The 109,295-nt window shown below is 67.2% G+C and carries 110 protein-coding genes and 2 tRNA genes (1 of these 112 cut by a window edge); 56 read left to right on the plus strand and 56 right to left on the minus strand.

The features are described 5' to 3' along the window. Positions 1 to 81: 81 nt before the first annotated feature. The gene (locus tag ACWKSV_RS12595) at positions 82 to 1,119 is read right to left on the minus strand and encodes a sigma-54-dependent Fis family transcriptional regulator (RefSeq protein WP_076714147.1); all 1,038 of its coding nucleotides are present in this window, start codon (positions 1,117 to 1,119) and stop codon (positions 82 to 84) included. Between the two features lie 186 nt (positions 1,120 to 1,305). On the opposite strand from ACWKSV_RS12595, the gene adh reads away from it, so the two are divergent. The 4 genes from adh (at position 1,306) to ACWKSV_RS12615 (ending at position 6,076) form a co-directional block, all read left to right on the plus strand. Then, the gene (adh, locus tag ACWKSV_RS12600) at positions 1,306 to 2,817 is read left to right on the plus strand and encodes an aldehyde dehydrogenase (RefSeq protein WP_076714149.1); all 1,512 of its coding nucleotides are present in this window, start codon (positions 1,306 to 1,308) and stop codon (positions 2,815 to 2,817) included. 86 nt (positions 2,818 to 2,903) lie between these two features. Continuing rightward, positions 2,904 to 3,938 carry an alcohol dehydrogenase AdhP gene (gene adhP / locus ACWKSV_RS12605; RefSeq protein WP_076714151.1) on the plus strand — a complete coding sequence of 345 codons (1,035 nt, stop codon included), beginning with the start codon at positions 2,904 to 2,906 and terminating at the stop codon, positions 3,936 to 3,938. A 50-nt stretch (positions 3,939 to 3,988) separates the two neighbouring features. Continuing rightward, positions 3,989 to 5,503: a succinyl-CoA:acetate CoA-transferase ScpC gene (scpC, locus tag ACWKSV_RS12610; RefSeq protein ID WP_076714153.1), complete on the plus strand. Its 1,515-nt coding sequence runs from the start codon at positions 3,989 to 3,991 to the stop codon at positions 5,501 to 5,503. A gap of 33 nt (positions 5,504 to 5,536) precedes the next feature. Continuing rightward, positions 5,537 to 6,076: a GNAT family N-acetyltransferase gene (locus ACWKSV_RS12615; protein WP_237243473.1), complete on the plus strand. Its 540-nt coding sequence runs from the start codon at positions 5,537 to 5,539 to the stop codon at positions 6,074 to 6,076. A gap of 108 nt (positions 6,077 to 6,184) precedes the next feature. On the opposite strand, the gene ACWKSV_RS12620 is transcribed toward ACWKSV_RS12615, so the two are convergent. The 4 genes from ACWKSV_RS12620 to ACWKSV_RS12635 form a co-directional block, all read right to left on the minus strand. Then, positions 6,185 to 7,015, minus strand: coding sequence for a 23S rRNA (adenine(2030)-N(6))-methyltransferase RlmJ (locus tag ACWKSV_RS12620; RefSeq protein WP_076714155.1), 831 nt, complete (start codon positions 7,013 to 7,015; stop codon positions 6,185 to 6,187). 123 nt (positions 7,016 to 7,138) lie between these two features. Beyond that, positions 7,139 to 7,720 carry a pseudouridine synthase gene (locus ACWKSV_RS12625; protein WP_076714157.1) on the minus strand — a complete coding sequence of 194 codons (582 nt, stop codon included), beginning with the start codon at positions 7,718 to 7,720 and terminating at the stop codon, positions 7,139 to 7,141. Positions 7,721 to 7,796: 76 nt separating this feature from the next. Continuing rightward, a complete protein-coding gene (locus ACWKSV_RS12630) occupies positions 7,797 to 7,967 on the minus strand; it encodes a hypothetical protein (protein ID WP_483666927.1) in 171 nt (56 codons plus the stop codon). 115 nt (positions 7,968 to 8,082) lie between these two features. Continuing rightward, positions 8,083 to 8,156, minus strand: a tRNA-Gln gene (locus tag ACWKSV_RS12635). Positions 8,157 to 8,325: 169 nt separating this feature from the next. Between ACWKSV_RS12635 and ACWKSV_RS12640 the strand changes: the two genes are divergently transcribed. From ACWKSV_RS12640 to ACWKSV_RS12650, 3 genes are all read left to right on the plus strand, one after another. Continuing rightward, on the plus strand, positions 8,326 to 9,369 hold the full coding sequence (locus ACWKSV_RS12640; RefSeq protein ID WP_056436125.1) for a Ppx/GppA phosphatase family protein: 1,044 nt from the start codon (positions 8,326 to 8,328) through the stop codon (positions 9,367 to 9,369). Next, on the plus strand, positions 9,366 to 10,067 hold the full coding sequence (locus ACWKSV_RS12645) for an RlmE family RNA methyltransferase (RefSeq protein ID WP_076714159.1): 702 nt from the start codon (positions 9,366 to 9,368) through the stop codon (positions 10,065 to 10,067). The genes ACWKSV_RS12640 and ACWKSV_RS12645 overlap by 4 nt, the downstream gene beginning before the upstream one ends. A gap of 783 nt (positions 10,068 to 10,850) precedes the next feature. Beyond that, positions 10,851 to 11,063 carry a hypothetical protein gene (locus ACWKSV_RS12650; RefSeq protein ID WP_076714163.1) on the plus strand — a complete coding sequence of 71 codons (213 nt, stop codon included), beginning with the start codon at positions 10,851 to 10,853 and terminating at the stop codon, positions 11,061 to 11,063. A 193-nt stretch (positions 11,064 to 11,256) separates the two neighbouring features. Here ACWKSV_RS12650 and ACWKSV_RS12655 read toward each other — a convergent pair whose 3' ends face one another. Next, the gene (locus tag ACWKSV_RS12655; RefSeq protein ID WP_056436133.1) at positions 11,257 to 11,619 is read right to left on the minus strand and encodes a response regulator; all 363 of its coding nucleotides are present in this window, start codon (positions 11,617 to 11,619) and stop codon (positions 11,257 to 11,259) included. A 64-nt stretch (positions 11,620 to 11,683) separates the two neighbouring features. Between ACWKSV_RS12655 and ACWKSV_RS12660 the strand changes: the two genes are divergently transcribed. From ACWKSV_RS12660 to ACWKSV_RS12675, 4 genes are all read left to right on the plus strand, one after another. Further along, the gene (locus ACWKSV_RS12660) at positions 11,684 to 11,926 is read left to right on the plus strand and encodes a DUF3572 family protein (RefSeq protein ID WP_156884148.1); all 243 of its coding nucleotides are present in this window, start codon (positions 11,684 to 11,686) and stop codon (positions 11,924 to 11,926) included. Continuing rightward, positions 11,923 to 12,561, plus strand: coding sequence for a hypothetical protein (locus ACWKSV_RS12665; RefSeq protein WP_076714167.1), 639 nt, complete (start codon positions 11,923 to 11,925; stop codon positions 12,559 to 12,561). The genes ACWKSV_RS12660 and ACWKSV_RS12665 overlap by 4 nt, the downstream gene beginning before the upstream one ends. Positions 12,562 to 12,594: 33 nt before the next feature. Further along, a complete protein-coding gene (locus ACWKSV_RS12670) occupies positions 12,595 to 13,059 on the plus strand; it encodes a RidA family protein (protein WP_056436142.1) in 465 nt (154 codons plus the stop codon). Positions 13,060 to 13,294: 235 nt separating this feature from the next. Beyond that, on the plus strand, positions 13,295 to 14,425 hold the full coding sequence (locus ACWKSV_RS12675) for a GNAT family N-acetyltransferase (protein WP_076714169.1): 1,131 nt from the start codon (positions 13,295 to 13,297) through the stop codon (positions 14,423 to 14,425). A 6-nt stretch (positions 14,426 to 14,431) separates the two neighbouring features. On the opposite strand, the gene ACWKSV_RS12680 is transcribed toward ACWKSV_RS12675, so the two are convergent. The 3 genes from ACWKSV_RS12680 to ACWKSV_RS12690 are packed head-to-tail and all read right to left on the minus strand — an operon-like array spanning position 14,432 to position 18,930. Further along, positions 14,432 to 16,093, minus strand: a complete 1,662-nt coding sequence (locus ACWKSV_RS12680) for a hypothetical protein (RefSeq protein WP_076714171.1) — start codon at positions 16,091 to 16,093, stop codon at positions 14,432 to 14,434. A gap of 10 nt (positions 16,094 to 16,103) precedes the next feature. Continuing rightward, a complete protein-coding gene (locus tag ACWKSV_RS12685) occupies positions 16,104 to 17,675 on the minus strand; it encodes a hypothetical protein (RefSeq protein WP_076714173.1) in 1,572 nt (523 codons plus the stop codon). A gap of 34 nt (positions 17,676 to 17,709) precedes the next feature. Then, the gene (locus tag ACWKSV_RS12690) at positions 17,710 to 18,930 is read right to left on the minus strand and encodes an argininosuccinate synthase (protein WP_076714175.1); all 1,221 of its coding nucleotides are present in this window, start codon (positions 18,928 to 18,930) and stop codon (positions 17,710 to 17,712) included. 148 nt (positions 18,931 to 19,078) lie between these two features. On the opposite strand from ACWKSV_RS12690, the gene ACWKSV_RS12695 reads away from it, so the two are divergent. Then, positions 19,079 to 19,444, plus strand: coding sequence for an EF-hand domain-containing protein (locus ACWKSV_RS12695; RefSeq protein ID WP_076714177.1), 366 nt, complete (start codon positions 19,079 to 19,081; stop codon positions 19,442 to 19,444). A gap of 272 nt (positions 19,445 to 19,716) precedes the next feature. On the opposite strand, the gene ACWKSV_RS12700 is transcribed toward ACWKSV_RS12695, so the two are convergent. The 3 genes from ACWKSV_RS12700 to ACWKSV_RS12710 are packed head-to-tail and all read right to left on the minus strand — an operon-like array spanning position 19,717 to position 21,663. Further along, positions 19,717 to 21,081 (minus strand): ammonium transporter, encoded by a 1,365-nt coding sequence (locus ACWKSV_RS12700; protein ID WP_056436160.1) that lies wholly within the window; start codon positions 21,079 to 21,081, stop codon positions 19,717 to 19,719. Between the two features lie 17 nt (positions 21,082 to 21,098). Then, positions 21,099 to 21,437 (minus strand): P-II family nitrogen regulator, encoded by a 339-nt coding sequence (locus tag ACWKSV_RS12705; protein WP_042488306.1) that lies wholly within the window; start codon positions 21,435 to 21,437, stop codon positions 21,099 to 21,101. A 52-nt stretch (positions 21,438 to 21,489) separates the two neighbouring features. Continuing rightward, entirely contained in the window at positions 21,490 to 21,663 is a 174-nt protein-coding gene (locus tag ACWKSV_RS12710) for a hypothetical protein (protein ID WP_156361200.1), read from the minus strand. Between ACWKSV_RS12710 and ACWKSV_RS12715 the strand changes: the two genes are divergently transcribed. After that, positions 21,662 to 22,438, plus strand: a complete 777-nt coding sequence (locus ACWKSV_RS12715; protein WP_076714179.1) for a formate/nitrite transporter family protein — start codon at positions 21,662 to 21,664, stop codon at positions 22,436 to 22,438. The genes ACWKSV_RS12710 and ACWKSV_RS12715 overlap by 2 nt on opposite strands. Before the next feature lie 24 nt (positions 22,439 to 22,462). Here ACWKSV_RS12715 and tldD read toward each other — a convergent pair whose 3' ends face one another. Both tldD and ACWKSV_RS12725 read right to left on the minus strand, forming a co-directional pair. Further along, a complete protein-coding gene (gene tldD / locus ACWKSV_RS12720) occupies positions 22,463 to 23,893 on the minus strand; it encodes a metalloprotease TldD (RefSeq protein ID WP_443026372.1) in 1,431 nt (476 codons plus the stop codon). A gap of 182 nt (positions 23,894 to 24,075) precedes the next feature. Beyond that, complete coding sequence (locus tag ACWKSV_RS12725) at positions 24,076 to 24,309, minus strand: zinc-finger domain-containing protein (protein ID WP_056436167.1); 234 nt, start codon at positions 24,307 to 24,309, stop codon at positions 24,076 to 24,078. A 98-nt stretch (positions 24,310 to 24,407) separates the two neighbouring features. Here ACWKSV_RS12725 and ACWKSV_RS12730 point away from each other — a divergent pair, with 98 nt between their 5' ends. Continuing rightward, positions 24,408 to 25,340 carry an ABC transporter ATP-binding protein gene (locus ACWKSV_RS12730; RefSeq protein WP_076714183.1) on the plus strand — a complete coding sequence of 311 codons (933 nt, stop codon included), beginning with the start codon at positions 24,408 to 24,410 and terminating at the stop codon, positions 25,338 to 25,340. A gap of 143 nt (positions 25,341 to 25,483) precedes the next feature. Here the strand turns inward: ACWKSV_RS12730 and msrA are convergent, their stop codons facing one another. From msrA to pabB, 3 genes are all read right to left on the minus strand, one after another. Then, positions 25,484 to 26,125, minus strand: a complete 642-nt coding sequence (msrA, locus tag ACWKSV_RS12735; protein WP_237243583.1) for a peptide-methionine (S)-S-oxide reductase MsrA — start codon at positions 26,123 to 26,125, stop codon at positions 25,484 to 25,486. Between the two features lie 579 nt (positions 26,126 to 26,704). Next, positions 26,705 to 27,904, minus strand: coding sequence for a pyridoxal phosphate-dependent aminotransferase (locus ACWKSV_RS12740; RefSeq protein ID WP_076714187.1), 1,200 nt, complete (start codon positions 27,902 to 27,904; stop codon positions 26,705 to 26,707). Between the two features lie 54 nt (positions 27,905 to 27,958). Next, positions 27,959 to 29,722, minus strand: a complete 1,764-nt coding sequence (gene pabB / locus ACWKSV_RS12745) for an aminodeoxychorismate synthase component I (RefSeq protein WP_237243474.1) — start codon at positions 29,720 to 29,722, stop codon at positions 27,959 to 27,961. Between the two features lie 67 nt (positions 29,723 to 29,789). Here pabB and ACWKSV_RS12750 point away from each other — a divergent pair, with 67 nt between their 5' ends. Further along, a complete protein-coding gene (locus ACWKSV_RS12750; RefSeq protein WP_076714190.1) occupies positions 29,790 to 30,464 on the plus strand; it encodes an MBL fold metallo-hydrolase in 675 nt (224 codons plus the stop codon). 102 nt (positions 30,465 to 30,566) lie between these two features. Here ACWKSV_RS12750 and ACWKSV_RS12755 read toward each other — a convergent pair whose 3' ends face one another. Further along, positions 30,567 to 32,207 (minus strand): M28 family metallopeptidase, encoded by a 1,641-nt coding sequence (locus tag ACWKSV_RS12755; protein WP_076714192.1) that lies wholly within the window; start codon positions 32,205 to 32,207, stop codon positions 30,567 to 30,569. After that, the gene (locus tag ACWKSV_RS12760) at positions 32,207 to 32,641 is read right to left on the minus strand and encodes an MAPEG family protein (protein ID WP_076714194.1); all 435 of its coding nucleotides are present in this window, start codon (positions 32,639 to 32,641) and stop codon (positions 32,207 to 32,209) included. Before ACWKSV_RS12760 ends, ACWKSV_RS12755 begins: the two co-directional genes overlap by 1 nt. 204 nt (positions 32,642 to 32,845) lie before the next feature. Between ACWKSV_RS12760 and rpmF the strand changes: the two genes are divergently transcribed. The 5 genes from rpmF to ACWKSV_RS12785 all read left to right on the plus strand — a co-directional run bounded on the left by rpmF (position 32,846) and on the right by ACWKSV_RS12785 (position 35,798). Beyond that, the gene (rpmF, locus tag ACWKSV_RS12765) at positions 32,846 to 33,025 is read left to right on the plus strand and encodes a 50S ribosomal protein L32 (RefSeq protein ID WP_042488281.1); all 180 of its coding nucleotides are present in this window, start codon (positions 32,846 to 32,848) and stop codon (positions 33,023 to 33,025) included. Positions 33,026 to 33,064: 39 nt separating this feature from the next. Beyond that, complete coding sequence (plsX, locus tag ACWKSV_RS12770) at positions 33,065 to 34,093, plus strand: phosphate acyltransferase PlsX (protein WP_058745455.1); 1,029 nt, start codon at positions 33,065 to 33,067, stop codon at positions 34,091 to 34,093. Next, positions 34,090 to 35,058 carry a beta-ketoacyl-ACP synthase III gene (locus ACWKSV_RS12775; protein WP_076714196.1) on the plus strand — a complete coding sequence of 323 codons (969 nt, stop codon included), beginning with the start codon at positions 34,090 to 34,092 and terminating at the stop codon, positions 35,056 to 35,058. Before plsX ends, ACWKSV_RS12775 begins: the two co-directional genes overlap by 4 nt. Positions 35,059 to 35,149: 91 nt before the next feature. Then, a complete protein-coding gene (locus tag ACWKSV_RS12780) occupies positions 35,150 to 35,449 on the plus strand; it encodes an integration host factor subunit alpha (protein WP_042488275.1) in 300 nt (99 codons plus the stop codon). Beyond that, a complete protein-coding gene (locus ACWKSV_RS12785) occupies positions 35,433 to 35,798 on the plus strand; it encodes a MerR family transcriptional regulator (protein ID WP_056436182.1) in 366 nt (121 codons plus the stop codon). The genes ACWKSV_RS12780 and ACWKSV_RS12785 overlap by 17 nt, the downstream gene beginning before the upstream one ends. A gap of 158 nt (positions 35,799 to 35,956) precedes the next feature. Here ACWKSV_RS12785 and ACWKSV_RS12790 read toward each other — a convergent pair whose 3' ends face one another. The 5 genes from ACWKSV_RS12790 to pheS form a co-directional block, all read right to left on the minus strand. Beyond that, the gene (locus ACWKSV_RS12790) at positions 35,957 to 36,478 is read right to left on the minus strand and encodes a hypothetical protein (protein ID WP_156884149.1); all 522 of its coding nucleotides are present in this window, start codon (positions 36,476 to 36,478) and stop codon (positions 35,957 to 35,959) included. Positions 36,479 to 36,536: 58 nt separating this feature from the next. Continuing rightward, a complete protein-coding gene (locus tag ACWKSV_RS12795) occupies positions 36,537 to 38,063 on the minus strand; it encodes a peptide chain release factor 3 (RefSeq protein WP_076714198.1) in 1,527 nt (508 codons plus the stop codon). A gap of 131 nt (positions 38,064 to 38,194) precedes the next feature. Then, the gene (locus ACWKSV_RS12800) at positions 38,195 to 39,076 is read right to left on the minus strand and encodes an aldose 1-epimerase family protein (RefSeq protein ID WP_076714200.1); all 882 of its coding nucleotides are present in this window, start codon (positions 39,074 to 39,076) and stop codon (positions 38,195 to 38,197) included. Next, positions 39,069 to 41,432, minus strand: a complete 2,364-nt coding sequence (pheT, locus tag ACWKSV_RS12805) for a phenylalanine--tRNA ligase subunit beta (RefSeq protein ID WP_076714202.1) — start codon at positions 41,430 to 41,432, stop codon at positions 39,069 to 39,071. Before pheT ends, ACWKSV_RS12800 begins: the two co-directional genes overlap by 8 nt. Next, complete coding sequence (pheS, locus tag ACWKSV_RS12810) at positions 41,429 to 42,505, minus strand: phenylalanine--tRNA ligase subunit alpha (protein WP_172839703.1); 1,077 nt, start codon at positions 42,503 to 42,505, stop codon at positions 41,429 to 41,431. The genes pheT and pheS overlap by 4 nt, the downstream gene beginning before the upstream one ends. A 257-nt stretch (positions 42,506 to 42,762) precedes the next feature. Here pheS and ACWKSV_RS12815 point away from each other — a divergent pair, with 257 nt between their 5' ends. Both ACWKSV_RS12815 and ACWKSV_RS12820 read left to right on the plus strand, forming a co-directional pair. After that, positions 42,763 to 43,905: a GGDEF domain-containing protein gene (locus tag ACWKSV_RS12815; protein WP_076714206.1), complete on the plus strand. Its 1,143-nt coding sequence runs from the start codon at positions 42,763 to 42,765 to the stop codon at positions 43,903 to 43,905. 106 nt (positions 43,906 to 44,011) lie between these two features. Then, the gene (locus ACWKSV_RS12820) at positions 44,012 to 44,416 is read left to right on the plus strand and encodes a hypothetical protein (protein WP_156884150.1); all 405 of its coding nucleotides are present in this window, start codon (positions 44,012 to 44,014) and stop codon (positions 44,414 to 44,416) included. A gap of 97 nt (positions 44,417 to 44,513) precedes the next feature. Here the strand turns inward: ACWKSV_RS12820 and ACWKSV_RS12825 are convergent, their stop codons facing one another. Then, positions 44,514 to 45,725, minus strand: a complete 1,212-nt coding sequence (locus ACWKSV_RS12825; protein WP_056436207.1) for an LL-diaminopimelate aminotransferase — start codon at positions 45,723 to 45,725, stop codon at positions 44,514 to 44,516. A gap of 150 nt (positions 45,726 to 45,875) precedes the next feature. Between ACWKSV_RS12825 and ACWKSV_RS12830 the strand changes: the two genes are divergently transcribed. The 9 genes from ACWKSV_RS12830 (at position 45,876) to ACWKSV_RS12870 (ending at position 53,258) form a co-directional block, all read left to right on the plus strand. Then, positions 45,876 to 47,561, plus strand: a complete 1,686-nt coding sequence (locus tag ACWKSV_RS12830) for a PHA/PHB synthase family protein (RefSeq protein WP_443026373.1) — start codon at positions 45,876 to 45,878, stop codon at positions 47,559 to 47,561. Positions 47,562 to 47,646: 85 nt separating this feature from the next. Further along, positions 47,647 to 48,537 carry a phasin family protein gene (locus tag ACWKSV_RS12835; protein WP_156884151.1) on the plus strand — a complete coding sequence of 297 codons (891 nt, stop codon included), beginning with the start codon at positions 47,647 to 47,649 and terminating at the stop codon, positions 48,535 to 48,537. Positions 48,538 to 48,826: 289 nt separating this feature from the next. Continuing rightward, positions 48,827 to 49,174, plus strand: a complete 348-nt coding sequence (locus ACWKSV_RS12840; RefSeq protein WP_056436216.1) for a hypothetical protein — start codon at positions 48,827 to 48,829, stop codon at positions 49,172 to 49,174. Positions 49,175 to 49,188: 14 nt separating this feature from the next. Further along, complete coding sequence (gene ribD, locus ACWKSV_RS12845) at positions 49,189 to 50,130, plus strand: bifunctional diaminohydroxyphosphoribosylaminopyrimidine deaminase/5-amino-6-(5-phosphoribosylamino)uracil reductase RibD (RefSeq protein ID WP_076717745.1); 942 nt, start codon at positions 49,189 to 49,191, stop codon at positions 50,128 to 50,130. Position 50,131: 1 nt separating this feature from the next. Then, complete coding sequence (locus ACWKSV_RS12850; protein ID WP_076714211.1) at positions 50,132 to 50,734, plus strand: riboflavin synthase; 603 nt, start codon at positions 50,132 to 50,134, stop codon at positions 50,732 to 50,734. Beyond that, positions 50,724 to 51,875 (plus strand): 3,4-dihydroxy-2-butanone-4-phosphate synthase, encoded by a 1,152-nt coding sequence (gene ribB, locus ACWKSV_RS12855; protein ID WP_076714213.1) that lies wholly within the window; start codon positions 50,724 to 50,726, stop codon positions 51,873 to 51,875. The genes ACWKSV_RS12850 and ribB overlap by 11 nt, the downstream gene beginning before the upstream one ends. Continuing rightward, positions 51,875 to 52,294, plus strand: a complete 420-nt coding sequence (gene ribH / locus ACWKSV_RS12860; protein WP_076714215.1) for a 6,7-dimethyl-8-ribityllumazine synthase — start codon at positions 51,875 to 51,877, stop codon at positions 52,292 to 52,294. Before ribB ends, ribH begins: the two co-directional genes overlap by 1 nt. Beyond that, positions 52,291 to 52,839, plus strand: a complete 549-nt coding sequence (locus ACWKSV_RS12865) for a GNAT family N-acetyltransferase (RefSeq protein WP_076714216.1) — start codon at positions 52,291 to 52,293, stop codon at positions 52,837 to 52,839. The genes ribH and ACWKSV_RS12865 overlap by 4 nt, the downstream gene beginning before the upstream one ends. After that, positions 52,836 to 53,258: a hypothetical protein gene (locus tag ACWKSV_RS12870; protein WP_172839602.1), complete on the plus strand. Its 423-nt coding sequence runs from the start codon at positions 52,836 to 52,838 to the stop codon at positions 53,256 to 53,258. The genes ACWKSV_RS12865 and ACWKSV_RS12870 overlap by 4 nt, the downstream gene beginning before the upstream one ends. 158 nt (positions 53,259 to 53,416) lie before the next feature. Here the strand turns inward: ACWKSV_RS12870 and ACWKSV_RS12875 are convergent, their stop codons facing one another. Further along, positions 53,417 to 54,511, minus strand: coding sequence for an alkene reductase (locus ACWKSV_RS12875; protein ID WP_076714219.1), 1,095 nt, complete (start codon positions 54,509 to 54,511; stop codon positions 53,417 to 53,419). 64 nt (positions 54,512 to 54,575) lie between these two features. Between ACWKSV_RS12875 and ACWKSV_RS12880 the strand changes: the two genes are divergently transcribed. The 6 genes from ACWKSV_RS12880 to ACWKSV_RS12905 all read left to right on the plus strand — a co-directional run bounded on the left by ACWKSV_RS12880 (position 54,576) and on the right by ACWKSV_RS12905 (position 60,820). Further along, entirely contained in the window at positions 54,576 to 55,541 is a 966-nt protein-coding gene (locus tag ACWKSV_RS12880) for a DMT family transporter (RefSeq protein WP_076714221.1), read from the plus strand. 4 nt (positions 55,542 to 55,545) lie between these two features. Then, positions 55,546 to 56,220, plus strand: a complete 675-nt coding sequence (locus tag ACWKSV_RS12885) for a COQ9 family protein (RefSeq protein ID WP_076717746.1) — start codon at positions 55,546 to 55,548, stop codon at positions 56,218 to 56,220. A 204-nt stretch (positions 56,221 to 56,424) separates the two neighbouring features. Then, on the plus strand, positions 56,425 to 56,676 hold the full coding sequence (locus ACWKSV_RS12890; RefSeq protein ID WP_042488197.1) for a FeoA family protein: 252 nt from the start codon (positions 56,425 to 56,427) through the stop codon (positions 56,674 to 56,676). 16 nt (positions 56,677 to 56,692) lie between these two features. Next, a complete protein-coding gene (gene feoB / locus ACWKSV_RS12895; RefSeq protein WP_076714223.1) occupies positions 56,693 to 58,552 on the plus strand; it encodes a ferrous iron transporter B in 1,860 nt (619 codons plus the stop codon). A gap of 20 nt (positions 58,553 to 58,572) precedes the next feature. Further along, positions 58,573 to 59,184 (plus strand): single-stranded DNA-binding protein, encoded by a 612-nt coding sequence (gene ssb, locus ACWKSV_RS12900; protein WP_076714225.1) that lies wholly within the window; start codon positions 58,573 to 58,575, stop codon positions 59,182 to 59,184. A 103-nt stretch (positions 59,185 to 59,287) separates the two neighbouring features. Beyond that, positions 59,288 to 60,820 carry a sensor histidine kinase gene (locus ACWKSV_RS12905; protein WP_076717748.1) on the plus strand — a complete coding sequence of 511 codons (1,533 nt, stop codon included), beginning with the start codon at positions 59,288 to 59,290 and terminating at the stop codon, positions 60,818 to 60,820. A gap of 36 nt (positions 60,821 to 60,856) precedes the next feature. Here the strand turns inward: ACWKSV_RS12905 and ACWKSV_RS12910 are convergent, their stop codons facing one another. The 3 genes from ACWKSV_RS12910 to metX all read right to left on the minus strand — a co-directional run bounded on the left by ACWKSV_RS12910 (position 60,857) and on the right by metX (position 63,067). Continuing rightward, entirely contained in the window at positions 60,857 to 61,249 is a 393-nt protein-coding gene (locus ACWKSV_RS12910; RefSeq protein WP_076714227.1) for a response regulator, read from the minus strand. A gap of 67 nt (positions 61,250 to 61,316) precedes the next feature. After that, the gene (gene metW, locus ACWKSV_RS12915; protein WP_076714229.1) at positions 61,317 to 61,910 is read right to left on the minus strand and encodes a methionine biosynthesis protein MetW; all 594 of its coding nucleotides are present in this window, start codon (positions 61,908 to 61,910) and stop codon (positions 61,317 to 61,319) included. After that, positions 61,907 to 63,067 carry a homoserine O-acetyltransferase MetX gene (gene metX / locus ACWKSV_RS12920; protein ID WP_191864745.1) on the minus strand — a complete coding sequence of 387 codons (1,161 nt, stop codon included), beginning with the start codon at positions 63,065 to 63,067 and terminating at the stop codon, positions 61,907 to 61,909. Before metX ends, metW begins: the two co-directional genes overlap by 4 nt. Positions 63,068 to 63,131: 64 nt before the next feature. Between metX and hisC the strand changes: the two genes are divergently transcribed. Both hisC and ACWKSV_RS12930 read left to right on the plus strand, forming a co-directional pair. Beyond that, positions 63,132 to 64,250, plus strand: a complete 1,119-nt coding sequence (hisC, locus tag ACWKSV_RS12925; RefSeq protein WP_076717750.1) for a histidinol-phosphate transaminase — start codon at positions 63,132 to 63,134, stop codon at positions 64,248 to 64,250. Beyond that, positions 64,250 to 65,161, plus strand: a complete 912-nt coding sequence (locus ACWKSV_RS12930) for a prephenate/arogenate dehydrogenase family protein (RefSeq protein WP_076714231.1) — start codon at positions 64,250 to 64,252, stop codon at positions 65,159 to 65,161. Before hisC ends, ACWKSV_RS12930 begins: the two co-directional genes overlap by 1 nt. Positions 65,162 to 65,277: 116 nt before the next feature. Here ACWKSV_RS12930 and ACWKSV_RS12935 read toward each other — a convergent pair whose 3' ends face one another. From ACWKSV_RS12935 to ftsE, 4 genes are read right to left on the minus strand one after another with little or no spacing between them, the layout of a single operon-like run. After that, positions 65,278 to 65,973, minus strand: coding sequence for a lysophospholipid acyltransferase family protein (locus ACWKSV_RS12935; RefSeq protein WP_156884153.1), 696 nt, complete (start codon positions 65,971 to 65,973; stop codon positions 65,278 to 65,280). Then, positions 65,970 to 66,506: a YdcF family protein gene (locus ACWKSV_RS12940; protein ID WP_076717752.1), complete on the minus strand. Its 537-nt coding sequence runs from the start codon at positions 66,504 to 66,506 to the stop codon at positions 65,970 to 65,972. Before ACWKSV_RS12940 ends, ACWKSV_RS12935 begins: the two co-directional genes overlap by 4 nt. Beyond that, entirely contained in the window at positions 66,503 to 67,402 is a 900-nt protein-coding gene (locus tag ACWKSV_RS12945) for a cell division protein FtsX (RefSeq protein WP_076714233.1), read from the minus strand. The genes ACWKSV_RS12940 and ACWKSV_RS12945 overlap by 4 nt, the downstream gene beginning before the upstream one ends. After that, entirely contained in the window at positions 67,399 to 68,166 is a 768-nt protein-coding gene (ftsE, locus tag ACWKSV_RS12950; RefSeq protein WP_237243475.1) for a cell division ATP-binding protein FtsE, read from the minus strand. The genes ACWKSV_RS12945 and ftsE overlap by 4 nt, the downstream gene beginning before the upstream one ends. 164 nt (positions 68,167 to 68,330) lie before the next feature. On the opposite strand from ftsE, the gene ACWKSV_RS12955 reads away from it, so the two are divergent. After that, positions 68,331 to 69,086, plus strand: coding sequence for a zinc-ribbon domain-containing protein (locus ACWKSV_RS12955; RefSeq protein ID WP_184106280.1), 756 nt, complete (start codon positions 68,331 to 68,333; stop codon positions 69,084 to 69,086). A 16-nt stretch (positions 69,087 to 69,102) separates the two neighbouring features. Here the strand turns inward: ACWKSV_RS12955 and ACWKSV_RS12960 are convergent, their stop codons facing one another. Then, complete coding sequence (locus ACWKSV_RS12960; protein WP_076714235.1) at positions 69,103 to 70,458, minus strand: MATE family efflux transporter; 1,356 nt, start codon at positions 70,456 to 70,458, stop codon at positions 69,103 to 69,105. Positions 70,459 to 70,621: 163 nt separating this feature from the next. On the opposite strand from ACWKSV_RS12960, the gene ACWKSV_RS12965 reads away from it, so the two are divergent. Continuing rightward, positions 70,622 to 70,708 (plus strand) — tRNA-Leu (locus tag ACWKSV_RS12965). A gap of 73 nt (positions 70,709 to 70,781) precedes the next feature. Here ACWKSV_RS12965 and ACWKSV_RS12970 read toward each other — a convergent pair. Beyond that, the gene (locus ACWKSV_RS12970; protein WP_076714236.1) at positions 70,782 to 71,372 is read right to left on the minus strand and encodes a PilZ domain-containing protein; all 591 of its coding nucleotides are present in this window, start codon (positions 71,370 to 71,372) and stop codon (positions 70,782 to 70,784) included. A gap of 202 nt (positions 71,373 to 71,574) precedes the next feature. Here ACWKSV_RS12970 and ACWKSV_RS12975 point away from each other — a divergent pair, with 202 nt between their 5' ends. Then, complete coding sequence (locus ACWKSV_RS12975; RefSeq protein ID WP_076714238.1) at positions 71,575 to 73,785, plus strand: transglycosylase domain-containing protein; 2,211 nt, start codon at positions 71,575 to 71,577, stop codon at positions 73,783 to 73,785. Here the strand turns inward: ACWKSV_RS12975 and ACWKSV_RS12980 are convergent. Genes ACWKSV_RS12980 through ACWKSV_RS12990 form a run of 3 tightly spaced genes read right to left on the minus strand, consistent with a single transcriptional unit; the run spans position 73,761 to position 75,458 of the window. Further along, positions 73,761 to 74,429 (minus strand): M48 family metallopeptidase, encoded by a 669-nt coding sequence (locus ACWKSV_RS12980; protein ID WP_058745953.1) that lies wholly within the window; start codon positions 74,427 to 74,429, stop codon positions 73,761 to 73,763. The genes ACWKSV_RS12975 and ACWKSV_RS12980 overlap by 25 nt on opposite strands. After that, positions 74,426 to 74,854: a YcgN family cysteine cluster protein gene (locus ACWKSV_RS12985; protein ID WP_056436278.1), complete on the minus strand. Its 429-nt coding sequence runs from the start codon at positions 74,852 to 74,854 to the stop codon at positions 74,426 to 74,428. Before ACWKSV_RS12985 ends, ACWKSV_RS12980 begins: the two co-directional genes overlap by 4 nt. 13 nt (positions 74,855 to 74,867) lie before the next feature. Further along, entirely contained in the window at positions 74,868 to 75,458 is a 591-nt protein-coding gene (locus ACWKSV_RS12990; RefSeq protein ID WP_076717756.1) for an SCO family protein, read from the minus strand. Between the two features lie 69 nt (positions 75,459 to 75,527). Between ACWKSV_RS12990 and ACWKSV_RS12995 the strand changes: the two genes are divergently transcribed. Continuing rightward, positions 75,528 to 76,127 (plus strand): ankyrin repeat domain-containing protein, encoded by a 600-nt coding sequence (locus ACWKSV_RS12995; RefSeq protein ID WP_056436281.1) that lies wholly within the window; start codon positions 75,528 to 75,530, stop codon positions 76,125 to 76,127. 252 nt (positions 76,128 to 76,379) lie between these two features. Here the strand turns inward: ACWKSV_RS12995 and ACWKSV_RS13000 are convergent, their stop codons facing one another. Further along, positions 76,380 to 76,784: a DUF1489 family protein gene (locus tag ACWKSV_RS13000; RefSeq protein WP_076717758.1), complete on the minus strand. Its 405-nt coding sequence runs from the start codon at positions 76,782 to 76,784 to the stop codon at positions 76,380 to 76,382. A gap of 174 nt (positions 76,785 to 76,958) precedes the next feature. On the opposite strand from ACWKSV_RS13000, the gene ACWKSV_RS13005 reads away from it, so the two are divergent. Then, positions 76,959 to 79,100, plus strand: coding sequence for a TonB-dependent siderophore receptor (locus tag ACWKSV_RS13005; RefSeq protein WP_083706518.1), 2,142 nt, complete (start codon positions 76,959 to 76,961; stop codon positions 79,098 to 79,100). A 218-nt stretch (positions 79,101 to 79,318) separates the two neighbouring features. Here ACWKSV_RS13005 and rplT read toward each other — a convergent pair whose 3' ends face one another. Further along, on the minus strand, positions 79,319 to 79,684 hold the full coding sequence (gene rplT / locus ACWKSV_RS13010) for a 50S ribosomal protein L20 (protein ID WP_042488147.1): 366 nt from the start codon (positions 79,682 to 79,684) through the stop codon (positions 79,319 to 79,321). Positions 79,685 to 79,705: 21 nt separating this feature from the next. After that, positions 79,706 to 79,909, minus strand: coding sequence for a 50S ribosomal protein L35 (rpmI, locus tag ACWKSV_RS13015; protein WP_007406658.1), 204 nt, complete (start codon positions 79,907 to 79,909; stop codon positions 79,706 to 79,708). Between the two features lie 178 nt (positions 79,910 to 80,087). Here rpmI and ACWKSV_RS13020 point away from each other — a divergent pair, with 178 nt between their 5' ends. The 4 genes from ACWKSV_RS13020 to ACWKSV_RS13035 all read left to right on the plus strand — a co-directional run bounded on the left by ACWKSV_RS13020 (position 80,088) and on the right by ACWKSV_RS13035 (position 85,579). Next, positions 80,088 to 82,205 (plus strand): AsmA family protein, encoded by a 2,118-nt coding sequence (locus tag ACWKSV_RS13020; protein ID WP_076714242.1) that lies wholly within the window; start codon positions 80,088 to 80,090, stop codon positions 82,203 to 82,205. A gap of 252 nt (positions 82,206 to 82,457) precedes the next feature. Beyond that, positions 82,458 to 83,717, plus strand: a complete 1,260-nt coding sequence (locus tag ACWKSV_RS13025; protein WP_076714244.1) for a NupC/NupG family nucleoside CNT transporter — start codon at positions 82,458 to 82,460, stop codon at positions 83,715 to 83,717. A 386-nt stretch (positions 83,718 to 84,103) separates the two neighbouring features. Then, the gene (locus tag ACWKSV_RS13030; RefSeq protein ID WP_156884154.1) at positions 84,104 to 84,250 is read left to right on the plus strand and encodes a hypothetical protein; all 147 of its coding nucleotides are present in this window, start codon (positions 84,104 to 84,106) and stop codon (positions 84,248 to 84,250) included. A 15-nt stretch (positions 84,251 to 84,265) separates the two neighbouring features. After that, complete coding sequence (locus ACWKSV_RS13035; RefSeq protein ID WP_076714246.1) at positions 84,266 to 85,579, plus strand: carbohydrate porin; 1,314 nt, start codon at positions 84,266 to 84,268, stop codon at positions 85,577 to 85,579. Positions 85,580 to 85,710: 131 nt separating this feature from the next. On the opposite strand, the gene ACWKSV_RS13040 is transcribed toward ACWKSV_RS13035, so the two are convergent. Next, complete coding sequence (locus ACWKSV_RS13040) at positions 85,711 to 86,580, minus strand: 3-hydroxybutyryl-CoA dehydrogenase (RefSeq protein ID WP_191864744.1); 870 nt, start codon at positions 86,578 to 86,580, stop codon at positions 85,711 to 85,713. Positions 86,581 to 86,717: 137 nt separating this feature from the next. On the opposite strand from ACWKSV_RS13040, the gene ACWKSV_RS13045 reads away from it, so the two are divergent. Beyond that, the gene (locus ACWKSV_RS13045; RefSeq protein ID WP_172839603.1) at positions 86,718 to 87,740 is read left to right on the plus strand and encodes a DUF1176 domain-containing protein; all 1,023 of its coding nucleotides are present in this window, start codon (positions 86,718 to 86,720) and stop codon (positions 87,738 to 87,740) included. 11 nt (positions 87,741 to 87,751) lie between these two features. Continuing rightward, a complete protein-coding gene (locus ACWKSV_RS13050) occupies positions 87,752 to 88,372 on the plus strand; it encodes a YbhB/YbcL family Raf kinase inhibitor-like protein (RefSeq protein ID WP_076714251.1) in 621 nt (206 codons plus the stop codon). Between the two features lie 359 nt (positions 88,373 to 88,731). Here ACWKSV_RS13050 and ACWKSV_RS13055 read toward each other — a convergent pair whose 3' ends face one another. Both ACWKSV_RS13055 and ACWKSV_RS13060 read right to left on the minus strand, forming a co-directional pair. Beyond that, positions 88,732 to 89,775, minus strand: a complete 1,044-nt coding sequence (locus ACWKSV_RS13055; protein WP_076714253.1) for a GGDEF domain-containing protein — start codon at positions 89,773 to 89,775, stop codon at positions 88,732 to 88,734. Positions 89,776 to 89,841: 66 nt separating this feature from the next. Further along, positions 89,842 to 90,375: a peroxiredoxin gene (locus ACWKSV_RS13060; RefSeq protein ID WP_056436306.1), complete on the minus strand. Its 534-nt coding sequence runs from the start codon at positions 90,373 to 90,375 to the stop codon at positions 89,842 to 89,844. A gap of 94 nt (positions 90,376 to 90,469) precedes the next feature. Between ACWKSV_RS13060 and ACWKSV_RS13065 the strand changes: the two genes are divergently transcribed. Continuing rightward, positions 90,470 to 91,294 carry an inositol monophosphatase family protein gene (locus tag ACWKSV_RS13065; protein ID WP_076717759.1) on the plus strand — a complete coding sequence of 275 codons (825 nt, stop codon included), beginning with the start codon at positions 90,470 to 90,472 and terminating at the stop codon, positions 91,292 to 91,294. Between the two features lie 27 nt (positions 91,295 to 91,321). On the opposite strand, the gene mgtE is transcribed toward ACWKSV_RS13065, so the two are convergent. Beyond that, the gene (gene mgtE, locus ACWKSV_RS13070; RefSeq protein WP_056436308.1) at positions 91,322 to 92,749 is read right to left on the minus strand and encodes a magnesium transporter; all 1,428 of its coding nucleotides are present in this window, start codon (positions 92,747 to 92,749) and stop codon (positions 91,322 to 91,324) included. A gap of 117 nt (positions 92,750 to 92,866) precedes the next feature. Here mgtE and ACWKSV_RS13075 point away from each other — a divergent pair, with 117 nt between their 5' ends. Further along, entirely contained in the window at positions 92,867 to 93,322 is a 456-nt protein-coding gene (locus tag ACWKSV_RS13075) for a peptidylprolyl isomerase (RefSeq protein ID WP_056436311.1), read from the plus strand. Positions 93,323 to 93,532: 210 nt separating this feature from the next. Here ACWKSV_RS13075 and ACWKSV_RS13080 read toward each other — a convergent pair whose 3' ends face one another. Beyond that, on the minus strand, positions 93,533 to 94,315 hold the full coding sequence (locus ACWKSV_RS13080) for a crotonase/enoyl-CoA hydratase family protein (protein ID WP_076717761.1): 783 nt from the start codon (positions 94,313 to 94,315) through the stop codon (positions 93,533 to 93,535). 48 nt (positions 94,316 to 94,363) lie between these two features. Between ACWKSV_RS13080 and ACWKSV_RS13085 the strand changes: the two genes are divergently transcribed. Both ACWKSV_RS13085 and ACWKSV_RS13090 read left to right on the plus strand, forming a co-directional pair. Continuing rightward, positions 94,364 to 94,786 carry a PaaI family thioesterase gene (locus ACWKSV_RS13085; protein ID WP_056436314.1) on the plus strand — a complete coding sequence of 141 codons (423 nt, stop codon included), beginning with the start codon at positions 94,364 to 94,366 and terminating at the stop codon, positions 94,784 to 94,786. Beyond that, positions 94,783 to 95,196, plus strand: a complete 414-nt coding sequence (locus ACWKSV_RS13090) for a PaaI family thioesterase (RefSeq protein WP_236697083.1) — start codon at positions 94,783 to 94,785, stop codon at positions 95,194 to 95,196. The genes ACWKSV_RS13085 and ACWKSV_RS13090 overlap by 4 nt, the downstream gene beginning before the upstream one ends. Here the strand turns inward: ACWKSV_RS13090 and ACWKSV_RS13095 are convergent. The 7 genes from ACWKSV_RS13095 to ACWKSV_RS13125 form a co-directional block, all read right to left on the minus strand. Then, positions 95,175 to 95,933 (minus strand): SGNH/GDSL hydrolase family protein, encoded by a 759-nt coding sequence (locus ACWKSV_RS13095; RefSeq protein ID WP_076714254.1) that lies wholly within the window; start codon positions 95,931 to 95,933, stop codon positions 95,175 to 95,177. The two genes, ACWKSV_RS13090 and ACWKSV_RS13095, sit on opposite strands and share 22 nt — an antisense overlap. After that, positions 95,930 to 99,394, minus strand: a complete 3,465-nt coding sequence (locus tag ACWKSV_RS13100) for a glycosyl hydrolase 2 galactose-binding domain-containing protein (protein ID WP_237243481.1) — start codon at positions 99,392 to 99,394, stop codon at positions 95,930 to 95,932. Before ACWKSV_RS13100 ends, ACWKSV_RS13095 begins: the two co-directional genes overlap by 4 nt. A 195-nt stretch (positions 99,395 to 99,589) precedes the next feature. Next, positions 99,590 to 100,837 (minus strand): adenosylmethionine--8-amino-7-oxononanoate transaminase, encoded by a 1,248-nt coding sequence (locus tag ACWKSV_RS13105; RefSeq protein WP_076714256.1) that lies wholly within the window; start codon positions 100,835 to 100,837, stop codon positions 99,590 to 99,592. Then, positions 100,834 to 101,454: a dethiobiotin synthase gene (gene bioD / locus ACWKSV_RS13110; RefSeq protein WP_076714258.1), complete on the minus strand. Its 621-nt coding sequence runs from the start codon at positions 101,452 to 101,454 to the stop codon at positions 100,834 to 100,836. The genes ACWKSV_RS13105 and bioD overlap by 4 nt, the downstream gene beginning before the upstream one ends. Then, positions 101,451 to 102,560: an 8-amino-7-oxononanoate synthase gene (locus ACWKSV_RS13115; protein WP_076714260.1), complete on the minus strand. Its 1,110-nt coding sequence runs from the start codon at positions 102,558 to 102,560 to the stop codon at positions 101,451 to 101,453. Before ACWKSV_RS13115 ends, bioD begins: the two co-directional genes overlap by 4 nt. 164 nt (positions 102,561 to 102,724) lie before the next feature. Continuing rightward, entirely contained in the window at positions 102,725 to 103,453 is a 729-nt protein-coding gene (locus ACWKSV_RS13120) for a class I SAM-dependent methyltransferase (RefSeq protein WP_076714262.1), read from the minus strand. A 4-nt stretch (positions 103,454 to 103,457) separates the two neighbouring features. Beyond that, positions 103,458 to 103,886 (minus strand): GtrA family protein, encoded by a 429-nt coding sequence (locus ACWKSV_RS13125; protein ID WP_172839604.1) that lies wholly within the window; start codon positions 103,884 to 103,886, stop codon positions 103,458 to 103,460. 87 nt (positions 103,887 to 103,973) lie between these two features. On the opposite strand from ACWKSV_RS13125, the gene ACWKSV_RS13130 reads away from it, so the two are divergent. Then, a complete protein-coding gene (locus ACWKSV_RS13130; RefSeq protein WP_076714264.1) occupies positions 103,974 to 105,743 on the plus strand; it encodes a hypothetical protein in 1,770 nt (589 codons plus the stop codon). 93 nt (positions 105,744 to 105,836) lie between these two features. Here ACWKSV_RS13130 and ACWKSV_RS13135 read toward each other — a convergent pair whose 3' ends face one another. The 3 genes from ACWKSV_RS13135 to sucC all read right to left on the minus strand — a co-directional run bounded on the left by ACWKSV_RS13135 (position 105,837) and on the right by sucC (position 108,866). Next, positions 105,837 to 106,766, minus strand: a complete 930-nt coding sequence (locus ACWKSV_RS13135) for an electron transfer flavoprotein subunit alpha/FixB family protein (RefSeq protein WP_076714266.1) — start codon at positions 106,764 to 106,766, stop codon at positions 105,837 to 105,839. Next, positions 106,763 to 107,512, minus strand: a complete 750-nt coding sequence (locus ACWKSV_RS13140) for an electron transfer flavoprotein subunit beta/FixA family protein (RefSeq protein WP_076714268.1) — start codon at positions 107,510 to 107,512, stop codon at positions 106,763 to 106,765. Before ACWKSV_RS13140 ends, ACWKSV_RS13135 begins: the two co-directional genes overlap by 4 nt. A 154-nt stretch (positions 107,513 to 107,666) precedes the next feature. Next, positions 107,667 to 108,866: an ADP-forming succinate--CoA ligase subunit beta gene (gene sucC / locus ACWKSV_RS13145; protein ID WP_056438953.1), complete on the minus strand. Its 1,200-nt coding sequence runs from the start codon at positions 108,864 to 108,866 to the stop codon at positions 107,667 to 107,669. Between the two features lie 177 nt (positions 108,867 to 109,043). On the opposite strand from sucC, the gene ACWKSV_RS13150 reads away from it, so the two are divergent. Beyond that, a protein-coding gene (locus ACWKSV_RS13150; RefSeq protein ID WP_237243483.1) for a sterol desaturase family protein crosses the window boundary here: on the plus strand, positions 109,044 to 109,295 show its 5' end (the start). 315 nt of this gene lie beyond the right edge of the window; 252 of the gene's 567 nt are visible here — the first part of the coding sequence; its start codon is at positions 109,044 to 109,046; its stop codon lies off the right edge, out of view.

Genomic DNA, 109,295 nt, shown 5'->3' on the forward strand with positions numbered 1-109,295 from the left:
CGGGTCTTCTCCTTCGCCCCCCTGGTGACGAAGCGACGCGGACCCCGCATTGACGATGGTCAAAGCGCCGTGCCGCAGCCCTCAGCGCTGGCGGGCGAGGTGCCGGTGGATGGTGCTGCGGTGGATGCCCAGTTGCCGCGCCGCCGCCGAGACATTGCCGTCATGCGCCGCCAGTGCCGCGTCGATCGCCTCGGCCCGCTCGTCGGCCAGCGGGCGTGCGACGGACAGTTCGATGCCGCCACCCCGAACATCGGCATCCCAGCCGCCGATCAGGGTCGCGCCGTTGGCCAGGCGCAATCGGCCTCGCGCCGCCTGCCCCTGCATATCGACCAGTTCGCCGAGCGCCGCATCGTCCAGCGCCTCCCAGCTGCGCCCGACCAGCGAAAGCCCGCGCCGGTTGGCGGCGACCAGCCGGTCGTCGCGGAACACCAATATCCCCTCGCGCGCGGTGCCCAGCATCGCGGCATCGTCATGCATCCGCAGCACGCGACAATCGGCAAAGCCACTGCGGAACAGCCGATGCTCGATCTGGTCGACCGCCAGCCGGATCAGCCCCAGCGCATGGCCATGGCCGCTGGCCGATGGCCCCGAAATGTCGAGCGCCCCGACGATCGCGCCACGTGGGTCGAGGATCGGCGTCGCCGCACAGCTCAACACCGCATGTTCGGCAAAGAAATGCTCGGGGCCATGGACGGCGATCGGGCGACGCTCGGCAATGGCGGTGCCGATCGCGTTGGTACCCGTGCTCGCCTCGGTCCAGGAGACGCCGGGCCTGAGCGCCACCTGCGCCGCGCGGGACAGAAAGCCGGTATCGCCGATCGTGTCGAGGATCATGCCGTCCGCGTCGGCCAGGATCACGACGCTGCCCGTATCGCGCGCCTCGCCCGCCAGCATCTCGAGTTCGGGGCGACACAGACGGCGCAGCGACTCGCGACGCTGGCGCAGCGCATGGAGTTCGCTTTCGGCCAGCGGTCCGCCGCCCTGAAGCCGTCCCTGCGCCAGTCCCATGTCGGTGCATCGCAACCAGGATCGCAGCACCGGCTGGCGCACGGTTTCGAGAGGCAATTGCCCCTCGTCGAAATAGGCGCGTCGCCCTTGTTCTATACCGGCGCCGTCCATCGCCGCATCCTTCTCCCATTGTCGCAATTTGCGACACCGGCGCTGTTGTCGCGTCGCGCCATGCGACACATGCTACGCCTCGGTGGCGGAAAGTCCACCACGTCGCCTACACTTCGTCGCGCATCGTCTTGCCCCTCGGACGCCACGGGCAGAGCCTTGGATCATAACAGACCAAGGAGAGAGCCCGTGACGATTAAGGATGCCATCAAGGCCCGCACCGCGCCGTTCAAACAGCGTTATGCCAATTTCATCGGTGGCCGCTGGGTCGATCCGGTCGAGGGACGCTGGTTCGACAACCGATCCCCCATCGACGGACAGGTGATCTGCCAGGTCGCGCGCAGCCAGGCCGCCGATGTCGAACTGGCGCTGGATGCCGCGCACAAGGCCAAGGACGGCTGGGGCCGCACCAGCGTCGCCGAACGCGCGCTGATCCTGCACCGCATCGCCGACCGGATGGAGGAGAATCTATCCCTGCTCGCCACGGCCGAGACCTGGGACAATGGCAAGCCGATCCGCGAGACGACCGCCGCCGACCTGCCGCTGGCGATCGACCATTTCCGCTATTTCGCCGGGTGCATCCGCGCACAGGAAGGCGGCATCTCCGAGATCGATCACGACACCGTCGCCTATCATTTCCACGAGCCGCTGGGCGTCGTCGGGCAGATCATCCCGTGGAACTTCCCGCTGCTGATGGCCTGTTGGAAACTCGCGCCCGCGCTGGCGGCGGGTAATTGCGTGGTACTGAAACCCGCCGAGCAGACCCCCGCCTCGATCATGGTGCTGGCCGAACTGATCGCCGACCTGCTGCCCGAGGGCGTGCTCAACATCGTCAACGGCTATGGCCTGGAGGCGGGCAAGCCGCTGGCGCAGAATCCGCGCATCGCCAAGATCGCCTTTACCGGCGAGACGACGACCGGACAGCTCATCATGTCCTATGCGTCGGAGAACCTGATCCCGGTCACGCTGGAGCTGGGCGGCAAGAGCCCGAACATCTTCTTTTCCGACGTGGCGGCCGAGGATGACGATTATCTCGACAAGGCGATCGAGGGGTTCGCCATGTTCGCGCTCAACCAGGGTGAGGTCTGCACCTGCCCCAGCCGCGCACTGGTCCACGAGTCCATCTATGACCGCTTCATGGAAAAGGCGGTCGCGCGCGTGGAGGCGATGATCCAGGGCGATCCGCTCGACCCCGCCACCATGGTCGGCGCGCAAGCCTCGCAGGAGCAGATGGACAAGATCCTCGGCTATCTCGACATCGGTCGCGACGAGGGTGCGAAGGTGCTGACCGGCGGCACCCGCAACCGGCCCGAGGGGCTGGAGGGCTATTATGTCAAGCCCACGGTGCTCAGCGGCCACAACAGGATGCGCGTCTTCCAGGAGGAGATTTTCGGCCCCGTCGTCTCGGTCGCGACCTTCAAGGACGATGAGGAAGCGCTGCGCATCGCCAACGACACGCTCTACGGCCTGGGTGCTGGCGTGTGGACCCGCGACGGCACGCGGGCCTACCGCATGGGCCGTGCGATCCAGGCAGGCCGCGTCTGGACCAACTGCTACCACGCCTATCCCGCGCACGCGGCGTTTGGCGGCTATAAACGCTCGGGCATCGGGCGCGAGACGCACCGGATGATGCTCGACCATTATCAGCAGACCAAGAATCTGCTGGTCAGCTACTCGGCCAAGAAGCTCGGCTTCTTTTGACCCCAGGCTTCTTTTGACCGTGATCAAGGCGGGGATCGGCGGCCGCGCCCATCCCCGTTGCATCCTCATCATACAGGAGAAACACCATGGCGAAGACGATGAAAGCCGCCGTCGTGCGGGCATTCGGCCAACCCCTGACCATCGATGAAGTCCCGGTGCCGGAGGTCGGCGACGGCCTGATCCAGGTCGCGATCCAGGCATCCGGCGTTTGTCACACCGACCTGCACGCCGCCGAAGGCGACTGGCCGGTCAAACCCAACCCGCCCTTCATTCCGGGGCATGAAGGTGTCGGCTATGTCTCGGCGGTCGGCAAGGGCGTGAAGCACATCAAGGAGGGCGACCGGGTCGGCGTGCCCTGGCTCTACACCGCCTGCGGCCACTGCGTGCATTGCCTGGGCGGGTGGGAGACCCTGTGCGAGAGCCAGCTCAACACCGGCTATTCGGTCAATGGCGGCTTTGCCGATTATGTCATCGCCGACCCCAATTTCGTCGGCCATCTGCCCGGCAATATCGGCTCCACCGAGATCGCGCCGGTGCTCTGCGCCGGGGTGACGGTCTATAAGGGGCTGAAGATGACCGATACCAAGCCGGGCGATACCGTCGTCATCTCCGGCATTGGCGGGCTTGGCCATATGGCGGTGCAATATGCGGTCGCCATGGGGCTGAACGTCGCGGCGGTCGATGTCGACGACGCCAAGCTGGACCTCGCCCGGCGGCTGGGCGCGAAGGTCACCGTCAATGCGCGGACCGAGGCGGACCCGGCGGCGGCGATCAAGCGCGAGACCGGCGGCGGGGCGCAGGGTGCGCTCGTCACTGCAGTTAGCGAAAAGGCGTTCGCGCAGGCCGTGGGCATGATGGCGCGGGGCGGCACCGTCGCGCTCAACGGCCTGCCGCCGGGCGACTTTCCGCTCAACATCTTCGGACTGGTGCTGAACGGCATCACCGTGCGCGGCTCGATCGTCGGCACCCGGCTCGACCTTCAGGAGTCGCTCGACTTCGCCGCCGACGGCAAGGTGAAGGCCACGGTCGCCACCGCGCCGCTCGCCGAGGTCAACCAGGTGTTCGACCGAATGCGTCGTGGCCAGATCGAGGGTCGCATCGTCCTCGACCTGGCGGCCTGAAATCGCGGCGGGCGGTGGCTCCGGCCCCGCCCGCCAGCGTTGGAGAAACAATGACCGACCGTATCGCCTGTGCCGCCCTTCGTTCGCGTATCACCGATGCCGACACCGCCGCCGCCCTGATCCGCCCCGGCGAAACGGTGGCGACCAGCGGCTTCACCGGCTCCGGCTATCCCAAGATGGTGCCCCAGGCGCTGGCCAGGCGCATCGCCGAGTCCCACGGCGCGGGGCATCCGTTCCGCGTCAACCTGTGGACCGGCGCCTCGACCGGCCCCGAGCTGGACGGCGCGCTGGCGGCGGTCGACGGCATCGCCCAGCGTCTGCCCTATAGCGGCGATCCTGTCGCGCGCGAGAAGATCAACCGGGGCGAGATCGACTATCTCGACATGCATCTCAGCCAGGTCGCGCCAATGGCCTGGGAAGGCGTGCTAGGCCCCCTCGACACCGCGATCATCGAGGTATCGGGCATCCGCGCCGACGGATCGCTCATCCCCTCGTCGTCGGTCGGCAACAACAAGACCTGGGCAGACCGGGCGAAGCGCGTCATCCTGGAGGTCAATCGCTGGCAGGACGCGGCGCTGGAGGGGATGCACGACATCTATTACGGCACCCGCCTGCCGCCCGAACGCGTGCCGATCCCGCTGGTGCGGCCGGACGACCGGATCGGCGCGCCCTATCTGGCCTGCGATCCCGACAAGATCGTCGCCATCGTGGAAACCGAGGCCCCTGACCGCAACCTGCCCTTCGCCGCGCCCGACGACACCGCGCGCGCCATTGCCGGGCACGTCATCGAATTCCTGGCCCATGAGGTCTCGCGCGGACGCTTTCCCCCCGCCCTGCTGCCGATCCAGTCGGGGGTCGGCAATATCGCCAATGCGGTGCTGTCCGGCCTGGTCGACGCGCCGTTCGAACCGATGACCGCCTATACCGAGGTGATCCAGGACGGGATGCTCGACCTGCTCGATGCCGGGCGCCTGCGCATGGCGTCGGCCACCGCCTTTTCGCTCAGCCCGCAGGCGGCGGCGCGGCTCAATGCCAACATGGCCGCGTATCGAGACCGCATGATCCTGCGCCCGCAGGAGATCAGCAACCATCCCGAACTCGTCCGCCGCCTGGGGTGCATCGCGATGAACGGCCTGATCGAGGCGGATATCTATGGCAACGTCAATTCGACGCTGGTCATGGGATCGCGCATCCAGAACGGCATCGGCGGATCGGGCGATTTCGCGCGCAACGCCTATGTCTCGATCTTCATGACGCCCTCGACCGCAAAGAGCGGCAAGATTTCCGCCATCGTGCCGCAGGCCTCGCATGTCGACCACATCATGCAGGACGTGCAGGTGATCGTCACCGAACAGGGGCTGGCCGACCTGCGCGGCCTGTCGCCGCGCCAGCGTGCCAAGGCCGTGATCGAACGCTGCGCGCATCCCGATTACCGACCAATGCTCGCCGATTATGCCATGCGCGCCGAGGGCGGGTCCTATGGCCTTCATGCCCCCTCGCTCCCCGCCGAAGCGCTGTCCTGGCATCGTCGTTACATGGAAACGGGAACGATGTTGCCGTCTTGACGATAGTCAATGTCATGAGCGGGCAAACGCACCATGGTCGCAGCCATCGAGGAGAACATCATGACGATCGCCGACACCGAGTTGCTTGTCACCCGCCAAGGCGTGCGGCTGCACGTTCGCCGCGCGCGCGGCGAGGACGAAACGGCGCTGGCCGCCTTCTTCGCCCATGTCTCGCCCGAGGACCTGCGCTTCCGCTTTCTGACCGGCGTGCGCGAGGTCAGCCATGAGCGGCTCAGGAGCATGATCGATACGAATGACAGGCACACCGAAAGCCTGATCGCCTTTGCCGACGACGGATCGATCCTGGCGGCGGCGATGCTGGCGGGCGACGACCACTCGGCCACCGCCGAAGCCGCCATCGCCATCCGACACGATATGAAACGGCAGGGTATTGGCTGGACGCTGCTCGACCATCTGGTCGAACATGCGCGGCGCAAGGGATATCGCACGATCGAAGCGATCGAGGACCGCGAAAACCGCTCCGCCATCATGATCGAAAAAGAGATGGGCTTCGAACCTCATGCGGTCGAGGGCGACCCCATGCTGGTGCTGCTGAAGCGAAACATCGCCTGACGCGGGCGTCGGGCTGCGCCAGAGGCACGGTACATCGTCGACGGAACCAGGGCCTTGTCGGTCGGCGTTCCGGACAGAAACTCACGCTCCAGCCCGGAACCAGCCCCCTCAGTCGCGCAGCCAATCCGCCCTGATCTCGCCGCTATGCCCTTCCGGGGCCAATGCGGCACGAAGGGATTCCAGCAGCGGCGGCAGCGCCTGTGTGAAGGCATAGGGCGGATTGACGATGAAAAGGCCCGCACCGTTATAGATGCCCGGCTGATCGGCATCATATAGCCAATGCTCGACCGACAGGAATTTCGGAATGCCGAGCTTGTGCAGGTCGTACTTCCACCGCCCGTGCGTCGCCCGGTCCTTCAGCGGATACCAGATGACCGTCACGCCATGCGCCCATTTGCGATGCGCCGCCGCGAGCGTGGCGGTGATGCGGGCGCGTTCGTCTGTCTGTTCGTACGGTGGATCGACCACCACCACGCCGCGCGGGGTGCGGGTGGGAAGCATCGCCAGCCAGAGCTCATAGGCATCGCGCTCATGCACGGCCGCAGGCGTCCCGCGCATCGCGCTGCGTAAGGTACGGGCGTCCTCGGGATGCTTTTCGTTGAGGATCAGCACGTCCTGCGGGCGCAGGAGCTGCGCCAGGAACCGTGGCGAGCCGGGATAGAGACGCGGCTCCGCCCCGTCATTCACCGCCTGCACGGCGGCGCGATAATCGTCCAGCAGCGGGTCGGTATCGGCAAAGGCCCGCGCCACGCCCTGGGCGGCTTCGCCGGTCCGTTGGGCCTGCTCGCCGCCAAGGTCGTAGAGTCCGCAACCGGCATGGGTATCGATCAGGGTCAACGCGCCCGGTTTCTGCTGCAAGGCCCGGACCAGCGCGATCAGCAGGCTGTGCTTCACGACATCGGCGCTGTTGCCCGCATGGAAGGAGTGGCGATAATTCATGGAATCCAAAACCTGCCAGGCGCTTGGGGAAGCGGAAGGCGTCAAAGCCTCAAATCAGTTTTCGCGGTCGATCGCAACAGGCGGCAGGGACCAGTGTGGCCCGCATAGCGGCCTATGCCGCTCTTACCGGTCGTGCGCGCCGCCGTCCGTCCTGCCCAGAGCAGGAGCCTCCACGAACTGACCCGGCACGATCCCGGCGACCGACCAGTCGCCGATCGACCAGCGAACCAGCCTCAGCGTGGGCAACCCGACCGCCGCCGTCATGCGGCGCACCTGCCGGTTGCGCCCTTCGCGGATCGTGATCTTCAGCCAGTTGTCGGGGATCAGCTTGCGCTGGCGGATCGGCGGATCGCGCAGCCACAGGTCCGGCGCGTCGATACGCGCCACATCGGCGGGCAGGGTCATGCCGTCCTTGAGGCGGACGCCCTGCCGCAAGCGCGCCAGGTCAGATTCCTGCGGATCGCCTTCGACCTGGACGAGATAGGTCTTGGGCATCTTGAAGCGCGGATCGGCAATGCGCGCCTGCAACCGCCCGTCATCGCACAACAGCAACAGGCCCTCGCTATCCCGATCGAGCCTCCCGGCGGGATAGACCCCCTTCACCGCGATGAAGTCCGACAAGGTCGACCGAACCGTGGGCGATCCCTTGTCCGTGAATTGCGATAGGACCCCATAGGGTTTGTTGAACAGGAGCAGCCGGGGCATGCTGCGCTCATAGCGTTCGGCTACGGCCCTGTCTTCCGCCGCATTCCGTCAACAGTGCCGGGCGTTGAGCTGGACCTCAGCGCGAAGGGCGCGCCTTCACCAGGGTAAGGACCGACAACGAACAGACGGCGAAGGCCACGGCAAAGCCGCCCAGTGCCGTCCACAGGCCGACCGCAAGCCCACCCAGATAACCGCCGATCACCAGACCGATGAGCGGCAGGATGACGAGCAGCAAGCATCCGATCACGACCATGATGATGGCAACCCCGTCCCACACGGCACGGTTCCGGACGGAAGCCGCACAAACGCCCTCATCACGCGATCCCCGCGAGCGTGAAGAAACCAGCAATTTTAGAGAGATCTGGATGCCCCGTGAGGATTCGAACCTCAATTAACGGAGTCAGAGTCCGTGGTCTTACCTTTAGACGACGGGGCATCGAACAGGGGCGTGCCTCTAGGCGGCCGAATCACCCCTGTCAACCGAATTCCGCCATGGCGGCGGCCGTGCGTCTTGTCGCGCGGGCGCCGACTCGCTACCTTGGGCTTCAAGCACCGGCGAACACTCATGTTCGTGACGGATAGAACAGAATAAGCGAGATACGGCGATGGGGGATGTTCCCACCCGAAGGCCGTACCGGCAGGCCAAGCCGCCTGCCCGTTCGGCACCCCCCCGGCCCCAGCGTGGCCGGTGGTCGGATGCGCAGGCCTATGCCGCGCTCGACCTGGGTACCAATAATTGCCGCCTGCTGATCGCGCGGCCGCAGGGCGGCGGCTTTGCGGTCGTCGACGCCTTTTCGCGGATCGTCCGCCTGGGCGAGGGGCTGGCGACGACCGGCCGCCTGTCCGACGCCGCGATCGACCGCACCATCGCAGCCCTGCGGGTGTGTGCCGACAAGCTGAAGCGCCGCAACGTCACCCTGTCGCGCGCGGTCGCCACCGAAGCCTGCCGCCGCGCCGCCAACGGCCCCGCCTTCATCGCGCGCGCGCTGGCCGAGACGGGCATCCATCTCGACATCATCTCGGCGGAGGAAGAGGCGCGGCTGGCCGTGCTCGGCTGTCACGTGCTGATCGAGCCGGGTGACGACCCCGCCCTGGTGTTCGACATCGGCGGCGGCTCGACCGAACTGGTGCTGGTCGACACGCGCAGCCCCAGCCCCCGCATCCTCGACTGGCATTCGGCCCCTTGGGGCGTCGTCTCGCTGACCGAGAGTGCGGGCGGCGGCGAGGGCGAGGCCGGGCGGCTGGCCGCCTATGCCCGGATGCGCGCCATGGTGGCGGACAGCTTCGCCGATTTCGCCGCGCGACTGCCCCGGAACCTGAAAAGCCCTCGACTGCTGGGCACCAGCGGCACGGTGACGACGCTGGGCAGCGTCCACTTAGGGCTCAGCCATTATGACCGCGCCGCCGTCGACGGGCTGATTGTGCCCACGTCCGCGATGCGCGCGATCAGCGCCGACCTGTCGCGCAAGAGCCTGGCCGCGCGCGGCAAGGTGGCGTGTATCGGCCCCGAACGCGCCGATCTAGTGGTGGCGGGATGCGCCATCCTGGAGACGATATTGGACCTCTGGCCCGCCGAGCGGCTAGGGATCGCAGACCGTGGGATTCGCGAGGGAATCCTGCGCCGCTTGATGGGAATCGCCAGAACGTGAGCAGAGGCAATGCAGGGCTGCACCAGCGGGTGCGCACCGCGCGGAAGCGCACCGCCCAGTCGACCCGTTGGCTGGAGCGCCAGCTGAACGACCCCTATGTCCGCCGTGCCAAGGCGGAGGGGTATCGCAGCCGCGCGGCCTATAAGCTGATCGAGCTGGACGAGCGCTTCGGCTTCCTGCGCGGCAAGAAGCGGATCATCGACCTGGGTCTGGCACCCGGCGGCTGGGCCCAAGTGGTACGGCGTCAGGTTCCGAACGCCAGCGTGGTCGGCATCGACCTGTTGCCGGTCGATCCGATCGATGGCGTCACCATCTTCGAGATGGACTTCATGGACGACGCCGCGCCGGGCAAGCTGATGGAGGCGCTGGGCGGCGCGCCCGATCTGGTCATGTCGGACATGGCGGCCAACACCGTCGGCCACCCGCAGACCGACGCGCTGCGCACCATGGGACTGGTCGAGACGGCCTTCGCCTTTGCCTGCGACGTGCTGTCGCCCGGCGGCGTGTTCGTGTCGAAGGTCTTCGCGGGCGGCGCCGATTCGCAGCTGGTCGCCGAAATGAAACGCCACTTCGCCACCGTGAAGCACGCCAAGCCGCCGTCGAGCCGCAAGGGTTCGGTGGAATGGTTCGTGGTGGCGCAGGGGTTCAAGGGGCGGAAGGCTGCGGTGGTTGAGGATGATTCGGAGGACCACCTCTAAAAGCGACAGGGTCCGCTTTCGCCCATCTGCCGTCGTTCGTGAGCGCGGAAGGCGGGCTTGGAAGCCGAAGTCAAAAATGCTCTCCTTCCCGTATGAACACGGCATCCAAAATCATCCTCGCCACGCTCGCGATCGTAGGCGCATTTGTGATTGGCTTTGAGACTGGCGAGTGGCGCACTCTTGAGCGTGAGAGGCGCTTACCTGATTGGAACGGGTCAAAAGCGCAGGCACAAGACGCAGCTAGGCGGTGGGGGGCGAAGGTGCACGAGGTACCGTCCGCAGCAATGTCGAACCGATACGCTCGTTACATCTCCTTCCCGAACAAAACCTGCATTCAGTTGCGGCTCAAGGATGGTGTGGGAGGGATGCCAATTTACTGTTACCGAGTAGGCACTTTGTATCTTGTGGAGGAATACAGCAACGTAGAGTGAGGTTTCACGCCGGTTCGATATGTTAAGACCCGTTGCTTCGCTGTCCATCGATCCCGCTAAATTGCTGAGGCTAGCGATAGATAATACGGTTGTTTTCGGCAGTAGGAGGCTTCGAAATGGGAGCGGTTTCATTGCTTCTTCATCCGGCGGTGCGAGCGGCCCGCATCGTACTTAGCGTCGGGCTTGCGGCTTATTTCATCTGGTTAATCTGGTCTGATGGACATGCTGGCTACGGGACGTGGGCTGCCACGCTATGCCTGATGATCTGGAACATTGCAGCCGGACGAGCGAAGACCGCGAACCTGCGTTAACGCCCAGTTGCGGACATCGTAGAACGCGATACGATCCGGTAATGAACGAAGCGAACGTGGCTGGCATACTCCTGGCATTGATCTCAGCCGTTGTGCTCGGGATCGGGTTCGCAACAGGAGCGATGCCGATCAACTACAAGGCCCTTGATACGAGCCGAGACAAGTCTCCCGCCATATTCTGGGGGTTCTCAGCCTTTTGGGCGATCCTTAGCTTGTTGGGGATCGCAATTGCCCTTCAGCATTTTGGCGAATGACCGCTTTCCACCCAAAGTAGGCATTTTGCTCGCCCCGACGCCGTTCAGCCTGAGCGAAGTCGAAGGCCACGGGATAGCGTTCGTGACAAAGGTTCGGGGCGTGCACTTCGACTTCGCTCAGTGCGAACGGAGGTCGGGAGGCGCGGCGAACGGACGGTGGGGAGCGTGGCGGGCGGCGTGGTATACGCCCCCCTCACAACAACGCGTTCACCGCCTCCATGAAGCGCATCAGGCTGATCGGCTTGGACACGTATGAATCCGCCCCCGCCGCGCGGATGCGGTCCTCGTCGTCGCGGCCCGCATAGGCGGTGACCGCCATCACCGGGATGCGGCGCAGCTCTTCGTCGGCCTTCAGCTCCAGAATCAGCTCGTATCCGGTCACATGCGGCATCTGGATGTCCATGATGATGAGGTCGGGCTCCACCTCCCGCGCGCGCGCCACCGCCTCGCGCCCGTCGCGCACCGGCTCGGCGATGAAGCCGTGGACGCGCAGCAGGTCGCAGAAGAGTTTCAGATTGAGTTCGTTGTCCTCGACAACGAGCACCTTTCTTGTCACGCGGTCTCCACCATTACGACGGACACGATAGGCAATGCCCGGACCGGATACAATCGAAGCCAATATGGCCCTGGCGCTGCAGGCGCTCATATGGACGCTGCAAAGCCCGTCGCGCGCCGAACGGCTGCTGGCGCTGACCGGCCTGTCCGTCGAGGAACTGCGCGGCGGGGCGGGCGAGCCCGGCGTGCTGGCCGCCATCCTGTCCTTCCTGGAGGGGCATGAGGCCGATCTGATCGAATGCGCCGACGCGCTGGATGTGCGCCCCGAATCGCTGGTCGCCGCCCGCCGGGTGCTGGAGGCCGCATGAAGCCGCTGCTGATCTGCGACTGCGACGAGGTGCTCGTCCACATGGTCCGCCACTTCCGCGACTGGCTGGACGAAGCGCATGACATGGACTTCGCACTCGACCGGCATGATTTCTTCGGGTCGCTGACCCGGCGCAGCGGCGGCCCCGCCCCGACGCAGGCAGAGGCCTGGGACCTGCTGCACGGCTTCTTCCCCGGCCAGATGGACCGCCAGACGCTGGTGCCGCACGCCGCCGAGGCGCTGGCGGCGCTGGCGACCCGCGCCGATATCGTCATCCTGACCAACCTGATCGAGGAATGCCGCAGCCCCCGCATCGAACAGCTGGCACGCTTCGGCATCCATCACCGGGTTCAATGCAATACGGGACCCAAGGGCGCGCCGGTCGCAAAGCTGGTCGCCGAGCACGGCAACCCCGTCACCGTCTTCGTCGACGACCTCGCCCAGCATCATGCCTCGGTCGCCGAGCATGCGCCGCAGGTCCACCGGCTGCACATGGTGTCCGAGCCCGAAATGGCCCCGCACATCGCCCCCGCACCCGACGCCCATGCCCGGATCGACGACTGGCGCGAGGCGGAAGCGTGGATCGCCGCGCGTTTCGATGAAGCCCGGCCTGCCCCGAATCGACCGGGCGCTTGACCTGAACGGGGCGAGCGCGCCATGTCTCGCCCCATGACCACGCATATCGATCGCGCGCTCGAGCAGCTCGGCCTCACCTTGCCGGAGGCTGCCGCCCCCGTCGCCGCCTATGTCCCCGTCGTCGAGGCGGGCGGGCTTCTCCACATTTCCGGCCAGCTGCCCTTCATCGACGGCCAGCTCGTCACCGGACGGCTGGGCGACGGCGTCTCGCTGGAAGACGGGCAGAAGGCGGCGCAGGCGTGCGGCCTGATGCTGGTCGCGCAGATCAAAAAGTATCTGGGCGGCGACCTGTCGCGCGTGAAGCGGATCGTGAAGCTGGGCGTGTTCGTGAACTCGGCCGGTGACTTCACCGACCAGCCCAAGGTCGCCAATGGCGCATCGGAGCTGATGGTGTCGCTGTTCGGTGATGCGGGCCGCCATGCGCGATCCGCGGTCGGCGTGCCGGTGCTGCCGCTGGGCGCGGCGGTCGAGGTGGATGCGATCGTCGAATTGGGGTGATTTTCTGGGGTGGGTCGAGAGTGCGTAGCGCGCGGCCCTGCCCTCCCCCATCCCCTCCCGCTTGCGGGAGGGGCGTGCTTCGCTGCAATGACATGCTTCTATCGCAAAGGCGGGAAGACGCCCGCCCGGTAACGCTCCCCTCCCGCAAGCGGGAGGGGATGGGGGAGGGAAGGTTTCCACAAGCGAACCGCCCGCCCCTTGTCCCACCCCGCCCCACACCGCATATCCCACCGCGATGACCACTGCCGTCGCGCGTATCCTGTCCGGCGTCGCCGCCCTGTCCCCCGACCAGTGGGACGCCTGCGCAGGCACGGCCAATCCGTTCGTCTCCCACGCCTTCCTGACCGCGCTGGAAACGTCGCACAGCGTCGGCGGCCGCTCCGGCTGGACGCCTGCCCCCATCGTCATCGACGGCCCGGACGGACAGCCCGCCGCGATCGCCCCCGCCTATCTCAAGGCGCATAGCCAGGGCGAATATGTCTTCGACCATGGCTGGGCCGATGCCTGGGAGCATGCCGGGGGGCGTTACTACCCCAAGCTTCAGATTGCCGCGCCCTTCTCGCCGGTTCCCGGCCCCCGGCTGCTGCTGCGCGACCCCACGCTCGCGCCCGCGCTGATCGCCGCGATCGAGGCGGTGACCGACCAGAACGAGCTGTCCTCCGCGCACGTCACCTTCGTCGCGCCCGATCAGCTGCCATATTTCGAGGCGGCGGGCTGGCTGATCCGCGAGGGCGTGCAATTCCACTGGCGCAATGACGGCTATCGCAGCTTCGACGATTTCCTGGACGCGCTCACCAGCCGCAAGCGCAAGGCGATCCGCAAGGAACGCGCCGCCGCCGTCGAGGGGCTGACCATCCGCCACCTGACGGGCGACCAGATCCGCCCCGAGCATTGGGATGCCTTCTGGGTCTTCTATCAAGACACGGGCAGCCGCAAATGGGGCCAACCCTATCTGACCCGCGCCGCTTTCGACCGGATCGGCGAGCAATTGGGCGACAAGGTGTTGCTGATCCTTGCCGAGCGCGACGGGGTGCCGATTGCGGGGGCGCTCAACCTGATCGGCGAGGACACGCTCTATGGCCGCTATTGGGGCGCGGTCGAGGAGGTGCCCTTCCTCCATTTCGAGCTGTGCTATTACCAGGCGATCGACGCCGCCATCGCGCGCGGGCTGGCGACGGTGGAGGCGGGAGCGCAGGGCGAGCACAAGCTGGCGCGGGGTTATGTCCCGGTGCCGACCTGGTCGGCGCACTATATCCCGCACCCCGCCTTCCGCCGTGCCGTCGCCGAGTTTGTGGAACGCGAGCGTCAGGCGATCGAGGCGGAAAGCGAGTATCTGGGTGAATTGACCCCGTTCCGACGGGGATAGTCCGGTTTAATCGTCCTTGTCGGGAGTCGCCTTGCGCCGCGCGGGCACCCGCTTGTCCTCATCGGGCGAGGGACGGCTGAGCAGTTCATAGGCCGCCGGGTCGATGATCGGGCGGCGATCGTCGATCCGGTAGAGGACGCTGTCGCCCTCGCGCCAGATCGGCGTCAGCCCGCGCGTCAGCGCCTCGTCGTAACGCGGCGCATGGACCAGCCAGACATAGTCGAACGCGTCGCGCGGCATCAGCTTCAGCGCGGTTTCGACCGGGCGCCACCATTGCCCGCGACAGCGCCGCTGGGTCACGATCTCCGACGGGTCATGTGCGAACCGCTTGGCGGGGGCGTAGCGTACCGTCAGCAGCTGACCACCGGCCATCGACCATTGGTCGTTGGCATAGGCCAGCTTGCGCTCCAGCGCGAGGCCCGCGACATGCTCCAACCGGCTGGAGGGCCAGACATCGGCACAATATTGACGGCCGACAAAGGTCAGCAACCGCGCACGCGGCGGCACATGGTCCAGCGCGCTCAGCACCCGGTCGTAATCGTTGCTGTACATGACATAGCTGACCGTGGTCGCACCGATCCGCACGACGAAGAACAACAGCCCCACGATCGCCAGCGTCGAGGCGCCGCGCAGCGACAGCCCGCGCCGGGGGCGCAGCGCGATCAGTGCGATGGCCAGCACATAGGGGGCGAGACGCATATCGGCATAGGCCGAGCCGAAGACGACGCGTGGCAGCAGCAGATAGACGACGAACAGGAAGGCCGCCGACAGCACCAGGTTGCGCGAATATTCGACCCGCTCGTCGCGCACGCCCTTGAGCAGGACGAGGAACAGCACCGTGACCGAGGCGAGGTCGAACGCCATCCAGCGATCGCGCAGCACCATCGTGACCCAGTTGATCTTCCAGCGCCAGTTGAACCAGTCGCCGGTCTTGCCGGTCACATCCGCGCCCGAACGCCACAGCACCATCAGCACCATGGGCAGCGCCAGCGGGATACAGCCCAGCCCGGCATGGAAGGCCGACTCGGCCCAGCCCCGCACCCCGCGCGCACCCTTCGCCCGGCGAATGTCGTGCTGGCGGATCAGCTCGGCGGAAAAGGCCAGCACGCCCAGCACGCCCCAGCCGAAGGTATGCGCCACCCAGAGCAGGCAGGAGAGCGGCACGAAGATGAGCGCGCGCAACCGTACCGCGCCCAGCCGCCCCATGCGCAGCCACAGGCCGAACAGGTTCAGCGCCAGCGCCATCGCCAGCGCGAAGTTCACGAAGCCGAACTGGAAGGGATAGCTATAGGCCAGCGGCAGCGCGAACAGCGCGGTGGCGGGAATGCGCCCCTGCACCTCGCGCGCGATCCAGAGGAGGCCGGTGACGGTCAGGACCGGAATGGCGATGACGATCAGCTTGACCGCCAGCTCCAGCCCGAAGATCGGTGCGAGCGGCTCGATCAGCAGGTCGATGCCCAGATTGCCGATCATCTGCCATTCGAAGCGGTACCAATGCGCCAGCCAGGGCTGGTTGGCATATTCCAGCTGGACGCGATACCGCCCCATATGCCCCGGCAGGTCGACCAGCGGCGGCACGGTGGGCCAGAGCAGCGGCACGGCGGCGAGCAGCGCCATCGCCGCCACGAACCACCGCGTCTGCCACCAGTTGAGCTTTCCCCCATTCATCTGCTGGTGCCTAGCGGACCGAAGGGGCGTCCGACAAGCATCGGCCGCGACGAACGCGATAGACGGCGGAATTGCCCTGCGCCCAGACCGGCGTCAGATCGGGCGATCGGGTCCGCCCCTTGGGAAAACCGATCGTCCAGACCGCATCAAAGGCGCATCGGTCGAAATCGCGGATCGCATCCTCGAAGTCGGTCGGTCCCCCTTCGCCGCCCGGCGGGAAGATCAGCGAGGACGGGTCACGGTCGAACCGCCCGGCACCGGCCAAGCGGGGCTGGATCAGATGCTGGCCCGGCACCGTCCACTGGCCGTTGGTGAACACGCCCGCGCGAACGACGGCAAGCCCGCCGATATGGGTCAGCCGGGGTGCTCCCCAACGTGACTCCGCGTCGACATTGGCCAGGACCAGCACCGTGCCGCCCGGCGGCAGCGCGGCAATGGCTCGCCACTCGCGATCATGCCCTTGCGCCAGTTGCGCGAAGGCGATGGTCGTGCCCGCCAGCCGCGCCACGAAAAAGACGATCGCGGCGACCGCCAGTCCACGCTCCGACCGCGCCGGGCGCCCATATACCGACAACAAGGCCAGCATCACCGCCGGGGGCAGCATCCGCATGTCGAGATAGGCCCCGCCCCGGAACAGATAGGGCAGGATTAGGAAGACGATGAACCCGATCGCGGCGGGCACGCCCAGCACCGGGCGGACCGACAGGCGACGCGACCGGATCACGACATAGGCGAAGAACAACAGCCCCGTCACCGCCGCCAGATCCCACGCCATCCAGCGTTCCTGGAACAGGGTCATGACCCAGCGCAGCTTGTAGGACAGGAACCAGCGCCCGGTCTCTCCCGCAACCTGATCCCCGCCCGACCGGATCATCCACAGGGCGGGCAACGCCATCGGGGTCACCGTCACGCCCGCGCGCAGCACCGCCTTTGGCCAGCGCCGCCCCTGCTCGACCAGCCGCCCGGCCTCCATGCCGAAGACATAGGCCACCAGCAGCGCCCAGCCGAGCGCATGGACCAGCCACAGCAGCGGCGCGAGCAGCGCGAACAGGATGATCCGCCACGCCGCGCCCCTGGTCCGCGCCAGCCGCAGCCAGAGCGCCATGGCCAGGAACACAAACCCTTGCGCCAGGCAGAAATTGACGAAGCCCATCTGGAAGGCGGGGCCGTAAGCCAGCGGAAAGGCCAGGATCGCATTGGCGGGCATCCGCCCATGGGCTTCTCGCGCCAGGGCGATCAGCCCTGCCACGGTCAGCGGCGGAATGGCCATGACGACAAGTCTGGCGGCGGGCTCTACCCCCATTCCGAAGACATCGTGCAGCGCGAGTACGATCCCCTCGACGCCCAGATTGCCGACCGCCGCCCAGTGCACCGCATAATAGCGCGCCAGCGGCGCCTGCCCCGCCTCGGCCAGGATGCGATAGCTGGCCATATGGTCGCCCATGTCGCCCAGCGGCGGCACCGCGGGCCAGAGCAGCGGGATCGCCGAGGCCAGCATGCACAGCAACAAGAAGGGGCGGGACTGCCACCACAGCCCCGCCCCCTTTTCGGTCATCCCGTCCTGTCGGCCGTCATCGACCATATCGGCCCTGCCCCTTCAGAACGGTGAGATCGGATCAGATCTGGTCGCGACGCCCCAGCAGGCGCAGGCGCAGCGCGTTCAGCTTGATGAAGCCCGCCGCGTCGCGCTGGTCGTAGGCGCCCTGATCGTCCTCGAAGGTAACGACCTTTTCCGAATAGAGCGAATAGGGCGACTTGCGGCCCGTGACGATCGCCTGTCCCTTGTACAGCTTCAGGCGGACGGTGCCGGTGACCTTCTCCTGGCTGTAGTTGACGGCGGCCTGAAGCATCTCGCGCTCCGGCGAGAACCAGAAGCCGTTATAGACCAGCTCGGCATAGCGCGGCGCCAGTTCGTCCTTCAGATGCGCGGCGCCCCGGTCGAGCGTGATCTGCTCGATCCCGCGATGCGCCAGCGCATAGATGGTGCCGCCCGGCGTCTCGTACATGCCGCGGCTCTTCATGCCGACGAAGCGGTTCTCGACCAGGTCGAGGCGGCCGATGCCGTGCTTGCGGCCCAGCTCGTTGAGCTTGGTCAGCAGGGTCGCGGGCGAGCACGCCTCGCCGTTCAGCGCGACGCCGTCGCCCCGCTCGAAATCGATGGTGATCGTCTCGGGCACGTCGGGCGCGTCTTCCGGATTGACCGTGCGCGAATAGACGTAATCGGGGACCTCATCCCACGGATCCTCCAGCACCTTGCCCTCGGACGAGGTGTGCAGCAGGTTCGCGTCGGTCGAGAAGGGCGCTTCGCCGCGCTTGTCCTTCGACACCGGGATCTGGTGCGCCTCGGCGAATTCGATCAGCTTGGTGCGGCTGGTCAGGTCCCATTCGCGCCATGGTGCGATGACCTTGATGTCGGGGTTCAGCGCATAATAGCCCAGTTCGAAGCGGACCTGGTCGTTGCCCTTGCCGGTCGCGCCGTGGCTGACCGCATCGGCGCCCACCATCTTGGCGATCTCGATCTGGCGCTTGGCGATCAGCGGGCGCGCGATCGAGGTGCCGAGCAGGTACAGCCCCTCGTACAGCGCATTGGCGCGCATCATCGGGAACACGTAATCCTTGACGAACTCCTCGCGCAGATCGTCGATGAAGATATGTTCGGGCTTCACGCCCGCCATCTCGGCCTTTTTGCGCGCGGGCTCCAGCTCTTCGCCCTGGCCCAGATCGGCGGTGAAGGTCACGACCTCGCAGCCATAATGCTGCTGCAGCCACTTGAGGATGACGCTGGTGTCGAGGCCGCCCGAATAGGCGAGGACGACGCGCTTGATATCTTCGCTCACGGCAAAGTCCTTCGAGGATAGGGGATGGATTTGCCTCGCGCCCTATGCGCTCGACGCCCCTCACGCAACCTTCGGCTGCTCTGTTCATTGCGCGGACAGCCAAAGGCCGTCAGGAGCGGCTGCGAAGTTCCGTATGGGAGTCCCGTGCATGACCCGTTTTCTCGTCGCCGGTCTGATCGCCGCCACGTTGGCCACCCCTGCCCTGGCGCAGGATACGCGGGCCTCGGCCGCCGCCAAATTCTCGCGCGAGTTCAAAGCGCGCGACACCAATCACGACGGCGTGCTGACCAAGGCCGAGGTGGAGGCCGCGATCATGAAGATGGGCAACGGCAAGAAGGCAATCGACGCGGTCCATGCCCAGCGCCTGACCGATCTGTGGTTCGACAAGGCCGATGCCAACAAGGACGGCAAGGTGACCGAGGCCGAAGCCCAGGCGCTGCTGTCGCGCACCTTCGACGAATATGAGGCGGCCAAGGCGGCACAGGCGCAGCAAGCGGGGCCGAAGGGGCGGTAAAGGGGGCATCCCTTCCCGATCACCAACCTTCCCCAACCTCCGTTCCGCCTATCTCTAACCTCCGTTCGCACTGAGCGAAGTCGAAATGCACGGGATTCCGGTTGCCGATAGGGCATGGCGTGGCCTTCGACTTCGCTCAGGCTGAACGGAGGTGGGGAATGGCCCTTCCCTCCCACACACAAAAAAGGCCCGGTGCGTTGCCGCACCGGGCTTAGGTCGTCCGCAGGAGGAACGTCGTGGGGTGCGGGGGTTCTCTTCGCCCCCGCTCCCGATCAGTTATAGGCGCGCTCGCCGTGCTCGCCGAGGTCGAGGCCTTCCTGCTCGACTTCCTTCGAGACGCGCAGGCCGGTGATCGCCTTGGCGACATACATGGCGATGACGGTGCCGATGGTGGCCCAGACGATGGTCGTGGCGACCGCGCCCAGCTGGACCAGCAGCTTGGAACCGATGGCGTAGTCCGCTGCACCCGGGCCGCCCAGCGACGGGGCATAGACCACCGCCGTGCCGATCGCGCCGATCATGCCGCCGATGCCGTGGACACCGAAGGCGTCGAGCGCATCGTCATAGCCGAGCTTGGGCTTCAGGACCGACACCGCATAGAAGCAGACCACGCTGGCGATGGCGCCCAGCACGATCGCGCCGAACGGACCCGAATTGCCTGCCGCCGGAGTAACGGCGACCAGCCCCGCGACGATGCCCGAGCAGAAGCCCAGCGCCGAACCCTTATGTCCCGCCAGACGCTCGGCGAGCATCCAGAACAGGCCGCCCGACGCCGTCGCGACGAAGGTGTTGATCATCGCCAGACCCGCCGAGCCATTGGCTTCCAGCGCCGAGCCGGCGTTGAACCCGAACCAGCCCACCCAGAGCAGGCCGGTACCCACGCCGGTCAGCGTCAGCGAGTGCGGCGGCATCGGCGTGGTCGGATAACCCATGCGCTTGCCCAAGATCAGCGAGGCGACCAGCGCCGAGACACCGGCGTTGATGTGCACCACGGTGCCGCCCGCGAAATCGAGCGCGCCCGCCTTGAAGAACAGGCCCGACGAGGCCCACACCATGTGCGCGACCGGGAAATAGACGATGGTCAGCCACACCGCGGTGAAGGCCATGACCGCGGAGAACTTCATCCGCTCGACCACCGATCCCAGCACCAGCGCGGCGGTGATCGCAGCGAAGGTCATCTGGAAGCAGACGAAGACATATTCGGGGATTTCGACGCCCGCGGTGAACGTCGCCGACTGGCTGGCCGGGGTCACGCCCGCCAGGAACGCCTTGCCCAGCCCGGAGATGAAGTTGGACGCGCCCCCCGACACGTCCGGCCCGAAGGCCAGGCTATAGCCGTACATCACCCAGATCAGCATCGCGAGGCACGCGGCCGCGCCGATCTGGGTCATGGTGGACAGCATGTTCTTGGCGCGGGTGAGGCCGCCATAGAACAGCGCCAGGCCCGGCAGGATCATCATCATGACCAGCACGGTCGAGGTGAGCATCCAGGCGGTGTCGCCTTTGTTCACCGTCGCGGCGGTGGCGGCGGCGGGCGGCGCCTGGAGCGCGGCGTCCTGTGCCCAGGCGGGCAGCGCGGCGAACAGCGTCAGGCCGAGGCCCGCGGTGCCGGTCGCCATCTTGGTGATGTGCTTCATCGAAATCTCCCCCTTGCTCAGAGCGCCGATTCGTCGGTTTCGCCGGTGCGGATGCGCACGGCTTGGCCGACATCGAGCATGAAGATCTTGCCGTCCCCGATCGCGCCGGTGTTCGCGGCGGCCTGGATCGATTCGACGACGCGGTCGGCGATCTCGGACGCGCAAACGACCTCGATCTTGATCTTGGGCACCATGTTGGTGCTGTATTCGGCCCCGCGATAGATTTCGGTCTGGCCCTTCTGCCGCCCGAAACCCTTCACCTCGGTCACCGTCATGCCCGCCACGCCCAAAGTGGTCAGCGCCTCGCGCACCTCGTCGAGCTTGAACGGCTTGATGATAGCGATGATCAGCTTCACCTGCGCCCCCTTTGCATTACCCGAGAGACGACATCGCAAGGGGTGTGCCAGTTTACATTTCCGTTACTTTTCCGGGCGAATGCGAATGGGACGCCTGTTTATCAGCCGCCGTCATGCACCAAAAATTCAGCATATCGCCGCCGCTGCCCAAATTTTGAGCAGGAAGTGGATCGAAGCCGTTCGCCGCCTGTTGGCTTTTGAGGCAGAGGCGAAAGGGAGCCGTCATGACCGATACGACTGGCGAGCCGCTGGCCCGGACTATCGCCGATACGATGGCGGAGCGGGGCACGGCGGGAATGGGGGCGGTGCTGTGGCTGGGTGTTGCGGCGGGCATGCAGATCGGCCTTGGCGGCATCGCCTATCTGATCGCCAGCGCCGGGATGCCGTCGGGCACGGGTGCCACGCATCTTCTGGCAGGCCTGGCCTTTTCCAGCGGGTTGATGCTGGTGATGGTTACGGGCACGCATCTGTTCACCGGCCATGCGATGCTGTCGCTGTCGATCGTTCAGCGGCGGGTAACGGGGATGGGGCTCGCCAAGGCATGGGGGTTGGTCTGGTTCGCCAATCTGGTCGGCAGCCTGATCATAGTCGGCCTGTTCCTCGCTTCAGGCGGAGTCGAGGCGGTCGACGGCACGGTCGCCGCCGTCGCCCGCGAAACGGCCATGGCGAAGATCGCCAAGTCGAGCGGCACGCTGATCGCGTCGGGCATCCTTGCCAATATGCTGGTGTGCCTCGCCGTCTGGATGGCCAGCGGCGCGGAGACGGTCGCGGGCAAGATCGTTGCGGTGATCGCGTCGGTTACGCTGTTCGTCGCTGCCGGGTTCGAGCATTCGATCGCCAACATGACGCTGCTGCCGCTCGGCTGGGCGCTTGATCCGACAGGGGTGCCGATCGGGGGTATCGTGCACAATCTGGCGCTGTCGACGCTGGGCAACCTGATCGGCGGCGGCGCGATCGCATTGTTGCTGGGCGCGGGACATGGGGTTTTGAAGCGCGATTGATCCTCCCCGCCCCGGGGAGGATTTTCAGGCCGCGAGCGCCGTCCCGCCGACCGTCAGCCCCTCGACCAGCAGCGTCGGCTGACCCACGCCAGCCGGTACGCTCTGTCCGCCCTTGCCGCAGATGCCGACACCTTCGTCCAGCGCGAAGTCGTTGCCGATGCCCTTCACCCGGGTCAGCACGCTCGGCCCGTCGCCGATCAGCGTCGCGCCCTTGATCGGTGCGCCTAAGCGGCCGTTCTCGATCCGATACGCCTCGGTGCAGGAGAAGACGAACTTGCCCGACACGATATCGACCTGACCGCCGCCGAAGGACTTGGCGAAGATGCCGTTCTTGACGCGCGACAGCAGCTCGGCGGGATCGTCCTGCCCGCCCTTCATGAAGGTGTTGGTCATGCGCGGCATCGGCGCGTGCGCGAAGCTCTCGCGGCGGCCATTGCCGGTCGGCGCGACGCCCATCAGCCGCGCGTTCAAACGGTCCTGCATATAGCCCTTGAGGATACCGTCCTCGATCAGCACGACCTCGCGCGTCGGCGTGCCCTCGTCATCGATCGACAGCGAACCGCGCCGGTCGGCCAGGCTGCCGTCATCGACCACGGTGACGCCGGGGGCCGCGACCCGCTCGCCGATGCGGCCCGAAAATGCCGAGGTGCCCTTGCGATTGAAGTCGCCCTCCAGCCCATGGCCGATCGCCTCGTGCAGCAGCACGCCCGGCCAGCCCGGCCCGAGCAGCACGGTCATCTCACCCGCCGGTGCGGCGACCGAGTCGAGATTGACCAGCGCCTGGGCGAGTGCGGCATCAATGCCGCGCTCCCAGGTCTCGCGCGCGACCAGCCGGTCGTACAAATAACGCCCGCCGATGCCGAAGCTGCCCGTCTCGCGCCGCCCATTCTGCTCGACCACGACCGAGATGTTTAGCCGTACCAGCGGCCGCACATCGGTGGCGACGAAGCCGTCGGCGCGGACGATCTCGACCACGCTCCAGCTGCCCGACAGGCCGACCGACACCTGCACCACGCGGGGATCGCGCGCCCGGGCGGCGGCGTCGATCGTCTGGCAGAGCGACACCTTCTCGGCAAAGGGGATCAGGTCGAGCGGATCGGTCGCGGTATAGAGGTGCCGGTTCGTCCCCTGCGGCGGGGGCGCGGCGGCGCCCTTGGCGGGGTCGATCAGCGCCATGGTCTGCGCGGCGCGCTGGATCGCGGCCTCGGACAGCTCGTTGGCATGGGCGAAGGCGGTCATCTCGCCCGACACCGCGCGCAGGCCGAAGCCAGAGTGCGTATCGTAGCTGGCCGTCTTCAGCCGCCCGTCGTCGAAGCCGAACGCCTCCGAGCGCTTATATTGCAGATAGAGTTCGCCATCGTCCGCGCGGGACAGGGCGTTGGCGGTGAGGCGCAGCGCCGCGTCGGGGTCCAGCGTGTCGCGGTAGAGGAACGAGCGGGGATCGGTGGCGGTCATCAAGGGGATATAGGATGCCTAGCCGAGGTTTGAAATCTCCGCTGAGGGAAATCCCACTCTTCTCTTAAGCCCCTCCCGCAAGCGGGAGGGGTTTGGGGAGGGCATGAGGTCTCACCGAGCCTATAGCCCGTGGCTTGCCCTCCCCCATCCCCTCCCGCTTGCGGGAGGGGCGTGAGTCTCAGTTAGCGCCCCGCGCCGTCGCCGTGATCGGGAAGCTGCGCCTGGTCCACGCCGTCCGCCGGGCCACCGATCAGCACGAAACGGCGATCACAATAGCCGCAATCGACATAGCCGGTCTCGTCGATCTGGAGCCACACGCGCGGATGGCCGAGCGCAGCGCCGCCCGGAATGTCGGTGGCACCGTCGCAAGCGACGCGGGTCTGGGTGACGCGGGTGGTTTCGGGCGGCGGCAACATAGCCTTGCGCGATAGCAAGGCGTTGCCTCGCGTGCAATTGCCCAAAGAGGGGCAAAACCGGCTTGGCCTGTCCCGCGCACGGGCCTATCGCTACCCCCATGACCGCCAGCACAGACGCCGCCATTTCGATCCAGGGCATCGCCAAGACCTATCAGGGCGGCAAGCGCGCGCTCGACGGGGTCAGCTTCGACGTGCCGCGCGGCCAGATTTTCGGGCTGCTGGGCCCCAATGGCGCGGGCAAGTCGACGCTGATCAACATCTTGGCCGGGCTGGTGATGAAGACCGAAGGGTCGGCGTCGATCTGGGGCTTTGACATCGACCAGCATCCGCGCAACGCCAAGGCGTCGATCGGCATCGTCAATCAGGAGATCCTGTTCGACCCCTTCTTCACGCCGCTGGAGACGCTGGAGATCCAGGGCGGGCTGTACGGCGTGCCCAAGGCGCAGCGGCGGTCGATGGAATTGCTGCGCGCGGTCCATCTGGAGGACAAGGCGAACGCCTATTCGCGCACCCTTTCGGGCGGCATGAAGCGCCGGTTGATGGTCGCCAAGGCAATGGTCCACTCGCCGCCCGTGCTCGTCCTCGACGAACCGACGGCGGGCGTCGATATTGAACTTCGCCAGCAGCTCTGGGCCTATGTCCGGCAGTTGAACGACCGGGGCGTGACGGTGGTGTTGACCACGCATTACCTCGAAGAAGCCGAGGAACTGTGCGACCGGATCGCGATCATCAACCATGGCCGCCTGGTCGCCAACGAGCCGACCCGCGAACTGGTCGGCAAGGCGCAGGAGAAGGTCGTTGCGGTGACGGTCGACCGCGACGTCGCGGCGGTGCCCGACCATGCCAGCTTCGGCAAGATCGTGCTGAAGGGCTCGCGCACGCTGGAAATCACCTATGCCAAGGACAAGGTGAATGCCGGTCAGGTGCTCGCGGCGGTGCAGGCGGACGGGTATGGGATCGTCGACGTCTCGACCAAGGAAGCCGATCTGGAAGACGTGTTCCTGTCGCTCACGCGGAGTGTGAGCGTATGACAGTCAAATCCTCCCCGATACGGGGAGGTGGCAGGCCGTAGGCCTGACGGAGGGGGGCTTCCACAAAGGACACCACTTGGGGCGATCCCCCTCCACCATGCTGCGCATGGTCCCCCTCCCCGTGCCGGGGAGGATTGGGTAACTCACCCCGCCCGCGCCAGATCCGGGAAGCCCGCACGGAAGCCCGCGACCTTGGGCTTGTCCCAGCGCACGATATAGGGGTGCATCGGGTTGCGGTCGTAGAAATCCTGATGCTCGGCCTCGGCCGGGAAGAAGCCGCCCTGCTCGATCCGGGTCGTGATCGGCCGGGGGAAGGCATGGGTACGGGCCAGCTGCGCCATATAGTCGCGCGCGACCCTGGCCTGTTCGGGCGACTGCGCGAAGATGGCCGAGCGATAGCTGGGACCGCGATCGGGGCCCTGCCCGCCGACCTGGGTCGGGTCGTGCGCGATCGCGAAATAGACGCGCAGCAGCGTGGCGTAGGAGACCTGCGCCGGGTCGTAGGTGATACGGATCGCCTCGGCATGGCCGGTCCGCTCGGTCGAGACGGCGGCGTAGTTCGCATCCTCGCGACGCCCTCCGGCATAGCCTGCCGTCACCGAACGCACGCCCTTCACCCGCTGGAACACCGCTTCCATGCCCCAGAAGCAGCCGCCCGCCAGGACGGCCACCTGCGGGCGTGGCGACGCGGGCACATCGACCGTCGCTTTCGGCAGCGGCACGGCGCGCTCGGCGCTGGCGGGAAGGGAGGACAGGACGACCGCTCCGAATGCGGTCGCGGCCATGGCGATGCAGAGGGTGTTGCGCATCGCCGGGATATGGGGTGTTTTCGGGGTTCGGCTAGTGGTTGAGCGTCGGGCGTGGGCTTCGACTTCGCTCAGCCTGAACGGCCGTTTTAAAGGAGTATTCCAAACCTCCGTTCCGCCTGAGCGAAGTCGAAGGCCAAGGGAATCACCCCGCCGAACTGCCCCTTAACGAACCGCCTCGACCGGCGCCGAACCGTAACGGCTGGGTGCTTCCGCCGGATGAAGGACCACGAGGCCGAGAGCGCCAAGCGCAAATCCGCCGGCGAACTGCCACACGAAGCTGGACTTGAGGAGGGCACGCATCGTTCACTTCACCTGTCTTAGCGGGTCGCTCCCCGGTCGGGCGAGCGATCATCCGGGCGCCATCTGGTCGATAGTCGCCGTTCCGACAATGGCGTTTATAGAAACACAGCATTAACGGCACGTGGACGTGTCGTTCATGCCACAGTTAAGCCATATTGCTGCGGCGCACCTTCATGTACAAAAAAGCCAGCCGATCCGGGATCTTGCCCGGACCGGCTGGCTTTCGCGCCGCAGCGGCGGCAAATTATTTCACGCTTATTTCAGCGCGGCGCAGGCCGTCTGGATGCGGGTGCACGCCTCGCGGAGCAGCGCGTCCGACGTCGCATAGCTGATTCGCATCGCGGGCGAGAGGCCGAACGCCGCGCCCTGCACCGCCGCCACCTTCGCATCGTCGAGCAGATAGCCGACAAACGCCTCGTCGCTGTCGATCAGCCGGCCCGAGGGCGTCGACTTGCCGATCAGCGGTGCGAAGGACGGATAGACATAGAAGGCGCCTTCTGGCGTCGGGCAGGTCATGCCGTCGATTGCGTTCAGCATCGACACCACCATGTCGCGCCGCGCCTGGAAGGCCAGGTTGCGTTCGGCGAGGAAGCTCTGGTCGCCGGTCAGGGCGGCGGTCGCCGCCGCCTGCGCCACCGAACAGGGGTTGGAGGTCGACTGCGACTGGAGCTTGGCGATCGCCTTGATCAGCCAGGGCGCACCGCCCGCATAGCCGATGCGCCAGCCGGTCATCGCATAGGCCTTGGAACAGCCGTTCACCGTCAGCGTGCGCTCGTACAGCTCGGGGCAGACCTGCGCGATGGTGGCGAAGCGGAAGCCGTCATAGACGATATGCTCGTACATATCGTCGGCGAAGACCCAGACATGCGGGTACTTCAGGATGACCTCGCCCAGCGCCTTCAGTTCGTCGGCGGTATAGCCCGCGCCCGTCGGGTTGGACGGCGAGTTGAGGATGACCCACTTGGTCTTGGGCGTGATCGCGGCATCCAGCGCTTCCGGGGTCAGCTTGTAGCCCTGTTCCGGCCCCGCCTTCACGATCACCGGTACGCCGCCTGCAAACTGCACGACGTCCGGATAGCTGACCCAATAGGGCGCCGGGATCACGACCTCGTCGCCAGCATCGATCGTCGCGACCATCGCGTTGAACAGGGTATGCTTGCCGCCGACATTCACGCTGATCTGATCGGCCTTGTAGGTCAGGCCGTTGTCGCGCGCGAACTTGGCCGCGATCGCCGCCTTCAGCTCGGGCGTGCCGTCGACATTGGTGTATTTGGTCTTGCCGTCGCGGATCGCCTGGATCGCGGCCTCTTTGACGAAGTCGGGCGTGTCGAAGTCCGGCTCGCCCGCGCCCAGGCCGATCACGTCGACACCGGCGCGCTTCAGCTCCATCACGCGGCTGGTGATGGCAAGCGTGGGGGACGGGCTGATACGGCCGAGCGCGGCGGAGGGCTGCATGAAACGGAACCTTTGCGTCAGGAGATTGCGGGCGCGCCTTAGCCCGCTATCGCCTCAATCCGCAACCATCTCCGCACGAAACAATCCGCGAAGCGCATTGCCAAGCAAGAATCCGTCTCGAAGATCGGCGCGCGTGAGCGTGCCCTCGATCGCGCGGCCCGTCTCGATCAGATGCGCGCGCAGCACGCCGGGCAGCAGCCCCAACGCCAGCGGCGGCGTCACCAGGACATCGCCACGCGGCACGAACAGCGAGGTATAGCTGCCCTCGGTCAGCAGGCCGTCGGGCGTCTCGAACACCACTTCCCCGGTCCCCGCCGCCGCCCGTGCCGCGTCATAGAAGCCGCGCGCGCTGGTCTTGTGCCGCAACCGCAGGTCGAGCGGCGAGACGGGCAGCGGCACGACCCGCACCGGCATCACGCCGTCGAAGCGAGCGGGCGCAGGTCCGACCTCGACCACCAGCGCGCCGCCACGCGCCAGCAGCAACCGGATGCGTCGTACATCGCGCAGGCGGAAGGTCGCCGCCTGCAACTCGTTGCGCGCATCATGCCGATCGAAGCGAAAGCCCAGCGCGGTGGCGCTCGCCTTCATCCGCGCGAGATGCGCTTCCAGATGCTGGATACCCTCGAGCGGATCGAAGGCCATGGTCTCGATCAGGTCGATATCCGGCCGCCCCCCGGCCAGGAACGCCGCCTTGGCCAGGCACTCGTCCCATTCGTCCGCCGCCACCGAGTCGGCGACCACGCCCGATCCGATGCCCAGCGTCGCATGGGTATCCCCCTCCCGCCAGACGAGGGTGCGGATCGCGACGTTGAACATCGCATCGCCATTGGCGTCCAGCCGCCCGATCGCGCCGGTATACAGGCCACGTGGCGAATCCTCGATCTCCGCGATCGCCTGCATCGCGCGAATCTTGGGCGCGCCGGTGATCGAGCCACAGGGGAAGAGCGCCGCCAGCACGTCCAGCGCATCACGCCCCTCGGCCAGGTCGGCGGTGACGGTCGACACCATCTGATGCACCGTCGGATAGGGTTCGACCGCGAACAGTTCGGGCACCGCGACGCTGCCCGCCCGCGCGACCCGCGACAGGTCGTTGCGCATCAGGTCGACGATCATCAGATTTTCGGCGCACTGCTTGGGATCGTCGCGCAGGGCCTTGGCGGCGCGCGCATCGGCCGCCGGGTCCTCCTCGCGCCGCGCGGTGCCCTTCATCGGCCGCGCGGTCAGCTTGCCCCCATCCAGCGCGAAGAAGAGCTCGGGCGACAGCGACAGGATCGTCGCCTCCCCGGTCGCCGCCACCGCGCCCCAGCCCGCGCGCGACCGGGCGCGCAGGCCCGCATAAAGCGCCAGCGGATCGCCGAGCACCGGGGCGGTCGCACGAAAGGTCTGGTTGACCTGATACAGGTCGCCCGCCTCGATCAGCGCCTGGACGGCGACGAACTGCTCGGCGTGGTGCGCGGCGTCCAGTTCGGGCACCATCTCGCCGATCCAGCCGCCTGCCGGATCGGGAAGCAACGACTCCGGCGCGACGGTCTCATAGCCCTCGAACAGGCCGAACCACAAAAGCGGGCCGTCGATCGCGCGGGGCGGCACGCCAGTCTCGAACGCCGCGCCTGCCTCATAGGCCAGATAGCCGGCCGCCTCGAGCCCGCGCTCCCGGGCCGTGCGCAGGGCGTCCAGCGCCGCCGGAACCTCGTCCGCCCGGTGTGCGGTGACGATGCCGACCGGCCGCGTATAGAGACGCGCCGCCGCTCCCCCGTCACGGGCGTCGTCGAGCAGGACGAAAGGAGGAAGGGGACGCACCATGGAATGACGATCCATGCACGTCGCCTGCCCCCCCATGCAAGTATCGATTGGCCCGGGCTGTCCCAGCCTTTATCGCCGGAGCATGACCAGTGCTCCCCAGAACCCACCGCTCCGGGCCGCGATCGTGCCCGTCACCCCGCTCCAGCAGAATTGTTCGATCCTGTGGTGCACCGCGACGATGAAGGCGGCGGTGGTCGATCCCGGCGGCGACCTGCCGCGTATCCATGACGCCATCGCCAAAACCGGGGTGACGGTCGAGAAGATCCTGCTGACCCACGGCCATATCGACCATGCGGGCGGGGCCAAGGCACTGGCCGATGCATTGTCGGTGCCCGTCGAGGGGCCGCAGGAAGAGGATCGCTTCTGGCTGGCGCGGCTGGACGAGGATGGCCAGGCTTACGGCATCCCCGCCCAGGTGCTGGAGCCGACCCGCTGGCTGTCCGAAGGCGACACGGTGACGATCGGCGAGCTGACCCTGGATGTGTACGAGACGCCGGGCCATACGCGCGGGCATGTCATCTTCCACCACGCCCCGTCGCATTTCGCGCTGGTCGGTGACGTGCTGTTCCAGGGCTCGGTCGGGCGCTCGGACCTGCCGGGCGGGGATCACGACACACTGATCCGCTCGATCGTCGAGAAGCTCTGGCCGCTGGGGAACGAGACCGCGTTCATTCCGGGCCATGGCCAGCCCAGCACCTTCGGCCATGAGCGGCAGAGCAATGCGTTCGTGGCGGACCGGGTGTTGGGATTGGGGTGAGCGTTTTGTGTGGGCTTCGACTTCGCTCAGCATGAACGGATGTAGGGGCTGGGTCCAAACCCCAAACCCCGTTCAGCCTGGGCGCAGTCGAAGGCCAAGGGACTACCGCCGTTCCGCAGCACTCTCCCCGCGAATCGCCTTGAACTCCGACCCCGCGCGCCACTCGGGCCAATCGCGGGACGAAGCCAGATCGCGCCCGATCCCGTACAGCAGCCCGACATCCGCCGCCGCCCCGCGCAGATCCCACTTCGCGTCCCACGCGTCGCAGGTCTGGTGGTAACAGCGCATATAGCCGTCCAGCCATGCCTGCCCCGCCGGACGTCCGCCCGCGACCAGATCGGGCGCACCGCTGATCGCCATCAGCAGCAGCGTCGGGACACCACGCCGCGCGACCGAGAAGTGATCGGCACGATAGAACAGTCCCCGCTCCGGCAGCGCCTCGGGCGTGACCGTACGCCCCTGCACGGCGGCAGCGGCCTTCAGTCGGTCCTCCAGGTCGTTCTGCCCGTCGCCGACCAGCATCACGTCCCTGGCCGGTCCCGCCGTCTGGAGGATGTCGAGCGTCAGGTTCGCGACGGTCTTGGCCAGCGGATAGACCGGCTTCACCGCATAGGTTTCCGACCCCAGCAGCCCACGCTCCTCGCCGGTCCACAGCGCGAAGACCAGGCTGCGATCGGTCGGCGGGGCCGCCTTGAACGCGCGCGCCAGTTCCAGCACGCCCGCGACGCCCAGCGCGTCGTCGTTCGCGCCGGGCCGGATCGTACGGCCCTGCGCATCCGCCTTGCCCGTGCCATAGGCATCCCAATGCGCGCCGAACATCACGACCTCATCGGGGCGCGTCTTGCCGGGCAGCCTGGCCAGCACATTGCGGCTTTCGGCGCGAACGGTGGTGACGGGCAGGTCGGCGGAGAAGGCCTGCCCCTTCAATTTCACCGGCCGGAAATCGGCACGCCGGGCGCGCGCACGTTGCTGTGCCAGGTCCAGCCCGGCGGCGGCGAACAGCCGGCTCGCCGACTCGCCCGACAGCCAGCCCTGCAACAGGATGCGCGAGGTCGGGTCGCTGCGGACGATATCGTAATTCTCGCCCGCCGGGGCCGTCACCGTCGCCCAACCATAGCCCGCCCCGGCCGTATCATGGACGATCAGCGCGCCGATCGCCCCCTGCCGCGCGGCTTCCTCATATTTATAGGTCCATCGGCCATAATAGGTCATGCGCCGGTCGCCGAACCTGCCCTTGGCGTCGTCGCCCGCCACCGCCTCGAAATCGGGGTCGTTGACCAGGAAGACGGCGATCTTGCCCTTCAGGTCGACGCCCTTGAAGTCGTCCCAGCCGCGCTCGGGCGCATGGACGCCATAACCGACGAACACCATCGGCGCATCCTTGATCGCCACCCGGTCGACGGGCCGCACGGTCGAGACATAGACGCCCTGCCCCTGCACCAGCGGCATCGCACCCGCCCGCATCGTCCCCTGCCCGATCTGGGTACGGATCAGCGGCACGCTTTGTGTCCATTGCCCGTTCGGGCCGCCGGGTTGCAGGCCCATCGCCTTGAACTGCGCAACCAGCCAGTCGACCGTCTTCGTCTCACCCGGCGTGCCCGGCGCGCGGCCTTCGAACGCATCGGAGGCGAGTGTCTTCACATCGGCCGACAGGCGCTGCGGCGAAATGGGGTCGGGCGCCGCGGCGGTCAGCGATACCGTCAGCATCAGGGCGGCAAGGCCGATCAGGGGCAGGCGAGTCATCAGCGGTCGATCCTTACGACGGTCGTTGTCGGGGCAGGAACGGCCTGCGTCGCATAGACGATCCCGATTCCCCACCCCGCCAATAGCGCCAGGATGGCCCAAGTGCCGATCGCACCCCCGGCCCGCCCGATATTGGGCGCGGGTCGCATCATGCCCCAGCCATGGCCGATCCGTGCGAGGATGAACGCGCCGCCCGCGATCCACAGCCAGAAGGACGATCCGCCGCCCAACTCGATCAGGCCCATCAGGATCAGGACGAAGGGCGCATATTCGACGAAATTGGCCTGGGCCCGCATACCCGCCACGAGTCGCGAATCGCCGCCGTCGCCGATCATGACCTTGCCGCGGAATCGCCCCATGACGATTCGCAGGGCCAGCCATAAATTGACGATGGCGGCCGCCGCCGCGATGCTGAGCGTAACGGGCAGGACCATAAATGCCGTCTTTCCTGTAAATTGCCGGATGCTGGGGAGTGCCATTTGGCGCCCACGCTTGCAACATCGGCAAAACTCGCTATAGGCGCGGGGCTTCGCGATGCGTCCGGCTGGGTGCTCACGCGGCCGGGTCGTCGATCCGGGCGCGCAATGGGTGCTGATCGTGGCGTATTCCACCCATTGTTCGATTGATAAGGTGCCGCAATGGCCGTCCCCAAGAGAAAGACTTCGCCCTCCAAGCGCGGCATGCGCCGTGGCCACGACTCGCTGACGGTCGCGGCATTCCAGGAATGCCCGAACTGCGGCGAACTGAAGCGTCCGCACAATCTGTGCACCGCCTGCGGCCATTATAACGGCCGTGAGGTCGTGTCGGTCGAGGGCTGATCCCTCTACCTTCACCTGAACGACCGTTAGAGGATACCCATGGCCGATAACGCCTGGATCGCCGTCGATGCGATGGGCGGCGACGACGGGCTGGCCGTGATGCTCGCCGGTGTCGCCAGAGCGCGACGCCGCTTCGAGGGCATGCGGTTCTTCCTGGTCGGTGACGAGGCGCAGATTGCGGAGGGGCTGAAGTCCCATCCCAATCTGTCCGCCGCGTCCGAAATCGTTCACGCGCCCGAGATCGTCGGCTCGAATGAAAAGCCGAGCCAGGCGATCCGGCGTGCGCGGACGACATCGATGGGCATCGCCATCGATCTGGTGAAGCAGCGCCGCGCCGCCGCCGCCGTCTCGTCGGGCAATACCGGCGCGCTGATGGCGATGGCCAAGCTGTCGCTTCGCACCCTGCCCGGTATCGACCGGCCCGCACTCGCGGCGCCGCTTCCCACGCTGGGCGACAATGACGTCGTCATGCTCGACCTCGGCGCCAATACCGAGTGCGATGCGCGCAACCTCGTCCAGTTTGCCGTCATGGGCGCGGCCTATGCCCGCGTCCTGCTGGAACTCGACAATCCGCGCGTGGCGCTGCTCAACATCGGGTCCGAGGACCAGAAGGGCACCGACGAGATTCGCGACGCCGCCGCCGTGCTGCGTGGCCAGAATCATCTTCCGCTGAACTTCACCGGCTTTATCGAGGGCAACCAGCTGGCCCGTGGTGAGGTCGACGTGATCGTGTGCGACGGCTTTGCCGGGAATATCGCGCTCAAGACCGCCGAGGGTACCGCGCGTTTCGTCGGCGACCTGCTGAAGCGCGCCTTCCGCTCCTCGACCCGCTCGAAGATCGGCTTCCTGATCTCGCGCCCCGCGACGCAGCTGCTGCGCGACCATCTCGACCCCAACAACCATAATGGCGCGGTATTCCTGGGCCTGAACGGCGTGGTGGTGAAGAGCCATGGCAGCGCCAACGAACTGGGCGTCGCCACCGCGATCGGCAATGCGGCCAAGATGGTGCGCGCCGACCTGACCCGGCGTATTGCCGAGGATCTCCTGAATTTCGAGGACGCCGCATGATTCGTTCGATCGTCACGGGTACGGGGTCGGCACTTCCAACCCGGCGGGTGTCGAACGAAGAACTGGCGCAAGAGGTCGACACCTCCGACGAGTGGATCGTCGAGCGGACCGGTATCCGCTTCCGCCACATCGCGGGCCCCGAGGAGACGACCGCGACGCTGGCCGCCGATGCCGCCAAGGCCGCGATCGCCGCCGCCGGCCTGTCGGCGCAGGATATCGACCTGATCGTGCTGGCGACCGCCACCCCGGACCAGACCTTCCCGGCGACCGCCACCAAGGTTCAGGCGATGCTGGGTATCAACGACTGCGTCGCGTTCGACGTCGCTGCCGTCTGCTCGGGCTTTCTCTATGCCGTGCAGGTCGCCGATGCGATGCTGCGCTCTGGCGTGCAGCGCCGCGCGCTGGTGATCGGCGCGGAGACCTTCAGCCGCATCCTCGACTGGGAGGATCGCACCACCTGCGTCCTGTTCGGCGACGGCGCGGGCGCGATGGTGCTGGAAGCGCGCGAGAGCGACGATGAAGGCGGGCGCGGCATCCTGGCGACCAGGCTCCACGCCGATGGCCGCCACAACGGCCTGCTCTATGTCGATGGCGGCCCGTCGACCACCGGCACCGTCGGCAAGCTGCGGATGAAGGGGCGCGAGGTGTTCCGCCACGCCGTCGTCAATCTGGCGCAGGTGATGGAAGAATCACTGGGTCTGGCGGGCCTGACCTCGGCCGATGTCGATTGGGTGGTCCCGCACCAGGCCAATGCCCGCATCCTCGATGCGACCGCGCGCAAGCTGAACCTGCCCGCCGAAAAGGTCGTCGTTACTGTCGACCGTCATGCCAATACCTCGGCGGCCTCGGTTCCCCTCGCGCTCGACACGGCCGTGCGCGACGGCCGCATCCGCGAAAACGACATTCTGGTGCTGGAAGCGATGGGCGGCGGGTTCACCTGGGGAGCGGCGGTGATACGTTTCTGAACAATCGATTGACATTGACCGAGATAAATCCCTTTCGGTCCCATCGGGCGGTATGATACCGGATCGCCAGATACCATTGGGGGATGGCCACATGACCAACGCTGGAACTTTGACGCGCGCCGACCTGGCAGAATCGCTGCATCAGGAAGTCGGCTTGTCGCGATCCGACTCGGCCGATGTCGTCGAGCAGATCCTCGTCGAGATGTGCGAAGCACTGTCGCGGGGCGAGAATGTCAAGATTTCGGGGTTCGGAACCTTCGTGCTGCGTGACAAGGGGGAGCGGATCGGCCGCAACCCCAAGACCGGGGTGGAGGTGCCGATCGCACCGCGCCGCGTGCTGACCTTCCGCGCCAGCCAGATGATGCGCGATCGTATTGTCGCGGCGGGATAGGCCCGAACGGCCCGCGGATGGCGGCAAGGCCGATGGTGCACTACGCACCATCGGGGAGGTTTCGCGTGAGACCGGCGTGGCGCAGCATGTCCTGCGTTACTGGGAAGGCCGCTTTCCGCAGCTGAAGCCCGTCCAGCGCGCCGGCAATCGCCGCTATTACCGGCCCGAGGACATGGCGCTGATCCGGCGCATCGACCAGCTGCTCAACCAGCAGGGCTATACCGTGCGCGGCGTGCAGCAGCTTCTGGAAAGCGAATCGCGGGTAAAAGACGATCCGGCGGCGATCCTGCGCGCGATCCGGGATTCGCTGGTCGAGGGACTGGCCTGGGACGACCGGGCCGAGCGGTAAGCGTTGGGGCGTAGCCTTCGACTTCGGCGTGTAACGCCGAGGTTTATCCTGAACGGCTGGCTTGCCGGCGAGTCGAAGGGCTCAGGCTGAACGGAGATTGGGGCCGCGGTCCGCTCCAGGGCTGAGCGACGTCGAAGCCGATTCCCCGCCGCCCGGCGTCAGGCAGGCTGAACCACCCCGCCCTGTTCGCCCAACAGCAAATCGCGGCATGCTCGGTTATAGGCGTGCGCCTTCCACCAGAACCAGCCGCCATTGCCGACGCCCCAGGCCGCCACGCCCAGCGCCGCCCAGGGCAGCCCCCGTGCCGCACGGCCGCCACGCGCCGCCACCCGGCCCGCCGCCAGTCCACCCTGGCCGATCTTGCGCGCCGTCTTGGCCAGCCGCCCGGCCGCCTTGGCCTGCGACAGCAGCCCGGCGCCGCCGCGCAGATCGCTGAACAACGCGGCGGGGCCGACAAAGCCCTTGAGCTTGCCGACGATCTCCTGCGCCTCGATCGCCATGCCGGGCTCCAGCTGGCGGCGCTGTGCCCCCGTCAGGCCATAGGCATCGCCGATGGCGTCGATCGTCTCGGCGAGGCTCTCGGTGCCGATGGTCAGCGCCTTGGCCCCGGCCTTCAGCGCGCGGCGGCGGATCAGCTTTTCATTGGCTTCGAAGGTCGCTTCGATCGCGGCGCGGTTCATGGGCATTCCCTGTTCGATCATGCGCCATGAAGCCGCGACACGGGCCTCCGGTTCCGTCTCAGCGCTCGCGCGTGGCGAGGAAGCGGACCTTGGGATAGCGATCGGCGACGTATCCCACTTCCCACGCGCTCTTGGCGAGGAAGACGGGATTGTCGTCGCGATCCTTGGCCATGGCCGAGCGGTTCAGATCCATGAACGCCTTCAGGTCGGCAGGGTCCTCGGCGGTGATCCAGCGCGCGGTGTCGAACGGCGCGGGCTCCAGCCCGGCGGCAACCTTATATTCCGCATCCAGCCGCGACAGCAGCACGTCGAGCTGGAGCTGCCCGACCACGCCGATGATCCAGTTCGACCCGATCTCGGGATAGAAGACCTGGGTCACCCCCTCCTCGGCCATGTCGTCCAGCGCCTTGCGCAGCTGTTTGGTCTTGGTCGGGTCCTTCAGCGCGACGCGGCGCAGGATTTCGGGGGCGAAGTTGGGCAGGCCGGTGAAGCGCACGTCCGCCCGCTCCGACAGGGTATCGCCGACCCGCAACGTGCCGTGGTTCGGAATGCCGATGATATCGCCCGGGAAAGCCTCGTCGGCGACTTCGCGATTCTGCGCGAAGAACAGAATGGGCGAGTGGACCGCGATCGGCTTGCCATGGCCCGTCGGCGTCAGCTTCATGCCGCGCTTGAAGGTGCCCGAGCACAGCCGCATGAACGCGATGCGATCGCGATGCTGCGGGTCCATGTTCGCCTGCACCTTGAACACGAAGCCGGTGACTTCCTTATTCTCCGGCGAGACGGGTGCGGGCTCTGCGGGCTGCGGGCGTGGCGGCGGCGCGTGGCGGCTGAGCGCGTCGATCAGTTCGGCGACACCGAAATCCTTCAGCGCGGAGCCGAAATAGACCGGCGTCAGGTCGCCGTTGCGATACGCCTCGCCATCGAATTCGGCATAACCGGCCTGGGCCAGCTCGATCTCTTCGGCGATTTCGGCGGGCAGGGTCGGCGCATCGTCCACCTTGCCGTGAAAGGCGCGGCTGTCGCCCTCGGGGCGGCTCACCTTGCCGGTGGTGAGGTCGAGGATGCCCTCGAACAACCCGCCCATGCCCACCGGCCAGCTCATCGGCGCGACGTCGAGCGCCAGTATGTCGGCGATCTCGTCGAGCAGTTCGAAGGGCGGACGCCCCTCGCGGTCGACCTTGTTGATGAAGGTGATGATCGGCACCGAGCGCAGGCGGCAGACCTCGAACAATTTCCGCGTCTGTGCCTCGATACCGCGCGCCGCGTCGATGACCATCACGGCCGAATCGACCGCGGTCAGCGTGCGATAGGTGTCTTCCGAAAAGTCTTCGTGGCCCGGCGTGTCGAGCAGGTTGAAGGTCACGCCGTCCTTCTCGAACGTCATCACAGAGGACGTGACCGAGATGCCGCGCTGCTGCTCGATCTTCATCCAGTCCGACCGCGCGCGCCGATTCTGGCCACGCGCCTTGACCTCGCCCGCCAGATGGATCGCGCCGCCGAAATAGAGCAGCTTTTCGGTCAGCGTGGTCTTACCGGCGTCAGGGTGCGAGATGATCGCGAAGGTACGGCGGGGGGAAGTCATGGGCGGCTCTGTCGAATAGGGAAATGGCGCATCCGAGCGCCCGAGATGCTGCGCCTGTTACAGCAAATTGTGGCACAAGACAGGCCCCATCCGAATCCCCCCTCCCCTGAAGGGGAGGGGCTAAAAAGGTGTCAGCCCGCCAGCGTCACCGTCATCTGCATCACCTTCTCACCGCCGACCGGCACGGTGAACACGCCGGGCTTGTCGGTGAACTCGCCGTCAAACCCTTCCGGGTCGGCGATGCCGTGCCATGGCTCGACACAGACATAGGCCGCGCCCGGCTTGGTCCAGATGCCGAGCTTGTCGGTATCCGGAAAGGCGATGCGCAGTTGCGGCGCGCCGTCCGCACCATAGGTTACGCTGCGGCTCTCGACCGGATCCCAAACCAGCGCGTCGTTGGTGAACAGATCGTCCGCCAGATGCAGCACCCGCCCGTCGAGCGGGCTGTCGCGACGCGCCTCGGCGATCAGGCCGTCGGGGGCAATCTCGCGCAGGCGGCTGGGTTCGTCCTTCTCGAAGACGATGCGGTGATCGGACCGCGCCTTTCCATAGGGCAGCGGCCAGGCAAAGGCGGGATGAAAGCCGAAGCTGGCGGGCATCGGTTCCTCGCCCCGGTTGAGGACGCGGATTTCCATCACCAGCGTCGCGTCCTCCAGCCGGAACTCCGCCTCCAGCCGGAAGGCGAAGGGATAGGAGGTGCGCGTCTCCTCGCTGTCGCCCAGCGAGAAGACGGCGCGGGTGGCCTCATGCGTCACCAGCTCGAAGGTCGAGTGGCGGGCAAAGCCATGCTTGGCCATCGGATAATGCCGACCGTTCAGGCGGATACCGTCCCGGGTCACGCCGATCACCGGGAACAGCAGCGGCGCACGCCCGGTCCAGAAAGCCGGGTCCGCATCGGTCATCAGCTCGCGGCCGTCCGCGTCCTTCAGCGAGGACAATTCCGCGCCGAACGGATTGATCGCCGCTGACAGATGGTCGTTGCCGATACGGACCCAGTTTTCCTCATTAGCCACGGAGTTGTGCTCCCTGCTTGGCGGCCGCCGCGACGATCTTGTCGGCGATGGCCTTCAGTTCCTCATCGGTGAAGCTCTTCTGCGAGGGTTGCAGAAGCACCTCGACCGCGACCGACTTGTGACCATCGGGCACGCCTTGCCCTGCGAACACGTCGAACACGCGTGCGGCAGTGATGGCGGCCTTGTCCGCACCCCGCACCGCCCGGATCAGCATGTCGGCGGCCAGCGTGTCGGGCACCAGGAAGGCGAAGTCGCGCTTGACGGACTGCAAGGCCGGGGGCGTGTAGGCCGGGCGCATGAAGCCCGTCGCCCGCTTGGGCGGGATCGCGTCGAGATACAGCTCCACCGCCGCCACCGCGCCGTCGAGATCGAACGCCTTCAGCACGGACGGATGGACCATGCCGAACGCCGCCAGCACCGTCTTCGGCCCCAGCCGCAGCGTGCCCGACTGGCCGGGATGCCAGGCGTCACCCGCCTCGCCCATCACTTGAAGATTGTCGACCGGTGCGCCCGCCTGGGCGAGCAGCGCGATTGCCTCGGCCTTGGCGTCATAGGCGTCGAACGCTTGCGCCTTGCCCGACCGCCAGTTGCGGGCCGACTTGTCACCCGCCAGCACCACGCCCAGCGTCGGCCGCTCGGCCTCCTCCAGATAGCGGCGGCCGATCTCGAACAGCCGCACGGCAGTCGCGCCGCGCTTGATGTTGCGCTCGGTTGCGGCGAGCAGGCCGGGGAGCAGCGAGGGCCGCATGACCTTCAAATCCTCGCTGATCGGGTTGGCGAGCGTGAACGCGCCGCCGCCGAAGGGCGCCGCCTGCGCCTCGCTGATGAAGCTCCACGTCACCGCCTCGTCCAGGCCGCGCGCGGCGGCGGCGCGGCGGGCGCGACGTTCCAGCTTCTGCTGCGGCGTGGCGGTGGGACGCGCGACGCCCGGGGCGCGGGGCAGCGCCACCGGGGGAACATGGTCGATGCCCTCGATGCGGATGACTTCCTCGACCAGATCGGCGGGGCCGTCCACGTCGCGGCGCCAGCTGGGGGCCGTGACCTGCCAGTCGGCGGTGACGGTGAAGCCCAGCGACTCGAGGATCGCCTTTTGCCGGTCGGCCGCGATGGCAAGGCCGCCCAGCGTCTCGGCCAGATTGGGGTCATAGGCGATGGTCTTCGCCAGGACCGGCGGCTGGCCCGCGCGGGTCACGCCGCTGGCGGTTCCGCCGCAATATTCCAGAACGAGGAAGGTCGCGATGGCGAGGCCGTCGTCGAGGAAGGCCGGGTCCACCCCGCGCTCGAACCGGGTGCGCGCGTCGCTGGTCAGCGCGAGCTTCTGGCCGGTGCGCGCGATCGCCTCGGGGGTGAAGTACGCGCATTCGATGATGACGTCGGTGGTCGTCTCCGACACGCCCGAATGCGCGCCGCCCATGATGCCGCCGATATCGTGCACGCCCGCATCGTCGGCGATGACGGTCATGCCCTCCGACAGGGTATAGGTCTTGCCGTTGAGCGCCTCGACCGTCTCGCCGTCCTTGGCATGACGCGCGACCAGACCGCCCGACAGCTTGGCCTTGTCATAGACGTGCAGCGGGCGGCCGAGATCGACCGTCATATAATTGGTGATGTCGACCAGCGCGGAGATCGGCTTCTGCCCGATCGCGGTCAGTCGCTGGCGCATCCATTCGGGGGCCTCGCCATTGGTCAGGCCCGACACGCCCTGCGCATAGAAGGCCGGGCAGCCCTCGGCATCCTCGATGCGGACATCGGGACCGGCGCCCTCACCCGCGACCGACGGCACGGTCGGGGCGATCAGCGTGCCCAGCCCTGCGGCGGCGAGATCGCGCGCGATGCCGTGCACGCCCATGCAGTCCTGGCGATTCGGCGTGATCGACACGTCGATGACCGGATCGTTGAGCCCCGCATAGTCCGGGAAGGACGTGCCGATCGCTGCATCCTCGGGCAGTTCGATGATGCCGTCATGGCCCTCGCCAATCTGCAACTCGCGCGCCGAGCACATCATGCCGTTCGACTCGACGCCGCGAATGGCGGCGACCTTCAGCGTCACGTCGAGGCCGGGGACATAGCCCCCCGGCGCGCCGAACACGCCGACCAGCCCTGCGCGGGCGTTGGGCGCACCGCACACGACCTGCATCGGGCCGTCACCGGCATCGACCGACAGGACCTGCAACTTGTCCGCCTGCGGATGCCGCTCGGCCGACAGGATGCGCGCGACGCGGAACGAGGACAGCGCCTCGCCCGGATTGTGCACGCCCTCGACCTCCAGGCCGATACGGGTCAGCCCCTCGACGATGGTGTCGAGGTCGGCATCGGTGTCCAGATGGCTCTTCAGCCAGCCCAGGGTGAACTTCATGCGCCGACTCCTCCCGACAGCGTGGGTACGTCGAGGCTCGCGAACCCGTAATGCTTCAACCAGCGGATATCGCCGTCGAAAAAGGCGCGCAGATCGTCCATTCCGTATTTCAGCATGGCAAGGCGATCGATGCCGCAGCCGAATGCAAAGCCCTGCCACTCGTTCGGATCGAGCCCGCACGCCTCGATGACTTTCGGATGGACCATGCCGCTGCCCAGCACCTCCATCCAGCCGCCACCCGAGCCGCCGATGACGCGCTTGCCCTTCTCGATAGTGTAGCCGACATCGACCTCGGCGCTCGGTTCGGTGAAGGGGAAATAGCTGGGACGCAGGCGCAGCACGATATCGTCGCGCTCGAAGAACGCCTTGAGGAAGGTCTCCAGCGTCCATTTCAGATGACCGAGCGTGATGCCCTTGTCGATCACCAGCCCCTCGACCTGATGGAACATCGGCGTGTGCGTCGCATCCGAGTCGGAGCGATAGGTGCGGCCCGGCGCGATGATGCGGATCGGCGGTTTCTGATCGAGCATGGTGCGAATCTGCACCGGCGAGGTATGGGTGCGCAGGACGCGGCGCACGGTGCGCTCGTCGCCGCCCGCCTCGACTCCCGCCAGATAGAAGGTGTCGTGCATCGCGCGCGCCGGATGAGTCTCCGGAATGTTGAGCGCGGTGAAGTTATGCCAGTCGGTCTCGACCTCCGGTCCGGTCGCGACCGCAAAGCCCAGATCGGCGAAGATCTCGGCCAGTTCGTCCATCACCTGGCTGACCGGGTGGACGGTGCCGAAACCGGCGGTGTCGACCGGCAGGGTCATGTCCAGCCGCTCGGAGGCGAGGCGCGCGTCGAGTGCCGCCTGTTCCAGACCCGCCTTGCGCGCCGCCAGCGCCTCGGTCACCGCCTCGCGCAGGCCATGGATGCGCGGCCCCTCGACCTGGCGTTCCTCGGGACTCATCTTGCCCAGCGTCTTCAGCAACTGGGTGATCCGGCCCTGCTTACCCAGCGCATCGACGCGCACCGTCTCCAACGCGTCCAGCGCGGGCGCGGCGGCGATGGCGGCGAGGAGATGCTCGCGCATATGTTCGACTTCGTTGCTCACTCTTCACTCCGTCGGCCGCTGCGCGCCTCCGGAAAGGAGGAGCCCGGCCGGTTTGCGGGTCTGCCCTCCGCCGTAGCGGCTAGGGACGCCCCGGATCAATCCTTCAGACGCAAAGCCGTGATACACGGCCATATCGGCCCATTGCCGTCGCAACAGAAACCAACTCGTAACTTATACTATATTAAGGCGACTCGCGTTGGTCCGGGGGGACCGCTATCCGTGCGGGGTCCGCGACCATGATACTCGATATCGCCAGCCTTCAGGTGGTGGCTGCGCTGGGCAGCATGCTGTCGGGCCTGCTCCACTTCTTTCCCGGCATGACCAGCCGCGAGCCCGGTCGCTGGCCCTATTGGTGGGGCACGGGCAAGATCATCATCGGCGTGACCAACGGCGTGGGGCTGTGTTTCGACGGCGCCCGACTCACTACGCCGGAGCGGATCATCGACGTCCTGCTGCTGGTCGGGCTGTGCCTATGCATTCATGCCATGTCGATCTTCGCCCGGCGACGCCCGCCCGCCGCGATCCTAGTTCCGCTGGCCATGATGGTCACGCTGACCGTGCCGTTTGTCCTGTTCGGCGACCACGATGCGCGGCTGCCGGTCATGATCCTGGGCGGCACCCGAACCTTGTTCAACTTCGCCGCCGCCTGGATGCTCTTTCACATCGCGCGAACGGAGAATATCCGCACCGCCTGGGTCATGGGCGCGATGTTCGCCGCTTCGGTGCCGCTGTTCCTGTTGCGCACCACCCTCCTGCTGGTGGCATGGGGCGATCCGGTGTGGGAAAGCGCGGCGCAGACGACCGCCGACTGGAGCGTGGGCATCGCGATCATCCTGGTCTCGCTCAGCCATCTGGCGCTGCTGCTGATCGATGCCGAGCGTGTCCAGCGCGGTTTGTCCGAACAGGCCAGCCGCGATTGCCTGACCGGGGCGCTCAACCGTTTCGGGTTGAAGGGGCTGGAGGCCGGGCTGCACGGCCCGGTCACGCTGCTGCTGATCGATATCGACCGGTTCAAGGCGCTGAACGACGGACAGGGTCACGCCGCGGGCGACACCGTGCTGCGGCTGCTGACCGACTTGGCACAGCGCGAGATCGGCGAGCGCGGCACGCTGGTGCGGATCGGCGGCGACGAGTTTCTGTGCGTGCTGCCCGATTGCGACGAGAGGGTAGCACGGGGAATCGCGGCGGGCCTGTCCGACCGTTTCGATCGCGCGGTCCCGGCCCTGGTCGACGGCCCGTGCTACCCGGCCCTCAGCATCGGCCTGGCGCAGGGGCCGGTTACGGGATCGCTCAACGTCCTGATCGCCCAGGCGGACGGCGCGATGTACGCGGTCAAGCGCCAGCGCCAGTCGCGCGAGCGGCCTGCATGGGCGGCGTAGAACTGCTTGCCGGATTGCGGTGCCGTGATAGGCTGGCCGAATGATACAGTGGCGAGCCCTGACCGGCCTGACGGGGACCTCCCTTGCCAATCTGAGTATCGCGGCGATGATTGCCACGATCTTCAGCGGCTTTCAGGGCATTGGCTGTCGTCTGTTTATGGACGACACCCCGATGGTGGCCGTAGCGAAGAGGGCCGCACCCCAAATTTTTCAACTGAACGCCGCGCCTGAGCCCGCCATCGTACCCCGCCCGGAGGGGCTATCGCAGAAATGCGGCTTCCACCCCGCCCTCGACCGGCTGCCCGAAATCACTTCGCCCATGGTGGGGGACGGTTCGGGAGGGCCAGGCAGCGCCTGCCTGTTGGTCAATGCCATGGGCCGGGTGGACCGGGTTGCCCATGCCAGCCTGTCGACGCGGCGCAGGATCGAGCCAGTCATGTCCGACCTGCGCTTCCACCCTGCCTTGCGAGACGGGCGCCCGGTTCCGGCCTGGGTCGAACTGCGCCTTTGACCGCATTCCTCCCCTGCGAGCAGAGGGGTTTGTACAGTGCCATTGGGTCAAACCGCCGGAGTCGGGAGCGGCGGCGAGCGCCACCGCTCCAATCGGATCACACCACCTTGGCGGAACCCGGCGTGTTGACGCCCATCGATTGCAGGTAGCGCTTGATGTTGCGCGCGGCCTGGCGAAGCCGCTGCTCGTTCTCGACCAGCGCGATGCGCACGAACCCTTCGCCATTCTCGCCATAACCCACGCCCGGCGCGACCGCGACCTTGGCCTCGGTCAGCAATTGCTTGGAGAATTCCAGGCTGCCCAGATGCGCCAGCGCGGGCGGTAGCGGAGCCCAGGCGAACATCGAGGCCTTGGGGCTCGGAATGTCCCAGCCCGCCCGGGCGAAGCTCTCGACCAGCACGTCGCGGCGCTTGTGATAGAGCTGGCGGTTCCGCTCGACGATGTCCTGCGGCCCGTTGAGCGCGGCACAGGCCGCCGCCTGGATCGGGGTAAAGGCGCCGTAATCCAGATAGGACTTCACCCGCGTCATCGCCGCGATCAGCTTCTTGTTGCCGACCGCAAAACCGATGCGCCAACCCGCCATCGAATAGGTCTTGGACAGGGAGGTGAACTCGACCGCGACGTCCTTGCCGCCCTTCACCTGAAGGATCGAAGGCGTCGGATTGCCGTCATAATAAAGCTCGGAATAGGCGAGGTCGCTCAGCACCCACAGCTCATGCTTCTTCGCAAACGCCACGAGGCGCTCGTAGAAAGCCAGGTCCACCGTCTCGGCGGTCGGGTTGGACGGGTAGTTGACCACCAGCACCGAGGGGCGCGGCACGGTGAAGTGCATCGCCCGCTCCAGGCTCTCGAAATAGGCCTCGTCAGGCGTCGTCGGCACCGCGCGGATGGTGGCCCCTGCGATGATGAAGCCGAAGGTGTGGATCGGATAGGAGGGATTGGGCGCCAGGATCACGTCGCCCGGCGCGGTGATCGCGGTGGCCAGCGACGCCAGCCCTTCCTTCGATCCCATGGTGACGACCACCTCGGTCTCGGGATCGAGATCGACGCCGAAGCGGCGGCCATAATAATTGGCCTGGGCGCGCCGCAGGCCGGGAATGCCTTTGGACTGGGAATAGCCGTGCGCGTCGGGCTTTTGGATCACCTCCATCAGCTTTTCTAGGACATGCGGCGGCGGCGGCAGGTCGGGATTGCCCATGCCCAGATCGATGATGTCCTCGCCGCCCGCACGCGCCGCCGCCCGCATCGCGTTGACTTCGGCGATGACATAGGGCGGCAGGCGCTTGATGCGGTAGAACTCTTCGGACATGGGTCCCTCTGTGTAACGATTTGGGACCCGGACCTTAGCGTCTTTCGTTTCCCAACGCGACCCGACATGACGGCGCAATATCCTGACGCTAAGACGGGGTTATACGAACGAGAGGATGCGATGACGGCCCGCCCCGCGACAGTCCCTGCCATGCCCACCTTGGAAGAGCTGCAACACTGGACCTGGGTGATGGGCCGGGCGCAGCAGATGATGATGGAGGCCGCGCTGTCGCCCCCGCCCGAGGGCATGCCGGTGGTGCCGGGCTTCAACGACCCCGCCACGATGGGCCGGGTCCGCGACTTCTGGTCCGATTCGATGAAGCTGTGGCAGCGATTCGTCGACCCCGCCGCCGAGCCCAGCGTCGCGCCCAAGCCCGACCGCCGCTTCAAGGCCGAGCAGTGGCAGTCGCCGCTCTTCGACTGGATCCGGCAGAGCTATCAGGTCGTCTCCGACCATATGCTGCGCGGCGTCGATGCGATCGAGGGCGTCGACCCGAAGCAGAAGGAGCAGATCCGCTTCGCCGCGCAAGGCTTTATCGACGCGATGAGCCCGACCAACTTCCCCGCGACCAACCCGGAAGTGCTCGACAAGATCGTCGAGACGCGCGGCGAGAATCTGCTCAAGGGCCTTCAGAACATGCTCGCCGACATGGGCCGTGGGCAGCTGACGCACAGCGATTCGCGCGCCTTCGAGATCGGGCGCAACCTGGCCGCGACGCCGGGCAAGGTCGTCAAGCGCACCGACCTGTACGAGCTGATCCACTATACCCCGACCACCGAACAGGTGGCGGCGGTGCCAATCCTGATCTTTCCGCCCTGGATCAACCGCTTCTACATCCTCGACCTGGCGCCCGAGAAAAGCCTGATCAAATGGCTGGTCGACCAGGGGTTCAGCGTCTTCATGGTATCGTGGAAGTCCGCCGACGCCACGATGAAGGACGTGATCTGGGACGATTACGTCACCGCGCAAGTCGAGGCGATCGATACGGTGCGCGACCTGCTGTCGGTCGAGTCGGTGCACAGCGTCGGCTATTGCGTGGCGGGCACGACGCTGGCCGCGACCTTGGCCTGGCTCTCCGCGAAGGGCGAGGCGGCGAAGGTCGCCAGCGCCACCTTCTTTACCGCGCAGGTCGATTTCTCGAAGGCGGGCGAGCTGCTCCACTTCGTCGATGACGAGCAGTTGAAGCTGATCTCGACCCTGTCGCCCGAGGGGTATCTGGACGGGCGCTATCTGGCGATGACGTTCAACCTGTTGCGCGGGCGCGACCTGATCTGGAATTACGTCACCAACAACTATCTGTTGGGGCGCGATTACGTGCCGTTCGACCTGCTCCACTGGAATGGCGACGTCACCAATCTGCCCGCCAAATGGCATCTGAGCTATCTGACCGATCTCTACCGCGACAATCTGCTGGTGAAGCCGGGCGCGATGGCGGTGGCGGGCGTGCCGCTCGACCTGACGAAGGTCGCCACCCCCGCCTATGTCCAGGCGGGGCGCGAGGATCATATCGCGCCGGCCGAAAGCGTGTGGAAGATCACCGAGGCGTTCACCGGCCCCTTGCGCTTCGTGCTGGCGGGATCGGGGCATATCGCGGGCGTGGTCAACCCGCCCGCCTCGGGCAAATATCAATATTGGACCAACGATCAGCCCGCCGCGACGCTGGCCGAATTCGTCGCGGGCGCGACCGAGACCAAGGGCAGCTGGTGGCCGGACTGGGCCGCCTGGCTGCGCCAGCGCGACTCCGCCACTGTCGCGGTCACGGGCGCGCGGGTGCCGGGCGAGGGCGCCCTTCCCGCCCTCGACGAAGCGCCCGGACGCTACGTCAGACAGCGTTAGTTTCGGTTTTGTTGCACTGCACAATAGACTTGATCTGGTAGCTTCGAATCGCTATTGTGCAGCGCAACAAATCGGGAGAGTGCTGTTGGACAAGACCAAGCCGACCGTCCCCGCCGCGAAGTCGGCGGCCAAGCCTCGTCGCAGCGCCAAACCGGCCGCCGCGAAGACGTTGCCCGGTCTTCCCTCCGATCCCCCTTCCGATCCCAAGCCTGCGGTTGCGGCACCCGTCGCCAAGACGGTCGCGCCCCCCAGCCCCGGCCTGCCGCTGACCTCTCCGGCCAAGGCCGTGGAAAAGAGCGTCGCGCCGGTCGTGGCCGCACCCGTTGCCGTTGCCCCGGCAGTGGCCAAGCCCGCTCCGGCAGCCAAGGCTCCGAGCGAGCCGGTAGCCGAGGCTCCCGCTCCGGCGGCCAAGCCGGTCGAGGCGGCCATGCCCGCCGCACCGACACCGGAACTGGCATCACCAACCCTTTCTTCCCCGACCGCCGCGGTTTCGGCGGACTCAAAGCCCAAGGACACCATCATGGAAGCCACGAGCACCATCGAAAACGCCGCCAAGGACACCGCCGCCAAGACCCAGGCAATGTTCGGCGAAGCCCAGGCCCGCACCCAGGCCGGCATGGAGAAGAGCGCCAAGCTGTTCGAAGACATGGTCGCCTTCAACAAGGAAAATCTGGAAGCGGTCGTCGAATCGTCGAAGATCGCCGCCAAGGGCGCCGAGACGCTGGGCCAGGGCGCGGCCGACTATGCCAAGCGCTCGTTCGAGCAGGTCAGCCAGGTCATGCAGACCCTGTCGCAGGTCAAGTCGCCGACCGAGTTCATGAAGCTGCAGTCGGACTTCGCCCGTTCGAGCTTCGACTCGATGGTCGCCGAGACCTCGCGCTCGACCGAGCACATGATGAAGCTGGCCGGCGAGATCGCCCAGCCGCTCAGCAACCGCTTGGCGGTCGCGGCCGAGAAGATGAAGACCGTCGCGTAATTCGCTGACGGTTTCCCTCGCGGGAATGAAGGGGGCGGTCGCGATGCGGCCGCCCTTTTTCGTGTTGCGTGATGCTCGTCAATGGCAGTCTCGGTGAGACACATGCCCTCCCCCATCCCCTCCCGCTTGCGGGAGGGGAGCGGCCAGATCCGAGGGTTCGAGAATCCGTGAGCTTTATGCTTGGCACGCCCCTCCCGCAGGCGGGAGGGGATGGGGGAGGGTTATGTGTCTCACCGAGACCAACCCGTCCCCACTGGCATCCCACGCCCGCAACGCCTACATTCCCCCCATGTCGTTCTTCGGCCGCTTCTCCCCCGTCCGCGCGATCCGCGACCTGCGGCTCTTCCTGTCGCAGCGCCAGCCCTATGAGTTGGTCTTCCTGATGATCGCGGTCGGGATCACCGGCTTCTTCATCTACGCCTTTGCGCGCGACGATTATGTGCCGGTGCCGTACAAACCCGACATCATCTATGTCGAACAATGGCCCGCCGACCGCACCGATGTGCAGATCAAGGCGCAGCAGAAGATCGACTATGTGAAGAAGAAGGAGCGGCTGGCCGAGGAAAAGGCCGCCAAGGAACAGCGACAGGCCGAATTCAAAAAGGTCGACGACGCGCTGAGCAAGTGGGGCATCTGACCGATCGGCGCTGGATGGGGGCGGCACTGGCGCTGGCGGATCGCGGCGTCGGGCGGACCGCGCCCAATCCCAATGTCGGGTGCGTGCTGGTCCGCGAAGGTCGCGTGGTCGGGCGCGGCTGGACGCAGGCAGGCGGCCGCCCCCATGCCGAGGCGATGGCGCTGGCCCAGGCGGGCGAGGCGGCGTGGGGGGCCACCGCCTATGTCACGCTGGAGCCCTGCGCGCATGTCTCGACGCGCGGACCTGCCTGCACCGACCTGCTGATTGCCGCCGGAGTCGCGCGGATCGTCGCGGCGATGGGCGATCCCGATCCGCGCACCGATGGCCAAGGCTTTGCCCGCGCCCGCGCCGCCGGGATTGCGGTGACGACCGGCGTGCGCGAAGCGGAAGCGCGCGCGATGATCGCGGGCTTCCTGACCCGCCGCGCGCAAGGGCGCCCCTTCGTCACGCTGAAGCTCGCCACCTCGCTCGACGGGAAGATCGCCCGTCCCGATGGCGAGAGCCGCTGGATCACCGGGCCGGAAGCCCGCGCCCACACCCATCTGGAGCGCAGCCGCCACGAGGCGATCCTCGTTGGGCGCGGCACGCTGGAGGCGGATTCGCCCAGGCTGGATGTCCGCCTGCCCGGCCTCGAGTCGCACGCCCCACGCCGTATCCTGCTCTCCCGCACCCCCGAAGCGGGCTGGGACACCATCCCCTCCCCCGCCGCCATCGCCGATCTGGCGGGCGTCGACCGGTTGATGGTCGAGGGGGGGGCGCAGACCGCCTCCGCCTTCCTGGCCGGTGATCTGGTCGACCGGCTGCTCCTCTATCGGGCGCCCATCCTGATCGGCGAGGGGCGCGCGGCGCTGGGCGATATCGGCCTCCCCCGTCTGGCCGAGGCGCATGGCCGCTGGCGGCTGGCCGATTCACGGATGCTTGGCAGCGACCGGTTGGAGGTCTACGAGCGCGACTGATATGTTTACCGGGATCGTCACCGACATCGGCTCCGTCACCGCCGTGGAAACGCGCGGCGACACGCGAGTCGTCATCGCCACCGCCTATGATACGGCCAGCATCGACCTGGGCGCATCGATCGCCTGTTCGGGCGTCTGCCTGACCGTGGTCGAGAAAGGCCCCGACTGGTTCGCCGTCGACGTCTCGGCCGAGACGATCGGGCGCACCGCCGACCAGTGGACGACCGGCCAGCGCCTGAACCTGGAACGCGCGATGAAGCTGGGCGACGAGCTGGGCGGTCATATCGTCACCGGCCATGTCGACGGTGTCGGCCATGTCGTGTCGGTCGGGCAGGAAGGCGGATCGCACCGCGTGTTCGTGGCCGTTCCGTCCGACCTCGCCCCCTTCATGGCGACCAAGGGTTCGGTGACGGTCGATGGCGTCTCCCTGACCGTCAACAGCGTCGAGGACGGCCCGGATGGCACCGTCTTCGGCCTGAACATCATCCCCCACACCGCCGCCGTCACCACGCTGGGCGGCATCACTGAGGGCCAGCGCGTCAATATCGAGATCGACGTGCTCGCCCGGTATCTGCAGCGCATGGAGCATTATCGTGGCCGCTAATCCCGACACGCTGGCCGGTCTGCGGCGCGGTTTCCTGTCCAGCCCCGAAGAAATCATCGACGAGGCGCGCAACGGCCGCATGTTCATCCTGGTCGATGACGAAGACCGCGAGAATGAAGGCGATCTGGTCATCCCCGCCCAGATGGCGACGCCGGAGAAGGTCAACTTCATGGCGCGGCACGGGCGCGGGCTGATCTGCCTGGCGATGACGCGCGAGCGGGTCGACACGCTCGGCCTGCCGCTGATGAGCCCGAAGAACGGGACGCGGCACGAAACCGCCTTCACCATCTCGATCGAGGCGCGCGAGGGCGTGACCACCGGCATCTCCGCGGCCGACCGCGCGCGGACCATCGCGGTGGCGATCGACGCCAGCCACGGGCCCGATGCGCTGGTGACGCCGGGCCATGTCTTCCCGCTGGTCGCGCGCGACGGCGGCGTGCTGGTGCGCGCGGGCCATACCGAGGCGGCGGTGGATGTCGCGCGGCTGGCGGGCCTCAACCCCTCGGGCGTAATCTGCGAGATCATGAACGAGGACGGGACGATGGCGCGGATGGACGACCTGGTGTCGTTCGCGCAGCTCCATAACCTGAAGATCGGCACGATCCGCGACCTGATCGCCTATCGCCGCCGCTACGACCATCTGGTCGAGTTGCAGTCCGAAGCCACGTTCGAGAGCGAATGGGGCGGCACCTGGACCGCGCGCGCCTATCGCAACAAGGCGACGGGAACCGAGCAGGTCGCGCTGGTCAAGGGCAAGCTCGACACCGACCAGCCGGTCCTGGTGCGCATGCACGCCCTGTCGCCCTTCGCCGATGTGTTCGGCGAGGCGGGCGCACGCGGCGCCTTGCTCGCCAAGTCGATGCGCATGATCGCCGAGGAAGGCTCGGGCGTGATCGTCGTCATCAACCGCCCGCGCACCGACGCCTTTACCACCGCCGTCCGCCTGAAGGCCGGTGAGGAGGTGCAGATCGATATGGAGGAATTGCGCGATTACGGCGTCGGCGCGATGATCCTGGCCGAACTGGGCGTGCAGGACATGGTGCTGCTGACCAACACCCATCACACGCTGATCGGCCTCGACGGCTATGGCCTGTCGATCGTCGGCGAACGTCGCATCGAAAATTTTGAGGGAGACGCCTGATGGCGCATGTGTTGATCGTCGAGGCGCGCTTCTACGAGCATCTGAACGACCTGCTGCTGTCGGGCGCGCGCGCCGCGATCGAGGAAGCGGGCCACAGCCATGAGACGATCACCGTTCCCGGCGCGCTGGAAATCCCCGGTGCGGTGGCGATGGCGGCGGATACGGGCCGTTACGACGCCTTCGTCGCGATCGGCGTGGTGATCCGCGGCGAGACCTATCATTTCGAGATCGTGTCGAACGAAAGCGCGCGCGGGCTGATGGCGCTGACCATGGATGGCCTCCCTATTGGCAACGGCATCATCACCACCGAGAATGAGGCGCAGGCCCTGACCCGCGCCAAGCCCGACGAGAAGAACAAGGGCGGCGAGGCGGCCAAGGCGGCGCTCGCCATGCTGGCGTTGAAGGGCCGGTTCGGGTGACATCCCCCGTCCTCCAGACCGAGCGGCTGACCTTACGTCTCCCCTCGGCGGAGGATTTCGAGGCATGGGCGGCCTTCCATGCCGAGGAAGAGACAATGCGCTTCCTCGGCGGAGTCCAGGCGCGCGGGGCGGCGTGGCGCAATATGTGCACCATGGTCGGCGCATGGAGCGTGCGCGGCTTCGCGATGTTTTCCGTGATCGAGCGCGACACCGGCCGTTGGGTCGGGCGGATCGGCCCCTGGCAACCCGAGGGCTGGCCGGGGCGCGAGGTCGGCTGGGGCGTCGCGCGCGAGTTCGCCGGGCGCGGTTATGCCTATGAGGCGGCATGCGCGGCGATGGACTATGCGGTCGATGTGCTCGGCTGGGATCATGTGATCCACACCATCGACCCGGAGAATAGGGGCTCGATCAAGCTGGCTCAGCGGCTGGGCGCGGCGAATGAGGGACCGGTGAGGCTGCCCGCCCCGCTGGAGAATTTCCGCGTCGATGCCTGGGGCCAGAGCGCCGACCAGTGGCGGGCCCGGCGAACAGCACGCGCGCAATGACCGACATGCCGCCCTCCCGTTTTCGCGTCGTCGAGCGGGGTCGGCGGCTGGAGGTGATCGACACCCAGGCGGGCAGGACGCTACCTACCCGTCAGACTCAGGCACCCCGCCCGATGGACAGGAGCATGCCTCGATTGAAGCTGCCGGAGAAGCTGCGCTTCGACGGCGGTGGGGCCTGGACGACCGCCGGTTTTTACGACTCAAAGGGGCCGCGCACCCTGACGCTGGACGCCGGTGCGATGCAGAAGCTGCGTTATGCGGGGGCTGGCCTGGTGGCGCTGGTGATCCTGTGGGCGCTGCTCGGCTTCGTGATTCCGATCATGTGGGTCGCGCCGATGCTGCTGATCAATCCGAAAATGCGCGAGACGGTGCGGGAGCAGATGACACGCTTCATCGACCGATTGGAGAGCGCGGGATAGCGCCCGCACCTCCGTTCACGCTGAGCGAAGTCGAAGCGCACGTTCCGCCCTTGTCGCAAGGGTTGCCCTTGGCCTTCGACTTCGCTCAGGCTGAACGGGTCGAGGAAGAGCCGCTCCGGCGAAGGGAAAGGGCGGGAGAAGCCCCCCGCCCCCGTCACTCACGCCGCCCGCGCGGCCTCGTCCAGCGTGGGGTAATCGATATACCCCTCCGGCCCCTGGCTGTACCAGGTCTTCATATCGCTCTCGTTGAGCGGCGCATCGGTGCGCAGCCGCTCGGGCAGGTCGGGGTTGGCCAGGAAGGTTCGGCCGAACGCGATCCCGTCCGCGACGCCCGAATCGAGCGCGGCCTGCGCCTTTTCGCGGCTGTCATAGTCGCTGTTGAGGATCAGCGGCCCCTGGAACACCTTGCGAATCTGCGGCGACAGCTTGGGCACGTCGCTCGCGCCATAGGTGCCGTCCGGTCCCAGTTCGCGCAGTTCGAGGAAGGCGATCCCCAGATCCGACAGCATCTTCGCGGCGGGCACGAAGACCGAGGCGGGATCGCTGTCGTCCACACCCTGGCTGTCGCCATTGGGCGAAAGACGGACGCCGACCCGCTCCTTGCCCGCAACCGAAATGACGCGCTCGGCAATCTCGCGGAGCAGGCGGATGCGATTCTCCGGCGAGCCGCCATAGGCGTCCTCGCGGTGGTTCGCCCCGTCGCGCAGGAATTCGTCGATCAGATAGCCGTTGGCAGCATGGATCTGCACCCCGTCGAACCCGGCGGCCAGCGCGTTGCGCGTCGCCAGTTCATAATCGTCGAGCAGACGCGGGATTTCCGACAGCTCCAGCGGGCGCGCCGTCTCGAAATCCTGCTTGCCCTCGAAGGTGTGCGCCTGCCCCTCGGTGCGGGTGGCCGAGGAAGACACGGGCTGCATCCCGGTGACCGAGCTGTGTACCTGACGACCCATATGCCAGAGCTGCGCGACGATCCGGCCGCCCGCCTTGTGCACGGCGTCGGTCACCGGCTTCCAGGCCGCCACCTGCTCGTCGGTCCACAGGCCCGGCGCATAGGGCCAGCCCAGCCCTTCGCGGCTGATGCCGGTGGCTTCGGAGATGATCAGGCCCGCGCTGGCGCGCTGGGCATAATATTGCGCCATGATCGGCGTCGGCATCGCCTCGCGCGTGGCGCGGGCGCGGGTCAGCGGCGCCATGAGGATACGGTTGGGGGCGTGGATCGCCCCGAGATCGATGGGGTCGAAGAGCGTTGGCATCAAATGCAATCCTTTTGCGGCCTTTCCGGCCTGACGCAACGCAGATAGGGCGTTAAGGGAGCCCATGCCCGTGTCCGCCCCCCCAAGAAAAAGTGAACAGACTGAAAGCGATGGTCTGTCGGACCGGAGCGGGCCCAAGGCGACGCCACCGCTGGCCTTCGCCGCGGTCATCCTTGCCAATGTCGCGCTCGCCTTTGGTCCGCTGTTCGTGCGGATGGCGGATACCGGGCCGGTCGCCTCGGCCTTTTGGCGGATCACCCTGGCCGCCCCCATGCTGGCGCTGGCCGCATGGCTGGGTCGCGCACGGCCGCGGGCGCCGGGTCGGGCACAGACCGGATTGTGGATGCTGTTGCTGGTCGGCGGGATCGCCTTTGCCGGGGATCTGGGCGCCTGGCATATCGGCATCCGCCAGACGACGATGGCCAATGCCACGCTGTTCGGCAATTCGGCGACCTTCATCTTCCCGCTCTATGGCTTTTTGGCGGCCCGCGCCTGGCCGTCGCGGGTGCAAGGGCTGGCGCTGCTCCTGGCGGCGCTGGGTGCGGGGCTGTTGATGGGGCGAAGCTATCAGGTCGATCCGCGCCATCTGGTCGGCGATCTGATGTGCGTGCTGGCGGGCGTGCTCTATGCGCTCTATTTCATCCTGATGGCGCGGGTGCGGATCGCGATGCCGCCGATCCCCGCGCTTGCCTGGTCGACCATCGCCAGCATCTTGCCGCTGTTCCTCTTTGCGCTGGCGCTGGGCGAGCGGATATGGCCCGGCCACTGGACCCCGCTGGTGCTGCTGGCGCTGGGGAGCCAGATCGTCGGCCAGGGGTTGATGATCTATGCGCTGGGGCTGCTCAGCCCGCTGGTCGTAGGGGTCGCGCTGCTGGTACAGCCGATCGTCGCGACCGCGATCGGCTGGGTGGTTTACGGCGAGACGCTGGCGCTGCCCGATCTGGTGGGCGTCGCGATGGTCGCCGCCGCGCTGGTGCTGGTCCGGCGCGGATCGGCGGTTGCCAAGCCGGGCAATAGGGACGACGGGTGAGATGATGACCGAGGCTGCCATGACCGATGTTCAGGACCTGACTCTCGACGAGGTGCGCGCGCTGCTGGCGGACGGCATCGCGTCCAACGCCGCGTTCGACGGCTGGGGCGACGATGCCCGCGACATGGCGGCGGACGCGGCGGGCGTCGACCGCGACATTGCGCGACTCGCCTTCAAGGACGGCGCGGTCGCGATGATCGACGCCTGGTTCGCATCGATCGACCAGGCCATGGTCGAGGCCGTGCCCGCCGAACAGGCCGCGCAAATGAAAATCCGCCAGCGCATCACCGCACTGGTCGAGGCGCGGCTGGCCGCCGTCGCCCCGAATCGCGAGGCGCTGCGCCGGGCGCTGACCATCCTGGCCATGCCGCAAAACGCCGCCAGCGGTGCGCGACTCGGCTGGCGCACGGTCGATGCCATTTGGGCGCAGGCGGGCGACACCGCGACCGATTACAACCATTATACCAAGCGCGCGACGCTGTTCGCGGTCTATGGATCGACCATCGCGGTGTTCCTGAACGACGAGAGCGAGGATCATGCCGACACCCGTGCCTTTCTGGCGCGGCGGATCGAGGGGATCATGCGGTTCGAGAAGTGGAAGGCCGGCTTCGCCAAGCGCGGCGAGAATATGCCCAGCCTGTCGCGGTTTATCGGGCGGTTGCGGTATCCGGCGGTTTGATGTGATTCCCTTGGCCTTCGACTTCGCTCAGGCTGAACGGAGCGGGGGAATGGCTAAACCGGGCGAGATATCGAGTTTGGGTACCAACAGCCGTTCAGGCTGAGCGAAGTCGAAGCCCACGCCCCGGACCTCGACTTCCAACCCCAACATCCATTTCATCAACGGGTAATTGATAATCAATCGCACCGGCGTTATGTACGCTGTATGGCGATGCTCAGCAGTCTCGAAACCCTTCCCCGGCGGCAACCGGCGACCGTGGCCGCGATCGACTGGACCCAGCTGGCGCTGCCCGAGGCGCGCCGCCTGCGTGAATTGGGCTTCGACGAAGGGGTCGGCGTAGAAGTGCTGCACCGTGCCACGCTGGGCGGTGGTCCCATCGCCTGCCGGATCGGCCGCATGACCGTGGCGCTGCGTCGCCGGGTCGCCGCCTCGATCCGCGTCGCGACGGGCGCTTGAGGTCCGACCGAACGTAATGAACGCCGCACCGCTGGTTGCGCTCGTCGGCAATCCCAATGCCGGCAAAAGCGCCCTGTTCAACGCGCTCACCGGCGCGCGGCAGAAGGTGGGCAACTATCCCGGCGTCACCGTCGAGCGTCATTCGGGCCGACTGGTGCTCGACGACGGTCGCCCGGTCGAGCTGGTCGACCTGCCCGGCGCCTATAGCCTCGATCCCGGCAGCCTGGACGAACAGGTTACGCGCAACGTCGTGATGGGGTCGCAGGCGGGCGAGCGTCGTCCCGACGCGCTGGTCGTGGTGGTCGATGCCGCCAATCTCGACAATCACCTGCGCTTCACGCTTCAGCTGATCGCGCTCGGCCTGCCGGTCGTGGTCGCGCTCAACATGGTCGACCTGGCCGAACGCGACGGCCTGACGCTCGACGCCGATATCCTGGCGCGCGAGCTGGGCGTGACGGTCATCCCGACCGTCGCCGTCCGTCGTCGCGGCCTCGACACGCTGAAGGCCGAGATCGACCGGCTGGTCACGGAAAGCCGCAGCCAGCCCGTCGCCGCCGCCGACCGGATAGACGATATCGTCACGCTGCAACGCCGCGCCCGCCAGATCGCCGCCAGCGCGACCGTGGCCGAGACGCCGACGCGCCGCTGGACGCACATGCTCGACTCGGTCGCGCTGCATCCCATTGCCGGGCCGATCCTGCTGGTCGGGCTGCTCTTCATCATGTTCCAGGCGGTCTTCGCCTGGTCGGAAGCGCCGGTCGGCTGGATCGAACAGGGCTTTGTCTGGTTGGAAGCCCAGGCCAGCGCGGCCATGCCCGAGGGCTGGTTCCGCAGCCTGATCACCGACGGCCTGATCGCCGGTGTCGGCGCGGTCCTCGTCTTCCTGCCGCTGATCCTGATCCTGTTCCTCTTCATCCTGGTGCTGGAGGCGACCGGATATATGGTCCGCGCCGCCTTCCTGCTGGACCGGCTGATGGCGCAGGTCGGGCTGTCGGGACGCGCGTTCATCCCGCTCCTCTCTTCCTTCGCCTGCGCGGTGCCCGGCATCATGGCGACGCGCACCATCGATGACGAGAAGGACCGGCTGACCACGATCCTGATCGCGCCGATGATGACCTGTTCGGCGCGGCTGCCCGTCTACACCATCATCATCGGCGCCTTCATTCCGGATCGGCAGGTGCTGCCCTTTGTCGGTTTGCAGGGTCTGGTGCTGCTCGGCCTCTATCTGATGGGCATCGTCGGGGCGTTCGTCGCGGCGCTGCTGCTCCGCCGCACCGTCACCAAGGGCGCGTCGTCGGGCTTCATGATGGAGATGCCCAAATATCAGTGGCCGCGCCTGCGTGACGTCCTGCTGGGCCTGTGGAGCCGCGCGCTGATCTTCCTGAAGCGCGCCGGGACCACCATCGCGCTGACCACCGTCATCCTGTGGGCGCTGCTCTCCTTCCCCAAGCCGCCGGAAGGCTCGGGCATCTCGCCGGTCGATTATTCGATCGCGGGCCGCATCGCGAGCGGGATCGAGGTCGTGGTCCGCCCGATCGGTTTCAACCGCGACATCGCACTCGCCCTCGTCCCCGCCATGGCCGCGCGTGAAGTCGCCGTGGCCGCCATCGGCACCGTCTATGCCATCGACGATACCGAGCATGAGGGCGGGCAGAAGGCGATGACCGACAAGCTGAAGCGCAACTGGTCGCTGCCCACCGCGCTCGCCTTCCTGATGTGGTTCGTCTTCGCGCCGCAGTGCATTTCCACGATCGCGGTGACGCGTCGGGAAACCAATGGCTGGAAGTGGCCCGCCTTCATGGTAGGGTATCTCTTCGTGACCGCCTATGTCATGGCGGGCATCACATACTGGCTGGCCATATTCGCCGGCCTCTAGGCAAGATACAGGACTGATACATGGCGGGCAGCGTCAACAAGGTGATTCTCGTCGGCAATCTGGGACGCGATCCCGAGAGCCGCTCCTTCCAGAATGGCGGCAAGGTGGTCGAGCTGCGCATCGCCACGTCGGAATCGTGGAAGGACCGCAACAGCGGCGAGCGCAAGGAAAAGACCGAGTGGCACACGGTCAAGATCTTCAACGAGGGTCTGGCCAATGTCGCCGAGCGCTTCCTGCGCAAGGGCTCCAAGGTGTACATCGAGGGCGCGCTGACCACCCGCAAGTGGCAGGACCAGCAGGGTAACGATCGTTACTCGACCGAGGTAACGCTGCAGGGCTTCAACTCGGTGCTGACCATGCTCGACGGCCCCGGTGGCGGTCAGGGTGGCGGCGGCGGTGGCCGCGGCGGCAGCGACTTTGGCGGCGGTGACGATTTCGGCGGCGGCGACTTCGGTGGCGGGTCGAGCGGCTTTGGCGGCGGGTCTTCGGGCGGCGGCTATGGCGGTGGATCGCGCGGCGGATCGGGCAACCAGAGCGGCGGCGGGAACCATAGCGGGAACGGGGGCAACCGTGGCGGGTTCGGACAGGGCGGCGGCTTCGCCGACGATCTGGACGACGACGTTCCGTTCTGATCGGACACGGTTTCCCTGAGAGGCGGAGATGGACAAGACGCCGGAAGACGATGCGACGACCTGTCATGGCGTGAGCGTGGCGGAGATCCCCGCCCCCACGTCCATGAATGAGGCCGACCGCGCCGCCGTCATCCGCGCCTATGATCTGGCGGGCTATCGCGACAGCGGCCAGCTCGACGATCTGGCCGCCTTCGCCTCCGAACTGTGCGGCACCCCGATCGCGCTGGTCAGCGTGGTCGAGGAGGAAACCCAGCAATTCCTGGCGACGGTCGGCATCGACGCCGATCAGACGCCGCGCGATACGTCGTTCTGCGCGCATGTGATGGTCGGGCGCGCCGAGACGATGGTCGTCCCGGACGCGCGTCGCGATGTGCGCTTTGCCGATTATTCGCTGGTGAAGGGGCCGCCGCATATCCGCTTCTATGCGGGGGCCAGGCTGCTTTCGCGCGAGGGCATCCCGCTGGGCGCGATCTGCGTCATCTCGCCGGAACCCCGGCCCGAAGGGCTGACCCCGTTCCAGCGGCGCGGGCTGGAAGTGCTCGCCACCGCCGTCATGGGGCGCTTGCAGGACCGCCGCGCCCGGCGCGAGCATGAGCAGGCGGTCGAAGCCTCCGAGGCGCGCGTCGCCGACAGCGAGCAGCGCTTTCGCACCCTGGCCGACACCATGCCGCAAATGGTCTGGTCGACACAGCCCGACGGCTTTCACGACTATTACAATGCCCGCTGGTACGAGTTTACGGGGATGCCCGACGGCTCGACCGATGGCGAGGCCTGGAACGGCATGTTCCATGCCGAGGACCAGGAGCGCGCCTGGACCCGGTGGCGGCACAGCCTGGCGACCGGCGAGCCCTATCAGATCGAATATCGGTTGCGGCACAGCGACGGCACCTATCGCTGGGTGCTGGGCCGCGCGCTGCCGATCCGCGATGCCGAGGGGAACATCACCCGCTGGTTCGGCACCTGCACCGACATTCACGAGCAGAAGCTCGCGCTGGAAGAACGCGAGATCGTCAGCCAGGAACTCAGCCACCGGATCAAGAACATCTTCGCGGTGATCTCTGGCCTGATCGCCTTTGCCGCGCGCAGCCATCCGGGCTTTGTCGGGATCGCCAGCGACCTGCGCGACCGGATCACCGCACTGGGCCGCGCGCATGACTTCGTCCGCCCGCACAGCCCCCAGTCCCGGCCCAAGGCGCGGCAGGATTCCTTGCACGGGCTGCTCGGCGACCTGTTCGAGCCCTATCGCGGCGACGAAGACGTCTCGCGCATCCAGGTCACCGGCGACGATGTGTCGGTCGACGATCGTTCGGCGACGCCGCTGGCGCTGCTGTTCCATGAACTGGCGACCAATGCCGCCAAATATGGCGCGCTGTCGATCCCGACCGGCCATGTCGAACTGGCCGTCCGCCGCGACGATGGCGAGATGGTAACGCTCTGCTGGCAGGAGATGGGCGGGCCGAAGCTGGATGCGACGCCGGATCATAGCGGCTTCGGTTCGCAACTGGTCGAACTGTCGGCGGTCCGCCAATTGGGCGGCAAGGTTCGCCGCGACTGGCAGCGGGACGGACTGGTCGTGACGATCGAGGTGCCGCTGGCGGCGTTCAGCCGTCCGCCGGGCACGGGACCCTGCCGGTAACGAGGATCACCGGCGCGAGTGGCGCCGGTCCATTGCCTACATGGCGATGCCCAGGGGGATGACATCCTCCGGAGCGGCCTGTCCGGCCCCCGTCGCCAGCGCGGCGGCAGCGAGGATGGCGCGCTCGCTGAACGGCTTGCGGATATAGCCCAGCGCCTCGATCCCATTGCCGATCTGCGACGGATTGGCGGTGACGAACACGATCTTTACGCCATAATCCTCGGCGATACGGCGCGCGATCTCGGGCCCCGTCGCGCCGTCGCGCAGGTTGACGTCGACAAAGGCGAAGGTGCAGCCCGGTGCACACTCTATCGCGGAGCGGCTATCCGCCGCGATTCCGGCCACATTATAGCCGGCGTCGGTCAGGATGCGCTCCAGATCGAGGGCCACGAAAATCTCGTCTTCCACGATCAGGGCGGTTTGGCTCATGTCAAATTCCCGTCACTTTCCGGGTCAACACTCTTGATCCAGATAAAGTTCCGCTATTGTTGTCATTTCACCGACGCAACAAAAACACCGCATGTTCGGCCCGGAAATTGGCGGCCGCCGCGCTGGTCGGGCGACCGCGCGACAGGAACCAGCTGCCCTCGACGGTGATCCGCCGCTGACGGACAAAGGCGCGGAAATCGTCGATCGTCACATGATGGATATTGGGCGTGTCATACCATTGTTCGGGCAGCAGCGGCGTGACCGGCATCCGCCCGCCCCACAGCAGCGACATCCGCACCCGCCAATGCGCGAAATTGGGGAAGGAGACGAAGGCACGCTGGCCAATCCGCAGCAGATGGTCGAGCACCTGGTCGGGAGCGCGGGCGGTCTGCAGCGTCTGGCTGAGGATCGCATAGTCGAACCCCTTGTCGGGATAGCCCGCCAGGTCGACATCGGCATCGCCCTGCACCACCGCCAGCCCGCGCGCCACCGCCGAGGCGACATTGGCCGGATCGATCTCCAGCCCACGCGCGTCCACCCCCGCTTCGTCGCGCAACGCCGCCATCAGCTGGCCGTCGCCGCAACCGATATCCAGCACGCGGGCGCCGCGCGCGACGTGGCGCGCGATGATCGCCAGATCGGGACGCAGCACCTCGCTCATGGCTCGGCCCGCAGGAAGCCGTCGATCACCCGGTTCATCTCGGGCGCCTCGAGCAGGAAGGCATCGTGGCCGTACGGGCTGGACAGCTCGACGAAGCTGGCCGCCGCACCGGCCGCGTTCAGCGCCTGCACCACGCTGCGCGACTCGGAGGTGGGATAGAGCCAGTCGGTGTCGAAGCTGACGATGCAGAAGCGCGTGGCCGTGCCCCGGAAGGCATTGGCGAGCAGCCCGCCATGCTCCTCGGCCAGATCGAAATAATCGAGCGCGCGGGTGATGTAGAGATAGGAGTTGGCGTCGAACCGGTCGACGAAGCTCAACCCCTGATGCCGCAAATAGCTCTCGACCTGGAAATCCGCGTCGAAGCCGAAGCTCTTCGCGCCGTCCGGCCGGTCGGGCCGCGCCTGGAGCCGCCGCCCGAACTTCTCGGTCAGCCCCGCTTCGGACAGATAGGTGATGTGCGCCGCCATCCGCGCGACGGCCAGGCCCGCCGCGGGGGGATCGTTCGACTCGTAATAGGCGCCGCTGCGCCATTTCGGGTCGGCCATGATCGCCTGCCGCCCGACCTCGTGGAACGCGATGTTCTGCGCCGAGTGCCGCGCGGTCGAGGCGACCATGACGCAGGCGCGCACGCGTTCGGGGAAGGTCGCGGCCCAGCTGATCGCCTGCATGCCCCCCATCGATCCGCCGACCACGGCCTTCAGCTGCCCCACGCCCAGATGGTCGAGCAGCATGGCCTGCGCGCGCACCATGTCGCGGATGGTGATGACCGGGAACCGCATCGCCCAGGGCTCGGCGGTCGAGGGATCGATGGTCGCGGGGCCGGACGATCCCATGCAGCTGCCGATGACGTTCGAGCAGATGATGAAATGCCGCGCCGGGTCGATCGGCTTGCCTTCCCCCACCAATCGCGTCCACCAGCCGGGCTTGCCGGTGCGCGGATGGGGCGAGGCGACATGCTGGTCGCCGGTCAGCGCGTGGCAGATCAGGATGGCGTTGGAGCCATCGGCGTTCAGCGTGCCATAGGTCTCATACCCGATCTCGACCGGGGACAGCAGTCCGCCACCGTCGAGCCGAAGCGGCCCGGGCAGCACGACATGCCGCGACAGACCGAAACGCTGGTCGTCGCTAAGGGATTGCGCGGAAACGGAAGCGGCCATGGAGCGATATCCGCTAGGCCGCGATGCTTGGCAACGCAAGTACATGGCCGCTATGGCGGGTCCCATGACCGATCTCAAAGCCCCCGAACCGATCTCCTGGGTCCAGGCCATCGCGCCTTATGTCCCCGGCCGCGCGACGACCGCTGACGGGCGCAAGGTCATCAAGCTTTCGGCCAATGAGAATCCGCTGGGCACCAGCGAAAAGGCGCGCGCCGCCTTCGCCGCCGCCGCCACGCAGCTGGAGCGTTACCCCGATCCGGGCGCGACTGCGCTGCGCGAAGCCATCGGCGCGGTGCATGGGCTGGACCCGGCACGGATCATCTACGGCACCGGCTCGGACGAAATCCTCCACCTTGCGGCGGGCGCGTTCGCGGGGCCGGGGGACGAGATCATCCATGTCCGCTACGGCTTTGCGGTCTATGAAATCGCGACGCGGCGCGTCGGCGCAGAGCCGGTGGTGGTCGCCGACCATGATTACGCGACCGATGTCGACGCGATTCTAGGCGCCGTGACGGACAAGACCAAGGTCGTCTTCGTCGCCAATCCCAATAACCCGACCGGTACCTATGCGGGCGCGGGCGAGATCGCGCGGCTGCACGCCGGCTTGCCGCCCCATGTCCTGCTGGTCCTCGACCAGGCCTATGCCGAATATCTGGAGCCGGGCGAGGATGATGGCGGGCTGGCGCTGGCCGAGCGGACGGGCAACGTGCTGGTGTCGCGCACCTTCTCGAAGATTCACGGCCTGGCCGCCGAGCGGATCGGCTGGGGCTATGCCGCAGCCCCCATCATCGACGCACTGCACCGCATCCGCGCGCCGTTCAACGTGACCATCGCCGGGCAGAATGCCGCGATCGAGGCGATCCGCGACCGCGTATTCGTCGAGGCGTCGCGCACGCACAATGCCCAGTGGCTGGGCTGGTTCGAGGAGCAGATCGCGAGCCTCGGCAATGCGGGCCTGCGCTGCGTGCCGTCCAAGGCGAACTTCTCGCTGGTGCTGTTCGAGGGCGCACTGACCGCCGAGCGTGCCTATCACGGGCTGATGGACGCCGGCTATATCGTCCGCTGGCTGCCCAGCCAGGGACTGGGCCATGGCCTGCGCATCACCATCGGCACCGAGGATGAGGTGAAGGGCGTCGTCGCCGCGCTTCGCCAGATGGTCGAGTCGGAGGCGAAGGGGGCCTGATGCTACCCTTCGCGCGGATCACCATCATCGGGCTCGGCCTGATCGGCTCCTCGGTCGCGCGGGCGACGCGGAAAGCGATGCCGACCGCGCGGATCACCGCCTATGACGCCGATCCGGCGGTGCGCGAGACGGTGCGCGCGCTCGATCTGGCCGATGACGTGGCGGACACGGCGGGGGCGAGCGTGATCGACGCCGATCTCGTCATCCTGTGTGTGCCGGTCGGCGCGATGGGTGCGGTCGCGGCTGAGTTCGCCGACGACCTGCCCGCCGAAGCGATCGTGTCCGACGTCGGCAGCTGCAAGGGTTCGGTCCTGGCCGCGCTGACCGAGGCGTTGCCCGGCGCGACGATCATCCCCGCGCATCCGGTCGCGGGCACCGAGCGCAGCGGGCCGGAGGCGGGCTTCGCCACGTTGTTCCGGAAGCGCTGGTGCATCGTCACCCCGCCCGAAGGCGCGGATGAACTCGCCGTCGAGCGGGTCGCCGAATTCTGGCGGAGGCTGGGTGCCGATGTCGAGACGATGGCCCCCGACCATCACGACCGGGTGCTGGCCGTCACCAGCCATTTGCCGCACCTGATCGCCTATACCATCGTCGGCACCGCCAGCGACCTGGAGGAGGTGACCCAGTCCGAGGTCATCAAATATTCGGCGGGCGGCTTCCGCGACTTCACCCGCATCGCCGCATCGGACCCGACCATGTGGCGCGACGTGTTCCTGACCAATCGCGAGGCGGTGCTGGAGATGCTCCAGCGCTTTTCCGAGGATTTGAGCCAGCTGCAACGCGCGATCCGCTGGGGCAAGGGCGACGAACTGTTCGACCTGTTCAGCCGCACCCGCACCATCCGCCGCTCGATCATCGACCAGGGCCAGGACGATGCGCGCGAGGATTTCGGACGAAACCACGAGGGGTAACCCATTCCTCCCCAAGCTGTGCTTGGGGAGGGGGGACCGCCCGGCGCAGCCGGGTGGTGGAGGGGCATGGCCACAAGCCGTGACACCCCTCCGTCAGTCCTGCGGACTGCCCCCCCTTACAGGGTAGGAAATTTCTCCAGCGCATTCATCGCCGCATGAACCCTTGCCTCGGCTTCCTCACGCGGCAGGCCGGGCGGGATCACCTCGCCGAAGCGTAGCGTCACCACCCCAGGACGCTTCAGGCCCTTTCGCGGCCACACGATCCCCGAATCGGTCGCCACCGGCACCACCGGCAAGCCCAGCATCCGGTAGAGCCCGGCAAAACCGGGCTTCAGCGGCGGCGTCTCGCCGGGCTTTACCCGTGTGCCTTCGGGGAAGATCATGATCGCCCGCCCCTGGTCGACCGCCACCTTCGCATCGCGCATCATGCCGCGCATCGCCTTGGCCGAGGCCGAGCGGTCGACCACGATCGCGCCATATTTGCGCACCGTCCATCCCCAGACCGGGATATTGGCCAGCTCACGCTTCAACACCATGGCCGGGCCGTTCAGCAGGCGTTGCAACTCCATCGTCTCGAACATCGCCTGATGCTTGGCGGGGTAGAGCGCCGGGGTGGTCGGCCGCGTGCCCTCCACCTTCACGCGGATACCCAGGATCCAGCGGGTGCAGAGCCGGTGAAATGTCGTCCAGCCCGTCGCCCAATGGACCACCGCATGACGCCCCCCCACCGCCACCAGCGGCGACAGCAGCGCCATCATCGCCGATATCGGATAGAAGATCGCGACGAATACGATGTTGCGAAGAAGAATCACGCGCCAATCCCCGTCCAAAGCGCGACCCTGCGCAGGATCAGCTTGTTATATTCATTGACCAGGGTGCCGATGCGCGGTTCGGACGGCACGCCGTCGCCCAGCACCAGCACCTGTTTGCCGAGCGCGGCGGTCAGCTCCATCCTCGCGCGCGGCAGATGCCAGTCGGAGGTGACGAGCCGCACCGTGCGATAGCCATGCTGGCGCACCCAGTTCGCCGTTTCCTCGGCATTGGAGCGGGTGTCGACCGCCTCGCCGCCCAGATCGATGCAGCAGGAAAACAGCGAAGGGGATGTGCGATAGGTGCGCGCCAGATCGATCGGCCGCACGCCGGGTGCGACGCCCGTGACCAGCATCCGCTTCGCCTGACGCGCCTTCAGAAGGGCGATGCCCCGGTCGATCCGCCCCGGCCCGCCGGTCGGCACCACGATAGCATCGGTGGTGTTGTGCTCCAGCGGATGCGGCAGGGTCAGCATGAAGGCCGCGAACCCCAGGCACCAGGCGAGCGCCGCCAGACCGATCAGCCGCAGCATCAGAGCATCCGCCGCATCTGGCGCAGCACCGCAAATCGCGCCGCGCCCACCGCCAGCACGACGAAAGCGAAGGGCAAGGCGATCAGCATCGCCATATCCCCCAGCCCCAGCCGCATGCCGCCCAGCAATTCCGAATCGAGCGCGCCCACCTGTCCCGCGATCAGCAGGATCGCAGCCCCGGCCAGGACTCCGCCCGCCACCGCCCCGATCCCCGCGTCGAGCGCGATCCGCCGCTGGAACAGCCGCGCGACCTGCCGGTCCGTGGCGCCGAGCATATGAATGACCTCGATCGTGCCGCGATGCGCCTCCAGCCCGGCGCGCGCCGCCAGCATGACGACCGCCATCGTCGCGACCAGCATCAGCAGGATGATCGCCCCCGCCAGCCACGCCGCGGTGTCGAGCAGCCGCCCGACCGGCCCCAGCCAGGTGGCATGGGCATCGACCCGCGCCGCCGGACTGGCCCGCATCACCGCCTTGCGGACGCGGGCGATGGCGGCGCTGCCGTCGCTGGTCAGGTCGACATCGATCAGCGCCGGGACCGGCAGCCCCGCCGCCTCCGCATCGGTGCCCAGCCAGGGTTGCAGCATCCGCGCGAGATCGGCCTGCGCCACCGGCGTCGCCAGCGCGACGTCCGGCTGGGCGCGCAGCACCCCCAGCACCTGCGCGGCGGCGGCGTCACGGCGCTGCGCCTCGCCCTCGACGATCTGGACGGTCAGCCGCCCGGCCATCTGCCGGTCGAGCGCGCCCGCCGCGCGTGCGGTCGCCAGCCCCGCCGCCCCGGCCAGCAGCGTCAGGAACAGCATGATCGCGATCACCCAGCTCATGACATGCGCGCCGCCGCCATCGTCCAGCGCGCGCGCCTCGGCCCCCGTCGCGCGGGTCTTGCCCCCGCGCTTCACAACCCGCTCCGCACGATGGTGGAGGGCTTGGCGTCGGGACGTGCCGGTATCGGGGGTGTTGACGCTGGGGCGGGCGAGGCGACAGGCGAATGAGGATCGGGATCGACCAGCCGCCCGCGCTCCAGATGCAGATGATGCGCCCCCGGCACCCGCTCGATCAGGTGCCAGTCATGCGTGGCCATGACGACGGTGGTGCCCAGCCGGTGGAGCGAGTTGAACAAATGCAGGAGCCGCTCGGCCATGGCGGGATCGACATTGCCCGTCGGCTCGTCGGCGACCAGCAGTTCGGGCCGCGCGATCACCGCGCGCGCGATCGCCACCCGCTGCTGCTCACCGCCCGACAGAGTGGCGGGGCGCGCGGCCGCGCGTTCGGACAGGCCGATCCAGTTCAGCATCTCGCGCACCGCGCGCGAGACCTCCGATTCGGCCATGCCCGCGACGCGTAAGGGAAGCGCGATATTGTCCGCCGCCGACAGATGCGGGATCAGCCGGAAATCCTGGAACACCACCCCGATGCGCCGCCGGAATCCGGGCAGGCGGTCGCGCGGCAGGATCACCGCATCCTCGCCGAACAGCCGGATGATGCCCCGGCTGGGCCGCTGCGACAGATAGAGCAGCCGCAGCAGCGAGGTCTTGCCCGCCCCGCTGGCCCCGGTCAGGAAATGGAATTGGCCCGAACGCAGCGTGAAGCTGACGTCGCACAGGGTCTCTTCCCCGACGCCGTAGCGCAGGCCGACATTCTCGAACTGGACGATGTTCGCCATGCCTTCATGGCCTTGGCATGGGCGGGCGCGCGCTTCAAGTTCCGCGCTTCAATGCTTGCCACGCCTAGGGGCGGCGTGCTTACTGGATTATCGAAGGGGGCCTGACTGATGAGGGATGGCCCTGACCGTCCGTCGATCCGTCCTGTCCTGAAGTGCCCCATCGCATGATCCTCGAATGCCCTGAGTGCCGCACCCGCTATCTGGTGCCCGACAGTGCGATCGGGCTGGAGGGGCGAACCGTGCGCTGCGCCAATTGCCGGCACAGTTGGTTCCAGTCGCCGCCCGAGCCGGAGGCCGAGGCAGAGCGGCCGCTACCCCCGATCGCGCCCCCGGCCGCGACGCCCGTCGAGGACGTGGAGCCGCGTGAGGCCTTTGCCGAGCCGCCGCCGCCCCCGCCGCCGGTCATGGCTCCCCCGCCCGCGCCGCCGATCCTGACCCAGGAGGATTCGGGCTTCGACGCCTTTGCCCATCGCCCGCCCTTCCGCGCACGGCGCAATCCGGTGCGGCGCTGGACCATCGGTGCGGTGCTGGCCGGGTTGCTGATGCTGGTCGCGACGGCCGCGATCCTGTGGACCGGGATGCCGGGCATCGGCGGCTGGTTCGGCGTCGGCAGCACCGAATCGGCGCTGGAGCTGCGGTCCAACCCGATCGAGCGGCGCGAGCTGGAGAATGGTTCGGAACTATTTGCCATTTCGGGACAGATCATCAACCCGTCCTCGACCGCGCAGCGCGTGCCCGACCTGCGCGCCGAGCTGAAGGATGCGCAGGGCCGCGTCGTCTTCTCCTGGGCGATCGCCCCGCAGCAGCGGACCCTGGGGCCGGGCGCGTCGATGGACTTCAACTCGGCCAAGCTCGATGTGCCGCCGAGTTCCAAGCGGCTGGACCTGAGCTTTGCAGGTGAGGGTAGCGGGGCGAATTGAGGCGTTCGAGCGTGGGCTACCCCCGCAACCGCCGCGCAATGACCCAGAACCGCGTCCCGTGCAGGGCTGCCGCCACCAGCATCCCTATCCCCGATGCCCAGGCGAGCGCGGGCGCACCCCAGCCGCTCGCAACCAGCCACCAGCCCACGCCGCCGGTGACGATGAAATAGGCGATGATGCTGTTGATCCCCGCCGCCACCTGATCGCCCAGCGAGCGCAGCGCATAGACCAGCACGACCTGCACCCCGTCGAACAGAATGAAGGGCGCCCAGATCATCAGCATCACCATCGCCGCCGCATGCGCCTCGGGCAGGGCGGGGAAGGCGCCGACGACCGAGGCGGGCATCGTCCATAAGATCAGGCTGCACGCGCCCATGGCCAGCGCGGCGATCCCGACCGCCAGCAGGGTGCGCGACACCGCCGCCGGGGCCGCGCCCTCGCCCACCGCATTGCCCGCGCGCACCCCGGCCGCCGATCCCAGGCCGATCGCCAGCGCGAAGGTGACGTTGTGGACCGAGAAGACGATCTGGAAACCATGCGCGGTCGCATCGCCCAGCCGGGTCGACAGCGCGATCAGGATCGCGAACCCGGCCAGCTCCAATCCCGAGGCGATGGCGGGCACCAGTCCGAATCGCGCCAGCCCGGCCGCCCCCGCCAGCGTCGGCGCCCAGGCGGCCCGGTCCAAACGCCGCACGCCGCGCTGCTCGCCGCGCGGCAGCCGCATCGCGCTGGCCACCATCGCCACCGCCCCCAGGGCCGAGGCGATGACCGTCGCCAGCGCCGCGCCGACCGCCCCCAGCGCAGGCAGTCCCCATTCGCCGCCCGCCAGCGCCCAGGCGAGAACGGCATTGATCGGCAGGATCGACAGATTGACCATCGTCACCCGGCGCGGGCGACTGATCCCCTCCAGAAAGAAGCTGGCGGCGATCATGACCATCTGGAACGGATAGCCCAGCGCCATGACGGCCACGACGCGCGCGCCCGGCTCGATCAGCGCGGGTGCAACCCCGATCCCCGCCAGCAGCCGCGCCCCGCCCAGCCCCAGGATCAGCATCGCCGCCACGCCCAGGATCAGCCCCAGCACCAGGCCGTCGCGCAGCGCCTGGCCCGTTTCGGGCAGGTCGCCCGCTCCGTCGGCCCGCGATGCGCGGACCAGCACCCCCGACAGCCAGGCCAGCCCGGTGACGATCGCGACATAGGTCAGCGACCGGCTGGCCGAGAGCGCGGCAACCTCATGCTCGCCCACCCGTCCGACCACGATCACATCGGTGACGTGCAGGATCGTCCAGTTGAGGCTGGTCAACATCACCGGCCAGGCAAGGCCCAGAAGACGGCGCGCCTCGGCTCGATCGGGACGAAGGGAAAGCGTCATACCCGGTCCCTAAAGCCTGAAAGCGACAGAAAGAAGCATCGGCGCGGGCCGACAAACATGCGTGACCGAAGAAACCCCGATGAAAGGCATTGCGCTGTCCGTATCGCTTTGCTAGGGGCACCGGCCTACCAGCCCTCCGGCTTGCCGGTGGTGACTATCGAGTGCGGTCGTGGCGGAATTGGTAGACGCGCAACGTTGAGGTCGTTGTGGCCGAAAGGCCGTGGAAGTTCGAGTCTTCTCGACCGCACCAGATTTTCCGAAAATCTTCTAAAATTAGCCCCGAGCGACACCGTCGCCCGGTCTGTTTTGCCGTCTGCTTGCGCTTATCGCAGCCCGACGATCGCCGCGAGCGTATCCATCGACAGCGGCGAGACGAATCGGAAGCCGAAACGGCCATCCTGCACCCAGCAGACGGTGCCGGAAATCACGGTGCCCAGCGGCTTCACGACGATATGCCCCGCCAGCCCCGTCTGCACCGGCCCTTCGACCTGCAGCTTCGCGCCGCCCGCCGAAATGTCGAGCATCGCGGTCGTGAACTTGTGGGTGCCCAGCCGGACATCGGCGGTCAACGCGACGGGGAAGCGCGGCGGACGCGGAACCGTGTCGTCCTCATTCTCGTGCGAGAAGATCTGCTCATAGGGTTGCGGCGAATCGAACTGAATGCCCGCCTTGCGCCCGTTCACCCAACGCACGGTCCCGGACACGGGCGACAGGCCGCGCACCTCGATCGTGATCGAATCACCCACATTGGGCACATCGACGAATCGCGCCATCAGGCCGGAGGCGGAGATATTGTGGACCAGGCAGACACCTGGCACATCGCCGCAGACCTTGCCCAGAAGAAGGACGGCCGAATGCCGCTTGCCCGTACGGCGTTCCGCCGACGCGCCCTGCTGCTGTTCGACCTGTTCCATCCCTGCCCTTTCCACCGATCTCACCCCGAATTCGGCTTGCTTCTTCTCTATTAGCCGATCCCGTATAAAAGACTAACACGTTTGACCCGATATCTTTGCAGGAAGATCTTCGACATTCCGCCGGTTCAGGCGAGCGCAAGACGCGATGCGGCATCGGCCGCTTGTGGTCATGTCCAAAGCCCTGTAATTCGCAAGCCGTCCCATGCCTCGCGCGTCGTCTTCCCGGTCCACCCGGCCCCGCTCCTCCAAGCCCCGCTCTCCCTGGCGGCGCCGGATCGTCGTAACCCTGCAGGTCCTGATCGGGCTCGCCGTCCTGGCGGTCGGTGCGCTGGTCATCGCGGTCTTCGTCGCCAAGTCGCAGCTACCGAGCTTCGAGGAGCTGAAATCCTCGCCCAACGGCCAGATGATCCGTGTCCATGCCGCCGACGGCACGGTGATCGTCTCGCTCGGGCCGAGCTATGGCGAGTGGCTGTCCTATGACCAGATTCCGATCGTCATGCGCGACGCGACCATCGCGGTCGAGGATCGCCGATTCCGCCAGCATCCCGGCGTCGACCCGATCGGCATCGCCCGCTCGGTCGAGGTCCGGCTGGAAAAGGGTCGCTGGAAACAGGGCGGCTCGACCATCACCCAGCAGATCACGCGCACCATCTTCCTGAACAACCAAAAGAAGTTCGGCCGCAAGTTCCGCGAGGCCATCCTGGCGCTGGCGATGGAGCTGAAATTCTCCAAGAACCAGATCCTCGAACTCTACCTGAACAAGGTCTATTATGGCGGCGGGGCGTACGGCATCGATGCGGCCGCCCGCAAATTCTTCGGCCACGGTGCCGAGCGCCTGAGCCTGTCCGAGGCCGCGGTGATCGCGGGTCTGGTCAAGGCGCCGTCCAACTATTCACCGACCGCCGATGCCGAGGCCGCCGTGGGTCGTGCGGGCGTGGTCATCCAGCAGATGGAGCGCAACGGCTTCATCACGCCCGACCAGGCCGCCAATGCCGATCCGCAGGCGCTGAAGCTGGCGCCCGAGCCGAGGCAGAATTCGGTCCGCTACTTCACCGACTGGGCGCTGCCCCAGCTCGACACGCTGATCGACGAGCAGAGCGCGCCGCTCGACGTGTGGACGACGCTCGACCTCAACATGCAGCGCGCCGCCGACGCCGCGGTTCGCCAGGATGCCCCGCCCGGAACGCAGGGCGCGCTGGTCAGCCTGGACCGCGACGGCGGCGTGCGCGCGATGGTCGGCGGGCTCGATTACGTGTCCACCAACTATAACCGTGCGACGACGGCGGTCCGCCAGCCGGGTTCGGCGTTCAAGCTGTTCGTCTATCTCGCCGCATTGGAGGCGGGTCACAAGCCCGAGGACAAGGTGGTCGACGAGCCCGTCACCATCGACGGCTGGTCCCCCCGCAACGATTCGCGCCGCAATTCGGGCAGCGTCTCGCTTCGCACCGCCTTTGCCTATTCGCTGAACACCGTGGCGGCGAAGCTGGGCCAGGAGGTGGGGTTCCAGACGGTCGCCGACATGGCGCGCCGCTTCGGCATCACCACGCCGGTCAACACCCACCCCTCGATGGTGCTCGGCACGTCGGAAGTGCGGGTGATCGACATGACCAGCGCCTTTGCCAGCATCGCCAACAAGGGGGTGAAGGTGACGCCCTATGGCATCACCAAGGTCGTGGCGAACGGCCAGACGATCTACACGCATGAGGTGGATCGCAGCCATGTGCTGGTCGCGCCCTATGTCGCCGCCGAGATGACCGACCTGCTCCAGACTGCGGTCAACACCGGCACCGGCCGCGCCGCCCAGATCGGGCGGCCGGTCGCGGGCAAGACGGGCACGACCACCAGCTCGAAGGACGGCTGGTTCCTGGGCTTCTCCAGCGGGATCACCACCGGCGTGTGGATGGGTCGCGACAATGGCAAGCCGGTCGCCGGGCTGCACGGCGGCACCGCGCCCGCCAAGGCCTTTGCCGATTATATGCGCGTCGCGGTCGCCAACCGCCCGATCGAGCAGTTCGACACCCAGGTCACGCTGCCCGAATGGCAGCTGGAGCCGGACGAGGAGAGCTATTTCGGCCAGCCCGACAATGGCGTCTCGGCGGTCGACGCCGATGGCAATCCGCTGCCCCTGCCCAGCGCAGGCGCGGCGGAGGATGGCAGCGAGGCGGTCGAGATCCCGACCCACCGCGAACCGGGCGCTCCGGTTCCGATCCAGCAACCGCAGCCGGGTGCGCCGGACCCGCAGCAGCCGCAGCCGCCCCAGGCTCCGGCCCAGCCGCAGCGGCTGGACCAGGCCTGGATCGACCGGGTGACGGGTCGCGGCGCGGGCGGAGCGGCGGCACGCGATCCGCGCACCCCCGCCAACGGCCCGCGCGGCTCAATCCGCGAGCGTCAGGACGACCGACCGAACCAGTGAAGCCCCGCGCCATGCTGCCGCAACCAGGCGGTGGCAGGCGCCGGGTCCTCGCCCAGCAGCTCGGCGACGAGCGCGTGGAAGGCGGGGGCATGGTTCATATGGACACGGTGCGCGACCTCATGCGCCACCGTCGCGCGGCGGACATAGCCGGGCGCCAGGATCAATCGCCAGCTATAGCGGATCGCACCGGTCGAGGCGCAGCTGCCCCAGCGCGCCTTGGGATCGGCGACGCTGACCTTGGACACGGTGACGCCCGCCAGACGCGCGACCTCCGCCGTCTCGCGCGCCAACGTCTCCAGCGCCTGCCGCTTCAGCCAGGCCTCGACCCGGCGGCCGAGCGTCTCGACCGGGCCGGAGGCGAGCAGCCGGTCGCCATCGCGCTGGATGACGCGGGCGCGGCCCTCTTCCCATTCCAGCGTCAGCACCGTGTCGCCGAACGGGATCGCCCCGCCCGGCACGAAGGGCTGCGGATGCGGCAGGCGGGCGCGCTGCGCGGCGATCCAGTCCTTCTTGTCCTCGGCCCAGGCGAGCGCCTTTTTCAGCCCCGCCCGCTTGGGCACGACCAGCCGGGCGGTGCCGGTGGCGGGATCGACGCTGAGGCGGATGGTCTTGGCAGTCGGATGACGGACGACTTCGTCGATCACAATTCCCGGTCCACGATATGGTTTTCGAAATCGCCCGCATCATCCTCGCTGATCGTCCAGCCGCGCACCGACTGTCCGGCGCGGTGCACCGCCTCGCGGTCGCCGCAGATCAGATAATGCCAGTCGGGCAGCGGCTCGTTCGCGGCACGCAGGCGATAGGCGCAGGTGGTGGGCAGCCAGTCGATCGACCGGACATTGCCCATGGTCAGCCGCACGCATTCGGACACATAGGCGCGGCGATGGCGGTAATTGGAGCATTGGCCGCTGCGTCGGTCCAGCAGGCGGCAGGCGACATTGGTCGGCACCAGCTCGCCCGTCTCCTCATCCTCCAGCTTATGGATGCAGCATTTGCCGCAGCCGTCGCACAAGGCCTCCCACTGCGCGCGGTCGAGGCTTTCGATCGGCTTTTCCCAGAACCGTTCCATCAGCACCGCTCCATCAGCGCACCCACCGGTCGAGCGTCTTGGTGACCGCCTCCGGCCCCTCATCGGCGGGGACCAGCGCCAGCGGCTTGTTCGACGGATCCATCAGATAGACCTGGCGGCTATGGTTCACCAGATAGCCGCCGCCGGGCGATGTATCGCCCTTGGCCGCCCAGACGGCATAGGCCTTCTTCACAGCCTCGATCTGCGCGGGCGTGCCGGTCAGCCCGACGATGCGCGGGTCGAAGGCGGCGGCGAAGCGGCCGACCACGGCGGGCGTATCGCGCTCGGGATCGACGGTGATGAAGAGGGGCGCGATCTTCTTCGCCTTTGCGGGTGCGCTCTTGTCGAGCAGCTTCAGGCCCGCCGCGATCGCCTGCATATCGGTGGGGCAGACATCGGGGCAGAAGGTATAGCCGAAATACATCACGCGGTAGCGCCCGGCGAAATCACGGTCGGTGACGGTCTTGCCCGTCGCGTCGGTCAGCTGGAACGGCCCGCCGATCTTCGCCCCCGCCAGCGGCGCCTGCGCTTCGGACTGGGAGGGGCCGCAACCGGCCAAAGGAAGCGCCAGCAGGGTCAGAAGGGACAGAAGCAATCGGGTCATGACGCCGACAGCCTTGCTGTGATAAATCGCTCGGCGCAAGCCATGCTCCATTGCTCAGGATCTCGTTTCATGTCCCTTCGCCCCCTGCTCGCCGCCGCGCTGCTCGGCGCCCTCGCCACGCCGGCCGCGGCGCAGATGATGCAGTCGGAAAGCTACAAATTCCTTCAGGCCGTGCGAGAGGCCAAGGGCAATGACGTCACCAACATGCTGGACCGCCCCGGCGCCAGCATCATCAACACGCGCGACGTGACCAGCGGCGAGGGCGCACTGCACATCGTCATCAAGCGCGGCGACGAGACCTATCTGCGCTTCCTGCTCCAGAAGGGCGCCGATCCGAACCTGCGCGACGGGCGCGGCAACACGCCGCTGCTGCTGGCGGTGGCGGGCGGCCAGCCCGACATGATCCGCGTCCTGACGGCAGCGAAGGCCAACCCGAATATCGGCAATGCGTCCGGGGAAACGCCGCTGATCCGCGCGGTGCAGCGCCACGACATCGGCATGGTCCGCGAATTGCTGAACGCCGGGGCCGATCCCGACATGGCGGACAGCGTCGCCGGTCTCTCCGCCCGCGAATATGCGTCGCAGGACGCCCGCAACACCGCGATCGCCAAGCTGTTCGCCGACACCCCGAAAAAGACCCGCGCGGCCGTGGCGGGCCCGAAGTTCTGATCTAGGGCCAATGAACGCCCTCTTCTTCCCTCTCCCCTGGACAGGGGAGAGGGTTAGCGTAGCTTGCCAGCCTGCTGGCTAGCGAAGCTTGGGTGAGGGGTTGAGCGAGCCGAACGGCTCGCGCGCTCGCACGAGCGAGCGCAACACCCCTCACCCAGCTCCGACTAGGCCTTTGCTTTCGCAAAGACCAAGTCTGCGCAACCCTCTCCCCTCTGCGAGGGGCGAGGGGAAATCGGCAGGGGAGGAATCGGATCAGATCAGCCCCAGCTCCACCAGCTTGCCGATCAGCACCGGCGGCATGGTGTCGATCCCCGACGCCGCCCCGCCCAGATCGGGCGGCGCGTCCGCCGCCTCCAGATACCGCCAGCCCTGATGCGCGCGCCGGGGCAGCGCCTGCACCAGCACCAGTTCGGGATCGATATGGATCGCGCAACGCCCGCCCTCGGCCTCGCCGAAGGACAGGATCGGCGAACGTGCGATCAGCTGATGCTTCAGAATCCAGAAGAGCGACCCCTGCCCCGCCACTTCCTCATGCCGCTTGGGCAGGTAGCGCGTGGTCAGGAACACCGGCCCTTCCTGCGCCCGCATCTTCAGTCGTTCGGCCAGATGATCGATACTGGCCGCCCCGAATGCGACCTTGGTCAGATGAAGCGCCATGTCGGGTTTCATGTGGGGGCGGCTGTCCGGCATGGCTAGGGCCGGACGATGCGATTTGCGGTTCGGCGATGCCTCATGGCAACGCCCCCAATTCGTGACGTTTTTGCTTTCGATACTGACTTGCAATAACATGCCATCATTCATAGGAGGCTGGAAAAACAGGGAGTTCCTGCAATGCCGATCCTGATGACGCTCGCGGCCGGTGCCGCCGCCATCACCGCCCCGACCTCCACCCCCGTGGCCGCCGATCCCCAGATTTCGCGCGACGACATCGTCGTGACCGGCCAGCGCACCGAGGGGTCGGACGACTATACGATCGAGGGGCAGACGACCGCGACGCGCATCCCCCTGACCCTGCGTGAGACGCCGCAATCGGTCAGCATCGTCACCCGCCAGCAGATTACCGATTTCCAGCTGAACGACGTCAACCAGCTGCTGGCCACGGTGCCCGGCATCAACGTCCAGGCGAACGAGACCGACCGCGTCTATTATTCGGCGCGCGGTTTCGACATCCAGACCTTCCAGATCGACGGCATCGGTGTGCCCTTCGCCTTCGGCATCCAGACCGGATCGATCGACACCGCCATCTACGACCATATCGAGGTGGTGCGCGGTGCGCCGGGCCTGTTGTCGCCGACGGGCAACCCATCCGCCGTCATCAACTTCGTCCGCAAGCGCCCGACCAAGGATTTGCAGGCGACGGCGAGCGTCCAGTACGGATCGTTCAACAGCCTGCGCCTGGACGCGGATGTCAGCACGCCGCTGACCAAGGACGGCCATGTCCGTGCGCGTGTCGTCGGCGTGCTGTCGGACGCCGACAGCTATCTGGATCGCTACAGCTTGCGCCGCTGGACCGGCTATGGCGTGGTCGAGGCGGACCTTGGCCCCGACACCGTGCTGAGCGGCGGTTACGGCCATCAGGATCACCAGAGCCATGGCGCGATGTGGGGCGCGCTGCCGCTGACCTATACCGACGGCACCCGCATCGACATGCCGCGATCGACCAATGTCGCGCCCGAATGGGCGGGCTGGAACGTGATCGACCGGCAGATCTTCGGCGACCTGACGCATCATTTCGCCGGGGACTGGGTCGCACGGATCAGCGCGGTGCGCCGCGCAACCAGCGAGGCGGACGAACTGTTCTACGTCTATGGCAATCCGGTGCGCGGCGCGCCCAACGGCATCGCCCCGGACCCAAACAAGCCGGGCGAGTTGCTGGGGATCAAGAGCTATCCCGGCGCCTTCCGCGCGCAGACGCGCAACCTGACCATGGAGGCCTATGCCACTGGTCCCTTCACGCTGTTCGGGCGCGAGCATCAGTTGATGTTCGGCGTCAACCGCAGCGCGCAGGATTACAAGCAGATGTCGGCTTACGACTATTCGCAGGTCGGCCTGACGCTGCCCTTCCCCGATCTGTTCCAGGGGACGTTCCCCAAGGTCAATTTCCCGACGACCTTCTCGACCGACTATGCCTCAAGCCAGAACACCCAGACCCGGCGCGAGACCGCCTATGGCCTGGTCCGGCTCAGCCTGGCCGATCCGTTGAAGCTGATGCTCGGGGGCAATTTTACCCATGCGCGCAGCACCGGCTTTTCGTACAATGTCGACACCAATTTCGACAATTCGCGCTTCTCGCCCTTTGCTGGTGTCACCTATGACCTGAGCGCGTCGCTCAGCGCCTATGCCAGCTATACGACGATCTTCAATCCGCAGACCGCCATCGGTCAGGACGGTCGTATCCTGGACCCGGTCAGCGGCAAGAATATCGAGGCCGGGATCAAGGGCGACTGGTTCGGCGGGCGGCTGAACGCCAGCGCGGCGATCTTCCGCGTCCACCAGAACAACACCGCCGAAAGCATCGGCTTCGTCAATGGCCGCTTCGTCTCGCGCGGCGTGAACGCCAAGTCGGAGGGTATCGAATTGGAGGTCGGCGGACGGCTGGCCGAGGGGGTGCAGGTCACCGGCGGCTATACGCTGATGCGGGTCGAGGATCAGAAGGGCGATCCCGCCCGCCTGTTCGTGCCGCGCAACACCGGGCGTCTGAACATCGTCTATTCGCCACCCACGCTGCCTGAACTCAAACTGGGTGCGTCGGCCCAGTATCAGAGCGTGATCTATACCCAGACCCGCTCGGTGCGGCAGGACGGCTATGCGCTGGTCGACCTGATGGCGAAATACGACATCACGTCGCGGATCGCGCTGTCGGCGAACCTGCGCAACCTGACCAATGCGAAGTACCTGACCGCGCTGACCTTCGACGGCGGCTATTATGGCGCACCGCGCTCGATCCTGGGGACGGTGACGGTCCGGTATTGAGACGATTGCAATCCTCCCCGGCACGGGGAGGTGGCAGGCCGACAGGCCTGACGGAGGGGGTTCGCCGGCCAAGGATGACCTATGTGGAGAGCCCCCTCCACCATGCTTCGCATGGTCCCCCTCCCCGCGCCGGGGAGGATAAGAACAACAAAAAGGGCGCCGGTGGAAACCCACCGACGCCCTTTCCTGATTTCCGGCACTAGTCCGTCAGTCGCGAATTACGCGGCCTGCGGCAGAGCGGCCTTCGCCTGAGCGACGATCGCCTTGAAGGCCTCGCCCTCGTGCATGGCGATGTCGGCCAGGACCTTCCGGTCCAGTTCGACGCCCGCCAGCTTCAGGCCGTGCATGAACTGCGAATAGGTCAGGCCTTCGGCCCGGACGCCGGCGTTGATGCGCTGGATCCACAGACCACGGAAGGTCCGCTTCTTAACCTTGCGGTCGCGATACGCATACTGACCGGCCTTTTCGACGGCCTGGCGAGCGATACGGATGGTGTTCTTGCGACGGCCATAATAGCCCTTCGCCTGATCCAAAATCCGCTTATGCTTCGCCTTGGTGGTCGTGCCCCGCTTGACGCGTGCCATATCTTTCTACCCTTCCAGAAATCAGTTCAGGCCGTAAGGCGCCCAGGCCTTCACGGTCTTGGTGTCGGCATCGGACAGGACCGAGGTGCCGCGGTTCTGGCGGATATACTTGCCGTTATGGCTGATCAGGCGGTGGCGCTTGCCGGCCACGCCGTGCTTGAGCTTGCCGGTCGCGGTGAGCTTGAAGCGCTTCTTGACGCCGCTCTTGGTCTTGAGCTTGGGCATTTTTTTCCTTTCGCTAGAGCTAAGGCAGAAACGGCCGCGGCAGCCCTGATGGCCGGGCCGTTCGTGACACCTCGCTCGGGAAGCGGGCCGCATAGACGAAGCGGGGGAAGAATGCAACCGATCGCCTATCGGGAACCCCAAAGGGAACCAGCGCCTCGCTTGCGCGCTTGGGATTGCCATGGATCAGGCACCTGCGGCCGACAGTCCCGCGCGTTCTACCGCCGCCCGGCATGGGTGGCGTGTCTGGGCGATTCGTATCGTCATCGGCCTCGTCACCGTCATCGCCGCGATCTGGCTGGTGCTGTTCGTCACCAAGGGACGGTTCCTGCGCCACCCCTTCGAATCGATCGCGGGCAAGCTGACCCATCGGACCGTCAGCGTGGGCGGCGACTTCCAGCTCTATTTCGCGCCGTGGCGGATCAAGTTCGTCGCCGAGAAGATCGCCGTCTCCAACCCCGACTGGGCGACCCGGCCAAACCTGTTTACCGCCGACCGGATCGATTCGCGCATCGCTCCGCTGTCGCTGCTGTTCGGCAGGCGGCGCTTCACCTGGCTGGAGCTGACCAATGGCGCGGTCGATCTGGAATGGACGCCCGACCACCGCACCAATAGCTGGACCTTCAGCGACAAGAAGGGCGGCAAGCGGCTGGAGTTCCCGCGTATCGACGTGGCCGTGGTGAACGGCACCACGATCCGCTACCGCGACCCCCGGATGCAGGTGACGGCGGATCTGGCGCTGGCCGATTTCCGGTCGCAGGACGCCCGCATCGGTCGGGCGGTCGGCGTGCGCGGCAAGGGCGTGATCCGCGAGACGCCGTTCCTGCTCAACGCGCAACTGCTCTCGCCCGACGCCACCGCCAATCGCGGCAAGAACGAACTGATCGCGCGGATGCGCGCGGCGGGCAATATCGTCGATGTCACCGGCACCCTGCCCTCGATCGCCGATGTCGAGAATGTGCCGCTGCGTACCCGCGCGCGCGGCAAGGACCTGTCCACCCTGCTCGAGGTCATCGGCGTCGTCATCCCGCGCACCCGCACCTATGACCTGCATGCGCAACTGGTGAAGGACGGTGACGTCTATCGCTTCACCAAGATGAAGGGAACGTTCGGCGACAGCGACCTGGCGGGCAAGCTGACCGTCACGCATGGTGAGCGGCTGCACCTCGATTCGACGCTGACGACCGAGAAGCTCGATATCATCGATGCCGCGCCCTTTATCGGCTATAATCCCGATATCGTCGCGACCAAGGGTGCGGAGGCCGCCGCCGCGGCGACCGGGGTCGGGCCGCAGCGGCTGCTGCCGGACGCGGCGCTGCCGGTGGCGACGATGCAGCGCTTCGATGCCGATCTGAAATGGACGATCCGCACCGTGCGCTCGCGCCGCGTGCCGATCTCGAACGTCGACCTGACGCTGGCGCTGGATCGCGGCAAGCTGACCCTGTCGCCGTTGCGATTCGCCATGGCGCGGGGCGACGTAGCCTCCGACCTGCTGTTCGACACGCGCCAGCGGCCCAGCCTCGTCCGCTACGACATCCGCCTGTCGCCGACCCCGCTGGGGCGGTTGCTGGCGGGCTGGGGCGTGGCGGAGGCGGGGACGACCGGCACGGTCAAGGGTCGGGTCCAGCTGACCGGACGCGGCGACACCATCCACGATTCGCTGGCCAGCGCGAATGGACGGATGGCCTTCATCCTGCCCGCCGGTTCGCTGTGGACCAAGAATGCGCAGCTCGCCGAGCTCGACATCGGCACCTTCGTCCAGAAGATGTTCGAGAAGGAACTGAAGGAGCCGGTACGCATCAATTGCGGCCTGATCGCCTTCACCGTGCGCGGCGGCGTGGCGGCGGCAGACCCGATCCTGATCGACACGTCGAAGAACGTCATCACCGGGCGCGGCGGGTTCAGCTTCCGCAACGAAGCGCTCGACATGGCGGTGCGCGCCGATGCCAAGACCTTCAGCCTGTTTTCCGGCCAGTCGCCGGTCGGCATCACCGGCAGCTTCGCGCATCCCGGCATCGATCCGATCAGCGGCAGCCTGTTGGCGCGGGCGGGCGCGGGCTTGGGGCTGGCGGTGGTTGCGACGCCGCTGGCCGGCGTGCTGGCCTTCGTCGATGTCGGCGACGCGAAGGCGGCGGCCTGCGGCCCGGTGCTGTCGGGTGCGCGGGCGAGTGCGCAGCGGACCACCAAGGGCGACCCGCGCGACGATGTCGGGCGCGGCACCACCGCCAAGGCGGAGGACGGGAAAGGCAATCCGGGCGAGGCCAAGGCCCAGCGCAAGAAATTCCTCGGCATCTTCTGATCCTCCCCTGCAAGGGGAGGGGGACCGCCGCGAAGCGGTGGTGGAGGGGGCTTGCGACGGGGGATGGCCCTTGCCGCGATCCCCCTCCACCAGCCTGCGGCTGGTCCCCCTCCCCGGCACGGGGAGGATCAAAATCCCCCCACGATCAAAACTATGGCGGTCCCCCCGCACCTTGCTTATGATCGGCCCCCGCGCAGCCGGGGGGCCGCGTCATGGTCTCATCGCCCCAAGCGGGATAGTTAAGCAGCGCGCATGAATCGTTTCGCCATCGGTATCGCCGGCATTCTCGTCATTCTGGGCATCGCCGTTGCCCTGTCCACCGACCGCCGGGCGATCCGTCCGCGCGTCGTCGGCGCGGCCTTTGCGTTGCAGGCGGGGATCGCGATCCTCGTCCTCTATGTGCCGTGGGGCAAGCGGGTGCTGCAATGGCTGTCGGGCGGGGTCGCCGGGCTGCTCGGCTATGCGAATGAGGGGACCAAGTTCCTGTTCGGCGCGCTGGCATCCGATCCGCTGGGTCGCAACTTCGCGATCCAGGCGCTGCCGGTCATCATCTTCTTCGCCGCGCTCGTCTCGATCCTCTATTATCTGGGGATCATGCAGCTGGTCGTGCGCTGGCTGGGCGGCGCGATCGAGAAGGTGATCGGCGTGTCGAAGGTGGAGTCGCTCTGCGCCGCCGCGAACGTCTTCGTCGGCCAGTCCGAATCGCCGCTCGTCATCCGCCCCTATCTGGCCGGGCTCACCCCGGCGCAGCTGTTCACCGTGATGACCAGCGGCATGGCGGGCGTGGCGGGTACGATCCTGGCGGCCTATGCCTCGATGGGCATCTCGATCGAATATCTGCTCGCGGCCAGCTTCATGGCGGCGCCGGGCGGCATCCTGATGGCCAAGATCATCATGCCCGACCGGATCGAGCCGCCCGCCGGGCAACTTCCGCTGGGCGACGTGATCGAGGACGAGAAGATCGCGCTGGCCGAAGCCACGCATGACGAGGAAAAGCCCGCCAACATCATCATGGCGGCGGCGCAGGGTGCGCAGACCGGCGTAAAGCTGGCCGTCGCGGTCGGCGCGATGGTGCTGGCCTTCGTCGCGCTGGTCGCGCTGGCGAACGGTCTGCTCGGCGGGCTGGGCAATCTGATCGGTATTCCAGGCCTGAGCTTCCAGGCGCTGCTGGGTTATGTGTTCCAGCCGATCATGGCGCTGCTCAACGTGCCTTGGAAAGAAGCGGGCATTGCGGGCGGCCTGTTCGGCGAGAAGATCGTGCTGAACGAGTTCGTCGCCTATATCGACCTGGGCAAGCAGGCCGCACAGCTGTCGCCGCGCACCGTCGCGGTCATTACCTTCGCGCTGTGCGGTTTCGCCAATTTCTCGTCGATCGCGATCCAGATGGCCGTCACCGGCAGCCTGGCCCCCAATCAGCGCCCGACCATCGCCCGCCTGGGCATCCGCGCACTGATCGCGGGGAGCCTGGCCAATCTGATGTCGGCGGCGCTGGCCGGTCTGCTGATCGCCTGACGCCGTTTATCCTCCCCGGCACGGGGAGGTGGCAGCGCATGGCGCTGACGGAGGGGGGCTTCCACACGGGTCGCCCTTTGCGGCCCGCCCCCTCCACCAGCCTCCGGCTGGTCCCCCTCCCCGTGCCGGGGAGGAATTTGGGGTTGATCCCCATTTCAAGCGCGTTATGGCGCGCCCTGTCGACCGCAGACGTGGCCGACTCACGCATAGGATCACAATGCCCCGATCTAGTCCCTTGTCCGGCGACGAGGACAGTAGACGCTTTCGCGTCCACGTTCTTGCCGACCGTCTGACGGGCCTGACGGGGTCGACGATGTCGGCCCGCTAGAGCCGTTCCTCGCCGACCTCCGCCGGGCTCGACCACACGAACCCGAAGGAGGTCTGCCATGACCCGTAGCCTGTTCCGCGCGCATGTCCGCGCCCATTCCCTCGCCACCGTGATGGCCAGCGTCCCCCGTGAGCGCGCCCGGCTGCTCCGTGCCGTTGCATCCACCCGGCCCCAGGCCATGCGCCGCAGCCGCCCGTCGGCCTGATCCGGGAAAAACGTCATGATCCGTATCGTTTCGCGGGCCGCGCTGTGCGGCCTGTTTCTCGTCGCGCGCGCCGCGTTCGCGCAGGACAGCCAGCCGGAGGATTTCGCGATCCACGGCCAGGCCACCCTGGTCGCGCAAGGGGTCGGCGGCTTTGCCTCGCCCTATACCGGCGCGAACAGCCTGAAGCCGCGTCAGCTCAAGGAAACGACCGATGTCACCGCCTTTATCGGCGCCCGCGCCTGGAAGGGTGGCGAACTGTGGGTAAATCCCGAGATCGACCAGGGTTTCGGTCTGTCCAACACGCTGGGCGTCGCGGGCTTCCCGAGCGCGGAGGCGTATAAGGTCGGCAAGGCCGAACCCTATTTCCGGCTGCAACGCGCCTTTTTCCGCCAGACCTTCGACCTCGGCGGCCCGCGCGAGGCGGTGGCGGGCGTCGCCAACCAGCTGGGCGGATCGCGCAGCGTCGACCGGGTCGTGCTGACCATCGGCAAGTTCGGGGTCGGCGACGTGTTCGACACCAACCCCTATGCCCACGACCCGCGCGGCGATTTCCTCAACTGGTCGGCGGTCGATACAGGCAGCTTCGATTATGCGGCCGATGCCTGGGGTTATACCACGGGCATCGCCGCAGAACTCTATCGCGGCGACTGGAGCTTACGCACCGGGCTGTTCAACCTGTCGACCGTCCCCAATGGCGAGCGGCTGGAACATGGCTTCGGCCAGTATCAGTGGGATGCCGAGGTCGAGCATCGACACAGGCTCGCCGGGCGGCCCGGATCGGTGCGCTTCGGATTTTTCCGCAACCGGGGCAATTTCAGCCGCTTCGACGAGGCGCTGGCCTATGCCGCCGCCACGGGCGCTACGGTCGATCCGTCCGTCACCCGGCGGCGGATGACGCGCGTCGGCGGCTATATGAACATGGACCAGGCGCTGACCGATACGCTGGGCCTGTTCGCGCGGGTCGGGGTAAGTGATGGGTCGATCGAGCCCTATGACTTCACCGATATCGACCGGACGGCACAGATTGGGGGGTCGCTGAACGGCAAAGGCTGGGGCCGGGCGCAGGACCGGGTCGGACTGGCACTGATCGCCAACGGGATTTCGGCCGAGCATCGTCGCTATCTGGCGGCGGGCGGGCTGGGCGTGCTGGTCGGCGACGGCAAGCTGCCCAATGCGGGCGCGGAGGAGATTGCCGAGGCCTATTACGACGTTGCGCTCACCCGTGCGCTCGCGGTCACGCTGGATGCGCAATATGTGGAAAATCCGGGGTACAATCGCGATCGCGGGCCGGCGGAAGTGTTCGCGCTACGGGTGCACGGCGCTTTCTAAAGCTCTTCCTCCCCTGCAAGGGGAGGGGGACCATGCGCAGCATGGTGGAGGGGTGTCCCACTATCGAGAGGGTGACACCCCTCCGTCAGGCCTTCGGCCTGCCACCTCCCCTTCTAGGGGAGGAATGATTTTTACCGCGTCGGCACCGGCTCCGCACCCGAATAATCATAGAAGCCCCGCCTGGTCTTGCGGCCATACCAGCCCGCTTCGACATATTTGATCAACAGCGGCGCGGGCCGGAATTTGGGATCGCCGGTGCCCTCGAACAGCACGCGGGTGATCTCCAGGCAGGTGTCCAGCCCGATGAAATCGGCGACCGTCAGCGGGCCCATCGGATGGTTCAGCCCCAGCTGGCACGCCGCATCGATATCGGGGATCGTCGCCACGCCCTCGCCCAGCGCGAAGATTGCCTCGTTGATCATCGGCATCAGCACGCGGTTGACGATGAAGCCCGGCGCGTCATTGGCGTGGACCACGCGCTTGCCCAGCTCCTGCGCGAAAGCCTCGACCTTGGCGACCGTCTCGTTCGAGGTGGCGAGGCCGCGGATCAGTTCGATCAGGCCCATGACCGGCACCGGATTGAAGAAATGCACGCCGACGAAACGGCCCGCATCGGGGGCCGCCTGCGCCAGCCGGGTGATCGGGATGGACGAGGTGTTGGTCGCCAGGATCGCGGTGTCGGACATGACCTTGCCGACCTCCTCGAAGATCGCCCGCTTGATGGCCTCGCGCTCGGTCGCGGCCTCGATCACCAACTCGCAATCCGCCATGGCGGACAGGCTACCGACCGGCTCGATTCGACCGAGCAGTGCGTCGGCATCCTCGCGCGTCGTCTTTTCCTTGGTCACCAGCCGGTCGAGCGCCTTGGCGATGCCCGCCTTGCCCGCCTCGGCGCGCTCGGCCGAGACGTCCGCCAGCTTCACCGCATAGCCCGCCGCCGCCGAGACCTGCGCAATGCCTGCACCCATCTGACCGGCTCCGATCACGCCCACTGACTTCATCGACACTCTCCTGTTCCTTTGGCCTGCTTTCCGGCCTGTTCTTCCGGCCCGTATCTCTGCCACAAAGCCTGTTGCAACGCGCCCTATCCGGTTCGGAACGGGATCGCCAGCAAAGGGGTTGATCGGGTATGATTCGCATGAGCCTTGCCGTGAGCGTAGCACTGGCCGCAACGGCGGCGAGCGCGGCGACCACGCCGGACACGCCCAGGCCGGGCAAGCCGAAGCTGTTCCGCGACTGGATCGTCGCCTGCGACAATGGCCGGGCCTGCGAAGCAGCGTCGCTGGCGGCCGGGGAATCGATGCTTCAGGATGTCGGGCTGATCGTCGCGCGCGACGGCGGCGGCCGGGTGACGGTGCGTATCCGCGACCTGACCGGCAAGGCGAAGACGGCGAGCGTCCGGGTCGACGGCCGGACCATCGCCTCGACCCCGCTGGACCGTGACGGCGAGGGCGAGTGGCAGGGCGCTTCCGCCAGCGCGCTTGTCGCCGCCATCGCCAGGGGCCGGCGCGCCACGCTGCTGACGCCAGCCGCGCACCCCCTTGCGCTGGCGGGCGCATCGGCCGCCTTTCGCTATATGGACGACCGGCAGGGACGTGCTGGCACGACCTCCGCGCTGATCGCCCGCGGCACGAAACGCTATCGTGGTGCCGCGCCCGCGCTGCCCATGGTGCAGGTCGTCACCCCGCCGCCCGGCGCCGCCCCCGCCATCCCCGCCACCGCGATCGGCGAGGCGCGGCGACGCTATCGCTGCGTGATCGACGATGGCAGCCCGTTCAGCGCCGACGCGCACCGGCTCGACCGGCGCAGCACGCTGGTGCTGATGTCCTGCGGCGCGGGCGCCTATAACTATCTGGTGAAGCCGCTGATCTGGCGCGACGGGCGGTTGAGCCCCGCCAGCTTCGACTTCGCCTATCATTTCGGCGAGACGCCCGAACCCGGCCAGCCCGAAATCCTGGTCAATGTCGACTGGTCGCGCGACGGCCGCCTGTCGAGCTGGGGCAAGGGCCGGGGGCTGGGCGATTGCGGCGATGCGCAGCAATTTGGCTGGGACGGCACCCGTTTCCGCCTGCTCCATGCCGAGCAGATGACCGAATGCCGGGGTGCGATCGACACGCTGACCGTCTGGCGCACGCGGGCCGTTCCCGTGAAGCCGCGATAGAGGAGACAAGGATGCTCGAACATCTGCCCAGCTGGCTGGGCAAGGCGATGAGCGGCTGGCGCGCCGGGGTGGAGTCGATCGCGGTCGTCCGGCCCGAACTGGCACCGCCCGCCGCAATGCCGCTGCACAGCCCGGCCTTTGGCGATATGGCGCGGCTGCCCGAACGCTTCACCGCCGATGGCGAGGGCGTGTCCCCGCCGCTCTATTGGAACGACCCGCCCGAGGGCACGGCGATGCTGGCGCTGATCGTCGAGGATGCCGACGCCCCGACGCCGCAGCCGCTGGTCCATGCCATCGTCTGGAACCTGCCGCCCCGTGACGGGGAACTGGCCGAGGGCGCGATCGTCGCGGATGGCGCGGGCACGCCCGAAGGGGGCGATGTCGGGCGCAATTCCTATTTGAGCGAAGGTTGGCTGCCGCCCGATCCGCCGCGCGGGCATGGCGAACATCGTTATGTCTTCCAGTTGTTCGCGCTGGATGCCGTGGTCGATATCGGCGGACAGACGCCGGGTCGCGGTGCGATGGTCGAGGCGATGGCGGGGCATGTGCTGGCCGCCGGGGTGCTGACGGGCACCTATTCGCGCGAGGAGGAAGCGCCGGTCGGCCCGGTGGGTGCAGGCGCGGTCGCCTGATAGGGGAAAGAAGGACGGCCGGGTGTCAGAATGGCATGGCCCGGCCGCCAGAGGGGTAAGGCACGATCACGCTCAGGCGATCGGAAAGATCGGTGCGGCGCTGGTGATGGCGAGACCGGCGAAGACGAAAGCGCCGAGGACCGAGACGAGAACCTGGCGGGTCTGGAACGAAGCGAACATGGTGAAACTCCCTGAGATATCTGCCGGTCGGACCATCCGACCGGCGATACCAGGGACATTGCAGAGAGCGTGCCAGTTTTAAAATTGGCCGATTTCCGTGGTTTCCTGGAAATCCGTTTCTCGCCTTGGGAAATTTCGCCACGATCCGACGGGATTTTCCGCCATCGGATGGCGGAAAATCAGGCGTCGTTGCAGGCGCGGTCGCGGCCTTCCTTTTTCGCACGATACAAAAGCGCATCGGCCCGCGCGAACAGCGTCTCCTGCGTATCCTCGGGGTTCAGCGCGGTGATCCCGGCGGAGAAGGTGACTTCGCCGACCGGCTCGCCCGTCTCGCGCACGCGCATCCGGCGGTTGCGCACCGCATCGCGCGCCCGTTCGACCAGCGCCGCCGCCTGCCTGGCGGTCAGGCCGGACATCAGGATGGCGAATTCCTCACCGCCATGACGGCAGACAAGATGCCCCTGGCATTCCTCGGCCAGGATCTTGCCGATCGAATGCAGCACCCGGTCGCCCGTGGCATGGCCCAGATCGTCGTTGATCCGCTTGAACCGGTCGACGTCGCACAGCGCCAGATGGCAACTGTCCGACACCTGGAAACACTGTCCCAGCGCCTCGGAAAAGGCCAACCGGTTGGCCAGTCCGGTCAGCGGGTCGCGTCGCGCCGTCGCCCGCGCCTCGGCCAGCTTCTCGCGCAGCGTGTCGGCCTCCGCCGTCGCCTGCTCCAGCCGCTGTTCGGTCGCGTGGATCCGCTCCAGCATCTCGCCGGTCAGCGTCGCCAGCGTCGGCAGGTCGATCTCTTCGCGGTTCATCTCCGCCACGTTGCGCGCCAGATTGGCCCCGAAGGCCGAGGTATCCTCCTGGAAGGTGCGCATCACCGACATGAATGCCGTGACCTGATTCTCGGTCTGCTCGGCCAGCGCGTCCGACCGCGCCTCCGCCTCGGGCGGTGCGACCCGGTCGGCCGCCGATTCGCGGGCGGCCGGCTCGGCCGCATCCGGTTCGGGCATGGGACGCGACGCCCCCACCGGACCACCCAGCCGGACGATATCGTCCTGGTGCAGGCGGACGCCGCCATCGATCAGCGACGCGACCGCGCGCGCCAGGCTGCCTTTGGGATTGGTCAGGATCGCATGGACAAAGGCGTAATGCGCCGGATCGGGGGAAAGCCGGTGATCCTCCAGAAACTTGCCGATACGCTCATACAAACTGGCAGGCGTCGTCATGGCTCGCCGCGGCTCCGCATCCGCCGTTTCGCCCCATCCCCTGTAAAGCCCCATGACACGTGCCTGTCAGCGACGATTTTGCAGTTCGCGTACCGCCGCCAGCGTCGTGGCGACATGCTCGGAGGGGTTCATGTCGTCATGGACGAAGACGACGCGGCCATCACGACCGATGACATAGCTGGTGCGCGAGGTGATATCGCGACCCTCGATTTGACGACCGAGCGCGACGTCATAGCCCTTGACGATCGCGGGACCGGCGCTGGCGACCGGGAACTTGCCCGCGCATTCGGCCTTGGAAAAGGCGGCGAGCTTGTCGACCGGGTCGGCCGACATGCCGATCACGCGCGCACCGGCCGCGCGAAAGGCGTCGATCTTCTCGGCAAAGGCGCGCGCTTCGGCGCTGCATCCACTCGTGAAGGCGGCGGGGAAGAAATACAGGACGACCGGACCGTGGCGCAGCTGTTCCTTGAGGTGCAGCGTGAAGACCTTGCCCGCCACCGCGCCGCGCGTGGTGAAGTCGGGGGCCGGGGCACCGGGACGCAGGGCCGCTGCGGCCGGTACCGCTGCCATTGCCAGGAGAACGCCCAATACTGCCCTCATCGCTCCATTCCTTATATTAAGATAGTTAACGCCTATCCCGTCGCGATCATGGCGTCCATTGCTGATCGCGCAGTCCTATCCTATCCGGGTTAATATGTCCGTACACGCCGACGATATTAAGCTGGCCCTTCGTCTTGCCGATGCTGCCGGAGCCGCCATCCGCCCCTATTTCCGCACTGAAATGGGGCTGGAAATCAAGGAGGACCGCTCGCCCGTGACGCTGGCCGATCGCGAGGCGGAGGCGGCGATGCGCCGCATCCTGGAGGCGGAGCGTTCGGGGGACGGCATTCATGGCGAGGAATATGGCGTCAAGGACGGCGTGACGGGGCGCCAATGGGTGCTCGATCCCATCGACGGCACGCGCAGCTTCACCGTCGGGCGGCCGATCTTCGGCACGCTGATCGCGCTGGTCGACAATGGCTGGCCGGTGCTGGGCATCATCGACCAGCCGATCGCGCGCGAGCGCTGGCTGGGCGTGGCGGGGCGGCCGACCCTGTTCAACGGGCAGCCGACGCGCACCCGCGCCTGTCGCGACCTCGACGGCGCGACCATCGCGACGACCAGCCCGCATCTGTTCGACGACGAAGACGTGCCGCATTTCATGGCGCTGGTCGCCGCGGTCAGCGGCCAGTCGCCGCGCCAGGGGCCGGTCTATGGCGGCGACTGTTACAATTACGGCCTGCTGGCGAGCGGCCATATCGATCTGGTGTGCGAATCGGGGCTGAAGCTGCACGACTTCGCCGCGCTGGTCCCGGTGGTCGAGGGCGCGGGCGGGCGGATGTGCGACTGGAACGGCGACCCGCTGACCGCCGACAGCGCGGGCCATGTGCTGGCGATCGGCGACCCCGCGCGCACCGACGAGGTGCTGGAGGCGCTGCGCAACGTGCCGCACGGGCACGGGCATGATCACGATCATTAATTCCTCCCCTGTAAGGGGAGGAATAGCTTAGCCGGTCAGGCCCGCCGCCGTGGCCAGGCCCAGAAACGCCAGGAATCCGATCGAATCGGTCGTCATCGTCACGAACACCGAGGACGCGACCGCAGGATCGGCATCGAAGCGATCGAGCGTCACCGGCACCAGCACGCCCGCCAGCCCCGCGACCAGGATATTGGTCATCATCGCCACCGCGATCACCATGCCCAGCGCAGGGTTGCCGAAGACCAGGCTCACCCCCACCCCGATCACCGCCGCGACGGTCACGCCGTTCATCATCGCCACGCGAATCTCGCGCATGATCGCACGCGCGGTGTTGGACCGGGTCAGCTGGTTGGTCGCCAGCGCGCGCACCGTCACCGCCAGCGTCTGCGTGCCCGCATTGCCGCCGACGCCCGCGACGATCGGCATCAGCGTGGCGAGCGCCACCATCCGCGCGATCGTCCCCTCGAACGCGGCGATCACCGAAGAGGCGACCATCGCGGTGATCAGGTTGGCGAGCAGCCAGCGGACGCGGCTCTTGTAGCTGTCCAGGATCGGCTCGTTGATGTCGCCCTCGCCCGCGCCCGACAGGCGCAGCACGTCCTCGCCCGCCTCCTGCTGGATGATGTGGACGATATCGTCGACGGTGATCATGCCGACCAGCCGCCCGCTGCCATCGACCACCGCGGCCGAGATCAGCGCATATTTCTGGAAGCGCAGCGCGACTTCTTCCTGGTCCATGTCGACCGGGATCAGCGTCTGTTCGCGCTTCATCACGTCGCCGATCACGATCTGCCCCGGCGCGCGCAGGATCCAGGAGAGCTGGCAGGTGCCGATCGGGCGGTGGCCCGGATCGACGACGAAGATTTCCCAGAAATCGGTGGTCAGTTCCTCGTCGTCGCGCAGGAACTGGATCGTCTCGGCCACCGTCCAATGTTCGGGCACCGCGATCAGCTCGCGCTGCATCAGGCGGCCGGCGGACTCCTCGGGGAAGGACAAGGCTTCCTCGATCGCGGCGCGGTCGTCGGGGTCGAGCGCGCGCAAGACCGCGCGCTGCTCGTCCTCGTCCATGTCCTCGATGATGGCGACCGCGTCGTCGGTGTCGAGTTCCGAGGCGATATCGGCGACTTCATGCGGTTCGAGCGCCTGGATCAGCTGCTCGCGCACATAGTCGTTCATCTCGGCGAAGACGTCGCCGTTCAGCAGGTCCGCGACCGCGCGCGCCAGATTGACGCGTTCCTCGTCCCCGACCAGCTCGAACAGGTCGGCGATGTCGGCGGGGTGGAGCGGCTCGACCAGCGCGCGCGCGCCCTCGTCGTCGCCCGCCTCCAGCGCGTCGAGCACGGCCGTCACATATTCGGGCTTCAGCCGGTCGTCTTCGTCCAGCTGGGTTTCGGGCGCCAGATTTTCCGGAAGGCGCGTCTCGGTTTCGAGTTCGGGGAGTTCGGTGTCGCTGATCTCGGCCTCCCTCGATCGATCATGAACGCTGTGTCACGCCTCTAAACTGCGACGGCGGCATTTGCCAGCGGGCACGGGAATGCCTACCTGCGGGGCATCAACCAAGGAAGACCCCTTATGGCCGAGACTTTTTCCAAGCTGACCCTGACGCTCGAGAGCGGCGATGTCGTGATCACGCTGCGCCCCGACCTGGCGCCCGAGCATGTCGCGCGCATCGGCGGCCTCGCCAATGAAGGCTTTTACGACGGCGTCGTGTTCCACCGCGTGATCCCCGGCTTCATGGCGCAGGGCGGCGACCCCACCGGCACCGGCATGTCGGGTTCGGACAAGCCCAATCTGAAGCAGGAGTTCAACGCCGAGCCGCATGTGCGCGGCACCTGCTCGATGGCGCGGACCAACGATCCGAACTCGGCCAATTCGCAGTTCTTCATCTGCTTCGACGACGCCCGCTTCCTCGACCGCCAGTACACCGTCTGGGGCCAGGTCGAGAGCGGCATGGAGCATGTCGACGCGCTGCCGAAGGGCGAGCCGCCCCGCAATCCGGGCAAGATTTTGAAGGCGACTGCGGAGTAATTTTCGCGAGTCGGATGAAGGGGGGAGTCTCGCAAGAGGCTCCCCCTTTTCTGTTTGAGCGATTCATCCGCCACCGGCACGCCCCTCCCGCAAGCGAGAGGGGATGGGGGAGGGAAAGCCACGGGAGACCGTCTCTGTGAGACACCTCGCCCTCCCCAACCCCTCCCGCCTGCGGGAGGGGCTATCGTAGCGGGAGGGCGAGAAGCCCCCTCAAACGTCACGGAATTTGGGCGAGCGACGCTCCATATTCGCGCGCACCGCTTCCCGGTGGTTTGCCCCCTGCATCAGCGCCAGCTGCTCGGCGCTCTCCATCGCCAGCATCGCCGCCGGTTCGCTTCCCATCGCACCGAACAACCGTTTGGCGCTGCGGACCGCATCGGGGCTTCGCCCGGCGATCTTCCGCGCCAGCGCCAGCGCCTCGGCGCGCGGGTCCTCCGCCAGCCGCGTCACGAACCCCGCCGCCACCGCTTCGGCCGCGTCGAATTCGCGCGCGGTATAGACCCATTCGCGAAGCACATCCTGGCGCACCCCGTCCCATAGCGCGAAGCCGCCCATGTCGGGGACGATACCCCAATGCACCTCCCGAATCGCGAAACGGGTGGCGGGATGCGCGAGACGGATGTCCGCGCCGCCCATGATCTGGGTCGCGCCGCCGAACACCACGCCGTGAACCGCCGCAATCACCGGCACCGGCAGCGTCCGCCAGCCCCACGCGACCTGCTGCACCAGATTGGCCGGGCCATGGGTCCGCGCCGCCAGGTCCAGCCCCGCCAGCTCGCCGCCCGCCATCGCCGCCATGTCGAGGCCGGAGCAGAACCCCTCCCCCTCGCCCGACAGCACCACCGCGCGCAGGTCGGCCCGCGACGACAGCGCGTCGATCGCCCCGGCCAGCGCCTCGAACATCGCTCGGTCGATGGCGTTCAGCTTTTCCCCGCGCGCCAGACGCACATCGGCCACGCCGTCCGTCACCGCGATCGTCACCCGGCCGTCCATATCTCTCTCCTTTTGCGCCAGCGCGTGGCTCGTGTAGAGCATCGCATCATGGGGTTCGACATGGAACGCTTCGTCGCGATGGGCGGCCTGGGCGGCGGGCATGGCCAGCATCTGGGCATCGCGTACCGCGCGCACGGGGAAGACTGGGCGGAGCTGGCGCTGCCCTACGACGCACGGCTGATCGGCGATCCGACCAGCGGCGTCATCGCCTCCGGGCCGATCGTCGCGATGATGGACATGGCGACCAGCGTCGCCGTCTGGCTGAAGCGCGGCGCGTTCGAGCCGCATGTGACGCTGGACCTGCGGGTCGATTATCTTCGCCCCGCCGTCCCCGAACGCACCGTGATCGGGCGCGGAGAATGCTATCGCCTGACCCGCAGCATCGCCTTTGTCCGGGGCATCGCGCATGACGGCGACCCCGACGATCCGGTCGCGCATGTCGCGGGCACCTTTATCGGCATGACCGCATGAGCGCGCCGCGCACCGGCATCGGGCAGGCGATGGTGCTGCCCCCTTATGCGGAATGGCTGGGCTGTTCGATCGAATGGGTCGACGGCCTGCCGCAGCTGATCATGCCGTTCGGCGAGCATGTGATGGGCTGGCCCGGCCTGTTACAGGGCGGCGCGATCGCCGGGCTGCTGGAGGTGGCGGGCATCGCCGCGCTGACCCACCGCCTGTCGAACGAGGGGTCGACGCGGATCAAGCCGGTGACGGTCACGACCGATTATTTGCGTACCGGTCGCGACCATCCGACCCGCGCGGTCGGCACCATCCTGCGCCTCGGCCAGCGGACCGCCAATGTCGAAGTGACCGCCTGGCAGGAGGACCGCGAAAAGCCGATCGCGACCGCGCGGTTGAATTACCGCATCCTGCGCGGCTGAGGTTTCGCCAGGGCCTGCTTGATCGCGGCATCGGCGACCGGCGCCATGACGGCATAGCCCTGCGCATTGGGATGCACCCCGTCGGTGCCATAGGCCGGGTTCAGCGCGTCCCCGACATGCAGGACCGACCAGTAATCGGCATAGGTCGCGCCGATCTGCTTGGCATAGGTCTTCAACCAGGCATTCAGCGTCGCGATGCGCGGTGCGGTGGCCAGGCCCGGCTTCCACTCGAAATGATCGGCGGGCGGGATCGAGGCCAGGATCACGCGGATGCCGTTGGCCTGGGCCAGCTCGACCATCGACATGATATTGCCCTGAACCTGCGCGTCGGTCGTCGGGCCGGTATTGCCCGCAATATCGTTGGTGCCCGCCATGATCTGCACCACCGCCGGATGCAGGTCGATCACGTCCTGACGGAAGCGGAGCAGCATCTGCGAGGTCGTCTGCCCGCTGATCCCGCGTCCGATCCGACCGGGGGTGAAGAATTGCGGCATCTTGCCGACCCAGCCCTCAGTGATCGAATCGCCCATGAAGACGATGCGCGGCTGCCCCGCCACCGGCGCAGGCAGCTTGGCATTGTCACTACGGTAGCGCGCCAGATAGGCGAAGTCGTTGTGCAACCGCTCCTCCCATTCGCGGGTCCAGCGCTGTGCATCCGTTTCCTTCGCCGCGGTCTGCGCGGCGGCGGGCGCAGCGAGGGTCAGCGCAGCGAGCGCGGTCAGGATCACCCGGCTCACGGGCGCAGGTCCGTGGCGGTCGCGGTGACGTTCCAGCCGCGCACATTCACCATCGGCTTGTCCGCCTTGGCCGTGGGGTAGCGAATCTCGATCACGCGGGTCTCTCCGGGCATCAGGGTGACGTAATTGTCGCTGAAATAGGCGGGCAGGACCTGGGTGCCGTCGGCATTCATCACGGTCAGCTTGGTCTCGATCGCAGGAACGGTGCCGCCATTGGTCAGGGTGACGCTGGCGAGCGTCTCCTCGCCTTGCGCTTGCGTCGTCGCGGTCGCGGTGACGGGGGCGGCGGCCATGGCGGTCAGCGCGCGATAGCCCGCATCGTCCGCCGCTTCCCAATAGCTGTTGGTCGACAGCAGCTGCCCGCCCGCATCGCTCGCCTCCAGCCGGACCAGCACCGGCCCGCGCTTCATCGCGGGTGCCAGGTCGAGGTTCAGCGCTGGCGTGACCCCCTCGGCACCCGCGACGATCTTCGCCTCCTGCTCGCTCTCGGTCCGGCCATCCAGCCCGACGACCTTCGCGCGCACCTGCACGCCCTTCAGCGCGTCGCGGGTGTTGTTGACCAACACGACGCGGTGGTCGGGCAGGTTCATCTGGACATGGATCGGCTCGGCGGCCTTCTTCACGCCGTAGAAAGCAGCGTGCGTGTCATAGTCGGACGAGAAGATCTGCCAGGCCGAGGACGGCCAGGCGGGCTGGGTCATCCACAGCATCCGCCCCGAATTCTCGGTCCAGAGCCCGGCATTCATCCCCTCGAAGATGGCGCGATAGGATTCATACTCCATCATCTGCGCCTTGCGCTCGAAATCCTCCAGCCCGGTGGCGGGGCCGAAGCGGCGTTCGAGCACGTCCATATAGGTCTTCACCGCGCCGTTCCCGGTCTGGTGCCAGTCATGATAGGCCCAGACATCGCCGATCGGCCAGCGATCCGCCTCGGCCGGGATGGTCCGCTTCCATGATTCCAGCGTCGGCAGCGAGGGCGTGCCGACCTCGACCGAAAAGCCCTTGGCATGGGTGGTGAAATATTCGACCGGCGGCCGCCAGTTATAGGGGCCGGAGCCCTGGAGGTTCACCGCGTTGGACGAGGGCATATAGAGCCGCGTCCCGTCCTCGGTGCGCAGCAGGGTGTCGAGCCCGCTATTCAGGATCGGCTGCGGCACGCCTTCGTTGCGGCCGAACCAGGCGACGATCGAGGGGTGGTTGCGATAGCGGCGCACCACGTCGGCCGCATTGGCGAGGAACAGCTGCGGGTCCTCGGCCTCCATATTGTAATCCTGGGTCGACTCCCAGAAGTCGGACAGGACCATCAGGCCATATTCGTCGGCCAGGTCGAAGAAGCTCTCCTCGGTATTCTGCCCCACCCAGTTGCGCACGATGTTGAGATGCGCGTCGCGGTGCAGGCGGAAGAACGGCTCCAGATGCGCGCGGTCGACGCGCTTCATGAAATCGTCCATGCCGATATTGCCGCCGCGCGCCGCGATCCGCACGCCGTTGACCCGCAAGGTCATATAGGGGGCGAGGCGGGGATCGTCGGTGACCTTGGCAACCGCCGCCGACTGGTCGCCGCCGGGCATGAAGCTCATCGCCCAGCCATTGCCCGTCTTGCGGATGCCCGCATGGCTGGTGTCCACCACCTTCGGTCCGCCACGCACCCGGTTGAGGTCCAGCGTCACCCGCTCCAGATCGCCGTCACCGTCGAACAGCGACAGGTCATAGGTCACCTGCCGCATCCCGAAGCGCAGGCCCTTGGAGTCGGACAGCGCGCCATCGACCGCCGCCGTCAGCGCCAGATCGTGCAGCGCCGGGTCGCCATAGCCATTGGGCCACCACAGGCGCGGATTCCTGACCGACAGCTGCGGGAATTCGCTGGGCGACAGGACGGCGCGGATCGTCTGGCCCGGCGCGACCGTTACCGGCTTTTCGACCACCACATCGTCGAACACCGCGCGCACCGTCGTCGTCACCGGCGTCTGGCCGTTATTGGTGACGGGCACCGCGATCTCGACATCGGCGACCGAATTGTCGGGCTTGGGCAGGGTCGTCACCACCTGCGGGTCGCCGATCACCGCCGGGCCGGTGGCGGCCAGCGTCACGCCCTGCCACAGCCCGGTATTGCGGTCGCGGACCGAGGGGATCCAGTCCCAGCCCTCGGTCGCGACGAAGGTCGGGCCGTCGAGCATCTGGACACCGCCATTCTCGCCCACGCCCGCCGTCATCGATTCCTCATGCGCGAGGCCGGGATGCGGCGGCGGCGACACCCGCACCGCGATGGCATTGCGCCCGGCGGCCAGCGTCACGGGGAAGCGGCCACGGATGAAGGCGCCCTTCATCGTCCCCGCCATCCGGCCATTGACCCAGACCTCGGCCGAATAGTTCACCCCGTTGAAGGTCAGCCACATCGTCCGCCCCGCGGCCTCGGCGGGCGTGTCGAACTCGGTGCGATACCAGTAATCCTGTCGCGCCAGCGTCTCGGGGATCGACAGGTTGTTCAGCCCGACCGCCGGATCGGGATAGACGCCGCGATCGACCAGCGTCGTCAGCACGGTGCCCGGCACGGTCGCGGCATACCATTTGCTCGCGTCGAAATTGCCCTGCGACAGGTCCGCGCCGCCGGGGCCGACCTTGGCCGCCTCGATCAGCCGCCAGCCATTCACCGCCCATTGGCCGGTGGCGGTCGAGACGAGCGCGGGGGTCTTGGGTTCGGGCTTGGCCGTGCCGCCGGTCGGGATCGGCGCCCTGGACTGGGGCAGGGTCCAGGCGTCCTGCGGCCCCGTCTGTCCCTGCATCTGCCGGGTCTGATAGGGCCAGCTGGGGCTGCCGGTCTGGAGCGCGATCTTCGCCGGATCGGGCGCGCGCCGGGCGGCGACGCGGATGGTCAGCGGATCGACCGCCTCGCGCACCATGCGGAAATCGACGACCTTGCCCGCAAAGACGGGCTGATAGCTGCGCGGCGCCAGCGTCGCGACACCGGTCACGGGCTCCAGCGACAGGCCGCGCTGCACCACCTGCCGACCGTTCACGAACAGCCGGACGATCTTTCCGTCATAGCTGGCGGCGATATAGGTCCATTTGTTGCGGTCGGCATCGCCGCCGCCCTGGACCACCCCCGCCTCGGTGACGAGCGCGGGCTGGCCGTCGACCAGCGCCAGATAGCGGCGCGGCCCCCCGGTAGGGCTGCCGAAGCCGCCGATCAGCATCGTCGTACCCTTGCCCATCACGCTGCGCGGCTGGACCCAGGCGGACAGAGTCCAGTTGGGCGCGGTGACCGGCGACGTGACGATGGCACGGGCGTAGGAATCGCCACCGGGCGGCAGATCGGCGTTGATCGGACCCAAAGGCGTGGCGGGCGGCGTGGCGGGCGGCTGATTCTGTGCCGGAGCCGTCTGCGCCGCAGCGGCCATGCCCCAGACCAGCGCCGTCACTGATGCCAGAGCCCCCATCGCTCTTGCCGCCGCCACGCTCATGCCTGCTCCTTTTGAATCGTCGCGGGATAAAGCAAATGAAAAGCCCTAAAGTCAAAGGGCGCACCCGATATTCCTCCCCTGTAAGGGGAGGTGGCAGGGCGTCAGCCCTGACGGAGGGGTGTCGTGCTATCGAGAGGGGAACACCCCTCCGTCACGCTTCGCGCGACACCTCCCCTTGCAGGGGAGGAACGAGGTTTAACTCCCGAAACGGTCGATCGCTTCGCAGATGCCGGTCCAGACTGTACCGAGCTGTTCCGGTGTGATGGAGTAGGGCGGCATGACATAGATGGTGTTGCCCATCGGCCGGACGAGCAGATCACGCTCGCGAAAATGGGTCAGCAGTCGGGGCGCCAGGTCGGACAGGTAATCCTGCCCCGCGCCCAGCTCGAATGCGGCGATCGTACCAAGTTGGCGGGGGCTGTGGACCGACGCTTCGCTTGCCACCGTTGCCAGATGCCGCGATTGCGCCGCCGCCAGAGCATCGATCCGTGCCTGCACCGGCTCGTCACGCCAGATCGCCAGATTGGCCGCCGCCGCCGCGCAGGCGATGGGGTTGGCGGTATAGCTGGACGAGTGGAAGAACTGTTTCGACCGGTCGGTCTCCGACCAATGCGCCTGGAAGATCGGCTCGATCGCCAGCGTCACCGCCAGCGGCACCGCGCCGCCGGTCAGCCCCTTGGACAGGCAGAGAATGTCGGGCACCACCTCCGCCTGCTCGCAGGCCAGCAACGTGCCGGTGCGGCCCCAGCCGGTCATGATCTCGTCGGCGATGAACAAGACGCCGTGTGCTGCGCAAATGTCGCGCATCGCGGCCAGCGTCTCCGGCGTGTACAGGAGCATGCCGCCCGCACCGAGCACCAAAGGCTCGACGATGAACGCCGCCGCGCCCGCCCGGCACTCCGCCTCCAGCGCGTCGAGCGTGGCCTGTGCATCGCTGGGAAAGGGAATGGTGCCGACATCGAAGAGCAGCGGCGCATAGGCGCGGTTGTACACGCCGCGCGCGCCGACCGACATCGCGCCGATCGTGTCACCATGATAGCTGTGTTCGAGGACGAGGATGCGGTGACGCGGCTCGCCCCGGTGGAGCCAGTATCCCAGCGCCATCTTCAGCGCGACCTCGACCGCCGTCGAACCGGAGTCCGAGAAGAACACCCGCGTCAGTTCGGGCGGGGTGATCCGCACCAGTTCGGCGGCGACTTCCTCGGCGGGTTCATGCGTCCAGCCCGCGAAGATGATCTGGTCGAGCTTGCCCGCCTGTTCCGCGATGGCGGCGCTGATGCGCGGATGGTTATGGCCGTGCGTCGTCACCCACCAGCTGGAAATGGCGTCGATCACTTCGCGCCCGTCCACCGTGGTCAGCACCGCGCCGTTGGCGGTGGCGACCCTGGGGATCGGTTCGCCCAGGCCGTGCTGGGTAAAGGGATGCCAGACCGGCGAGGTCATCGAAAATCCCCGATGTCGAAGTTCGCGGCAAATGCTTCGGCCAGTGTCTCGCGGTTGAGCGTCGCCAGACGCGGCAGACGGCCAAGCCGCTTCACCCCGCCGATCGCGGCAATGGTCGCCTCGCTGTCCTCGACACCCTCGCCGACGAATGCGACGCCCAGGATCGGCACCCCGCGCGACTGCAGCGCCTCGATCGACAACAGGCTGTGGTTGATCGTGCCCAGCCCGGTCCGCGCGACCAGCACCACCGGGCGGCCCCAATGGGCGAACAGGTCGGCGAACAGCAACTGGCGGGTGACGGGCACCAGCACCCCGCCCGCCCCCTCGGCGACCAGCGCGCCATCGATCGGCGGCAGGGCCAGCCGGTCCATCGCGATCTCCACCCCGTCGATCTCGGCCGCACGGTGCGGCGAGCAAGGGATCTTCAACCGATAGGCGGAGGGGAGGACCGGGCGGCCGCTCAGGCGTGCCACCGTCTCGGCATCGCCATGCCCCTCCTCGTCGGTGCCCGCCTGCACCGGCTTCCAATAGCTGGCCCCCAGCGCGCCGGTCAGTGCGGCGGAGAAAACGGTCTTGCCGATTTCGGTATCGGTGCCGGTGACGATGATCGCGCTCATGCCAGAACCTCGTTCAGTGCCTGGTCGAGGGCGAGGATGTCCGCCGCCTCGACATTGAGGGTGACCGACAGCCGCAGCCGCGCCGCGCCCACCGGCACGGTCGGCGGCCGGATGCCGCGAATGTCGAAGCCGCGCACCTGCAACGCCTCGGCCGCGCGCATGGTGCGGCCATTATCGTGCAGGATCAGCGGCATGATCGGCGTGCCGTTCGCCAGCGCGCCCTGTTTCGCCAGACACTCTCCCGCCAGCGCGATCCGCTCATGGAGCGTGGTCCGCCGTTCGGGCTCGTCGGCGAGGATGCGCAAGGCCTCGCGCACCCCGCGCGCCATGAGGGGGGACGGCGCGGTTGAGAAAATGAAACCCCGCCCGCGATTGACCAGATAGTCGCGCACGATGGCGGGCCCCGCGACCAGCGCGCCCTCGCACCCCAGTGCCTTGCCGCAGGTGTGGAGGGTGACGACCCGCTCGCCGGGCGTGGCGAGCCCCTGCCCCCGCTCGCCGAAGACGCCGGTGGCATGCGCCTCGTCCACGATCAGCATCGCGTCGTGCCGCTCGGCCACCGCCATCAGTTCGGCGAGCGGCGCGGTGTCGCCGTCCATCGAATAGAGGCTTTCGACCGCGATCCAGGCGGTGCCCTTGCCGCCTTGGGTGCGCCAGGCCCGGATCGCATCCTCGAACGCCGCCGGGTCGTTATGCGCCGCCGCCACGGACTGCGCCCGCGACAGCTTCATCCCCTCATGCATGCTGGCATGGACGAGCGCGTCATGGACGATCAGGTCGCCACGCTGGGGCAGCGTCGCCAGGAGCGTCGCATTGGCGGTATAGCCCGACGAGAAATACAGGCTCGCCTCCGCCCCGAAGAATGCGGCGGCTTCGGCCTCCAGCGCCTCATGCTCCGGGTGGTTGCCGCGCAACAGCCGCGAGCCGCCCGAACCGACGGGGACGCCCTCTGCCACCGCGTCCGCGATGGCGGCGGCAAGGCGGGGGTGGCTCGCCAGCCCCAGATAGTCGTTGGAGGCGAAGTCCCTGCCCGCCATCGGAGCCAGCCCCCGCAACCGGTCCCGCGCAGCCAGTCGGGCCAGATCGGCGCGATGAAAGTCCAGCATGGGGACTTCCCTAAAAGGGATGGACGGTGAGTGAAACCATATTTGCGAGGGATTCCGGTGGCCTTCGACTTCGCTCAGGCGGAACGGGGGTTGAGCTGTGCGGCCAATAGCACCTCACTCCGTTCAGCCTGAACGAAGTCGAAGGCCACGCCCCCACGCCAGCCTCAAACCGGCTCCGCCAAGGTCACGATCGACACCCCCGGCGTCAACGGCACACGCCCGACCAGATGCCGCTCCAGCCGGAAGATCGCCTCGAACGCCTTGTTGAGCGGCGCGGGCGGGGGCGAATCGTCGCTGTCGTCGCGCCCCGTGATCCGTCCCGCGATCCGCGCGGCCGCCGCCAGCGGGAAGAGCAGCGAGTTGAAATAGCCGAGCTTGCGGGGTTTCAGCCCCGCCTTCTCGATCGCCGACACCAGCGTCCCCTTGGAATAGCGGCGATGATGATGGTTCACCACGTCGTGCGCCGACCACATCCACTGATGCGCAGGGACCGCGATCAGGATCTTGCCGCCCGGCTTCAGGCAGGACTTCATCGCGGCAAGCGCGGCGACATCGTCCTCGATATGCTCGACCACATCGAGCACCGCGATCAGGTCGTACGCGCCCCGCTCGATCCCCGGCAGTTCGGGGAGCGGCGCGGCCTGGACCGGCTTGCCCAGCCGGGCGGATGCGATCTCGCGCGCGGCGGGGTCGATCTCGATCGCGTCGACCGAGCCGAAGCTCGCCAGCATCGGAAGGTTGTGCCCGGTGCCGCAGCCGATTTCCAGAATGCGCGCCTCGGCGGGCAGCTTGCCATAGCGGGTCAGATAGTCCGCCAGGATGTCGCGGCGCGCGCGATACCACCAATGGGTGGAATCATGCGCGGCCATGCGGTCGTAAACGATACGGTCCATGAACTTATCCGAAGACCCATTGGCGGTTGAGCGCGAAGGTCGCGATCGGCGTGATCGTGACCACCGGGATCAGCGCGACCCAGGGTTGTTGATGCAATAGCCCGGTCGCGATCCAGGTGAAGAGCGCGTTCAGCGCAAGGCCGAAGCCCTGCACCACCAGGAATTTCAGATGCTGCCGGCCGCTGGAGTCGCGGGTGCCGTGCCCGCGAAAACTCCACGCACTGTGCAGGAAGAAGCCGACGATCACCGCGACCAGAAAGGCGGGCGGCACCGCCAGCACGGCCTTGTCATGCGGCAGGACCCAATAGGTCAGCGGCAGATAGACCGCCGAATAGACGACCGTCGACACGCCCCCCGCGATACCGAAGCGGATGATCTGGCCCAGCATGCCGCTGGACCGCCATCGATCGATCTGGTGCTGAAGAGTCGCCATACTCCCGACCTTGCCCCCAACCTTGCCCTTTGCGCCGCCCGCGATAGAGCGGAACCCATGTCCCCGCGCCTTAGGCTGCGGGCGGGTATGAGGGAAGCGTCTTTGGAACGTCTGCAGCGTGAGATCGACCGCAACTGGCAACGGTGGGTGCTGGTGGCGTGGGCCGCGATCGCCGCCTGGTACATGTACGACCGCTGGGGCCAGATACGCTGGTGGTCGCTGGGCGACACCGACGACAATATGCGGCTGATGCAGGTGCGGGCCTGGATGGCGGGGCAGGACTGGTATGATCTGCGCCAGTATCGGATGAACCCGCCGGTCGGCTTCGACATCCATTGGAGCCGCATCGTCGACCTGCCGATCGCCGGGCTGATCCTGTTCTTCCGCCTGTTCACCACCCCCGCCTGGGCCGAGCGGCTCGCCTGCGGCCTGGCGCCGCTGATCCCGCTGTCGATCACCATGACCGCGCTGGCGGTGACGCTGCGCCGCCTGATCGGGGTGCTGACATGGCCGCTGGGCCTGGCGCTGCTGCTGTGCGCCCATGCGACGCTGCTGATGTATATGCCGATGCGCATCGACCATCACGGGTGGCAGCTGGCAATGCTGGCGGTCACGGTCGCGGGTCTGTGCGATCCGGCGGCACGGCGCGGCGGCGCGCTGGTCGGCCTGGCGAGCGCGGTGTCGCTGGCGATCGGGCTGGAGATGCTGCCCTATGCCGCAATGGCGGGCGCGATCCTGACTTTGCGCTGGGTGTGGGACCGGGCGGAGGCCGACCGGCTGGCCGTCTATGCGCTGACCCTGGGCGGCGGGAGTGCGGCGGGGTTCGCCGCCTTTGCCTCCAACGCCAATTACGCGATGCGCTGCGACGCGCTGACCCCGGTCTGGTTGTCGGTGACGGTCGCGGCGGGGGCGTTGCTGTTCGTGCTGGCGCGGATCAATCCGGCGTCGCGCGGCGCGCGGCTGGGTCTGGCGGTGGTCGCAGGTGCGGTGATCGCGGGCGGTTTCGCCAGCCTGTTCCCGCAATGCCTGACCCGCCCCGAACAGGTCAGTCCCGAGTTGCAGCGCAACTGGCTGAACAATGTCCGCGAGGCCAAGCCGATCTACAAGCACCCGCTTCGCGTCGCGCTGCCCATGGCGATCATGCCGGTGATCGGGATGATCGGGGCGATCGTCGCGGCCTGGCGGCGGCGGACGATCGGCTGGACCGCGGTGGCGCTGTTCACGACCTTCGCCTGCCTGATGCTGTTGTGGCAGGCGCGCGCGGCGCCGGCGGCGCAGATGCTGGCGATTCCGGGCATCGCGGCGTTGCTCTGGATGGTCCTGCCCTGGCTGACGCGGCTGCGCTCGCCCCTGCTGCGGGTGCCAGCCATCGTGCTGGCGGTGCTGGTGCCGACGGGGATCGCGGCGAGCTGGATCGTCACCTATCTGCCCGCGACCCAGCCGAGCGCTTATGCGAACCGGGTCAACCGTGCGACCGGGCAGTGCGTGCGCACCTCGGTGCTGACGCGGGTGAATGCCTATCCCCGAGCGACGGTGTTCACCTTCGTCGATCTGGGGCCACGGTTGATCGTGACGACGCATCATGACGCGATCGCAGGACCCTATCACCGCAATGGCGATGCGATCCTGGACGTACAACACGCCTTTCAGGGCAGCGAGGCGCAGGCGCGTGCGATCATGAAGCGGCATGGTGCGACGTTGCTGCTGATCTGCCCGGACATGGCCGAGTCGACCAACTACCGCGCACGCGCGCCGGGCGGCTTCTACGACCGGATGGCGCGCGGCTGGACGCCGAACTGGCTGACCCCGCTGCCGCTGCCCAAGGGATCGCCGCTGAGGCTGTATCGGATCCGCTGAAATTTCCCCTTCACGGGGAGGACCACCGCGAAGCGGTGGTGGAGGGGGAGCATGCCGCCAGGGATGGCCCAGGCGGCAAGCTCCCCACCTCTATCAGACCTTGCTGGTCAGTTCCGGCACGACGGTGAAGAGGTCGCCGACCAGGCCGATATCGGCCACCTGGAAGATCGGTGCATCCTCGTCCTTGTTGATCGCGACGATGATCTTGGAGTCCTTCATCCCCGCCAGATGCTGGATCGCGCCCGAAATGCCGACCGCGACATAGACTTCCGGCGCCACGATCTTGCCGGTCTGGCCGACCTGATAGTCGTTGGGGGCATAGCCCGCATCGACCGCCGCACGGCTCGCGCCGACGGCGGCGCCCAGCTTGTCGGCGAGCGGGTCGATCAGCGCATGGAACTGATCCTCCGACCCCAGTGCACGGCCGCCCGAGACGATGATCTTGGCGCTGGTCAGCTCGGGCCGCGCATTCTCGGCCTTTTCCGCGCCTACGAAGCGGGACTTGGCCGCGTCGCCCGTCGCGGCGACCGCCTCGACCTCGCCCGACCCACCCTCGGCCGCCGCCTTTTCGAACGCGGTGGTGCGGACGGTCAGGACGAGCTTAGTGTCGCTGGTCTTGACCGTGGCGATCGCGTTGCCCGCATAGATGGGCCGGGTGAAGCTGTCCGGACCCTCGACCGACAGGATGTCTGAAATCTGCATCACGTCGATGAGGGCGGCGACGCGCGGCGCGATATTCTTGCCGGTGGTGGTCGAGGGGGCGAGGAAGGCGTCGTGATGGCCCATCAACTGCGCGATCAGCGGCGCGACATTCTCGGCGAGCGCATTGGCGTAGGCCGCGTCGTCGGCGATATGGACCTTGCCCACGCCCGCGATCTTCGCGGCCGCCTGCGCGACACCGTCCACACCCTGACCCGCGACGATCAGGTGGACCTCGCCCAGCTTGGCCGCCGCCGTGACGGTCGCCAGCGTGGCATCCTTGACGGACCCGCCGTCATGCTCGACCCATACCAGCGTCTTCACTTGGCCACTCCCAGTGCTTTGAGTTTCTCGACCAGTTCGTCGACCGAGCCGACCTTGACGCCCGCCTGGCGCTTGCCGGGTTCGGCGACGTGCGTGATCGTCAGGCGGGGCGACACGTCGACGCCGTAGTCGGCGGCGGTCTTGGTCGCCATCGGCTTGGACTTGGCCTTCATGATGTTGGGGAGAGACGCATAGCGCGGCTCGTTCAGGCGAAGGTCGGTGGTGACGATGGCGGGCAACGTCAGTGCCACCGTCTCCAGCCCGCCATCGACCTCGCGGGTGACGTTGGCGGTCTGGCCGTCGATCTCGACCTTCGAGGCGAACGTGCCCTGCGCCCAGCCGAGCAGCCCGGCCAGCATCTGGCCGGTCTGGTTGTTGTCGCCGTCGATCGCCTGCTTGCCCAGGATGACGAGGCCGGGCTGTTCCTCCTCGACCACTTTGGCAAGCAGCTTGGCGACGCCCAGCGGCTCGGGCGCCTGATCGGCGGTGATTAGCACCGCCCGGTCCGCGCCCATGGCGAGCGCGGTGCGCAGCGTGTCCGCTGCCTTGGGCTCACCGATCGAGACGACGACGACCTCGGTCGCCGCCCCCTTTTCCTTCAGCCGGATCGCCTCTTCCACCGCGATCTCGTCGAACGGGTTCATCGACATCTTCACGTTCGCCAGATCGACGCCCGTCCCGTCCGCCTTCACGCGCGGCTTTACGTTATAATCCAACACCCGCTTCACGGGCACGACGATCTTCATCGCGATTCCTTCCCGGCTGGATAGCCCATCATGCCGCCGTCTTTGGCGGGCTTGCGACCGCATCGCAAGAGTTACGCCCGACCAACGAGAAAGGGGCCCGGACGTTTCCGCCCGAGCCCCTTTATAATCGGTCCGTCAGGGCCGAAGGTGCGGTTTAGGCGACCTTCTGAACCTCGGCCACGATCTTCTTGGCGGCATCGCCCAGATCGTTGGCGGGGACGATGGCGAGACCCGAATTGGCGAGGATTTCCTTGCCCTTCTCGACATTCGTACCCTCGAGGCGGACGACCAGCGGAACCTGCAGGTTCACTTCCTTCGCCGCCGCGACGATGCCGTCGGCGATGATGTCGCAGCGCATGATGCCGCCGAAGATGTTGACCAGGATGCCCTTCACGGCGGGATCGCTCAGGATGATCTTGAACGCCGCGGTGACCTTCTCCTTGTTCGCGCCGCCGCCGACGTCGAGGAAGTTGGCCGGGAACATGCCGTTCAGCTTGATGATGTCCATCGTCGCCATGGCGAGGCCGGCGCCGTTGACCATGCAGCCAATGTCACCGTCGAGCTTGATGTACGCCAGGTCGTACTTCGACGCCTCCAGCTCCATCGCGTCTTCTTCGGTGGTGTCGCGCAGTTCCATCAGGTCCTTGTGACGGAACATGGCGTTGCCGTCGAAGCCGACCTTGGCGTCGAGCACCATCAGCTTGCCGTCCTCGGTGACGGCGAGCGGGTTGATCTCGATCTGCTCGGCATCGGTGCCCAGGAACGCGGCGTAGAGCTTCGACGCGACATTGGCGGCCTGCTTGGCGAGGTCGCCGGTCAGCTCCAGCGCGGCGGCGACGGCGCGGCCGTGATGCGGCATGAAGCCGGTCGCGGTGTCGATGTCGATCGAGTGGATCTTCTCGGGCGTGTCATGCGCCACGGTCTCGATGTCCATGCCGCCTTCGGTCGAGGCGACCATCGAGACACGGCCGGTCGCACGGTTGACGAGCAGCGCGAGGTAGAATTCCTTCGCGATGTCGACGCCGTCGGTCACGTACAGGCGGTTGACCTGCTTGCCCGCTTCGCCGGTCTGGATGGTGACCAGCGTGTTGCCCAGCATGTCGGTGGCGGCAGCGCGGACTTCCTCGGCGGTCTTGGCCAGGCGGACGCCGCCCTTGGCGTCGGGGCCGAGTTCCTTGAACTTGCCCTTGCCGCGGCCGCCCGCATGGATCTGCGCCTTGACGACGTAGAGCGGGCCGGGGAGCTTGGACGATGCCTCAACGGCCTCCTCGACGGTCATCGCGGCGAAGCCGGCGGGGACGGGCACGCCGAACTTGGCGAGCAATTCCTTGGCCTGATATTCGTGGATGTTCATGCGCTAGCCTTCCGCCTCTCGGGTGGTTCTAGGGAAATTGGGTGTGGCTAAAGCACAGGCTGACGGACAAATCCACCCCGAAACGGCGTTAATGCAAATGCATCGCAAATGCTTTTCAGGGGCGGTCGGGGCGATCCCTTGACGCGACCGACGGAATAGGAAGCAAATTTATCGCAAATGCGTTATGATGACCCGATGAACTGGGCTTTCGGCATCCTTCTGTTTCTCGGCACCGTGATCTTCATGGAGGGGTTCGCCTATGCGGCCCACCGGTGGATCATGCACGGCCCCGGCTGGTTCCTGCACGAGAGCCATCACCGGCCGCGCACCGGCAACTGGGAATTGAACGATCTCTATGCGGCCATCTTCGCGGTCCCGTCCTTCGTGATGATCCTGGGCGGGGTGCAACTGGGCTGGTGGCCGGGCTTC

It is taken from the genome of Sphingomonas sp. SphC10, from assembly GCF_057004845.1.

What these genes read in the sequence shown, in the direction of transcription:
- ACWKSV_RS12595 (WP_076714147.1), bottom strand. Translation starts at nt 1,119, where the DNA reads ATGGACGGCGCCGGTATAGAACAAGGGCGACGCGCCTATTTCGACGAG.
- adhP (WP_076714151.1), top strand. Translation starts at nt 2,904, where the DNA reads ATGGCGAAGACGATGAAAGCCGCCGTCGTGCGGGCATTCGGCCAACCC.
- scpC (WP_076714153.1), top strand. Translation starts at nt 3,989, where the DNA reads ATGACCGACCGTATCGCCTGTGCCGCCCTTCGTTCGCGTATCACCGAT.
- ACWKSV_RS12615 (WP_237243473.1), top strand. Translation starts at nt 5,537, where the DNA reads ATGGTCGCAGCCATCGAGGAGAACATCATGACGATCGCCGACACCGAG.
- ACWKSV_RS12620 (WP_076714155.1), bottom strand. Translation starts at nt 7,015, where the DNA reads ATGAATTATCGCCACTCCTTCCATGCGGGCAACAGCGCCGATGTCGTG.
- ACWKSV_RS12625 (WP_076714157.1), bottom strand. Translation starts at nt 7,720, where the DNA reads ATGCCCCGGCTGCTCCTGTTCAACAAACCCTATGGGGTCCTATCGCAA.
- ACWKSV_RS12640 (WP_056436125.1), top strand. Translation starts at nt 8,326, where the DNA reads ATGGGGGATGTTCCCACCCGAAGGCCGTACCGGCAGGCCAAGCCGCCT.
- ACWKSV_RS12650 (WP_076714163.1), top strand. Translation starts at nt 10,851, where the DNA reads ATGAACGAAGCGAACGTGGCTGGCATACTCCTGGCATTGATCTCAGCC.
- ACWKSV_RS12660 (WP_156884148.1), top strand. Translation starts at nt 11,684, where the DNA reads ATGGCCCTGGCGCTGCAGGCGCTCATATGGACGCTGCAAAGCCCGTCG.
- ACWKSV_RS12665 (WP_076714167.1), top strand. Translation starts at nt 11,923, where the DNA reads ATGAAGCCGCTGCTGATCTGCGACTGCGACGAGGTGCTCGTCCACATG.
- ACWKSV_RS12670 (WP_056436142.1), top strand. Translation starts at nt 12,595, where the DNA reads ATGACCACGCATATCGATCGCGCGCTCGAGCAGCTCGGCCTCACCTTG.
- ACWKSV_RS12675 (WP_076714169.1), top strand. Translation starts at nt 13,295, where the DNA reads ATGACCACTGCCGTCGCGCGTATCCTGTCCGGCGTCGCCGCCCTGTCC.
- ACWKSV_RS12680 (WP_076714171.1), bottom strand. Translation starts at nt 16,093, where the DNA reads ATGAATGGGGGAAAGCTCAACTGGTGGCAGACGCGGTGGTTCGTGGCG.
- ACWKSV_RS12685 (WP_076714173.1), bottom strand. Translation starts at nt 17,675, where the DNA reads ATGGTCGATGACGGCCGACAGGACGGGATGACCGAAAAGGGGGCGGGG.
- ACWKSV_RS12695 (WP_076714177.1), top strand. Translation starts at nt 19,079, where the DNA reads ATGACCCGTTTTCTCGTCGCCGGTCTGATCGCCGCCACGTTGGCCACC.
- ACWKSV_RS12700 (WP_056436160.1), bottom strand. Translation starts at nt 21,081, where the DNA reads ATGAAGCACATCACCAAGATGGCGACCGGCACCGCGGGCCTCGGCCTG.
- ACWKSV_RS12715 (WP_076714179.1), top strand. Translation starts at nt 21,662, where the DNA reads ATGACCGATACGACTGGCGAGCCGCTGGCCCGGACTATCGCCGATACG.
- ACWKSV_RS12710 (WP_156361200.1), bottom strand. Translation starts at nt 21,663, where the DNA reads ATGACGGCTCCCTTTCGCCTCTGCCTCAAAAGCCAACAGGCGGCGAAC.
- tldD (WP_443026372.1), bottom strand. Translation starts at nt 23,893, where the DNA reads ATGACCGCCACCGATCCCCGCTCGTTCCTCTACCGCGACACGCTGGAC.
- ACWKSV_RS12725 (WP_056436167.1), bottom strand. Translation starts at nt 24,309, where the DNA reads ATGTTGCCGCCGCCCGAAACCACCCGCGTCACCCAGACCCGCGTCGCT.
- ACWKSV_RS12730 (WP_076714183.1), top strand. Translation starts at nt 24,408, where the DNA reads ATGACCGCCAGCACAGACGCCGCCATTTCGATCCAGGGCATCGCCAAG.
- msrA (WP_237243583.1), bottom strand. Translation starts at nt 26,125, where the DNA reads ATGGCCGCGACCGCATTCGGAGCGGTCGTCCTGTCCTCCCTTCCCGCC.
- ACWKSV_RS12740 (WP_076714187.1), bottom strand. Translation starts at nt 27,904, where the DNA reads ATGCAGCCCTCCGCCGCGCTCGGCCGTATCAGCCCGTCCCCCACGCTT.
- pabB (WP_237243474.1), bottom strand. Translation starts at nt 29,722, where the DNA reads ATGGATCGTCATTCCATGGTGCGTCCCCTTCCTCCTTTCGTCCTGCTC.
- ACWKSV_RS12750 (WP_076714190.1), top strand. Translation starts at nt 29,790, where the DNA reads ATGACCAGTGCTCCCCAGAACCCACCGCTCCGGGCCGCGATCGTGCCC.
- ACWKSV_RS12755 (WP_076714192.1), bottom strand. Translation starts at nt 32,207, where the DNA reads ATGACTCGCCTGCCCCTGATCGGCCTTGCCGCCCTGATGCTGACGGTA.
- ACWKSV_RS12760 (WP_076714194.1), bottom strand. Translation starts at nt 32,641, where the DNA reads ATGGTCCTGCCCGTTACGCTCAGCATCGCGGCGGCGGCCGCCATCGTC.
- rpmF (WP_042488281.1), top strand. Translation starts at nt 32,846, where the DNA reads ATGGCCGTCCCCAAGAGAAAGACTTCGCCCTCCAAGCGCGGCATGCGC.
- plsX (WP_058745455.1), top strand. Translation starts at nt 33,065, where the DNA reads ATGGCCGATAACGCCTGGATCGCCGTCGATGCGATGGGCGGCGACGAC.
- ACWKSV_RS12775 (WP_076714196.1), top strand. Translation starts at nt 34,090, where the DNA reads ATGATTCGTTCGATCGTCACGGGTACGGGGTCGGCACTTCCAACCCGG.
- ACWKSV_RS12780 (WP_042488275.1), top strand. Translation starts at nt 35,150, where the DNA reads ATGACCAACGCTGGAACTTTGACGCGCGCCGACCTGGCAGAATCGCTG.
- ACWKSV_RS12790 (WP_156884149.1), bottom strand. Translation starts at nt 36,478, where the DNA reads ATGAACCGCGCCGCGATCGAAGCGACCTTCGAAGCCAATGAAAAGCTG.
- ACWKSV_RS12795 (WP_076714198.1), bottom strand. Translation starts at nt 38,063, where the DNA reads ATGACTTCCCCCCGCCGTACCTTCGCGATCATCTCGCACCCTGACGCC.
- pheT (WP_076714202.1), bottom strand. Translation starts at nt 41,432, where the DNA reads ATGAAGTTCACCCTGGGCTGGCTGAAGAGCCATCTGGACACCGATGCC.
- pheS (WP_172839703.1), bottom strand. Translation starts at nt 42,505, where the DNA reads ATGCGCGAGCATCTCCTCGCCGCCATCGCCGCCGCGCCCGCGCTGGAC.
- ACWKSV_RS12815 (WP_076714206.1), top strand. Translation starts at nt 42,763, where the DNA reads ATGATACTCGATATCGCCAGCCTTCAGGTGGTGGCTGCGCTGGGCAGC.
- ACWKSV_RS12820 (WP_156884150.1), top strand. Translation starts at nt 44,012, where the DNA reads ATGATTGCCACGATCTTCAGCGGCTTTCAGGGCATTGGCTGTCGTCTG.
- ACWKSV_RS12825 (WP_056436207.1), bottom strand. Translation starts at nt 45,725, where the DNA reads ATGTCCGAAGAGTTCTACCGCATCAAGCGCCTGCCGCCCTATGTCATC.
- ACWKSV_RS12830 (WP_443026373.1), top strand. Translation starts at nt 45,876, where the DNA reads ATGCCCACCTTGGAAGAGCTGCAACACTGGACCTGGGTGATGGGCCGG.
- ACWKSV_RS12840 (WP_056436216.1), top strand. Translation starts at nt 48,827, where the DNA reads ATGTCGTTCTTCGGCCGCTTCTCCCCCGTCCGCGCGATCCGCGACCTG.
- ribD (WP_076717745.1), top strand. Translation starts at nt 49,189, where the DNA reads ATGGGGGCGGCACTGGCGCTGGCGGATCGCGGCGTCGGGCGGACCGCG.
- ACWKSV_RS12850 (WP_076714211.1), top strand. Translation starts at nt 50,132, where the DNA reads ATGTTTACCGGGATCGTCACCGACATCGGCTCCGTCACCGCCGTGGAA.
- ribH (WP_076714215.1), top strand. Translation starts at nt 51,875, where the DNA reads ATGGCGCATGTGTTGATCGTCGAGGCGCGCTTCTACGAGCATCTGAAC.
- ACWKSV_RS12870 (WP_172839602.1), top strand. Translation starts at nt 52,836, where the DNA reads ATGACCGACATGCCGCCCTCCCGTTTTCGCGTCGTCGAGCGGGGTCGG.
- ACWKSV_RS12875 (WP_076714219.1), bottom strand. Translation starts at nt 54,511, where the DNA reads ATGCCAACGCTCTTCGACCCCATCGATCTCGGGGCGATCCACGCCCCC.
- ACWKSV_RS12880 (WP_076714221.1), top strand. Translation starts at nt 54,576, where the DNA reads ATGCCCGTGTCCGCCCCCCCAAGAAAAAGTGAACAGACTGAAAGCGAT.
- ACWKSV_RS12885 (WP_076717746.1), top strand. Translation starts at nt 55,546, where the DNA reads ATGACCGAGGCTGCCATGACCGATGTTCAGGACCTGACTCTCGACGAG.
- ACWKSV_RS12890 (WP_042488197.1), top strand. Translation starts at nt 56,425, where the DNA reads ATGGCGATGCTCAGCAGTCTCGAAACCCTTCCCCGGCGGCAACCGGCG.
- feoB (WP_076714223.1), top strand. Translation starts at nt 56,693, where the DNA reads ATGAACGCCGCACCGCTGGTTGCGCTCGTCGGCAATCCCAATGCCGGC.
- ssb (WP_076714225.1), top strand. Translation starts at nt 58,573, where the DNA reads ATGGCGGGCAGCGTCAACAAGGTGATTCTCGTCGGCAATCTGGGACGC.
- ACWKSV_RS12905 (WP_076717748.1), top strand. Translation starts at nt 59,288, where the DNA reads ATGAATGAGGCCGACCGCGCCGCCGTCATCCGCGCCTATGATCTGGCG.
- ACWKSV_RS12910 (WP_076714227.1), bottom strand. Translation starts at nt 61,249, where the DNA reads ATGAGCCAAACCGCCCTGATCGTGGAAGACGAGATTTTCGTGGCCCTC.
- metW (WP_076714229.1), bottom strand. Translation starts at nt 61,910, where the DNA reads ATGAGCGAGGTGCTGCGTCCCGATCTGGCGATCATCGCGCGCCACGTC.
- metX (WP_191864745.1), bottom strand. Translation starts at nt 63,067, where the DNA reads ATGGCCGCTTCCGTTTCCGCGCAATCCCTTAGCGACGACCAGCGTTTC.
- hisC (WP_076717750.1), top strand. Translation starts at nt 63,132, where the DNA reads ATGACCGATCTCAAAGCCCCCGAACCGATCTCCTGGGTCCAGGCCATC.
- ACWKSV_RS12930 (WP_076714231.1), top strand. Translation starts at nt 64,250, where the DNA reads ATGCTACCCTTCGCGCGGATCACCATCATCGGGCTCGGCCTGATCGGC.
- ftsE (WP_237243475.1), bottom strand. Translation starts at nt 68,166, where the DNA reads ATGGCGAACATCGTCCAGTTCGAGAATGTCGGCCTGCGCTACGGCGTC.
- ACWKSV_RS12955 (WP_184106280.1), top strand. Translation starts at nt 68,331, where the DNA reads ATGATCCTCGAATGCCCTGAGTGCCGCACCCGCTATCTGGTGCCCGAC.
- ACWKSV_RS12960 (WP_076714235.1), bottom strand. Translation starts at nt 70,458, where the DNA reads ATGACGCTTTCCCTTCGTCCCGATCGAGCCGAGGCGCGCCGTCTTCTG.
- ACWKSV_RS12970 (WP_076714236.1), bottom strand. Translation starts at nt 71,372, where the DNA reads ATGGAACAGGTCGAACAGCAGCAGGGCGCGTCGGCGGAACGCCGTACG.
- ACWKSV_RS12975 (WP_076714238.1), top strand. Translation starts at nt 71,575, where the DNA reads ATGCCTCGCGCGTCGTCTTCCCGGTCCACCCGGCCCCGCTCCTCCAAG.
- ACWKSV_RS12985 (WP_056436278.1), bottom strand. Translation starts at nt 74,854, where the DNA reads ATGGAACGGTTCTGGGAAAAGCCGATCGAAAGCCTCGACCGCGCGCAG.
- ACWKSV_RS12990 (WP_076717756.1), bottom strand. Translation starts at nt 75,458, where the DNA reads ATGACCCGATTGCTTCTGTCCCTTCTGACCCTGCTGGCGCTTCCTTTG.
- ACWKSV_RS12995 (WP_056436281.1), top strand. Translation starts at nt 75,528, where the DNA reads ATGTCCCTTCGCCCCCTGCTCGCCGCCGCGCTGCTCGGCGCCCTCGCC.
- ACWKSV_RS13000 (WP_076717758.1), bottom strand. Translation starts at nt 76,784, where the DNA reads ATGGCGCTTCATCTGACCAAGGTCGCATTCGGGGCGGCCAGTATCGAT.
- ACWKSV_RS13005 (WP_083706518.1), top strand. Translation starts at nt 76,959, where the DNA reads ATGCCGATCCTGATGACGCTCGCGGCCGGTGCCGCCGCCATCACCGCC.
- rplT (WP_042488147.1), bottom strand. Translation starts at nt 79,684, where the DNA reads ATGGCACGCGTCAAGCGGGGCACGACCACCAAGGCGAAGCATAAGCGG.
- rpmI (WP_007406658.1), bottom strand. Translation starts at nt 79,909, where the DNA reads ATGCCCAAGCTCAAGACCAAGAGCGGCGTCAAGAAGCGCTTCAAGCTC.
- ACWKSV_RS13020 (WP_076714242.1), top strand. Translation starts at nt 80,088, where the DNA reads ATGGATCAGGCACCTGCGGCCGACAGTCCCGCGCGTTCTACCGCCGCC.
- ACWKSV_RS13025 (WP_076714244.1), top strand. Translation starts at nt 82,458, where the DNA reads ATGAATCGTTTCGCCATCGGTATCGCCGGCATTCTCGTCATTCTGGGC.
- ACWKSV_RS13030 (WP_156884154.1), top strand. Translation starts at nt 84,104, where the DNA reads ATGACCCGTAGCCTGTTCCGCGCGCATGTCCGCGCCCATTCCCTCGCC.
- ACWKSV_RS13035 (WP_076714246.1), top strand. Translation starts at nt 84,266, where the DNA reads ATGATCCGTATCGTTTCGCGGGCCGCGCTGTGCGGCCTGTTTCTCGTC.
- ACWKSV_RS13040 (WP_191864744.1), bottom strand. Translation starts at nt 86,580, where the DNA reads ATGAAGTCAGTGGGCGTGATCGGAGCCGGTCAGATGGGTGCAGGCATT.
- ACWKSV_RS13045 (WP_172839603.1), top strand. Translation starts at nt 86,718, where the DNA reads ATGAGCCTTGCCGTGAGCGTAGCACTGGCCGCAACGGCGGCGAGCGCG.
- ACWKSV_RS13050 (WP_076714251.1), top strand. Translation starts at nt 87,752, where the DNA reads ATGCTCGAACATCTGCCCAGCTGGCTGGGCAAGGCGATGAGCGGCTGG.
- ACWKSV_RS13055 (WP_076714253.1), bottom strand. Translation starts at nt 89,775, where the DNA reads ATGACGACGCCTGCCAGTTTGTATGAGCGTATCGGCAAGTTTCTGGAG.
- ACWKSV_RS13060 (WP_056436306.1), bottom strand. Translation starts at nt 90,375, where the DNA reads ATGAGGGCAGTATTGGGCGTTCTCCTGGCAATGGCAGCGGTACCGGCC.
- ACWKSV_RS13065 (WP_076717759.1), top strand. Translation starts at nt 90,470, where the DNA reads ATGTCCGTACACGCCGACGATATTAAGCTGGCCCTTCGTCTTGCCGAT.
- ACWKSV_RS13075 (WP_056436311.1), top strand. Translation starts at nt 92,867, where the DNA reads ATGGCCGAGACTTTTTCCAAGCTGACCCTGACGCTCGAGAGCGGCGAT.
- ACWKSV_RS13080 (WP_076717761.1), bottom strand. Translation starts at nt 94,315, where the DNA reads ATGGACGGCCGGGTGACGATCGCGGTGACGGACGGCGTGGCCGATGTG.
- ACWKSV_RS13085 (WP_056436314.1), top strand. Translation starts at nt 94,364, where the DNA reads ATGGGGTTCGACATGGAACGCTTCGTCGCGATGGGCGGCCTGGGCGGC.
- ACWKSV_RS13090 (WP_236697083.1), top strand. Translation starts at nt 94,783, where the DNA reads ATGAGCGCGCCGCGCACCGGCATCGGGCAGGCGATGGTGCTGCCCCCT.
- ACWKSV_RS13100 (WP_237243481.1), bottom strand. Translation starts at nt 99,394, where the DNA reads ATGAGCGTGGCGGCGGCAAGAGCGATGGGGGCTCTGGCATCAGTGACG.
- ACWKSV_RS13105 (WP_076714256.1), bottom strand. Translation starts at nt 100,837, where the DNA reads ATGACCTCGCCGGTCTGGCATCCCTTTACCCAGCACGGCCTGGGCGAA.
- bioD (WP_076714258.1), bottom strand. Translation starts at nt 101,454, where the DNA reads ATGAGCGCGATCATCGTCACCGGCACCGATACCGAAATCGGCAAGACC.
- ACWKSV_RS13115 (WP_076714260.1), bottom strand. Translation starts at nt 102,560, where the DNA reads ATGCTGGACTTTCATCGCGCCGATCTGGCCCGACTGGCTGCGCGGGAC.
- ACWKSV_RS13120 (WP_076714262.1), bottom strand. Translation starts at nt 103,453, where the DNA reads ATGGACCGTATCGTTTACGACCGCATGGCCGCGCATGATTCCACCCAT.
- ACWKSV_RS13125 (WP_172839604.1), bottom strand. Translation starts at nt 103,886, where the DNA reads ATGGCGACTCTTCAGCACCAGATCGATCGATGGCGGTCCAGCGGCATG.
- ACWKSV_RS13130 (WP_076714264.1), top strand. Translation starts at nt 103,974, where the DNA reads ATGAGGGAAGCGTCTTTGGAACGTCTGCAGCGTGAGATCGACCGCAAC.
- ACWKSV_RS13140 (WP_076714268.1), bottom strand. Translation starts at nt 107,512, where the DNA reads ATGAAGATCGTCGTGCCCGTGAAGCGGGTGTTGGATTATAACGTAAAG.
- sucC (WP_056438953.1), bottom strand. Translation starts at nt 108,866, where the DNA reads ATGAACATCCACGAATATCAGGCCAAGGAATTGCTCGCCAAGTTCGGC.